General features: G+C 70.2%; 109 protein-coding genes and 1 tRNA gene (2 of these 110 cut by a window edge). 52 read left to right on the top strand and 58 right to left on the bottom strand.

Going from position 1 to position 109,021, the window contains the following annotated elements; translation table 11 throughout:
* Positions 1-298, top strand: the 3' portion of a protein-coding gene (locus AC07VX_RS11570; protein ID WP_493164877.1) for a sulfatase-like hydrolase/transferase. It extends 1,184 nt beyond the left edge of the window; 298 of the gene's 1,482 nt are visible here — the last part of the coding sequence; the start codon falls outside the window, past its left edge; its stop codon occupies positions 296-298.
* Here AC07VX_RS11570 and AC07VX_RS11565 read toward each other — a convergent pair.
* The 5 genes from AC07VX_RS11565 to AC07VX_RS11545 all read right to left on the bottom strand — a co-directional run bounded on the left by AC07VX_RS11565 (position 295) and on the right by AC07VX_RS11545 (position 7,884).
* Complete coding sequence (locus tag AC07VX_RS11565; RefSeq protein WP_493164876.1) at positions 295-1,872, bottom strand: flavin monoamine oxidase family protein; 1,578 nt, start codon at positions 1,870-1,872, stop codon at positions 295-297. The two genes, AC07VX_RS11570 and AC07VX_RS11565, sit on opposite strands and share 4 nt — an antisense overlap.
* Positions 1,873-1,981: 109 nt before the next feature.
* Positions 1,982-4,435, bottom strand: coding sequence for an apolipoprotein N-acyltransferase (gene lnt / locus AC07VX_RS11560; protein WP_493164875.1), 2,454 nt, complete (start codon positions 4,433-4,435; stop codon positions 1,982-1,984).
* A complete protein-coding gene (locus AC07VX_RS11555) occupies positions 4,432-5,088 on the bottom strand; it encodes a hypothetical protein (protein ID WP_493164874.1) in 657 nt (218 codons plus the stop codon). Before AC07VX_RS11555 ends, lnt begins: the two co-directional genes overlap by 4 nt.
* A gap of 17 nt (positions 5,089-5,105) precedes the next feature.
* A complete protein-coding gene (locus tag AC07VX_RS11550; RefSeq protein WP_493164873.1) occupies positions 5,106-6,209 on the bottom strand; it encodes an SGNH/GDSL hydrolase family protein in 1,104 nt (367 codons plus the stop codon).
* A gap of 172 nt (positions 6,210-6,381) precedes the next feature.
* On the bottom strand, positions 6,382-7,884 hold the full coding sequence (locus AC07VX_RS11545; RefSeq protein ID WP_493164872.1) for a TonB C-terminal domain-containing protein: 1,503 nt from the start codon (positions 7,882-7,884) through the stop codon (positions 6,382-6,384).
* 264 nt (positions 7,885-8,148) lie between these two features.
* Here AC07VX_RS11545 and AC07VX_RS11540 point away from each other — a divergent pair, with 264 nt between their 5' ends.
* The gene (locus tag AC07VX_RS11540; protein WP_493164871.1) at positions 8,149-8,394 is read left to right on the top strand and encodes a hypothetical protein; all 246 of its coding nucleotides are present in this window, start codon (positions 8,149-8,151) and stop codon (positions 8,392-8,394) included.
* Here AC07VX_RS11540 and AC07VX_RS11535 read toward each other — a convergent pair whose 3' ends face one another.
* Complete coding sequence (locus tag AC07VX_RS11535) at positions 8,395-9,327, bottom strand: NAD(P)-dependent oxidoreductase (protein ID WP_493164870.1); 933 nt, start codon at positions 9,325-9,327, stop codon at positions 8,395-8,397.
* 33 nt (positions 9,328-9,360) lie between these two features.
* Here AC07VX_RS11535 and AC07VX_RS11530 point away from each other — a divergent pair, with 33 nt between their 5' ends.
* Entirely contained in the window at positions 9,361-9,924 is a 564-nt protein-coding gene (locus AC07VX_RS11530; protein WP_493164869.1) for a YdeI/OmpD-associated family protein, read from the top strand.
* Positions 9,925-9,985: 61 nt separating this feature from the next.
* The gene (locus AC07VX_RS11525) at positions 9,986-12,025 is read left to right on the top strand and encodes a M13 family metallopeptidase (protein WP_493164868.1); all 2,040 of its coding nucleotides are present in this window, start codon (positions 9,986-9,988) and stop codon (positions 12,023-12,025) included.
* 27 nt (positions 12,026-12,052) lie between these two features.
* Here AC07VX_RS11525 and AC07VX_RS11520 read toward each other — a convergent pair whose 3' ends face one another.
* From AC07VX_RS11520 to AC07VX_RS11510, 3 genes are all read right to left on the bottom strand, one after another.
* Complete coding sequence (locus tag AC07VX_RS11520; RefSeq protein WP_493164867.1) at positions 12,053-12,628, bottom strand: hypothetical protein; 576 nt, start codon at positions 12,626-12,628, stop codon at positions 12,053-12,055.
* A gap of 11 nt (positions 12,629-12,639) precedes the next feature.
* The gene (locus AC07VX_RS11515) at positions 12,640-13,818 is read right to left on the bottom strand and encodes a M64 family metallopeptidase (protein WP_493164866.1); all 1,179 of its coding nucleotides are present in this window, start codon (positions 13,816-13,818) and stop codon (positions 12,640-12,642) included.
* Positions 13,819-13,935: 117 nt separating this feature from the next.
* Positions 13,936-14,538 (bottom strand): DUF4337 domain-containing protein, encoded by a 603-nt coding sequence (locus AC07VX_RS11510; protein WP_493164865.1) that lies wholly within the window; start codon positions 14,536-14,538, stop codon positions 13,936-13,938.
* An 80-nt stretch (positions 14,539-14,618) separates the two neighbouring features.
* On the opposite strand from AC07VX_RS11510, the gene AC07VX_RS11505 reads away from it, so the two are divergent.
* Positions 14,619-15,650: an alpha/beta hydrolase-fold protein gene (locus AC07VX_RS11505; RefSeq protein ID WP_493164864.1), complete on the top strand. Its 1,032-nt coding sequence runs from the start codon at positions 14,619-14,621 to the stop codon at positions 15,648-15,650.
* Here the strand turns inward: AC07VX_RS11505 and AC07VX_RS11500 are convergent.
* Genes AC07VX_RS11500 through AC07VX_RS11490 form a run of 3 tightly spaced genes read right to left on the bottom strand, consistent with a single transcriptional unit; the run spans position 15,647 to position 18,482 of the window.
* Positions 15,647-16,129 (bottom strand): hypothetical protein, encoded by a 483-nt coding sequence (locus tag AC07VX_RS11500; protein ID WP_493164863.1) that lies wholly within the window; start codon positions 16,127-16,129, stop codon positions 15,647-15,649. The genes AC07VX_RS11505 and AC07VX_RS11500 overlap by 4 nt on opposite strands.
* Positions 16,129-17,292, bottom strand: a complete 1,164-nt coding sequence (locus AC07VX_RS11495; RefSeq protein ID WP_493164862.1) for a GGDEF domain-containing protein — start codon at positions 17,290-17,292, stop codon at positions 16,129-16,131. Before AC07VX_RS11495 ends, AC07VX_RS11500 begins: the two co-directional genes overlap by 1 nt.
* Positions 17,289-18,482, bottom strand: coding sequence for a GGDEF domain-containing protein (locus AC07VX_RS11490; protein WP_493183887.1), 1,194 nt, complete (start codon positions 18,480-18,482; stop codon positions 17,289-17,291). Before AC07VX_RS11490 ends, AC07VX_RS11495 begins: the two co-directional genes overlap by 4 nt.
* Before the next feature lie 34 nt (positions 18,483-18,516).
* Here AC07VX_RS11490 and AC07VX_RS11485 point away from each other — a divergent pair, with 34 nt between their 5' ends.
* The gene (locus AC07VX_RS11485) at positions 18,517-19,266 is read left to right on the top strand and encodes an SDR family oxidoreductase (RefSeq protein ID WP_493164860.1); all 750 of its coding nucleotides are present in this window, start codon (positions 18,517-18,519) and stop codon (positions 19,264-19,266) included.
* Here the strand turns inward: AC07VX_RS11485 and AC07VX_RS11480 are convergent.
* Positions 19,263-20,162, bottom strand: coding sequence for a septal ring lytic transglycosylase RlpA family protein (locus AC07VX_RS11480; protein ID WP_493164859.1), 900 nt, complete (start codon positions 20,160-20,162; stop codon positions 19,263-19,265). The two genes, AC07VX_RS11485 and AC07VX_RS11480, sit on opposite strands and share 4 nt — an antisense overlap.
* Here AC07VX_RS11480 and AC07VX_RS11475 point away from each other — a divergent pair.
* Together AC07VX_RS11475 and nadC are read left to right on the top strand one after the other, a co-directional pair.
* Positions 20,161-20,859 carry a fumarylacetoacetate hydrolase family protein gene (locus tag AC07VX_RS11475; protein ID WP_493164858.1) on the top strand — a complete coding sequence of 233 codons (699 nt, stop codon included), beginning with the start codon at positions 20,161-20,163 and terminating at the stop codon, positions 20,857-20,859. The genes AC07VX_RS11480 and AC07VX_RS11475 overlap by 2 nt on opposite strands.
* A 6-nt stretch (positions 20,860-20,865) precedes the next feature.
* Positions 20,866-21,732 (top strand): carboxylating nicotinate-nucleotide diphosphorylase, encoded by an 867-nt coding sequence (gene nadC / locus AC07VX_RS11470; RefSeq protein ID WP_493164857.1) that lies wholly within the window; start codon positions 20,866-20,868, stop codon positions 21,730-21,732.
* On the opposite strand, the gene AC07VX_RS11465 is transcribed toward nadC, so the two are convergent.
* Together AC07VX_RS11465 and AC07VX_RS11460 are read right to left on the bottom strand one after the other, a co-directional pair.
* A complete protein-coding gene (locus AC07VX_RS11465) occupies positions 21,729-22,775 on the bottom strand; it encodes a PEP-CTERM sorting domain-containing protein (RefSeq protein WP_493183888.1) in 1,047 nt (348 codons plus the stop codon). The two genes, nadC and AC07VX_RS11465, sit on opposite strands and share 4 nt — an antisense overlap.
* A 259-nt stretch (positions 22,776-23,034) precedes the next feature.
* Entirely contained in the window at positions 23,035-23,772 is a 738-nt protein-coding gene (locus tag AC07VX_RS11460; protein ID WP_493164855.1) for a proteasome-type protease, read from the bottom strand.
* 411 nt (positions 23,773-24,183) lie between these two features.
* On the opposite strand from AC07VX_RS11460, the gene AC07VX_RS11455 reads away from it, so the two are divergent.
* From AC07VX_RS11455 to AC07VX_RS11400, 12 genes are all read left to right on the top strand, one after another.
* On the top strand, positions 24,184-24,483 hold the full coding sequence (locus tag AC07VX_RS11455; RefSeq protein WP_493164854.1) for a helix-turn-helix transcriptional regulator: 300 nt from the start codon (positions 24,184-24,186) through the stop codon (positions 24,481-24,483).
* Positions 24,480-25,793, top strand: a complete 1,314-nt coding sequence (locus AC07VX_RS11450) for a type II toxin-antitoxin system HipA family toxin (protein ID WP_493164853.1) — start codon at positions 24,480-24,482, stop codon at positions 25,791-25,793. The genes AC07VX_RS11455 and AC07VX_RS11450 overlap by 4 nt, the downstream gene beginning before the upstream one ends.
* Positions 25,794-26,180: 387 nt before the next feature.
* Positions 26,181-27,425: a tyrosine-type recombinase/integrase gene (locus AC07VX_RS11445; protein ID WP_493164852.1), complete on the top strand. Its 1,245-nt coding sequence runs from the start codon at positions 26,181-26,183 to the stop codon at positions 27,423-27,425.
* Positions 27,422-27,844, top strand: a complete 423-nt coding sequence (locus AC07VX_RS11440) for a hypothetical protein (RefSeq protein WP_493164851.1) — start codon at positions 27,422-27,424, stop codon at positions 27,842-27,844. Before AC07VX_RS11445 ends, AC07VX_RS11440 begins: the two co-directional genes overlap by 4 nt.
* A 230-nt stretch (positions 27,845-28,074) precedes the next feature.
* Complete coding sequence (locus AC07VX_RS11435; protein ID WP_493164850.1) at positions 28,075-28,302, top strand: hypothetical protein; 228 nt, start codon at positions 28,075-28,077, stop codon at positions 28,300-28,302.
* Between the two features lie 235 nt (positions 28,303-28,537).
* Positions 28,538-28,768 (top strand): helix-turn-helix domain-containing protein, encoded by a 231-nt coding sequence (locus AC07VX_RS11430; protein ID WP_493164849.1) that lies wholly within the window; start codon positions 28,538-28,540, stop codon positions 28,766-28,768.
* 4 nt (positions 28,769-28,772) lie between these two features.
* A complete protein-coding gene (locus tag AC07VX_RS11425) occupies positions 28,773-29,147 on the top strand; it encodes a hypothetical protein (protein ID WP_493164848.1) in 375 nt (124 codons plus the stop codon).
* Positions 29,144-31,276 (top strand): AAA family ATPase, encoded by a 2,133-nt coding sequence (locus AC07VX_RS11420; RefSeq protein ID WP_493164847.1) that lies wholly within the window; start codon positions 29,144-29,146, stop codon positions 31,274-31,276. The genes AC07VX_RS11425 and AC07VX_RS11420 overlap by 4 nt, the downstream gene beginning before the upstream one ends.
* Positions 31,277-31,827: 551 nt before the next feature.
* Positions 31,828-32,208 (top strand): hypothetical protein, encoded by a 381-nt coding sequence (locus AC07VX_RS11415; protein ID WP_493164846.1) that lies wholly within the window; start codon positions 31,828-31,830, stop codon positions 32,206-32,208.
* A 30-nt stretch (positions 32,209-32,238) separates the two neighbouring features.
* Complete coding sequence (locus AC07VX_RS11410; RefSeq protein WP_493164845.1) at positions 32,239-32,901, top strand: hypothetical protein; 663 nt, start codon at positions 32,239-32,241, stop codon at positions 32,899-32,901.
* Between the two features lie 238 nt (positions 32,902-33,139).
* Positions 33,140-33,442, top strand: a complete 303-nt coding sequence (locus AC07VX_RS11405; protein ID WP_493164844.1) for a hypothetical protein — start codon at positions 33,140-33,142, stop codon at positions 33,440-33,442.
* Positions 33,443-33,554: 112 nt separating this feature from the next.
* Positions 33,555-34,157 carry a recombinase family protein gene (locus AC07VX_RS11400; protein WP_493164843.1) on the top strand — a complete coding sequence of 201 codons (603 nt, stop codon included), beginning with the start codon at positions 33,555-33,557 and terminating at the stop codon, positions 34,155-34,157.
* Here AC07VX_RS11400 and AC07VX_RS11395 read toward each other — a convergent pair.
* The 5 genes from AC07VX_RS11395 to AC07VX_RS11375 all read right to left on the bottom strand — a co-directional run bounded on the left by AC07VX_RS11395 (position 34,130) and on the right by AC07VX_RS11375 (position 38,397).
* Complete coding sequence (locus AC07VX_RS11395) at positions 34,130-34,864, bottom strand: PaeR7I family type II restriction endonuclease (RefSeq protein ID WP_493164842.1); 735 nt, start codon at positions 34,862-34,864, stop codon at positions 34,130-34,132. The genes AC07VX_RS11400 and AC07VX_RS11395 overlap by 28 nt on opposite strands.
* 29 nt (positions 34,865-34,893) lie before the next feature.
* A complete protein-coding gene (locus AC07VX_RS11390) occupies positions 34,894-36,591 on the bottom strand; it encodes an Eco57I restriction-modification methylase domain-containing protein (RefSeq protein ID WP_493164841.1) in 1,698 nt (565 codons plus the stop codon).
* 308 nt (positions 36,592-36,899) lie between these two features.
* Complete coding sequence (locus AC07VX_RS11385) at positions 36,900-37,046, bottom strand: hypothetical protein (RefSeq protein ID WP_493164840.1); 147 nt, start codon at positions 37,044-37,046, stop codon at positions 36,900-36,902.
* Positions 37,047-37,224: 178 nt separating this feature from the next.
* Positions 37,225-37,953: a DUF5343 domain-containing protein gene (locus AC07VX_RS11380; protein ID WP_493164839.1), complete on the bottom strand. Its 729-nt coding sequence runs from the start codon at positions 37,951-37,953 to the stop codon at positions 37,225-37,227.
* A 368-nt stretch (positions 37,954-38,321) separates the two neighbouring features.
* Positions 38,322-38,397, bottom strand: a tRNA-Arg gene (locus tag AC07VX_RS11375).
* Positions 38,398-38,536: 139 nt separating this feature from the next.
* Here AC07VX_RS11375 and AC07VX_RS11370 point away from each other — a divergent pair.
* Complete coding sequence (locus AC07VX_RS11370; RefSeq protein ID WP_493164838.1) at positions 38,537-39,076, top strand: c-type cytochrome; 540 nt, start codon at positions 38,537-38,539, stop codon at positions 39,074-39,076.
* Positions 39,077-39,132: 56 nt separating this feature from the next.
* Here AC07VX_RS11370 and AC07VX_RS11365 read toward each other — a convergent pair whose 3' ends face one another.
* The 8 genes from AC07VX_RS11365 to AC07VX_RS11330 form a co-directional block, all read right to left on the bottom strand.
* Positions 39,133-40,299, bottom strand: a complete 1,167-nt coding sequence (locus tag AC07VX_RS11365; protein WP_493164837.1) for a hypothetical protein — start codon at positions 40,297-40,299, stop codon at positions 39,133-39,135.
* Positions 40,269-40,979 carry a dockerin type I domain-containing protein gene (locus tag AC07VX_RS11360; RefSeq protein WP_493164836.1) on the bottom strand — a complete coding sequence of 237 codons (711 nt, stop codon included), beginning with the start codon at positions 40,977-40,979 and terminating at the stop codon, positions 40,269-40,271. The genes AC07VX_RS11365 and AC07VX_RS11360 overlap by 31 nt, the downstream gene beginning before the upstream one ends.
* A 93-nt stretch (positions 40,980-41,072) precedes the next feature.
* Positions 41,073-41,972 carry a hypothetical protein gene (locus tag AC07VX_RS11355; RefSeq protein WP_493164835.1) on the bottom strand — a complete coding sequence of 300 codons (900 nt, stop codon included), beginning with the start codon at positions 41,970-41,972 and terminating at the stop codon, positions 41,073-41,075.
* A 7-nt stretch (positions 41,973-41,979) separates the two neighbouring features.
* On the bottom strand, positions 41,980-43,509 hold the full coding sequence (locus AC07VX_RS11350; protein WP_493164834.1) for an esterase/lipase family protein: 1,530 nt from the start codon (positions 43,507-43,509) through the stop codon (positions 41,980-41,982).
* A 25-nt stretch (positions 43,510-43,534) separates the two neighbouring features.
* Entirely contained in the window at positions 43,535-44,449 is a 915-nt protein-coding gene (locus AC07VX_RS11345) for a cohesin domain-containing protein (RefSeq protein WP_493164833.1), read from the bottom strand.
* A 119-nt stretch (positions 44,450-44,568) separates the two neighbouring features.
* Positions 44,569-45,102, bottom strand: a complete 534-nt coding sequence (locus AC07VX_RS11340; RefSeq protein WP_493164832.1) for a DUF2946 family protein — start codon at positions 45,100-45,102, stop codon at positions 44,569-44,571.
* Positions 45,103-45,183: 81 nt separating this feature from the next.
* Complete coding sequence (locus AC07VX_RS11335) at positions 45,184-46,149, bottom strand: YheT family hydrolase (RefSeq protein ID WP_493164831.1); 966 nt, start codon at positions 46,147-46,149, stop codon at positions 45,184-45,186.
* A gap of 13 nt (positions 46,150-46,162) precedes the next feature.
* Positions 46,163-46,606 (bottom strand): YybH family protein, encoded by a 444-nt coding sequence (locus AC07VX_RS11330; RefSeq protein WP_493164830.1) that lies wholly within the window; start codon positions 46,604-46,606, stop codon positions 46,163-46,165.
* 114 nt (positions 46,607-46,720) lie between these two features.
* Between AC07VX_RS11330 and AC07VX_RS11325 the strand changes: the two genes are divergently transcribed.
* From AC07VX_RS11325 to AC07VX_RS11315, 3 genes are read left to right on the top strand one after another with little or no spacing between them, the layout of a single operon-like run.
* The gene (locus tag AC07VX_RS11325) at positions 46,721-47,323 is read left to right on the top strand and encodes a DUF1326 domain-containing protein (RefSeq protein ID WP_493164829.1); all 603 of its coding nucleotides are present in this window, start codon (positions 46,721-46,723) and stop codon (positions 47,321-47,323) included.
* Positions 47,316-48,116 (top strand): DUF2182 domain-containing protein, encoded by an 801-nt coding sequence (locus AC07VX_RS11320; RefSeq protein WP_493164828.1) that lies wholly within the window; start codon positions 47,316-47,318, stop codon positions 48,114-48,116. Before AC07VX_RS11325 ends, AC07VX_RS11320 begins: the two co-directional genes overlap by 8 nt.
* Complete coding sequence (locus AC07VX_RS11315; protein WP_493164827.1) at positions 48,113-48,949, top strand: DMT family transporter; 837 nt, start codon at positions 48,113-48,115, stop codon at positions 48,947-48,949. Before AC07VX_RS11320 ends, AC07VX_RS11315 begins: the two co-directional genes overlap by 4 nt.
* A 7-nt stretch (positions 48,950-48,956) precedes the next feature.
* On the opposite strand, the gene AC07VX_RS11310 is transcribed toward AC07VX_RS11315, so the two are convergent.
* The 7 genes from AC07VX_RS11310 to AC07VX_RS11280 form a co-directional block, all read right to left on the bottom strand.
* Positions 48,957-49,172 (bottom strand): zinc-finger domain-containing protein, encoded by a 216-nt coding sequence (locus tag AC07VX_RS11310; RefSeq protein WP_493164826.1) that lies wholly within the window; start codon positions 49,170-49,172, stop codon positions 48,957-48,959.
* A gap of 13 nt (positions 49,173-49,185) precedes the next feature.
* Entirely contained in the window at positions 49,186-50,118 is a 933-nt protein-coding gene (locus tag AC07VX_RS11305; protein ID WP_493164825.1) for a branched-chain amino acid transaminase, read from the bottom strand.
* 34 nt (positions 50,119-50,152) lie between these two features.
* Positions 50,153-50,539, bottom strand: coding sequence for a hypothetical protein (locus AC07VX_RS11300; RefSeq protein ID WP_493164824.1), 387 nt, complete (start codon positions 50,537-50,539; stop codon positions 50,153-50,155).
* Positions 50,536-50,883, bottom strand: a complete 348-nt coding sequence (locus AC07VX_RS11295; RefSeq protein WP_493164823.1) for an antibiotic biosynthesis monooxygenase family protein — start codon at positions 50,881-50,883, stop codon at positions 50,536-50,538. Before AC07VX_RS11295 ends, AC07VX_RS11300 begins: the two co-directional genes overlap by 4 nt.
* Positions 50,884-50,988: 105 nt before the next feature.
* Positions 50,989-51,420 (bottom strand): hypothetical protein, encoded by a 432-nt coding sequence (locus AC07VX_RS11290; protein WP_493164822.1) that lies wholly within the window; start codon positions 51,418-51,420, stop codon positions 50,989-50,991.
* A 104-nt stretch (positions 51,421-51,524) separates the two neighbouring features.
* A complete protein-coding gene (gene radA, locus AC07VX_RS11285) occupies positions 51,525-52,889 on the bottom strand; it encodes a DNA repair protein RadA (protein ID WP_493164821.1) in 1,365 nt (454 codons plus the stop codon).
* Positions 52,889-54,064 (bottom strand): MFS transporter, encoded by a 1,176-nt coding sequence (locus AC07VX_RS11280; RefSeq protein ID WP_493164820.1) that lies wholly within the window; start codon positions 54,062-54,064, stop codon positions 52,889-52,891. Before AC07VX_RS11280 ends, radA begins: the two co-directional genes overlap by 1 nt.
* Before the next feature lie 59 nt (positions 54,065-54,123).
* On the opposite strand from AC07VX_RS11280, the gene AC07VX_RS11275 reads away from it, so the two are divergent.
* From AC07VX_RS11275 to AC07VX_RS11260, 4 genes are all read left to right on the top strand, one after another.
* Positions 54,124-54,756 carry a LysE family transporter gene (locus tag AC07VX_RS11275; RefSeq protein ID WP_493164819.1) on the top strand — a complete coding sequence of 211 codons (633 nt, stop codon included), beginning with the start codon at positions 54,124-54,126 and terminating at the stop codon, positions 54,754-54,756.
* Positions 54,756-55,655 carry a DMT family transporter gene (locus tag AC07VX_RS11270; protein WP_493164818.1) on the top strand — a complete coding sequence of 300 codons (900 nt, stop codon included), beginning with the start codon at positions 54,756-54,758 and terminating at the stop codon, positions 55,653-55,655. The genes AC07VX_RS11275 and AC07VX_RS11270 overlap by 1 nt, the downstream gene beginning before the upstream one ends.
* 4 nt (positions 55,656-55,659) lie before the next feature.
* A complete protein-coding gene (locus tag AC07VX_RS11265) occupies positions 55,660-58,275 on the top strand; it encodes an ATP-binding protein (RefSeq protein WP_493164817.1) in 2,616 nt (871 codons plus the stop codon).
* 86 nt (positions 58,276-58,361) lie between these two features.
* Positions 58,362-58,637, top strand: a complete 276-nt coding sequence (locus AC07VX_RS11260; protein WP_493164816.1) for a DUF4242 domain-containing protein — start codon at positions 58,362-58,364, stop codon at positions 58,635-58,637.
* Between the two features lie 2 nt (positions 58,638-58,639).
* On the opposite strand, the gene arfB is transcribed toward AC07VX_RS11260, so the two are convergent.
* Together arfB and alr are read right to left on the bottom strand one after the other, a co-directional pair.
* The gene (arfB, locus tag AC07VX_RS11255) at positions 58,640-59,038 is read right to left on the bottom strand and encodes an alternative ribosome rescue aminoacyl-tRNA hydrolase ArfB (protein ID WP_493164815.1); all 399 of its coding nucleotides are present in this window, start codon (positions 59,036-59,038) and stop codon (positions 58,640-58,642) included.
* 152 nt (positions 59,039-59,190) lie between these two features.
* The gene (alr, locus tag AC07VX_RS11250; protein WP_493164814.1) at positions 59,191-60,291 is read right to left on the bottom strand and encodes an alanine racemase; all 1,101 of its coding nucleotides are present in this window, start codon (positions 60,289-60,291) and stop codon (positions 59,191-59,193) included.
* A gap of 120 nt (positions 60,292-60,411) precedes the next feature.
* Between alr and lplT the strand changes: the two genes are divergently transcribed.
* Positions 60,412-61,701, top strand: a complete 1,290-nt coding sequence (lplT, locus tag AC07VX_RS11245) for a lysophospholipid transporter LplT (RefSeq protein ID WP_493164813.1) — start codon at positions 60,412-60,414, stop codon at positions 61,699-61,701.
* Positions 61,702-61,716: 15 nt separating this feature from the next.
* On the opposite strand, the gene AC07VX_RS11240 is transcribed toward lplT, so the two are convergent.
* Complete coding sequence (locus tag AC07VX_RS11240; protein WP_493164812.1) at positions 61,717-62,682, bottom strand: hypothetical protein; 966 nt, start codon at positions 62,680-62,682, stop codon at positions 61,717-61,719.
* A 160-nt stretch (positions 62,683-62,842) separates the two neighbouring features.
* Between AC07VX_RS11240 and AC07VX_RS11235 the strand changes: the two genes are divergently transcribed.
* Positions 62,843-63,331 carry a glutathione peroxidase gene (locus tag AC07VX_RS11235; RefSeq protein WP_493164811.1) on the top strand — a complete coding sequence of 163 codons (489 nt, stop codon included), beginning with the start codon at positions 62,843-62,845 and terminating at the stop codon, positions 63,329-63,331.
* Positions 63,332-63,350: 19 nt separating this feature from the next.
* Complete coding sequence (locus tag AC07VX_RS11230; RefSeq protein WP_493164810.1) at positions 63,351-64,085, top strand: substrate-binding periplasmic protein; 735 nt, start codon at positions 63,351-63,353, stop codon at positions 64,083-64,085.
* A gap of 13 nt (positions 64,086-64,098) precedes the next feature.
* On the opposite strand, the gene AC07VX_RS11225 is transcribed toward AC07VX_RS11230, so the two are convergent.
* Positions 64,099-64,758 (bottom strand): Crp/Fnr family transcriptional regulator, encoded by a 660-nt coding sequence (locus AC07VX_RS11225; RefSeq protein WP_493164809.1) that lies wholly within the window; start codon positions 64,756-64,758, stop codon positions 64,099-64,101.
* 57 nt (positions 64,759-64,815) lie between these two features.
* Between AC07VX_RS11225 and AC07VX_RS11220 the strand changes: the two genes are divergently transcribed.
* Positions 64,816-65,922 carry a DUF2332 family protein gene (locus AC07VX_RS11220; protein WP_493164808.1) on the top strand — a complete coding sequence of 369 codons (1,107 nt, stop codon included), beginning with the start codon at positions 64,816-64,818 and terminating at the stop codon, positions 65,920-65,922.
* Here AC07VX_RS11220 and AC07VX_RS11215 read toward each other — a convergent pair.
* The 3 genes from AC07VX_RS11215 to AC07VX_RS11205 are packed head-to-tail and all read right to left on the bottom strand — an operon-like array spanning position 65,914 to position 68,973.
* Positions 65,914-67,248, bottom strand: coding sequence for a sensor histidine kinase (locus AC07VX_RS11215; protein ID WP_493164807.1), 1,335 nt, complete (start codon positions 67,246-67,248; stop codon positions 65,914-65,916). The two genes, AC07VX_RS11220 and AC07VX_RS11215, sit on opposite strands and share 9 nt — an antisense overlap.
* Positions 67,238-67,897: a response regulator gene (locus AC07VX_RS11210; protein WP_493164806.1), complete on the bottom strand. Its 660-nt coding sequence runs from the start codon at positions 67,895-67,897 to the stop codon at positions 67,238-67,240. The genes AC07VX_RS11215 and AC07VX_RS11210 overlap by 11 nt, the downstream gene beginning before the upstream one ends.
* A 20-nt stretch (positions 67,898-67,917) precedes the next feature.
* Positions 67,918-68,973, bottom strand: coding sequence for a PEP-CTERM sorting domain-containing protein (locus tag AC07VX_RS11205; RefSeq protein ID WP_493164805.1), 1,056 nt, complete (start codon positions 68,971-68,973; stop codon positions 67,918-67,920).
* 142 nt (positions 68,974-69,115) lie between these two features.
* Here AC07VX_RS11205 and AC07VX_RS11200 point away from each other — a divergent pair, with 142 nt between their 5' ends.
* The 4 genes from AC07VX_RS11200 (at position 69,116) to AC07VX_RS11185 (ending at position 73,657) form a co-directional block, all read left to right on the top strand.
* Positions 69,116-70,312, top strand: a complete 1,197-nt coding sequence (locus tag AC07VX_RS11200) for an amino acid aminotransferase (protein ID WP_493164804.1) — start codon at positions 69,116-69,118, stop codon at positions 70,310-70,312.
* A 116-nt stretch (positions 70,313-70,428) separates the two neighbouring features.
* Complete coding sequence (locus tag AC07VX_RS11195; RefSeq protein WP_493164803.1) at positions 70,429-71,673, top strand: D-amino acid dehydrogenase; 1,245 nt, start codon at positions 70,429-70,431, stop codon at positions 71,671-71,673.
* The gene (locus AC07VX_RS11190; RefSeq protein ID WP_493164802.1) at positions 71,670-72,776 is read left to right on the top strand and encodes a serine hydrolase; all 1,107 of its coding nucleotides are present in this window, start codon (positions 71,670-71,672) and stop codon (positions 72,774-72,776) included. The genes AC07VX_RS11195 and AC07VX_RS11190 overlap by 4 nt, the downstream gene beginning before the upstream one ends.
* A complete protein-coding gene (locus tag AC07VX_RS11185; RefSeq protein WP_493164801.1) occupies positions 72,755-73,657 on the top strand; it encodes a S66 peptidase family protein in 903 nt (300 codons plus the stop codon). The genes AC07VX_RS11190 and AC07VX_RS11185 overlap by 22 nt, the downstream gene beginning before the upstream one ends.
* Positions 73,658-73,786: 129 nt before the next feature.
* Here AC07VX_RS11185 and AC07VX_RS11180 read toward each other — a convergent pair whose 3' ends face one another.
* Together AC07VX_RS11180 and AC07VX_RS11175 are read right to left on the bottom strand one after the other, a co-directional pair.
* Complete coding sequence (locus AC07VX_RS11180; RefSeq protein WP_493164800.1) at positions 73,787-75,013, bottom strand: ISL3 family transposase; 1,227 nt, start codon at positions 75,011-75,013, stop codon at positions 73,787-73,789.
* Between the two features lie 172 nt (positions 75,014-75,185).
* A complete protein-coding gene (locus AC07VX_RS11175) occupies positions 75,186-78,047 on the bottom strand; it encodes a TonB-dependent receptor domain-containing protein (RefSeq protein ID WP_493164799.1) in 2,862 nt (953 codons plus the stop codon).
* Between the two features lie 208 nt (positions 78,048-78,255).
* Between AC07VX_RS11175 and AC07VX_RS11170 the strand changes: the two genes are divergently transcribed.
* Complete coding sequence (locus tag AC07VX_RS11170) at positions 78,256-79,188, top strand: ornithine cyclodeaminase family protein (RefSeq protein WP_493164798.1); 933 nt, start codon at positions 78,256-78,258, stop codon at positions 79,186-79,188.
* Entirely contained in the window at positions 79,188-80,603 is a 1,416-nt protein-coding gene (gene dacB / locus AC07VX_RS11165; RefSeq protein WP_493164797.1) for a D-alanyl-D-alanine carboxypeptidase/D-alanyl-D-alanine endopeptidase, read from the top strand. The genes AC07VX_RS11170 and dacB overlap by 1 nt, the downstream gene beginning before the upstream one ends.
* A gap of 24 nt (positions 80,604-80,627) precedes the next feature.
* Here the strand turns inward: dacB and AC07VX_RS11160 are convergent, their stop codons facing one another.
* Positions 80,628-81,911: a glycosyltransferase family 4 protein gene (locus tag AC07VX_RS11160; RefSeq protein WP_493164796.1), complete on the bottom strand. Its 1,284-nt coding sequence runs from the start codon at positions 81,909-81,911 to the stop codon at positions 80,628-80,630.
* A gap of 31 nt (positions 81,912-81,942) precedes the next feature.
* Complete coding sequence (locus tag AC07VX_RS11155; RefSeq protein WP_493164795.1) at positions 81,943-82,980, bottom strand: S66 peptidase family protein; 1,038 nt, start codon at positions 82,978-82,980, stop codon at positions 81,943-81,945.
* 49 nt (positions 82,981-83,029) lie between these two features.
* Between AC07VX_RS11155 and AC07VX_RS11150 the strand changes: the two genes are divergently transcribed.
* From AC07VX_RS11150 to AC07VX_RS11120, 7 genes are all read left to right on the top strand, one after another.
* Positions 83,030-83,899: a substrate-binding periplasmic protein gene (locus AC07VX_RS11150; protein ID WP_493164794.1), complete on the top strand. Its 870-nt coding sequence runs from the start codon at positions 83,030-83,032 to the stop codon at positions 83,897-83,899.
* A gap of 110 nt (positions 83,900-84,009) precedes the next feature.
* Positions 84,010-86,856, top strand: coding sequence for a peroxidase family protein (locus AC07VX_RS11145; RefSeq protein ID WP_493164793.1), 2,847 nt, complete (start codon positions 84,010-84,012; stop codon positions 86,854-86,856).
* Positions 86,857-86,871: 15 nt separating this feature from the next.
* Positions 86,872-87,105, top strand: a complete 234-nt coding sequence (locus AC07VX_RS11140; RefSeq protein WP_493164792.1) for a DUF1653 domain-containing protein — start codon at positions 86,872-86,874, stop codon at positions 87,103-87,105.
* A 198-nt stretch (positions 87,106-87,303) separates the two neighbouring features.
* Positions 87,304-88,866, top strand: a complete 1,563-nt coding sequence (locus tag AC07VX_RS11135; RefSeq protein ID WP_493164791.1) for a methyl-accepting chemotaxis protein — start codon at positions 87,304-87,306, stop codon at positions 88,864-88,866.
* Between the two features lie 7 nt (positions 88,867-88,873).
* Positions 88,874-89,377, top strand: a complete 504-nt coding sequence (locus AC07VX_RS11130; RefSeq protein WP_493164790.1) for a chemotaxis protein CheW — start codon at positions 88,874-88,876, stop codon at positions 89,375-89,377.
* A 100-nt stretch (positions 89,378-89,477) separates the two neighbouring features.
* On the top strand, positions 89,478-90,752 hold the full coding sequence (locus AC07VX_RS11125) for a winged helix-turn-helix domain-containing protein (protein ID WP_493164789.1): 1,275 nt from the start codon (positions 89,478-89,480) through the stop codon (positions 90,750-90,752).
* A gap of 61 nt (positions 90,753-90,813) precedes the next feature.
* Entirely contained in the window at positions 90,814-91,785 is a 972-nt protein-coding gene (locus AC07VX_RS11120) for a helix-turn-helix transcriptional regulator (protein ID WP_493164788.1), read from the top strand.
* 10 nt (positions 91,786-91,795) lie between these two features.
* Here the strand turns inward: AC07VX_RS11120 and AC07VX_RS11115 are convergent, their stop codons facing one another.
* From AC07VX_RS11115 to AC07VX_RS11100, 4 genes are all read right to left on the bottom strand, one after another.
* Positions 91,796-93,274 (bottom strand): vanadium-dependent haloperoxidase, encoded by a 1,479-nt coding sequence (locus tag AC07VX_RS11115; protein ID WP_493164787.1) that lies wholly within the window; start codon positions 93,272-93,274, stop codon positions 91,796-91,798.
* Positions 93,275-93,399: 125 nt separating this feature from the next.
* Positions 93,400-94,005: a M15 family metallopeptidase gene (locus AC07VX_RS11110; RefSeq protein ID WP_493164786.1), complete on the bottom strand. Its 606-nt coding sequence runs from the start codon at positions 94,003-94,005 to the stop codon at positions 93,400-93,402.
* On the bottom strand, positions 94,002-94,901 hold the full coding sequence (locus AC07VX_RS11105) for a LysR family transcriptional regulator (protein WP_493164785.1): 900 nt from the start codon (positions 94,899-94,901) through the stop codon (positions 94,002-94,004). Before AC07VX_RS11105 ends, AC07VX_RS11110 begins: the two co-directional genes overlap by 4 nt.
* Positions 94,898-96,484: an ABC transporter substrate-binding protein gene (locus AC07VX_RS11100; protein WP_493164784.1), complete on the bottom strand. Its 1,587-nt coding sequence runs from the start codon at positions 96,482-96,484 to the stop codon at positions 94,898-94,900. The genes AC07VX_RS11105 and AC07VX_RS11100 overlap by 4 nt, the downstream gene beginning before the upstream one ends.
* A gap of 154 nt (positions 96,485-96,638) precedes the next feature.
* Between AC07VX_RS11100 and AC07VX_RS11095 the strand changes: the two genes are divergently transcribed.
* The gene (locus AC07VX_RS11095; RefSeq protein WP_493164783.1) at positions 96,639-97,691 is read left to right on the top strand and encodes a homocysteine S-methyltransferase family protein; all 1,053 of its coding nucleotides are present in this window, start codon (positions 96,639-96,641) and stop codon (positions 97,689-97,691) included.
* A 4-nt stretch (positions 97,692-97,695) separates the two neighbouring features.
* Here AC07VX_RS11095 and AC07VX_RS11090 read toward each other — a convergent pair whose 3' ends face one another.
* Genes AC07VX_RS11090 through AC07VX_RS11080 form a run of 3 tightly spaced genes read right to left on the bottom strand, consistent with a single transcriptional unit; the run spans position 97,696 to position 99,961 of the window.
* Positions 97,696-98,850 carry a hypothetical protein gene (locus tag AC07VX_RS11090; RefSeq protein ID WP_493164782.1) on the bottom strand — a complete coding sequence of 385 codons (1,155 nt, stop codon included), beginning with the start codon at positions 98,848-98,850 and terminating at the stop codon, positions 97,696-97,698.
* 14 nt (positions 98,851-98,864) lie between these two features.
* Positions 98,865-99,371: a hypothetical protein gene (locus AC07VX_RS11085; RefSeq protein WP_493164781.1), complete on the bottom strand. Its 507-nt coding sequence runs from the start codon at positions 99,369-99,371 to the stop codon at positions 98,865-98,867.
* Positions 99,368-99,961 (bottom strand): RNA polymerase sigma factor, encoded by a 594-nt coding sequence (locus tag AC07VX_RS11080; RefSeq protein ID WP_493164780.1) that lies wholly within the window; start codon positions 99,959-99,961, stop codon positions 99,368-99,370. Before AC07VX_RS11080 ends, AC07VX_RS11085 begins: the two co-directional genes overlap by 4 nt.
* A 147-nt stretch (positions 99,962-100,108) precedes the next feature.
* Here AC07VX_RS11080 and AC07VX_RS11075 point away from each other — a divergent pair, with 147 nt between their 5' ends.
* The 6 genes from AC07VX_RS11075 to AC07VX_RS11050 all read left to right on the top strand — a co-directional run bounded on the left by AC07VX_RS11075 (position 100,109) and on the right by AC07VX_RS11050 (position 104,181).
* Entirely contained in the window at positions 100,109-100,522 is a 414-nt protein-coding gene (locus tag AC07VX_RS11075) for a VOC family protein (RefSeq protein ID WP_493164779.1), read from the top strand.
* Positions 100,519-100,980, top strand: a complete 462-nt coding sequence (locus AC07VX_RS11070; protein WP_493164778.1) for a hypothetical protein — start codon at positions 100,519-100,521, stop codon at positions 100,978-100,980. Before AC07VX_RS11075 ends, AC07VX_RS11070 begins: the two co-directional genes overlap by 4 nt.
* A 65-nt stretch (positions 100,981-101,045) precedes the next feature.
* Positions 101,046-101,411 (top strand): carboxymuconolactone decarboxylase family protein, encoded by a 366-nt coding sequence (locus AC07VX_RS11065; protein ID WP_493164777.1) that lies wholly within the window; start codon positions 101,046-101,048, stop codon positions 101,409-101,411.
* A 144-nt stretch (positions 101,412-101,555) separates the two neighbouring features.
* A complete protein-coding gene (locus AC07VX_RS11060; protein WP_493164776.1) occupies positions 101,556-102,158 on the top strand; it encodes a hypothetical protein in 603 nt (200 codons plus the stop codon).
* A 90-nt stretch (positions 102,159-102,248) separates the two neighbouring features.
* On the top strand, positions 102,249-103,400 hold the full coding sequence (locus AC07VX_RS11055; RefSeq protein WP_493164775.1) for a methionine aminotransferase: 1,152 nt from the start codon (positions 102,249-102,251) through the stop codon (positions 103,398-103,400).
* A gap of 97 nt (positions 103,401-103,497) precedes the next feature.
* Positions 103,498-104,181: a methyl-accepting chemotaxis protein gene (locus AC07VX_RS11050; protein WP_493164774.1), complete on the top strand. Its 684-nt coding sequence runs from the start codon at positions 103,498-103,500 to the stop codon at positions 104,179-104,181.
* 64 nt (positions 104,182-104,245) lie between these two features.
* Here AC07VX_RS11050 and AC07VX_RS11045 read toward each other — a convergent pair whose 3' ends face one another.
* The 5 genes from AC07VX_RS11045 to AC07VX_RS11025 all read right to left on the bottom strand — a co-directional run.
* A complete protein-coding gene (locus AC07VX_RS11045) occupies positions 104,246-104,650 on the bottom strand; it encodes an SRPBCC family protein (RefSeq protein ID WP_493164773.1) in 405 nt (134 codons plus the stop codon).
* A 71-nt stretch (positions 104,651-104,721) separates the two neighbouring features.
* Positions 104,722-105,966: a Zn-dependent hydrolase gene (locus tag AC07VX_RS11040; RefSeq protein ID WP_493164772.1), complete on the bottom strand. Its 1,245-nt coding sequence runs from the start codon at positions 105,964-105,966 to the stop codon at positions 104,722-104,724.
* 11 nt (positions 105,967-105,977) lie between these two features.
* Positions 105,978-107,426, bottom strand: coding sequence for a dihydropyrimidinase (gene hydA / locus AC07VX_RS11035; protein WP_493164771.1), 1,449 nt, complete (start codon positions 107,424-107,426; stop codon positions 105,978-105,980).
* Positions 107,423-108,892 carry an NCS1 family nucleobase:cation symporter-1 gene (locus AC07VX_RS11030; RefSeq protein WP_493164770.1) on the bottom strand — a complete coding sequence of 490 codons (1,470 nt, stop codon included), beginning with the start codon at positions 108,890-108,892 and terminating at the stop codon, positions 107,423-107,425. The genes hydA and AC07VX_RS11030 overlap by 4 nt, the downstream gene beginning before the upstream one ends.
* A gap of 18 nt (positions 108,893-108,910) precedes the next feature.
* Positions 108,911-109,021: the 3' portion of a CoA-acylating methylmalonate-semialdehyde dehydrogenase gene (locus tag AC07VX_RS11025; RefSeq protein ID WP_493164769.1), read on the bottom strand. Its footprint extends 1,389 nt past the window's final position; 111 of the gene's 1,500 nt are visible here — the last part of the coding sequence; its start codon lies beyond the right edge, outside the window; it ends in the stop codon at positions 108,911-108,913.

Here is a 109,021-nt window from a genome sequence, read left to right as displayed (position 1 = left end):
GCCCGAGCCACGGGGCCGCACCGTCTTCCATGCGCTGGCACGTTATGACGCCCAGGGCCGCGTGCTGGCCGCCGACGACCTGCAGCGCCAGTTCACGCATGTCGACATCCTGCCCACGCTGGCCGAGGCCATCGGCCTGCGTTGGACGAACCAGCCGCACCGGCTGGGCCTGGGCGTGTCGCTGCTGGCCGGCACGGGCCAGCCCACGCTGGCCGAGCGCGACGGCATGGCCACCGTCAACGGCCGGCTGTCCTGCCGCTCGCCGCTGTTCCAGCGGCTGTGGATGAAGGCGGTCTAGGACAGGCCCAGGCTGGGCTCCTGGGCCGCCTCGTCCATCGGCCGGGCCGGAATGGTCGCCAGCGCCAGCTCGGCGCTGTTCAGGGCACCCTCGATGAAGCCCTGGTAGTCGGAATAGGCCTCGCCGACGATGTGCAGGTTGCGGGCGCCGCTGCCGAAGTCGAAGGCCTTGAAGGCTTCCATCACCTTCCACGAGCGCACGCCCGGCTGCCAGCCGTGGTTGGCCGCGCCGTAGGGCGCGCGCGCCCAGTCGCGGATGCCGTAGGTGATGATGGAATTGCGGATGTAGCCCGCCGTCTCGGCCAGGCTCAGGCCGCCGAAGATGCGGCGGGCGTTGTCGGTGAGCTTGAGCGCCGACTCGGCGCTCGATTCCGCCGAACGCTTCACATCCCGCGCGACGAAGAGCGCGAAGGCGTCGACGATGCGGGCGTTCTGGTCCAGCTCGGCGCGGTCGTGGCGCTCGCCGTCGATGACGTAGTGGCGCCAGAACTCGGTGGACGGGCGGTCCATGTAGAGCAGCACCATGCCGTGGCCGTCGGCATCGTTCTCCGGCGCGCGGCGGAAGTAGTGGATCTCGCGCGTGGGCATGCAGTTGGCGTACTGCTGCGGCGCCTGGCCGTAGCTCCACCACGGCGTGTTGCAGACGAAGAAGACCTTCAGCATCGGGAAGCCGTTGACGCTGTCCAGCTGCGAGGCGATGTGCTCGGGCAGCTGGCGCGTGAGCTTGAGCAGCGGCAGCCGCGGCAGCGCCAGGATGAGGCGCTCGGCACGCAGCGTGAGGGCGCCGTTCTGCGTCGCCACGTCCAGGGCCAGCGTCGGCTTGCCCATCTCCACGGGTTGCACGCCGCGCAGCCTGTGGCCGCCGGCCAGCGTCACGTTGGCGTGGCCGCGCAGGCGGGCCAGCAGGCCCTCGGTCAAACGCGCCGAGCCGCCCTCGATGCTGGCGAGCTGCTGGCCTACGGTCTTGAGGGCGCGCAGCCACCAGATGATCCATTCGGCCGCGTTCAGGTTCTCCGGGATCATGTGATAGAAGGTCCCGGTGTCGCGCAGCTTCACGAGCGCCCGGTGGCTGAGCACCCCCTGGGCCGACAGCGCGTTCCAGAAACCCATGTCCCACAGCGGCTGGCCGTGCAGCTGGGCGTGCTTGCGCAGCCGCATGTAGTCGGCCTCGGTGAGCGCGTCGATCCAGTCCTGGTCGTCGCTGTCCGGACCCTGGCGGCCCATGATGAGCATGATGCCGCGCTTGAGCAGCTGCAGCGAGTTCAGGCCGCGCTCGGCTTCGGGCAGGTCGGCATCGTCGCCGCTCACCTGGTCGGCCGACGGGCCGAAGAAGTCGACGAGGCCCACGCCCAGCTCGGCGCACAGCGCCGCGAAGCGCGGCTGCAGCGTCGGCTCGAAGCGCATGGGCCCGTACTCGGCGATGAAGCCGTCCATGTCCTCAGTCTCGATGCGCCCGCCCCAGCGGTCGGCCGCGGCTTCCAGCACGAGGATGCGGTGGCCCGCGTCAGCCAGGCGCAGCGCGCAGTACAGGCCCGACACGCCGCCGCCGGCGATGACGATGTCGTAGGTCGTCATGGGAAGTCTCCACTTGTATGTACAACTGGGCGGAAGCATATCGGAGGGCGCAACCGCATGGCCGCTGGCCGGCCTCGACGGGCCGCTGCGGGCGCCGGGTCGGGGGCGCTCAGCTCGCCGTGGCCCGCAGCAGCAGCCAGGCGGGCAGGCCCAGATAGAGGGCGGCCAGGCCCAGCCGTTCCAGGCCGGCGCGCACCGTCACGGCCTGCTGCGGGCGCAGCAGGCCGCCGGCGAAGGCAGCCGCTTCGATGGCCGCCCGCAGCGCTGCCGCGCACAGCACGATGCCGGCGATCCACGCCGCCCACCACAGCCCGAAGGCCGTCAGATAGGCCACCAGCCCATAGCTGTAGAACTCGCCGAAGGCGCTGCCGTAGGCGATCCGCTGGTGCAGCTGGAAGGCGGGCGCGGCCAGCACCAGCGGCAGCAGCAGGAACTTGCACGCCGGCCGGCCGAGACGGCCCTGCGGCCACCACGCCCGGCTTCGCGCCCAGGCGGCTTGCCAGCGTGGCGGCTCGGCGACGGGGCGGCCGAGGGCGGCGGCCAGCGCCCAGGGGTCGGCCAGAGCGAGGCCGTGGGGCCAGCGCGCGCCGGAGAGCATGCGCAGCGATGCGCCGGCGCCAGGCAGGGGCAGGCGCCAGGGTTCGATGGCGGCGATGTCCTGCACGGGGACCTCCAGCCGCTGCCCGCCGCGCGTCAGCACCAGCCGGCCTTGCGCCAGCGCGAGCTGCGCCGTGCTGGCCTTCAGGACGGCCCAGGCTGCCGCCTCGGGGATGAGGCACAGGGCCGCGAACATGCGCAGCAGCGCGAGGGGGCCTGATTGCAGCGAGCCATCGCCCCACAGCCAGGCCGCGCCGATGGCCAGCGCGCCGCCGCGCGAGATCAGCCGCAGCAGGCCGGCCACCACGCGGGCCGCGGGCGGCAGCACGACGAGGGCGGCCGGCAGCGTGGCCGGCGCTGCGACGGGCGCACGGCCCTGCCAGCGCCAGAGCACCGTCAGCAAGGCCAGGCCGGCAAGGAAGACCGCCGCCGCACGGCCCACCCAGTCACCCCAGCGCACCATCAGCGTGGGCACCGGGTCGCGCACCGGCAGGTCGCCGATGACCAGCGTGCGCTCGCCCATGCGCGTGGTAGCGATGAGGTTGCCGCGGGCATCGATGACGGCGCTGAAGCCGTTGGTGGTGACGCGGAACTGCGGCAGGCCGGTCTCGACGCTGCGAAAGGCCGCGGCGGCCTGGTGCAGCGCGGCGCCCTGGCGGTGGTCGGTGAACCACGAGTCGTTGGACATTGTCAGGATGACTTGCGCGCCCAGCCTTGCGCCGTCGATGGCGAGGCCGGAGTCGGTGTCGTCCAGGCAGATCAGCGGAAGCACGGGCACCTCGCGGCCGCCATCGCCGCGGTCGGCCAGGCGCAGCGGGAAGACACGTGCGCCGCTGCCCGGCCGCCAGTTGCCGGCACCGGGCAGCGCGGCGCGAACGGCGGCGGTGTCGAGCCAGGCGGGCAGGTACTCGGTGAAGGGGAAGAGCCGGGTCTTGCGGTACATGCCCAGCAGGCCGGCGCCCGGCTGCACGAAGGCGGCGGCGTTGTATTCGCCGTCGGCATCGCGGTCGTAGGTGCCGAACACGAAGGGCACGCCGGCCGCGTCGACGATGGTGAGGATTTCGGCGTCCAGCGTCGCGCCGGCCTCGCTCTTGGGCCGGCTGAAGCTGGTGGGGTAGACGGTCTCCGACCACAGCACCGCGTCCACGCGCTGGTGCTCGACGGCATCAAAGCTCATCGCGAAATGCGTGTCGAGCACCTCGCGCACGACGGCGCCGGCACCCTTCTCGCGGCGCAGGCGTTCGTAGTCGGTGATGTTGGACTGCACCAGGCCCATGCGCAGCGGCCGGGCCGCGGCGGGCGGCTCGGGCTGCAGCGCGACCAGGCCGCCGCACGCCAGCAGCAGCGGGCCGGCGGCGGCCAGCGCCAGCGGCGCAGCGACGGCGCGCAGGCCTTCGTGGCGGCGCGCCAGCGCGGCGGCCAGGGCCTCGTTGGCCAGCAGCAGCACGAGGGTCAGCCCGGTGGCGCCGCCCAGCGCGGCGGCCTGGCGCAGCAGCGGCGCAGGGTAGAGGCCGTGGCCGAGGGTGTCGCCCAGCATGTGGGGCAGGGCCCATTCGGCGGCGACCCAGCCGGCGGCGCCCGCGAGCGCCGCGAGCAGGGGGCCCAGATGCCTGCGCGCGACGTGGCGCACAACGGCGAGGACGAGGATCTGCGGCTGGAACAGCGGCGCGGCGAGCAGCAGCAGGGCCAGGCCCGCGCTGGCGCCGATCTGCGTGTAGGCGCCCAGGGCGCTGCCGAACCAGTAGAAGGCGGCGGCCGTGTAGGCCACCGACATGGCCCATGCATTGAGCAGCTGGGCGCCGAGGCGGGCCTGGGCGTCCAGCGTGCGCAGCCAGGGAACGAGGGCCGCGAAGCCCAGGACCCAGGCCGGGCCGCCTTGGGCATAGACGCCGCAGAGCACGGCGGCCAGGGCAATGCCGCTCCACCGGCTGCGAACGAGCCGGCTGGCCAGGGCGGCGGGCGTCAACGCGGGCCGTCCACCGGCGCGGGCACGACGATGCGCCGCAGGGCCAGGCCGGGCGGCGCGAGCTCGGGTGTCACGACGCGGTCGACCGGCACGGTGACGCTGCGGCCGTTGATGACCAGCGTCTGCGCGTCGGGCGAGAACATCAGGATGGGCTCGATGCGCTGGCCGTCGTCGGTGGCCTGGTAGTGGCGCACATAGCCAGGCGGCAGCTCGAAGCTCTCCGGCGCGGCCAAGCCGACGATGGGCGGGCGGGTGCCGGGCGGGTTGAAGGCACCGAGGCCGGTGCGCACGCCAGCCGCGTGCAGGCGCTGGATCACTTCGGCCATCGTGGGGCGCTCGCCTTCGTTGACGTAGTCGGCCAGGTCGGGGGTCTGGTCACCGCCCGGATCGCGCAGGCGCGGGATGCGGGCGACCGCCGCGGCTGGCGTGGCGGCCACCGGCTGCACCGCGGCAAGGGGCGCCGCGGCCTGCGAGGCCGCCAACGCGACGGTGGCGAGGGGCAGCGGCTCTGCTGGCCGGGCAGCGACGGGCGGCGGCGGCTCGTCCGCCGGCCACCACCAGGCCACGCCGCCGGCCACCGCGGCGAGCGCAAGCCCCAGCAGCCAGGGGGAAGGCCCCCAGGCGCCATACCGGCTGTCGCGCGTTCGCTTCATGCCCGCCTGCCTTCAGCTCATGGTGCGGCCGGGTTGGACGTCGAGATCGACCAGCCCATGCGTTCGTGGCCGTACTGGTTCCAGATCGGGTTCTTGCCGTTCGTGATGGTGGTGTAGCGCGCCGCACCCGAGCCGGTGGTGCCGCCGAACAGGCCGGCCGATACGGTGCCGCCGTTGTAGGTCGGGTGGGTGTCGTCGGACTGGATGTAGTCGTAGCTGGTGGTGCTGGAGACGAACTTGGCGTTGGCGTCGCGCAGGGTGGGCTTGAGCGCGCCGGTGATGCGGCCCACATAGCTGGCCTCGCTCTCGCCGGGCACCCAGCGCAGGCCATCGGAGTCGATGACGCCGTCGCCGTTGCTGTCGTAGTCGGCGCCCATGTACTGCGCGAAGTTGTCGGCGCACTGGAAGCCTTTCTGGCGCGCGTACTCGCACATCCAGTAGTTCATCGTCGCCAGCTTGGGCAGGAAGCGGTCACGCAGGTTCACGGTTGCGCCGGTCGTCGCGTCCTTGCAGCTGCTCTGCGTGTTGTCGGCGTTGTAGCCGGGGTAGTGCAGGTTGGAGATGACCTTGAGCTTCACGCCGGAGTAGGCATTGGCGTTGATGAAGTCCATGGCCGCGGCCACATAGGTCTTGCAGCTCTGCACGGCGGCGTCCATGCCGGCGTAGTTGCAGGTGCCGGTCTGGCTCTTGAAGGCCGAGCGTGCCTGCAGGCCGTCGTTGCCGCACATCTCGAAGGTGACGACACGGGTGGACGCGGCCTGCATGTAGGACTTCTCGGCCACGATCTTGTTGCTGTAGACGTCGGAGGCGACGGCGCCGGACTTGGCGCGGCGCACGCTCTCGATGCTGGCGTTCCACTTGGCTGCGAGGTACTCGGCGTCCACCGTGGGGGCCGCGTACTTGGCGGCGTTCAGCACCGAGCCGTTGTAGCCGGCATAGATGGAGTCGCCGTAGGCCACGATGCGGTACTTGGCCGTGGTGCCGGCGCGGTCGATGGTCCAGGACACGTTCTGCGTCAACGTGCTGGCGGCGGCCGGTGCGGCGAGGCTGAGGGCCGCCAGCAGCGGCAGGCCCAGTCTGGCGGTGGCGCGGCCCAGGGCCGTGCGAAGGGAAGTGCTCATCTGTGTCTCCTGGCCTGATGTTTTGCGAAGGGAATCGACAGAGCGTCCGGCCGGCGCGTCGCGCAAGGCCGGAACCACGAACAACACATGACGCTAGCACCGGGGCCTTGCGCCGAATTGGGGACATTCCCTCTGTGTGCGCTGCAGCAAGAGGGACGGGGGAACCCTGGCCTCAGTAAAGCCGGATCGCGGAGTCGAAATGCCAGGTGCGGCGGATCTCGATGACGTCGTACTCCCGCGCCAGTGCCGGCGTGAAGGCTGGGTAGTTGGCCTGGCTCTCGATGACGCGGCGGATCGCTTCGTCCAGGGCCGGCACGCCGCTGGAGCGGTAGAAGCTGACAGACTCCACCGTGCCGTCGGCGCGGATGGCCACGGTCACGAGCGGGTCGGCGTAGGGCTGCCTGAGCGCGTCGCGGACGAGGTCCAGCGTCTGGTTCAGCTGGATCTTGCGCGCCCAGGCCTCGGCGTAGAGCACCATCTCGGCGTTGGCATCCGTGCGCCCGAACAGCCGGCCGCGGCGGGCGCTACTCCAGGAGGACGGCAGGTTGGACTGCGCCTGCCGAGCCGCGTCGCGCCTGGCGGCCTCCTCGTTCAATTGCTGGCCGATGGCGCGCAGCCGGGCCTCGCGCTGCTCCTCGGCGGCCTTGGCCTCGGCCAGCCTGGCGGCCTGGGCGCGGGCGAGCTCCTGCCGGCCCGCCTCCAGGCGGGCCGCTTCCTGACGCGCGGCCTCCTGCCTGGCGGCGTCCTGGCGCGCCGCGGCCTGTCGGGCGGCGTCGGCGCGTGCCGCTTCTTGCCGGGCGAGCTCCTGCCGGGCCGCCTCGGCGCGAGCGGCCTCGGCCTGGGCGGCTTCCCGGCGCGCCGCCTCCTGCCGGACGGCAGCGCGGCGGGCCGCGTCCTGGCGCTCGGCGTCCTGCCGGGCCGCCTCGGCACGCGCGGCTTCCTGCTTTGCGGCCGCTTGCCGCTGGGCGTCCTGTCGCTCGGCGTCCAGCCGCGCGGCCTCGGCACGGGCCGCCTCAAGGCGCGCCGCTTCCTTGCGGGCGGCCTCCAGGCGCTCGGCTTCCGCCTGGGCGGCGGCCAGGCGCTCCACCTGCTGCTGAGCCTGCAGTTGCGTTTCGCGGCCGGCGCGGTCCAGTTGGGCCAGCTCGGCAGCCCGTAGCTGGGCTTCGCGGTCCAGCGCCGTGTCGCGCGCCGGGCGCAGCCGCGTGACCTCGGCCACCGGGCTGGAGGCTGCGTCAAAGGCGGCGATGACCGGGGCGGAGGCCGGCAGCGTGGCGGGTACCGTCCAGCGGGCCTCGGCGGGCTTGTCCACGGCGATGACGGCGGGGGCCACGGCCGCGGCGGGTGCCGCCAGCGTCGGCGGCGGCGCCTCGTCAGCCGCCTCGGCGCGGGGCGCTGCGGGTGAAGGCGGCGTGGATGGCTCGGGCGGCGGTTCAGGCGCCGGCAGTGGCTCGGCTTGGGGCGTCGCCAGCACGATGCGCAGGTCGGGCACTTCGGCGCGGCGGGCCTGCCAGGGCAGGGCCAGACCGGGCAGGCCCAGCCCTTCGCCGCCGAAGCTCAGGCTCAGCAGCAGCGCATGGACGGCCAGCGAGACCAGCAGGGCCCGCGCCGGGCCGCTGCGCCGCCGGGGCGAGGCGGGCGTCGGCGTGCGGCTGGGGTCGCTGGACCAGCGGCTCAAGCCCGGCCCGCCGCCACCATGCCGCGGCCATGGCAGGGCCGGCTCGGCTCGGGTGGGCGCCTCTTGAATCGCATCCGCCCATTGTCGTCAGGCGGCCGTGTGGCCCGGCTGCGGGTTGCCCTCAGGTTCAGGGGGTGCCGGCCGGTGTCGTCCAGGTCGGCCCGGCATCCGGACGAGGCAGTGGCGAGGGGTGGACCGGCGGGGACTGTCGCAGTCCGGGCCGCCATGTCGTCTGTTCCTGCAAGCCCTTGCCCCGGAGGTCCCATGAAGCCCCTGCCCACGCCCCGCCGCCTGCTGACCCTGCACGCGCTGTTCGCACGCCGCCAGCCGCTGCGCGGGGTGACCGAGGCCGCCGAGACGCGCCTGCCCGACCTGCCCGAGAGGCTGGCGTTGCAGCCGCGGGCCGGCACTCAGCTCGGGCGGCTGGCCGCCGAGGTGGCGCTGGAGGAAGGCGGCCGGCGCCAGTACGCACCGCGCAGCGAGAGCCAGGTGCTGGAGGGCAGGCGCTAGCTAGACCGGCGTCGACAAGGCCTCGCCGCGCAGGCAGGCCTCGGCGTTGGCGATGAAGTTCTCCACCGTCGCGCGGATGGCCTGGGGCGACCAGCCGGCCACGTGGGGCGTCAGGATGACGTTGTCCAGGCCCAGCAGCTCCTGCGGTGGCTGCGGCTCGCTCTCGTAGACATCCAGCGCCGCGCCGGCGATCTGGCCGGCCTGCAGCGCGGCGGCCAGGGCGGTGGTGTCCACGCAGCTGCCGCGGGCGATGTTGACGACATGGCCGCCGGGGCCGAGGGCGGCGAGCACCGCGGCGTTGACGATGTGCTTCGTGGCGGCGCCACCGGGCGCGGCGACGACGAGGTCGTCCGCCCAGGCGGCCAGGGCGGTGGCGCTGTCGAACCAGGTCGCGCCGTCGGCGTCAGCGCGCGGGCGGCGGTTGTGATAGCCGATGACCATGCCGAAGGCTGCGGCCCGCGCGGCGATCTTGCGGCCGATGGCGCCCAGGCCGATGACGCCCAGGCGGCGGCCCTTGAAGTGCGGGAAGAGGGGCAGCGAGTCGCGCCAGACGCCGGCCCGCAGCGCCGCACCCTGCTGCGGCAGCGCACGCACGCTAGCCAGCAGCAGGGCCATCGAGTGGTCGGCCACGCAGTCGTCGTTGGTGCCGGCGCCGTTGCACACCGCGATGCCGCGCGCCTTGGCGGCGGCCACGTCGAGGTTCTCGTAGCCGGCGCCCTGGGCGGCCAGCAGCTTCAGTCTCGGGCAGGCGGCGATCTCGGCGGCGGTGAAGCCGGTCGCGCCGTTCGTCAGCACCAGCTCGATCTCGTCGGCATGGGCCGCGAGGGCCGCGGCGCGTGCGGCGGCGGTGGGTGCGTCGATGACGCGGAAACGGTCCAGCAGCAAGGCCTTGTGTTCGTCGGCGATGGCGACGAGCAGCAGCAGGGTGGTCATGGGTGGGGCAGGTCGAATCAGAATGCGCACATCATGGCTGAACCCCGCTATTTCGCTTCGCCCGAGGAATTCCGCGCCTGGCTGGCCGAGCACGCCGGCACGGCGGCCGAGATGGTCGTGGGCTATCACAAGGTCGGCTCCGGCGTCCCGAGCATGACCTGGCCCGAGTCGGTGGACGAAGCCCTGTGCGTTGGCTGGATCGACGGCGTGCGCAAGCGTGTCGATGAACTGCGCTACCAGATCCGCTTCACGCCGCGCCGGCCCACGTCGATCTGGAGCCGCATCAACATCGACCGCGTCGCCGTGCTGACGGCCGAGGGGCGCATGCAGCCGGCGGGCCTGGCGGCCTTCGACAAGCGCTCCGAGCGGCGCAGCATCGTCTACGCCTACGAGCATGAGGGCGAGGTGGCGCTGCCGCCCGAGCTGGAGAAGCGCTTTCGGCGCCAGCGCAAGGCCTGGGCCTGGTTCGAGGCCCAGCCGCCGGGCTGGAAGCGCCAGATGCTGCGCCGCGTGCTGAGCGCCAAGCAGGAAGCCACACGCGAGCGACGGCTGGCGCTGCTCATTGCCGCCGCCATCGAGGGCCGGCGGCTCCTCTGACGAATGGCTGGCCGGGCGGGGCGCACCACAATCGCGGCACTTCAAATTGCCTCGCCCCATCATGAAACGATTGCTGCTGCCCGCCCTGCTCGCGGCCACGCTGGCCCATGCGGCCGAAACGCCGCTCGACGCCTTGCCCTACACGCCCAGCCTGGACGTGACGGCCATGGACCGCACGGCCGACCCCTGCGACGACCTCTACAAGTTCGCCTGCGGGGCCTGGACGAAGACCAATCCCATCCCGGCGGACCAGTCCCGCTGGTCGGTCTACGCCAAGATGGCCAACGAGAACCAGCGCTACCTCTGGGGCGTGCTGAACAAGCTGGGTGACGCGGCCGAGCGCACGCCCGCACAGGCCAAGCTGGGCGACTACTTCGCTGCCTGCATGGACGAGGGCGCCGTGCAGGCCGCCGGCCTGAAAGGCCTGCAGCCGCTGCTGGACCGCATCGCCGCGCTGAAGGACCGCAAGGACCTGCCCGCGCTGCTGGCCGCGCTGCAGCTCGCCGCCGGCAACGACCGCCTCTTCTTCGGCTTCAGCGCGGGCCAGGACTTTGCCGACGCGACGCGCCAGATCGCCTTCGCCTCGGCCGGCGGCCTGGGCCTGCCCGACCGCGACTACTACCTCAAGCGCGACGCCAAGACGCTGAAGATCCGCGCCGCCTACGAGGCCCATGTGGCCCAGGTCTTCCAGCTGCTGGGCGACTCGCCCGAGGCCGCCGGGGCGCAGGCGCGCGCCGTGCTGGCCACCGAGACGGTGCTGGCCCGCGCGTCGCTGAGCAAGGTCGACAAGCGCGATCCCTACAAGACCTTCCACGTCGTCGACGCCCGCGGCCTGAAGGCGCTGATGCCCGGCTTCGACTGGGCCGGCTACCAGGCGGCACTCGGCACGGCGCCCTGGCATGCGCGCTACAACGTCACCGAGCCGGCCTTCTTCAAGGCTCTGGGGGCGCGGCTGGCCGCCATGCCCCTGGCCGATGTGAAGACCTATCTGCGCTGGCAGCTCGCCAGCAGCCTGGCGCCCGCGCTGGACAACGGCTTCGTGCAGGCCAACTTCGACTTCTATGGCCAGGCCCTGCACGGCACGCCGCAGCTCAAGGCGCGCTGGAAGCGCTGCGTGCAGCTCGTCGATGCACAGCTCGGCGAGGCCCTGGGCCAGGAGTTCGTCGCGCGCAACTTCACGCCCGACCTCAAGGCAGCCACGGTGCAGATGACCGACGAGATAGAGGCCGCGATGGGTCGCTCCATCGACGGCCTGACCTGGATGAGCGCCGAGACCAAGGCGCGCGCCCATGCCAAGCTGAAGGCCATCGTCAACAAGGTCGGCTACCCCGAGCGCTGGCGCGACTACGCGGCCTTCGCCGTGCAGCGCAGCGACTTCCTCGGCAACGTCATGCGCGGCAATGCGTTCGAAGCGAAGCGCCGCCTCGCCAAGATCGGCCAGCCGCTGGACCGCGGCGAGTGGAGCATGACGCCGCAGACGGTGAACGCCTACTACGACGCGCAGATGAACGACATCAACTTCCCCGCCGGCGTGCTGCAGGCGCCGCTGTACGACGTGCGCATGGACGAGGCGCCCAACTACGGCAACACCGGCGGCACCGTCGGCCACGAGCTGACGCACGGCTTCGACGACGAGGGCCGCCAGTTCGACGCGCAGGGCAATCTGAAGAACTGGTGGACGAAGAAGGACGGCCAGGAATTCGAGAAGCGCGCCGCCTGCGTGGCCGACCAGTACGCGACCTACCCGGTCGTCGACGACATCAGGATCAATTCCAGGCTGACGCTGGGCGAAGACCTCGCCGACCTCGGCGGCCTGGTGCTGGCCTGGGAGGCCTGGAAGGTGCACATGACCGGCAAGACGCTGGAAAACCGCGACGGCCTGACGCCCGAGCAGCGCTTCTTCGTCGGCTTCGCGCAATGGGACTGCGCCGACGCCCGGCCCGAGGCGCTGCGCGTGCAGGCCAAGGTGGACCCGCATTCGCCGGCCCGCTGGCGCATCAACGGCGTCGTCGTCAACATGCCGGAGTTCGAGAAGGCGTTTGCGTGCAAGCCGGGTGCCCGGCTCGTCAAGCCGGCCGGCCAGCACTGCAAGGTCTGGTGAACTGAGCGCCGCCGCCGCCGCCGCCGCTCAGCGCGGCGCGGTCCGCTTCGGGCACCAGGCGTGGTCGGGTGCGGCCTCGCACAGCCGTGCGTAGGCGGCACGCACATCCAGCGTTGCGCTGGCGGCCGTGGCGGGCGCGCTGACCTGCAGCGTGTCGATGGGTGCGTCGGCCACCAGCACGGCGGAGATCTGGCGCCGTGTCAGCGTCACGAGGCCGTCGCCCTCGCTGGCGTTGAGCACGGCGTCGGGCACGGTCGTTTTCGCGACGACGCGACCGCCGGACAGGCCGGTGAGCGTCACCAGGTCGCCGTCCTCGCGCGTGGCCCGGGCCTGCCGCCTGGGCACGCGCGCGGCGACGGCGGAGTCCAGCCTGACGGTGCTGCCGTCCAGCGTCAAGCTGACGGCCAGGCCGTTGGCCGTCTCGGCCAGCACGCGCGCATTGACCGGGTCTTCCGACTCCGCCAGCGGACGCGGTTCGGTGAGCACGGCCTTGCCGCCGTCCGAGGCGCGCGGCTGGGCCTCGCCATCGGCGGCCGACTGGGCCGAGGCCGCGCCGGCGAGGGCGAGCAGCAGGAGGGCCGGCAGGAGGGGGTGGGATGTCATGGCGGCCTCCTTCAGTAGCAGGCACCGCTGGTGCACTTGTTGATGCGCGTGCCCATCGCACGGCCGGCCAGCGTGCGCCAGTCGCTGTTGAGCACACGGTCCTCCATCGTCGTGGCCTGGCCGTCGTCGTTGCGCCAGGTGCCGGTGCTGCCGATCTGCACGCATTGCGCGATAGGCAGGCTGTTGGCCGTCGACGCGGACTCGCAGGCTGCCTTGGAGCCGAACACGTTCTTGGGTGTGGAGATGGACGAGTTGCCGCCGCCCACGTATTCGTCGCCCAGGCCGAACAGGAAATGGCCGGCCTCGTGCAGCATGACCCAGGCCGCGTCGCCGAGGTTGGTCTGGGCCGTGCCGGCGCCGCCGCCGAGCGAGATGGAGGCGCAGTCGCGGAAGGCGTTGCGGTGCAGGATCTGCGTGCCGTCGAAGGCGGCGCGCACCGTCGCCGCGGGCTCGGCGAAGGTGCGCGTGCAGCCCTCGCCGTTGCCGCCGGCCGGGCCGGCCCAGACGTTGAACAGGCCCTTCCAGAAGCGCGTCCACTGCGTGAAGTTGTTGGTGTCCGTGTAGAACAGGGCCAGCACCATGGGCTGCAGGTCGTCGGTGAAGGCGCGATAGCTGGGCATGTCGGGATCGGGCACCAGGCCCCAGTCGATCTTGTCGCCGCGGTCCGTGGCCGAGGACGGTGCGTCGGTGCGCCAGATGATGGGGCGTGCGGTCTCCCAGGCGATGGGGATGTTGCCGATCAGCGGCAGGCGCAGCGTGGCCTGCGTCAGCGGCGCGCCGCCGGCGTAGGTGACGGCCGGCGCCGAGCTCGTGCGGTTGCCGCCGCTGCGCGCGCTGGCCGAGTAGGTGACGAGGCGGCGCGGCGTGATGGCGATGGGCAGGCTGCAGCTCACCTCGGTCTTGACGTTGGCGAAGCTGCACACCGCGCCGAGCGCCACCGCGTTGCTGCGGCAGGGAATGAGGCTGGGGAAGGAGAAGCTGCCGGCGTTGCAGGCCGTCAGCTCGCCGACGACCGCGTCGATGCGGATCTCGGCGATGCCGTCGCGCGGCTCGGTGGCGCGCACGGTGATCGTGGAGGTGTGGTTCTCGGCCCGGTAGAGCGGGTTGTGCAGGGCGTTGACGACCGGTGTGCCCGCGCAGGCGGCGAGCAGGGGCAGTACGAAGCCGAGCAGCAGCAGGTGGCGCAGCATCTGGATCTCCCTGGCGCGTTGACGGACGCGCTCGCTGGAAATCTAGGCGCCGTGCCGGGGGCTTGCGCGGGCCAAGCTAGGGGGCGGCATCCTGAACCTGGAGGACGCCGCGCCGCATCAGGACAGCAAACGGACCAGCATGTCCGGATGGATGGGCAAGGCGGCCAGGCCGGCGACGCCCATCAGCACGCCGAAGAAGGTGGGCACCAGGGACACGAAGAACAGCGGCCAGAGCTTGGTGAGCGCCGTCACGGCCAGCAGCGCGATGGCGATGGCCAGCAGGGCGTCGGACAGGTCGAACTGGTCGTCGCGATAGTTCAGCGCGTCATAGTTCTTCTGGTCGGCCTCGGCCAGCGCCTTGAGCTCGTCGCGCTTCCTGGTCTGGTCCGCCGCCTTGGCGCGGTAGGCGGCGATGGCCTTGTCATGGGCCTCGGCCTGGGCGGCCGGCGCGCTGGCACGCGCCAGTTCGAGCTGGGTCGCGGCGGCCTCGGCGACATCGGCGCGGATGTTGCGCGCCTGGTAGTAGGCCCAGTGGTCGAGCTTGTCGGCCTGGGCCTGTTGCATGGCCTGGACGATGTTGTCGTCCTTCACCTTGCAGATGCCCATGAAGGTCGCGAGCACGGCCACGGTGATGGCGACGGCGGCGTTCAGGCGCGCGGCGCTGGCTTCCTTGCGGGCTTCGGTGGCCCGGTCGATGAGATCTTTGGGATCGAGGTCCATGGCAGGAGCGGCGGGTGAAGGACGCAAGTGTGGCCTGCTGTGGCAATCTCGCGGCCTCCGACGACCTCCCTGCAAGCCGAATGAAAGCCAAGCTGCTGTCCTGTCTCGTCTGCCTCCTCCTTGCGGTCGCCGCCTCTGCGGTCCGGGCCGAGCGTGTCGGCTTCGCCCTGCGGGCGCCGGCCGCGCGGCAGGTCTTCCTGGCCGGTGAGATGACGGATTGGGACGCCGGCAAGCGGCCGATGGCCCGCGGCGCCGACGGCGTGTGGCGGCTGCAGCTCGACCTGGCGCCGGGGCAGTGGCTCTACAAGTTCGTCGTCGATGGCCGCTGGGTCCACGACCCCGCCACGCCCGACCATGATGCCGACGGCCAGGGCGGCCAGCATTCCTTCGTCTTCGTCGGCGAAGGGCCTTGGACGCCGCCCGCCACGGGCCGCGGCCGGGTGCAGACGCACGCCGTGCCGTCGGCCGCCTTCGGCCGTCCGGCCAAGGTCAATGTCTATCTGCCGCCGGGCTTCCGGCCGGGCCAGGCCCTGCCGGTGCTGACGCTGCTGCACGGCGGCGGCATGGATGCCGACCAGTGGTTCCGCACCGCGCATGTCGAGCGTTATGCCGACCGCCTCATCGCCGGCGGCCGCGCGCAGCCCTTCGTCATCGTCATGCCGAGCAGCAACGGCCGGCGCTACGACGGCCCGGCCGAGCGCTTCATCGTTGACGAGCTGCCGGCCTGGCTGAGGCAGCACTACGGCCTGGCGCCGTCGCGCGCGCAGTCGGCGATCGCCGGCATGTCCATGGGCGGCTATGGCGCGGTGAAGCTGCCGCTGGCTGCGCCGCAGCGCTGGGGCCATGCCTTCGCGCTGAGCGGCAGCTATCCGGACGAGCTGATCGCCGACGTCAGGCGTGCCGGCCGCCTGCCGATGCCGCTGGTGCTTCGCTGCGGCACGCAGGACGAGTTGCTGCCGACCAACCGTGCCCTGCGGGCGGCGCTGGACGAACTGGGCCTGGAGCCCGACTACCGTGAGGACGCGGGCGGCCACAGCTTCCATTACTGGAGCCAGGTCAGCGAGGAGATGCTGCTCGGCGTGGATGCCTATTTCCGCCACGCCGGGCCCTAGCCGCGCAGCCAGCGCAGCATGCGCGGATAGCCGTCGGCGCCGCCGAGCCGGGTCATGCCGGCCTGGGCGAGGCCGGCTGCGCCGGGGTAGACGCCCATCGCATAGGTGAGGGCCAGGCCGGCCGAGTGGCCGTGGTAGCCGCCCGGGTGGAAGAGCAGGTCCGGGGGCAGGCCCAGCCGGGTCAGCGCGGCCCAGGCCCAGGCCGTGGCCTCGGCCTCGCCGCGGTGGGGGATGACGGGGTCGTCGGCGAGCTGGTCGTCCAGCGTGGCGCGCAGGGCGGCCGGCGTCGTCGCGATGTGGCCGGCCTCGTGCAACAGGTCGCCCGGCCAGCGCAGCGCCGCGCGGTCCACCACCAGGCAGCCGGCGACAAGGCGGATGCCGGGCAGGAAGCTGTCGGCCGGCACCGCCCTCTCGCGCACCTCGATGCCGATGCCGACGAGGAAGTCGAGCAGGGCCTGGGTGATGTCGTCGGCGTCCATCAGGCTTGCACCACGTTGCGGCCCTGGTGCTTGGCGCGATAGAGGGCCGCGTCGGCGCGCGCCAGCACCGCGTCGCAGCTGGCGTCGCCGCGCTCGGCCTCGGCGATGCCGAAGCTGGCGCTCAGATGCCAGTCCTGCTCCAGCCAGTGCAGCGGCGTGGCGTCGACGAGGCTGCGCATGCGTTCGGCCACGAGGGCCGCGCCGGCGATGTCGGTGTCGGGCAGTAGCACGCAGAACTCCTCGCCGCCCATGCGGCCGAAGCGGTCGACCTCGCGCACGCAGGGCTGCAGCTCCTGCACCATCTGGCGCAGCGCGGCGTCGCCGGCGGCGTGTCCCAGGCTGTCGTTGAGCTGCTTGAAGCGGTCCATGTCAATCATGACGATGGCATAGCCGCGGCCGCGCGTGAGCCAGGCGTGGGCATGCTCCAGCGACTGGTCGAAGGCGCGGCGGTTCAGCGTGTCGGTCAGCGGGTCGCGTTCGAGCAGGCGCTCGATGCGCAGGATGAGGCGCATCAGCACCAGGAAGGCCAGCGTCGCGTTCTGCAGCAGCGTCAGCACCAGGGCCGTCCACAGGAAGACGATGTTGAACTCGGTGGGCACGCGCAAGTCGGGCGTGGTGCCGGGATGAACAAGGGTCTCCAGCCCGCGCACGGCCATAAGCGCGGCGATGAGGAAGAGGGGCAGGGCCAGCGGTGCTGGCGTGCGCCGAGCGCCGGCCCGGCCGCCGAGGGCGCGCCAGGCCGTCAGGCCCGCCGCCAGCGTCAGGCCGGCGCCGGCGGCGTTGACGATGCGCGCCTGCCAGCGCAGGTCGCCCTCGTAGGGCAGTGCCAGCAGCAGCAGGGCCGCTGCGGCCACGGTGACGGCACCCGGCTGCCAGGCCAGCTGGCGCAGCGTGATTCCCGACACCGCCGCGCCCAGCAGCGCGAAAGAGGCGACGGCCAGCACGTCGCCGGGCCAGTAGGTGAGGGTATCGGGCAGCATGCCGCGCAGTGCGTGCAGCGACAGCGAGGCCGCGGCGGCGGCGTTCGCGCAGGCCATGGCCAGCGAGGCGCGCGGCGCGATGCGGGCGATCAGTGCCAGCGACAGCCACACCAGCGCGGCCAGGCCGGCAATGAAGATGATGCTGGCCAGCAGGGTCTGGGTCTGGGTGGCCGTCACCATCATGCGGGCGCCGCCGACAGCAGGTGCGTCGCCACGCAGACGCGGTTGCGGCCCTCGGCCTTGGCGCGGTAGAGCTCGGCATCGGCGCGCACCAGGGCCACCTCGCCCCGGGCGTCGCCCACCACCGGCAGGGCCACGCCGAAGCTGGCCGACAGCCGGAGCTCGGCGTCCTTCCAGCGCAGCGGCTGGGCGGCGAGCTGGCTGCGCAGCCGCTCGGCCACGGCGGCGGCGGTGGCCAGGTCGCCCGGCGCGCCCAGCGGGAGCAGCACGCAGAACTCCTCGCCGCCCAGGCGGCCGAGGCTGTCCACCTCGCGCAGCCCGGCCTGCCAGACGCGCACGCAGTGCTGCAGGGCCGCGTCGCCGGCCTGATGGCCGTGGTCGTCGTTGATGCGCTTGAAGTGGTCGATGTCGATCATCGCCAGCGCGAAGCCGCGGCCGCGCAGCAGCTGGGCCTGGGCGGCGGCCAGCGCCTGCTCGAAGGCGCGGCGGTTTAGCGCGCCAGTCAGCGGGTCGCGGTAGGTGAGGTGCTGGATGCGCGTGACGAGGCGCCAGATCATCAGCGCGAGCAGGCTCAGCGTGATGCCGGCGGTGATGACGAACCACAGTACCGCGCGTGCGGGGGAGGGCAGCCTGCCGCTGAGGAAGTGGTCGTCCCAGCCGGGCACGAGCAGCAGTTCGACGGCGTGGATGCCGCAGGCGGCGACGAGTGTCACGAAGGGCAGGGCCATGCAGGCGACGAAGGGGCGCGATAGCTGGCCGCCGATGCCGCGCACGACCTCGCGCACGGCCAGCAGGCCCAGCAGCGTGGCCGTGACCGTGCCCGCGACCTGGGGCGCGAGGCCCGAGCCGCTGGCCAGGCCCAGCGCGATGGCCAGCGCGCCGAGGCCGCCCACCCAGGCCAGGTCCTGCGGGCGCTGGCGGCTGCGCAGCATGCGCCGCAGCGCCAGCAGCAACAGCAGCATGCAGGCCAGCCGGCCGAACTCGGGGACGGCCTGGCGCAGCAGCGCCGGCCAGCCGGCCAGGCAGTCGCCGCAGCCTTGCGACAGGACGCGCACGAGATGGCCCGCCGCCATCAGCCGGCTGGCGCGCGGCGCGATGCGGAACAGCTGGGCTAGCGTCAGCCACGCCAGGGCTGCCATCACGTTGAAGACGGCGCTGACCTTGAGGATCGTGGGGACGTCGAGGAATTCCATGGGCAGGTCTTGCATCTTCTCCGAGAACGCCACAATGCCGGCCATGTCGGATTGGGTATTGATCACCGGAGGATCGCGCGGCATCGGCGCAGCGACGGTGCTGGGTTGCGCCGCTGCCGGCTGGGACGTGGCCATCAACTACGCCCGCGATGGCGGTGCGGCCGAGGCGCTGGCCGCGCGCGTGCAGGCCCTGGGCCGGCGCGCGCTGTGCCTACAGGCCGACGTGGCCGACGAGGCCCGGGTGGCGGCGATGTTCGAGCGCCTGGACGCGGCCGGCGGCCGGCTGGCGGGCCTCGTCAACAACGCCGGCATCGTGGCACCGGCCGCGCGGCTGGCCGCGATGACGACCGGGCGCTGGCGCCGCCTTTTCGACGTTAACGTCATCGGCACGCTGCTGTGCTGCCAGCAGGCCGCGCGGCGCATGAGCACGCAGCAGGGCGGCGCGGGCGGGGCGATCGTCAACCTCAGCTCGCGCGCAGCCGAGTTCGGCTCGGCCGGCATCTATGTCGACTACGCGGCCACCAAGGGCGCCGTCGACACGCTGACCAAGGGCCTGGCCCGCGAACTGATCGCCGAGGGCATCCGTGTCAACGGCGTGCGGCCCGGCATCATCGAGACCGACATCCACGCCAACAGCGGCATGGACGCGAGCGGCGCGGCATCGACCATCCCCATCCAGCGCCTGGGACGACCCGAGGAGGTCGCGGCGGCCGTCGTCTGGCTCCTCGGCGATGCGGCCAGCTACACAGTCGGTGCGTTGCTGGACGTGGGCGGGGGCCGCTAGCGTTTCTCGACCAGGCTGGACTCCAGGCCGTTCTCGTCGCGCAGCCGCGCGGCCGTTGCGCGCGCCTCGTCCAGGCTCGGGAAGGGCCCGGCGCGCAGGTGGTGCCTGCCGGCTTCGCGCACGATGGTCAGCAGCGGCAGCAGTGCCAGGTCGGCCTCGGCCACGCGCTGGCGCAGCGTCTCGGCGCCGTCCAGCCTGGCGAAGGCGCCGAACTGCAGCCAGTAGCTGCCGCTGGCGGCGGCGCCCGGTGTCGTCTCGCGCTGAGGCCCGCCCTGGGGCGTGTCGGGCACGAAGACCGGCGACGGCTCGCCGGCCGGCGCGGTCCACAGGCCGGCGCGGATCTCGGCATAGGTGATGCGCCTGACTTCGACATGGGCCACGCCGCGTAGCAGGTCCAGCTTGAGCGCGGCCGTGTAGCTGAGGTCGATGACGCGGCCCTTGTGGAAGGGGCCGCGGTCGTTGACGCGCACGATGACCTCGCGGCCGTTGGCCGGGTTGCGCACGCGGGCATAGCTGGGGATGGGCAGCGTGGGATGGGCCGCCGTCATCGCGTACATGTTGTAGACCTCGCCGCTGGCCGTGGGGCGGCCATGGAACTGGCGGCCGTACCAGGAGGCGAGGCCGCGCTCGGCGAACGGCGTGTCGGTGACGATGGGCTGGTAGCGCTCGCCCTGCACCTCGTAAGGCTTGTTGGGGCCGCCGACGCGGATCGGCTCCAGCCGCGGCACGGCGTCTGGCACGCGGGCCAGGTCGGCGGGCGGGCTGGGCGGCGGGCCGTCACGCCCGGAAGGTTCGGTCGGCGCGGGGGCGCGCGTGGCACAGCCGGCCAGCGCGAGCAGCAGCAGGGCCAGCCCAGTATGCTGCGCGCTGTCCTTCCATCGTCGAAGCCATGCCATGAGCAATTTCGTCTTTCCACCGGCCGAGATTCCCAGCGCCGCCGTCCGCGGCACGGACGCGCGCTACGCGGTGCGCCGCATCTTCTGCGTCGGCCGCAACTATGCCGATCATGCCCGCGAGATGGGCGCCGACCCGACGCGCGAGCCGCCGTTCTACTTCACCAAGCCGGCGACGGCCCTGACGCCCTCGGGCGCGACCGTGCCCTACCCGACCGAGACCAGGAACTACCACTACGAGATGGAGCTGGTGCTAGCCCTCGGTGCGCCGGTGTTCAAGGTCACGCCCGAGGCCGCCTTGGCCGCGATCTGGGGCTATGCCGCGGGCCTGGACATGACGCGCCGCGATCTGCAGGCCGCGGCCAAGGCTGCTGGCAAACCCTGGGACACGGCCAAGGGCTTCGACCAGTCGGCCATCCTGGGCGAGATCGTGCGCAAGAGCGAACTGGGCCTGCTCGCCAAGGGGGCTATCACCCTGGCGGTGAACGGCGTGGAGAAGCAGCACGGCGATCTGGCCGACATGATCTGGAACCAGGCGGAGATCGTCTCGAACCTGAGCCATCTCTACCACCTGCACCCCGGCGACCTGATCTACACCGGCACGCCGGCAGGCGTTGGCGCCGTGGTGGCCGGCGATGTGCTCGTCGGCCGCATCGAGGGGCTGGGCGAGATCAGCCTGACGGTCGGCCCGGCGGAGTGAGCGGCGATGTTCTCTGCTGAAGAAACGCTGGCGCAGGCGCGCGCGCGCAACATCCACGAGGCGCTGGCCGAGGACATCGGCCACTGCGACTGGACGGCCCTGCTGGTGCCCGCAGGCCGGCGCGTGGCGGCCCAGGTGCGGGTGCGCGAGGCGGCGGTGCTGTGCGGGCGCGACTGGTTCGACGACGTGTTCGCCGCGCTGGATTCGACGGCCCGCATCGACTGGCTCTACGACGAAGGCGCGGCCATGACGGCGGACAGCATCGTCTGCCGCATCGAGGCCGATGGCCGCGCGCTGCTGTCGGCGGAGCGGCCGGCGCTGAACTTCCTGCAACTGCTGTCGGGCACGGCGACGATCACGCGCGCCCACGTCGACGCGGTGGCCGGCGCCAGTCCCAACCCGCGCGGCTGCGCCATCCTCGACACGCGCAAGACCGTGCCGGGCCTGCGCCTGGCGCAGAAGTACGCGGTGCGCGTGGGCGGCGGGCAGAACCAGCGCCTGGCGCTGTATGCCGGCATCCTCATCAAGGAGAACCACATCGCCGCGGCTGGCGGCGTGGCCCCCGCCCTGCGCGCGGCCCAGGCGCTGAAGGCCGGCGTGGACATCCAGGTCGAGGTCGAGACGATTGACCAGTTGCGCGAGGCGCTGGACGCTGGCGCTGTCAGCGTGCTGCTGGACAACTTCAGCGAAGCGCAGATGCGCGAAGCCGTCGCCGTGAACGCCGGCCGCGCGCTGCTGGAGGTATCAGGCGGCGTCGCGCTGGATCAGCTGCGCTGGATCGCCGCCACCGGCGTGGACCGCATCTCCATCGGCCGACTGACGAAGGACGTCAGGGCCGTGGATTATTCGATGCGGGTGCTGGGGCCGGTTTAGCGGCGACGCCGCGCCAGCCCGAGCAGGCTCAGGCCGACAAGGCCCAGCGTGCCGGGCTCGGGCACGCGGCTGATCTCGGAGCCGGCAATCAGGAAAATGTCGCCAAAGCCACCGGTGTCGCAGGGGCCGACGGAGCCACCGCCTGCCAGGGCCGGGCCCGAGGTCGGGTCGGGGTTGCCGTTCTTGCCCAAGGTGTTGAAGCAGCCCATCCAGACCTGCACGGACATCGTGTCATAGCCCTGGCTTTGCAGTCCCTTCAGGTCCAGGCCGGGGATGTAGTTGATGAACTCGGCGGTGTTGGATGCCTGGTTGGTGTTGACGAGCTGGCCGCCGGATGGGCAACTGGCGCCATCGGGCGACGGGTAGGACACCTTGTCGTCGACGACGCAAATGGCACCCACAGTCATGCCGAAGTCGCTCGCACCGGGTGTCGTGATGGCGCTGCCGTCGAAGTTCTTGGTCGACGAAAACGCCGTCGGATCCTTGAAGATGTCGTTGAGATCGAGATTCTGGGTCTCGAAGTACTTGTTGACCTTGTTGCCGTCGGTGTCGCGGATCGTCACCAGCGCCCAGATCGGCAGGCTGGCCGTGCTGTTCTGCGGGTTGTTGAAGTCGAAGGCAATGGCCATCTGGTGATAGGCACCGCCGAAGGTCAGCTTCTGGTTAAGGGTGCTGAGGCCGATGTCCCAGCTGTAGGGCGTGTCATTGGCCAGCCCGCCGTTGTTGAGGGGGTCGTTGGCGTCGCCGGTGTAGAAATACTTCTTGTTGCCGCCGTTCTGCGACGAGAAGGCATTTTCCGACGGGTTGATCTGGTCGCCGTTGTTCAGGATGTTGCCGTTGTTGGTCGTGACGACGATGGTGTCGAGCAGCGCGCCCTGGCTGGCGGCGAACCCGTACGGCCCAGTGAAACCGGTGTAGCCGCGGGAGGCCAGGTTGTCCAGCACCTTGGTCGAACAGGACACGAAGTTGCCGTAGGTCGCGCAGGCGGAGTTGGGCGACGGATAGGTCGGCGTGTAGACCGGCAGCGGTGCCGCGGTGGCCATGCCGGTTGGGAGGAGCAGGGCAAGCAGCCACTGCGAACGGACGCCCCTGAAAGCCTTCTTCATAGATCACCTCTCATTGGAGTTTGGACTTTGTATCCAAAGGTGAGCATTAATCGGGCCAGCCTCTCTAAGTCATTGATTCAGGCTCAGATGCGTTCACCCCCCTGAATCGGGTGTCAAGTCGCTCGACATGGATTGGTAATGGACAGCGTTGTCAGATTTCGCGCGCGGAGATGGCAGCTCCCGCAGCTCTGCGGCCTCAGGCGTCGAACCAGGGTTCGTTGGGCAGGTCGTCGAAGACCTTGCGCAGCCCGGCGCTCCAACCCTTGCGCAGCGCCTGGAAGTAGGGATCGTCGCGCTCGATGCGGTGAGGCGGCTTCATCGCCTGCTCGAACTGGTTGGCGCGCAGCATCAGCATGTCGATTGGCAGGCCTACCGAAAGGTTGGACTGGATGGTCGAGTCGAAGCTCACCAGGGTGCACTTGGCGGCTTCGTCCAGCGGCGTCGTTTCGTAGCGGATGACGCGGTCGATGATGGGTTTGCCGTACTTGCTCTCGCCGATCTGGAAGTAGGGCGTGTCTTCCGTCGCCTCGATGAAATTGCCCTGCGGATAGACGTGGAAGAGGCGTGGGCCCTCGCCCTGGATCTGCCCGCCGAGCAGCATGTTGGCGCCGAAATCCACCCCGTTGTGCTGGGGGTCGCTGTCGCGCGCGACGATCTCCTTGAGCGTGCGGCCCAGCAGCACGGCGGCGTCGTAGAGCGTGGGGACGTTGAGCAGGTGCTCGCCCTCGCCGTGCAGGCGCTGGTTCAGCACGGAAATGACGGATTGCGTCGTCGCCAGGTTGCCTGCGGTCAGGATGACGATCTCGCGCTGGTGCGGGATCTGGAACTGGTACATCTTGCGGAAGCTGGCGATGTGGTCGACGCCGGCATTGGTGCGCGTGTCGGATGCGAACAGCAGGCCCGCACGCAGGCGCATGGCGACGCAGTAGGTCATGGGGAAGTCCCGGCGAATGAGCTGGCGGTCATGTTACGGCTGGCCGTTGCCGGTGCCGTGCTGTGGGTCATCCATAGCCTGCTGGTCATCGCGCTTTGGCAGAAGCCAGATGGCGCGTGATGGCGGGTTCCACCATCAGACCTGGCTCTCTGGGAAGAGGGCTCTCGCGGACCACGGGCTGCCTCGGGATGCTTCAGTGCGCCGGCACCGAGGCATGGCTCTGACAGAAACTGTGAAACTTTGAGGCAGACCGGAGCCCTGGCCTCGAAAGCGTTCCTCTTTGATACAGCCTGGTTGCATCACCATTTTGGACAAAAACCTTTCGTTCTGTCCATAATGGTGAACGTTTCGTCCATTCCGGCCGAACCAATGCCCAGCAAACCTCCCGTTATATTTCCCCAGGAGCAGCGCATGCTCGCTGCGCTGGGCGAGCGCGTGCGTCTTGCCCGGTTGCGCCGCAAGCTGACCACCACCACGGTGGCGCAGCGAGCCGGCATTTCCCGTACCTCGCTGTACAACGTCGAAGCTGGAGATCCCGGCGCAACGCTAGGCACGTATCTGCGAGTGCTTGCGGTACTCGGGTTGGACAAGGACATCGACAGGGTGGCAGCCGACGATCAGGTCGGGAGGAAGCTGCAGGATCTCCAGATGGATTCCCCGCCGAAGTCCGGACGTACTGCCGCCGCCATCAAGCGTGAGAGCGCGAAATGAGCGGTTCGGATCTGGAGGTTTGGCTCGACAGCGACCTGGACGAGATGCGTCGCGTCGGCACACTTTCCCATGACCGGGGTCAGGTTCGCTTCAGTTATGACAAGGCGTGGATCAAGGACGCGAAGGCGTTCATGCTTGATCCGGACCTCTCCCTGGATGAACAACCCTTCTTCCCGAAGCCAGAGGCCGGGAACTTCGGCATCTTCCTGGACTCGTCGCCGGACCGTTGGGGCCAGACGCTGATGAAGAGGCGCGAGGCACTTCAGGCAAAAGATGCCAATGAGAAACCTCGAACGCTGTACGCATGGGACTTCCTCATCGGTGTCCAGGACTTCACTCGGCAGGGTGCACTGCGGTTCCGAATCGAAGGCACCGACGAATTCCTTGGTGACGAGAAGATGGCGGCGCCACCGGAGACGAGCCTGCGTGAGCTGGAGTCCGTTGCCACGCTTCTGACGAGCAAGCGTATCGACGACTTGGACGCACTGCGCCGCTGGCTCGTGGTGCTCGTAGTGCCGGGCGCGTCGTTGGGCGGTGCCCGGCCCAAGGCAAACTTCTCGGAGCAGGATGGCGCGCTGTGGATCGGCAAGTTCCCATCTCGCGACGATGACCGCGACATCGGTGCCTGGGAAGCGGTGATCCACACGATGGCCGACAAGGCTGGAATCGATGTTCCGCCCGCCAAGGTGGTCCAACTGAACAACGAGTTCCACACCTTCTGCATCCAAAGATTCGATCGCGCCGAAGGCAAGCGGCGCTTCTACGCCTCCGCCATGACGCTGCTGCGCCGAGACCAGAGCGAGGGCGTCAGCTACCTGGAATTGGCCCAGTTCCTGAGGACGGCCGGAGATCCGGCGCACGTGGCCAGCGACCTGGAGCAACTCTTCCGCCGGGTCGCCTTCAACGTCGCGGTTGGCAATCGAGACGATCATCTCCGAAACCATGGCTTCCTGCTCGGCCAGGAAGGCTGGCGGCTTTCCCCCGCTTTCGACGTCAATCCAAACATCGACAAGGCCGAGCATGTGCTGAGCATTGACGACTCGGACAACCGACCGAGTCTGGCCACGGTGCTGACGACGGCCGAGTTCTATGGCCTCACGACGGACCGCGGTGCTGCCATTGTTGAGGACGTGGCCAGCGCGGTCGACGGGTGGGCAGATCTTGCGCGCAAGGCCGGGATCTCGGGCGCAGACATCGCGGTCACTGCGGCCGCGTTTTCAGCGCATCGAGAGTACCGCGAGAACGCCGCGAATACGCCCGTCACTCCCGTGCCGGCAGCGCCCAAATCGCGTCGGCCGCGCGCCAGGTGAACTCGATCGCCGAGTTAGCCATCGACGCTGAGTAGCGTCAGATCCCAGGGCCTGATTTGACCCGGCCCAGAGCGTCGTCGTGCGCGTTTCGGGAGTACGTTTGGCCCACTTTGGGCCCACTTCGTATTCCCGTCATATCCGCGCGGTAGTCGAAAAACGCAAAAGGCCTTGCAAGTCAGCAACTTGCAAGGCCCCGATTTGGCGCGCCCGGTTGGGATCGAACCAACAACCCCTGCCTTCGGAGGGCAAAATTCAGTCCGGCTAAGTTGTTGCTGTGCAAGATAAGTTATTGATTCAAAAGAACTTATCTGTGCCGTTCCGTGTCAAACGGAGCCGCTCTGGGCACAATGATGCACTTGCATTGCACTTGCTATCGCGGAGCCCACTGTGCGCACCAATGTCGTTCCCATTCACCCTCCCATCCGGATTGCCCGGCCACGCCTGACGGCCGCCACCCTCAAAACGGCCAAACCCGAGGCTAGCCCGTTCGAGCTGCGGTCGGACAAAGTTCCCGGGCTGCTGATGCGCTGCGAGCCGTCGGGGAACATGAACTATTGGGTCGTCATCGGGCGCGGCAAGCGTGTCCGGCTTGGCTCCACCCGCGTTCTGACGATGGCCCAGGCCGAAGAGACGGCGCGGCGCGTGCTGGTCGATCCGGAGGCGTTCGCCAAGTCCAAGTTCAAGTCGGCCACGCTGGAAGAGTTCATCGACGACCACTACAAGCCGTGGGTGAAGGCGCACCGCAAGTCGGCGGACGCCACGCTGGCCCGGCTCAAGGCCAGCTTCGAGAAGAAGTTCTACCGGCAGCGGATGGAAGAGGTCAGCCTTTCCAACTTGGAGCGGTGGCGCACCGACCGCATCAACGGCGGCACGGCCAAGGCCACGGTCAATCGCGACCTGGTCGCCCTGAGTTCCGTGCTGTCCAAAGCCGTGGAGTGGGGCGCCCTGGAAGCGAACCCGTTGCAACGCCTGAAGAAGCTGAAGGTCACGACGAAGAAGGTTCGATTCCTGTCGGCGGAAGAGGAGGCCCGGCTCCGGGCAGCATTGGCCGAACGGGATGCCGAGCTGCGGGCCAAGCGCGAGAGCGGCAACGCATGGCGGGCGGCCCGTGGATTGCCGCTGATGCCCGAGAAGGGCACCTACGGCGACCACCTCACGCCGATGGTGCTGCTCTCCATCAATGCCGGGCTGCGGCAGGGCGAGGTCTTCAACCTGACCTGGGCCGATGTGGACTTGGACCGCAAGCTGCTGACCGTGCGCGCCGATGTGGCGAAGTCCGGCAAGCTGCGGCACGTCAACCTGAACTCGGAGGCTGCCCGCGTGCTCAGCGCGTGGAAGGACGCTACCGGCGGTATCAACGGACTGGTGTTTCCCGGCCAGGAAGGCAAGCCGTTCACGGACGTCAAGACGGCCTGGGCACCGCTGCTGAAGCGGGCCAAGATCGAAGATTTCCGCTGGCACGACATGCGGCACCACTTCGCCTCGCGTTTCGTCATGGCGGGCGGCGACCTGAACACCCTTCGTGAGTTCCTGGGCCACGCAGATATCAAGATGGTGCTGCGGTACGCCCACCTCTCCAGCGAACACAAGGCAGCCGCCATCGAACGCATCTCTGGCGGGGTGCCAGCGTGACGGGCCTGGACGCCCTGCGCCGCGTGCTCGCACGGGCGCGCAACGGGAAGGCGCAGAGCGTGGCCGACCTAGATGCACTGGATGCAGCCGTCGCCGCCATTGCGGCGGGCACTTCGGCAGACAAGGCCCTGGGGCTGAAGCGTGCGAAGGCAGGCAGGCCACGTATGGCGCCAGAACAGCGCGAGGCCGAGATTGAACGGGTCATGCAGGTTCTGGAACTGGTGGCGGCGAACAAGGGGCTCAACCAGGACGAGGCCGCGTTGCTCGTCGTCGGTTCGGAATCCAAGCTGCACACCATGAATCGCCGCGTGGCCCGGTTCCGGCGCATCGCAGAGATGCTGCTCGAAGAAGAGGCCATCCCCGCAGAGGGCCGACTACCCGACGACCCAAGCGCCCAGGAAGAGTTCCAGCCCGTGTAAGGCCCCGGCAGGTCGGGAAATCCGTCGCTGGCGGTCCGTTTGGGGGCTGGCCTCGGCTACCCCCTCGGCGCGCATGCTGCGGCAGCCTGCACGGGCCCGCACCACGGCCTCGGCGCGGGCGTCAACGGCAGTAATCCGCGCAATTGTTGGCATGGCCGCAACTGGCCTGGACTGCGCCAATTGATCCCAACGCGCCAAACCAGCGCAAACGAGATCAATAGGAGCCCGTTGTGAGTCAAGCCACCGACACCATCCGTCGCGCATCAAGGCCCGAGCCGTTCATCCAGCCGCTGGCCTACACGATGGACCAAGCCGCCATCGCCTGCGGGCGTTCCAAGAAGCAGCTCTACCGCGATATCGCGCAGGGCCTGTTGCGCACGTACAAGCACGGACGCCGCCGGATGGTCACCGTGCAGGAAATGGAGCGCCACGTTGCCCGGCTGGCGCGGGGCCAGTAGCCCACCAGTACCGCTCACTTTCGTCGCTAGCACAGCGCCGACTTCTTTGACAAGACCAGCGTCGGTTTCGACGTAACTCCTCGCCACCACTGGAAAAACACGCGCCGCGTATTCGTCGGTATCGCCGCGAGCTGCGCGACGCAGGACGTTTCCCACCACGTCCCGACGTTGCTGCCTAGAGTGACCAACAGCGGCTGCCAGTGGGGTGGCCGTTTCCATTTCCGAGGCACTCAACATGGCGAAGACACCCAGCACCACCACGGCCCCCGCTACCGGATCGGGCCTGCAACTCGAAACCCTCATCAGCCTGCTCGAACTGGCCCAGCGCCTGCGCTGCCACCGCACCACGATCTATCGGCTGGTGCGCGACGGGCACCTGCGGCCCACGTGGATCAGGGGCAAGCAACTGTTCACCCCCGCTGAGGTCGAGCGGTTCCTGGCCGCCGCTGCCACCAAGGAGGACTGACACCATGCCCCGACTCAACACCGAAGAAGCCCGTGCCCAGCGCAACGCCCGCAAGCGCGCCGCCCGTGCAGCCAAGCGTCCCGCCCGTCCCGTGCAGCAGCGCCCCGCGCATGTCCCCGTCGCGCTGCGCAGGCTGGTCACGCACTTGGACGAGAACGGACCCACCACCTCAAACGTCTTGAAGCACGTGTCCTGCGGCTCGGAGCCCCGAAGGTACGCGCCCCTTCGTCAAATGGCGAAGGAAATGGGGCTCATCGAATTCGAGCCGTGGCAGCCGACAGCCTACGGCCAATCTCGTATGCACACCATCACCGACGCTGGCCGGGAATGGCTCAAGCAGCCCGGTCACCGCTGGCCTGACAAGGCACAGAAGCCATGACGGAAATTCACTATTCCTACGTCACGGACGGCGGCGTCCGCAACACGCGGGTCAAGCCCTCCGAGGGCGGCACGCTGGCCGACATGCGCGAGAGGTTCAAGAAGCCCTTGCCGCTCGGCGTTCAGAGCGATGCGTATCACTCGATGGACAAGAAGGAACGCGGCCGTGTGAAGAACGGCCTTCCGTACTTCGTCGGCGGCACCATTGACGGCACGCGGGACGACAAGAACGTCCAGGCCCGCCACTTGCTGACCCTCGACATTGAGCAACCCGACCCGGACGGCGAGCAGCCGCCACCGCCACAGGACGTGCTTGAGACGCTTGAACTGCTTGAGTCTGAAGGCTGGGTTTACACGTCCATCAGTCACACGCGCGACCGGCCTCGTTATCGCGTAGTGCTGCCCCTGCGCGAGCCCATCGAAGGCGGTGACCTGACGGAAGATGTGTTGCGGGCCAGCACACAACGCGCCGCTGAACGGCTCGACATCGGTCCGTGGTGCAGGCCCGAATCGTGGGCACTGTCACAGCCGATGTTCCTACCCGCCAAGTTGAAGGGCGGCGCGTACTGGGAAGGCTACACCTCGGGCGAGGCGTGGGCCATCGAGCGCCAGAAGACACGCAAGAAGGCCACCCCAGGCCAGCCCGCCGACATGCCCGACGAACGACCCGACCCGGTGTTGCACGCGCTGAAGGAAGCGGGGATGTACCTGCGCGCGAACCTGAAGCACAAGGGGATGCACTTCGTACAGTGTCCGCACCACGAGGCCCACAGCACCGAGAGCGAATCCAAGACCGTCTATTACGAAGCCCACTTTGACGGCAACCCCAAGGCAGCGTTCAAGTGCATGTCCACCAGTCACGACCCCATCAACTACGGCGGACTCGTGAACTGGCTGACTGAGAACGGCCACCTCACCAGCGACGAGAAGGCCCGTACCGGCGTCATGGATGACTTCGACGCGTTCGACGAAGAGGCCCGCGTCACGCACTACCTGAACACCAAACCTGAGGAACGGGAATGGGCCTGGGAGAAGTTTGCGCCCGTTGGGAAGGTCACCGTGTTGGCTGGCCCGGGCGGCGTCTCCAAGTCGATGCTGATGCTGAACCTCCTCATCTATGGTGCGCTGGGTATGGACTGGGCCGGGTTCACGCCGCATGGTCCGGTCCGGTCACTCTATGTGTCCTACGAGGACGACAAACTGGAACTCCACAAGCGCGTCCACGCCTTGGCTGAAGCGCTTAGCGAGGCGGAAGACGGCATGGTCAGGCTCCTATACGACGTGCACGGCAGCATCAACGAGAACCTGCGCCTCTACGCGGCGGATGAAGTGGCGCTGTCCTGGCTGCTCATGAAGAAGTCCGACCGTTACAGCAGCGCCGAGCGCACCGAGCGGGTCAACTGGCTAATCAACTATCTGAGCCAGAAGCGAATTAAGGTGCTCGTGCTGGACCCTGCGGTTTACACGCACCAGCTCGAAGAGAAGTCCAACGAGGACATGGCGGCGTTCATGCAAACGCTGTCACACATTGCCAAGATGGCAGGCGTGGCGGTGATCATCCTTCACCACATGAACAAGCAAGGGGGCTTCCAGCAGCTTGCCGACGTGAATCAAGGCTCGCTGCGCGGCGCGTCCGCATTCGCCGACAACTCGCGGTCGGTGGCTGTCATGGTGAGCATGCCCGCCAAGGATGCCGCCAACTACGGCATGGATGCGGAACAGGCGAAGACCGTCGCGGTGTTCAAGCATGTCAAGCACAACTACTCGGACAGCCTGGGCACCATGATGTTCGACCGTCGGGGTCCGCTACTGGTGCCCCGTGAACTGGGACGTGCCAGCCAATTCCAGGTCGCTGAGATCAAGGCGCGAGAAGTTGCAGATAACAAGAGGCGCGAGTGGTCGGGGGAGGCCGTGCGAGTTCTGCCGTGGTTGATGGCAAATCCAGGCGCTGGGTACAACGAAATCGCTCGCAAGATGAACTACGACGACAAGCAGCGAACCCGAATCCTCAATGGCCTCGCGGAATTGGGGTGGATTCGCGTGGAGCCGGGGGGTGGCAATAGCAAGCTATGCACCGTCACTCATGACGGCGAAGACTGGCTCGCCGAGCAAGACAAAACTCGCGGGTGATGCAGGTGATGCCAGGTGATTCCCGAATCACTCAAGAATCACTCCGAATCACCGTGGTGTGGTGGTGGTGGTGCAGCCCCTTTATGGGGTAGCACCACCACACCACTACCTGAGCCGAACCGCCACGCATATGGAACTCGCTTCACCGTATCGGCCGAAGCACCAGCCCCCGCTTCTGCTGAATGGTGACGACACACGGCAGCCCCACCCCTCTCGCGCGTCCGAACGTCGAGAGGAATAGAAATCCCTCGCCAGAAATCCGGTTCTCCCGACACCTCAGCTGAAGGGCATCGGGCCGCCACTCCGACACCACAACGGCACCCACGGCCAGCCCGTGCCGCACCGTCGCCCCACGCGTCGGCCTAGACGGGCCGCAGGCGAGCCGCAGCGCCCGTCCCGAGGGGGTAGCCGACCCCCGCCCCTTGCGGGTCGCGTGGGCGGGCAGCCAACCGAGATTTTTTGCCACCACGACGAAACCCTAGGCAGCATGAGTCATGCAGTTGGCAAGTTATGGCGCTGCCCCTGCGCCCCTCAACCCGAAAGGAAATCCAATGGCAACACCTGCACCCGCCCGCAAAGCCGGGCAACTCTCCAAGAAGGCCCCCTCGTCGGTGCCGCCCGCCTTCGCCCAGTCCATCGACGGCAAGACCTACTCGACGCGACGGGCAACACTCGTGCACGACAACGGCAAGGGCGAAGTCCTGTACCGCGACCCCGATGCGGGCTACTTCCTGGTCTTCCTCAGCCGCGTGGTCGGTGCCGTGCCCATGTACGGCGTCCGCCCGCTCTCTGACGACGCCCTCCACGCCTGGGCCGTGAACAACGGCGCGACGGGCCTGCTGGCGAAAGCCTCCGCGAAGGTGCTCGTCAAGAAGCTCATGGCAACCCCCACCGGCCGCGATCAGTTGAACAAGCTGATGCGCAGCCGCTGATCCCAACAACCCAATTCCTGAAAGACTCGTATGCAAACCTCTCTGAAAGAACAACTCGCCGCCGCCCAATCCGAAGTCCGCGCCCAAGCGGACGTTCAGAAGAAGCTGTCCGAAGCCAGCGCCAAGATTGCCGCTGAAATCCGCCGCGTGGGTGGCCTCAAGCGCACTGCCGACGCACTGACGGAAGAAGCCGCGCAGGTCGGCGCACGGCGCATCCTGGGCGAAGCCACCGACGCCGAAGCCGAGGCCGCCAACGCTCGCGCAGCACAGGCCCGCGCCGATGCTGCCGGTGCCGACACGGTGATTGCGCAGCTCAACCGCGAAAACGAACTCGTCAGCCAGCGATATCAGTCGGTCGTCCCGGCAGCGCAGGTCGCGCAGAACGTGTGCAACCAGATTCGCGCCGCGATGGTCCGCGAGTCCGCCGAGGCTGCCGCCGCCGAGTACGTGGCCGCTGCGAATGCGTTGGGCTTGGCCTTGCGCAAAGTGGTTGCACACGCCAAGGCGCTGGCGACCATCCCGGAGGCTGGCAACTTCGCGCCGTGGACGCCCGCTGCCGTGGAAGTTCCGGCCTTCCCTGAGCTGGCCGCGTTCGGTGGCAACCCGCTTCGCAAGCTTGTTATCGCGGTCGGCAACCCTGACCAAGTGCAGGCCGAGACCAGCGCAATCTTGCGCAGCCTGTCCGCCGAGTAACTGTCCCCGGCCCAGCCCCTGCGCCTGACGAAACCGTCGGTATCGTCCCCAGGCGCAGGGGCACCCAGGCCCAAACCCGAGGGGGTAGCCGACCCCGAGCCGCAAAGAGGTCGCCAGCGACCGTCTAGGCCTCCGCGTGGTGGGGATGCTGGGTCTGCGCAGGGGCTACACGGGCCGCCAGCGCTCCACAGTTCCACCACCCCCGGGGCTGGCGTTGGCAGTCGTTTGAAGAAAGTTCTTGCGTTCTTGGATCGGCTTTCCTGAACATGAATCAACCGCACATCGCGGAAGCCCAAACGCCAAGGAGTTCAACATGTCGCAAGCTCAAGCCACTCGCATCGGCCCCCGTGTTCACAAGCCCGTTCCCGTTGGCGATGAAGGTGAGGCGGGCACCGTGGCCTTCGATGGCCTGCGCCGCCGCCCTGTGCTGGCTCGCAACGGCGAACAGTTGATCGTGTGCTGCTCGCGCACGGCACGGAAGCACGGCTGGGAGATCGTCGGCCGCATGTTCCAGCGCAGCGCGAACCGCTCAAAAGGTTGACGTACTGAGCCACCCCCGGCGCATCCGCTGCGGGCAGGCTCGCAAGTCACCCATCACCCGAACTGAGCCGGCTCAACTGCGGGTCGGCACCTTTTGAGCTAGGAGCCGAAACGTGGCCCAACTCGCGTATTTCCGCGTCAGCGGTGCTGACCAGTCCATCGAAGCCCAACGGCACGCCCTGCAATCAGGCGCGGGCGCATTCGATGAAGAGTTCGCCGACGAGGGCGTGAGCGGTGCCGTGCCCGCCGCGCAGCGCCCAGGCTTTGCCCGGCTGCTGGCCTACTGCCGCAAGGGCGACACGGTGCACGTCTACGCGGTGGACCGCCTGGGCCGCGATGCCCTGGACGTGCAGGCCACCGTCCGCAAGCTGCTGGACAAGGGCGTGGCCGTCGAGGTGCAGGGCCTGGGCCGCATCGCCCGTGGCGTGGGCGAACTCATCCTGGCCGTGCTGGCGCAGGTTGCCGACATGGAACGGCAGCGCATCCGCGAGCGCACCCAGGCAGGCAGGGAGAAGGCGCGGCAGGCCCTCGCCACCACGGGCCGCACGCATCGCGGCAAAGCATCACTCGGCAGGCCCAAGGCGCACGACCCGCAAGTCGTGGCGCAGTGGCGGGCCGATCACGCGGCCAGCATCACGGCAACGGCCCAGCACTTCGGATGCTCGGTCGCCACGGTCAAGCGGGCGTGCTACCGGGCAGCCTCAGCGGCAATGTGACCCGCCAGCGAGGCCACGAAGGACCGCAGGCCGGTCATGGGCGACAACTCCAGATAGGCCCCATCCGCCACCGCTGACCGGGGCGTGGCAATCACGGAAGCCGACGAATAGAGCTGCTCCTTGGCGAGCCGCTGGCACAGGATGTCGTATCTCTGAAGATAGGACGAGCCCGCGAACTCAGGGAACACGGGAAAATGCGGCGACGACTCGCGCACTGGTGCGCGCGATTCCGGGGCATCCTCGACAACCATCAGCCAGCCCACAAACGGGCGTTCCTGCTGGCCGAACGCGCCTTCACGGTAAGCCGTCCAGAGATCGTGCGAAGTGCCGATGGCTTCCTCGGTTCGGTTGTTGAAGTTGTTCCCGAACGATGGCCCAACATGGCTCTTGAATTCCAGGGCCGCGATGAGCCGCCCCTTGTCGATCACGAGCAAGTCCCATAGCTTCGTCGGGCGGAAGAATCCCGGCAGCGTCAGCACGGCGCGCTTCTGGTGAATCTCTGCATGCGGCAGGCCGTTCGCTTTGACCAGGTCAATCACCAGATCCGAGAAGCCGTCCATGTTCTTGCCGCCGGTGACACCAGCGCGCTCGCCTTGGTCTGACTTGCCAGATTCCTTTTGCTTCCGTTTCGCGTCGTCGCGGGTCTGCCAGAAAGCCTTGATTGCCGAATTCGTTTTCTTCTCGAAGTCGCAGAGATTCAGTGCCATGTAACTCGTTCTCCCTTTTGTGTTGTTCTTCAGCGGGCCAGCATGTCGGCTTCGTCTGCCGTCAGCCCGTAGAGTTCGCAAGCCGCCCTATCGCATTCAGGCATGTCCAGCGATTCGGCAGCCTGGGCCAGCCGGGCGCGCATGGCGTCGGGTACGGTTGCCCATTTCGGCAGACGGATTCGACGCAGGTACTGAGCCTGGAAGCGCAGGAAGCCGCCCCGCATCGTCGTGGAATACGCGGCCACGAATTGCCGCGCCACGCTGGACAGCAATACGGCCTGCAAGGCGCGCAAGTCCCATTCCTCGGAGACCACGAAATACAGGTTGTGATGCGGGTACAGCTCGCCGCCCTCGTACACCACATGCGCCGAACCCTTGATATCCGGGATCAGCAACTTCGGCCGCGCAGCCAGCGAGGGCGTGATGCGGTCGATGGTGCGATACCAGTTCGCCGGGGCCTTCTGCGCAACGTGACGACCTGCAATGGCTTCGCGGTGCCGCTCAAGGTGGGCGCGCAGCTTCGGATACTTCGCAAGGTCGGCCAGCTTGCCGTCGTCCTCGAACGGGTTGACGACACCCAGACCAAGCCAGCGCACTTCGCCGCTCGCAATGTCCTTCGTCGTGGCGAGGGGCAGCTTGCGAGACGGCTCCACGTCCAGTTCAGCCATGGGCGCAATGAACGCCTTGTCCGCGCCCGTGGCTACACCGATGCCCACCTTACAGCCAGCCTCTTCCAGCGTGGGGAACATGGCTTCCAAGCGCCGCAGGAGCCCACGCTTGCCGGAAGAACTCAGCACCCACGGTTCCGAACCGATGCCTGCCTGCTCCACTACGGCCACGTCCAGTTCGGCGCACGGCTTCCCGGCCCGTAGCGTGCTGGCGAGCTTCGCCAATTCGGTCGCCACGAGGCCCGGTTGCTTGGCAACCAAGGTCGGCCCAGGTGCAGCCCGTTCGATCAGGGTGATGGCGGGATAGGCGATTACCTCCGAGTCGAAAGCGGGCGTGTCCACCATGTCCACATACGCTTTCAGGTGGAACGCCTTCGCCACCATGGCGCGCAGCGGCCCGCCGTACTTGTTCTTCGTCCAGCGGTCGGCGCAGATAAATGCGAACTGCCCGCCGTCCGCCAGCAGGCCAAGCGAACGCTCGATGAACGGCACGTAGAGGTCGGCCCTGTCGTAGAGCGATGAATAGCGCCGCCGATACTCAGCCAGCAGCGCGGCCGGAATCAGTTCCTGGCGCACATACGGCGGATTGCCCACCACGAAATCGAATGTGCCCGGCAGTTCGGAGAGTAGGAAGTCGCCGTGCAGCAGCCACGCATCCACCACGCGGCGCGATTCCTTCGACGACAAACCCGACTGTTCCAACAGGCCGATAGTCTTGACTCGCGTCTCCGTGTAGGTGTTGCCGTGCAGCTCAACGGCACGGATGCAGTTCGCCAAGTCGCCGGCATCGTCAGCAACCTTGGCCGCTGCCAGCAGCCGCGAGGCCGCCGCCAGCAGGAATTCACCGCCACCGAACGACGGCTCCAGCAGGCGCATCCGGTGCAACGGGCGGTCAGCCGTGTAGCCCGCCAAGTCCAGCATGAAATTCACCACCTCACGGCGCGTGAAGATTGCGCCCCGTTCGCTGTGATCGGAGTCGTGAGCGAGCTTCTCCACCGCGTCCGCGATGGGGCACATGCCGGGGAGCCCGGGTTGCTCGACTGATAGGGTGAAAGCCATGAAGCGATTATCGAGTCCAGGCCCCCACTCGCCGACGAGCCCCGGGGCGGTTTGTGCGCAACGCGCAGGGGCACCGCATCAGCCCTGCCGAGGGGGTAGCCGACCCTCCGGCCCCAAAACGTCGCCAGCGACCGTCTAGCGTCCGCCGTGGCCGGTGCGACCGTGCAACATGCAACAACGCAGCGGCGGCGCACTTAGCGAAAAAGCCCGGCAGCGGATTACACTGCCGGGCGCGCTTGGATGTAGCGAGGGTAGAAGGGTTCAGCTTCTGCCTCCGCATCGTGAACGACCAGTTGCCAGCTAGCTCATCAGCGCTTCACAGGCACGACCAGCGGGAACGCCCGCTTGCCGACTTGCGACGCGAAGAGCTTTTTGCCGTTCTTGAGGGTGATCCACGGACGGAACACCAGCTCGTACCCGTCAGGGATCGGCAGCGGCAACTTCAGTTGCTTCACGCATATACCTCCTTTCTGCTGGCCTCCAGCGGATAGGTTGTGTAGGGAAAACCGGTCGTTCGGTCGGTGCCCGCCTCGGCCCTGTTGACGTTTGCTCCCGCGAAGAAACGACGTCATCAGGGCCATCCTTTTGCCCCCCGGTAGCAGCGGGCGCAACTACCGGGTTCGGCTCATCTCCTCATGGCTGTCCACCTCCGGGCTTAAAGCCCTTCCAGCGCCTGATGTAGACGGTGATCATGCTTTGCAGCATCTCCCAGTCGTCGCCGTCCAAGTCACGGGGCACGATCACGCGAACACTGGGCTTGCCAGGGATCGGGATCTCGAAGCGTTCAACGTCTTCGTTGTCACCCTCGGTGTCCACGTCGGCGGCGCCACCAGCATCGACCTCAGCCTCAACCTCGCGTTTGGCCTGACCCTTGGCGACCTTCTTGCCGTTCGTGCGGGGGACGGTCGGTGCCTTGATGTGGTGAGACACAGTGACGCCCGCCGCTTTGGCAAGGTTCAGGAACAGCGCGATGCACTTCGCGATCGTGCTGCCGCTCACACCCGCATCGCGGAACTTCTCCGTCAATTGAGCCGTGGTGGCGGTCTCCAGGTGGAAGTCCGGGTCGCTCAGGATGCTGGCGTAGCCCTGCTGGAAGAGTTGCTTGAAGACTTCTTTGCGGTCTTCGTCGTTCGCGGTTACGAGCTGTCGCATTAGCGGCGTCGGGCGCTGGCCGTCGTCGACCAGCTCGAAGGATCGCAAGGACGCCATCAGCGCAGAGATCAAGGAGCCAGACTGACTCCCCATCAAACTGCGGTCGATACGCTGCGGAACACTGGTCTCGCGCAACTTGTTGATGAAATTGACAAAAGCCTGGAATGACACGTAGGCCGGTGGCGTGGTTTTCGCAGTCGAATCGGTCATGAGATGGCTCCTTCTGCACGTCGTTTCCGCGAGTCTATCAGGAGTCGTCAGCGACATGCAAATCCACCGCAGCAGAGATTACCGAAACGTACCGAAAACGGTATTTGCTGCAGCTGCACATGGTGTGCAGCAGAAGTTCAGCGTGGCGTGGGGCAGCGTTTGTGCAGACGTCTGGACTTGGCTGGCGCGCAGCCGTGGGGTCCTGAAGTCGCCGATCCTGTACAGCGATGCCAGACGGTGCGATTGATTGAAGCCAGAAGCGACAAAGCCCGCTCGATGGCGGGCTCTGTACGGCTTAGATGCACTTGCTGTGCACTTGGGGTCAGGTGTGGCACTTGGCCTAAATCCACCCAATCCCTTGTTTTAACTGGCGCGCCCGGTTGGGATCGAACCAACAACCCCTGCCTTCGGAGGGCAGTACTCTATCCATTGAGCTACGGGCGCGAAGCCATGGATTCTAGCAGTGGGGGTCTGCCCCGTCGGAGGGCGTTTCCGGCCTGCCTATAATTCGGCGGTTTTTCGTGTCGCGCGCAGCGCCGGCATGACGAGAGACCCGACCGACGAAGATCGACAAGAGGAATCCATGAGCGCCAGCCACGATCACGACCACGACGACGCCCACACCGGACCGATCAAGACCCCCAAGCAGCTCGCCTGGGCCGTGCTGTTCGCCTTCGTGGTGCCGGTGGTCGTCATCATCCTGCTGGCCAACTACGTGACCACCGAGCACAAGCCGGCCGCCGGCACGGGCGCTTTCGATGCACAGGCGGTTGCGGCGCGCATTGCGCCCGTCGCCCGTGTCGAGGTCAAGGACGCCAGCGACGCTGGCGCCATGAAGACGGGCGAGCAGGTCTTCCAGGCCCAGTGTTCTGCCTGCCATGCTACCGGTGCCGCGGGCGCCCCCAAGCTGGGCGACGCCGCAGCCTGGGGCCCGCGCGTGAAGAGCGGCTTCGAGGCGCTTGTGCACTCGGCCTTGAAGGGCAAGGGCAATATGGGGCCGCAGGGCGGCGGCGATTTCAGCGACTTCGAGGTCAGCCGTGCCGTGGTCTACATGGCCAACCAGGGCGGCGCCAAGTTCGACGAGCCCAAGATGCCGGCCGCGGCCGCTTCAGCCGCGCAGTGAGCTTCGAGTTGCATTGACGCAAGGGCTGCTTCGGCGGCCCTTGTCGTTTCCAGGGCTCAGGGGCAAAGCGGCGCTGCAGGAAGCAGACCGGCCAGCTCGACTGGCTCGTCGGTCAGCAAGACCTTGAGGTCGGGCGAGAAGCGCGTGAGTTGACTCGACTCGATGCGTTGCAGTGGCCAGCCCAGGGCCAGCAGCATGGCATGCGAAAGCCGCAGTTCGACGCTGCTGCGGCCGCGTTCCTGAAGCGTCACCGCGGCGCTGACCTGCCGCGCTTGGGTTGCACCCAGTACACGGACGGCCAGGCTGTGCACGGAGGCTGCGCCGGGCGGCGCGCCCAGCTGTACCGTGAAGTCCAGCACCAGTTCGCGCACGCAGCCGGGCAGGCCCTCGGCCCTCACGCCGCTGAAGCGCAACTGCCCGGCCGTCGCGGCCACGTCGACGCGCTGGACTGCGACCAGCGGCACCGTGGCGCCGGGTGGCTGCCAGGCGGCCTGGATTTCGTAGGTCCCGGCCTGCGGCGGCCGCCATTGCGCCAGATAGACGCCGGGCTCGGCGCTGATGCGTGCGCCGGTCGGGCCGGTCAGGTCTTGGCGCGCCTGCAATGCCATGGCGGCAGCGCCGGGCGACTGTGGCAGCACCTGCAGCGCCAGCGACGTCGGTTGCTGCACGGGGCGCCCCATGTCCGTCGGCCTGAGCGTCAGCAGCATCGGCTGGCCGGCGGCGGGGGGCTCGGCGACCTTCCAGAAGGCCAGCGAGTAGCGTGGCAGCACCCGAAAACTCAATACCAGCCTTGCGGGGGCGGCCGCGGAACCCGCCCGCTCCAGGCGCAGCAGCCAGCGCCCGGGCGCCGGCCGCAGCACCTCGGGCAGGGGGATGGCATCGCCCAGCCCGGGCTGCGGCGTCTGGCCGCGCGGCACCGCGCCCAGCTCGGCCGGGGTGTGCCGCCAGACCGTGCGGCTCTGGGGGTCGAGCAGCGCGATGCCGGCCAGCAAGGCATCGGTGCGCAGCGTGCCGAAGACGAGCCGCCCGCTGCCGTCGCCGCCCACGTCCAGCGCAAGGTCGACCCGTGCGCCGGCCGGCAGGGGTTGCCGGATCAGCAGCAGCGCGGGCTCTGGCGGCGCCACGACGGCCACATCGGCCGCCGCAGCCACCGAAGCGCCCGCGGCGAATGCGGCCAGCGCCGCGGCGGGCTTCAGTTGCGGGGGCAGCTTCCAGCGGCGCATTGGCGGTTGACGACCTCGCGAGCATCGAGGAGGTCGATCTTGCCATCGCCGTTGATGTCGCGCCGGTCGCCCGGCACGCGCGGCACCTGGCCCCGGGCCTGGGTGACGATGTCGCGGTCGGCCGCGCCCACCGCGCCGTCGCCGTTCAGGTCGCCGGTGATGGTGGGGAAGAACTGCCAGCGCGAGAAGTCGCTGCTGGCCACCGGCACGCGCGAGGCCTGCGCGCTGCGGTTGCCGCTGCCGACGACAAGGACCGAGTCGATGGTGAAGGGGCCGTCGCTGAGCTGCAGGCGATCGGCCGGCACGCTGGCCTTGACGTTGTTGGTGCCAGCGGCGAACGCGGGCGTCAGGCCGAACTGGCCGACCTCGACGCCCTTGCTGTCGATGACTTTGAACGACACCTGGTAGCTGCCGGCCGCGGCGACGCGGATGGGCAGCGTGAAGTCGAGCTGGCCGATGAAGCGGCCGCGTAGCGTGCCGGCGACGGTGGCGCCGTTGTTGATCTCGATGGGGTCGGCGCAGAGCTGGGCCAGCGCGATGCTGGGGAAGCTGAAGGCCGAGGCCTTGCGCACTTCCAGCCAGGGCTGGCCGGCGATGAAGGAGAGCACGTCCAGCGGGTCGACACTGAACACGCCGCCCTCGCCGAACTGGCTGCGGATCTCGGCGGCGCTGAAGTTCATGCGGGTGCTGACGCTGCCGGGCCCGCCGATGTCGGAGCTGCTGCGCTTGACGATGGTCTTGCCGCCGGGGCTCTTCAGCGTGGCCGCGGTGGCTTAGGTGCCGGCCAGGCTGGCCGAGCCGAGGGTGTCGACGTTCAGGCTGGCCACGCAGCCGCCGCTGCCGTTGACGACGGTGCCGGTGACGCTGCCGAGCTGGTAGTTGGCCGGCACGATCTCCAGCAGGGCCTGGGCGCTGCGCTGCGCCACGCCGCCGGGCTGCGGGACGCTGACCTCGCCGAGCAACTGGTAGCTGCCGGGGTCGGTGAACACCATGCCCTGGCTGTAGATGCCGTCTCCGGCCTTGCCGTCGTAGTCGGCCGGCTGGCCGGAGTCGCGCGCGTTCAGCACCACCGGCGCATCGCCGTTCTTGCTGATGCTGATGGTCGGCGTCAGGCCCGCCACCGGCTGGCCGTTGTTGACAACCAGCAGACCCAGTGGCACCGGGTTGCCGACGCGGTAGACCTGGGAGCTCAGCACCAGACCGACCTGCAGCGTGGACTGGGCGAAGGTCGTCAGCAGCGCCACGGTGGGATGGGGCGAAGCTGGGAAATCGGCGCGCACGGTCCAGTCGCCGTTGGCGGGCGAGGCGATGTCGGGCGTCAGGAACTGGCCGCCGGGCAAGGGCGGGGACAGCGTCGAGCCGTCCAGGAAGCCGACAGCGGGATCGCCGGGGCCGAACACGGTCTGGCCCTGCGGGTCCAGCACGGTCAGCGCCACGCCGGGCACCGGCACGGTGACCTGCAGCCGCATGCTCGCCAGGGCCGACACCGGCAGCTTGAAGCTGACCGAGGTCTGGCCGCTGACGATGTTGGCGGCCTGCGTGACCGGCAGGCCGACGGCGGCCTGGCCCTGGGTGGCCTGGGCCGGCACGGCCGCGGGCAGCGTGGCGAGGAGGGCTGCGATGGCCAGCGGCAGGGCGCGGGCGATGCGTTGGGGGCGGATGGTCTTGCTCATGTCGGCCTCAGCGCAGCGGGATTGCCTTGTCCAGGATCTTGCGGACATTGCCCGCGTTCTTGACCGTGGAGTGATTGGTGCTGGCGTTGTTGCCGAGCGGAGTGCCCCAGCCGGGGTTGGCGCTGGTCAAGCCCACGACGACATCGTTGGGGTTGGGCCCGGGCGCCGCGACCGTGGCATAGGTCAGCACGGTGGTGGGCGGCACGTTGGGGTCGAAGCTGGGCAGCACCTCGAAGTTCAGTTGCACCGCAGACGCATAGCTGCAGATGGACTGGTAGGCCAGGCGCAACGCGTTGTAGGTGTAGCTGCCAAGCAGCGGCACGCCGCTGATCGGGTTCATCGGGTCGATCTGGCCGTTGGTGGGCGCGCTCGCACACATCGGGCCGGCGTCGGCGCCGATGGTGTAGGTGTTGGCGACGTTGCCGCGGATGCCGGCGGCGATGGCGTTGTTGGACGCCGTCGTCGTCAGGTCGATGAGGCCGGGCGGCTGCGGGCCGGCGCCGAAGCCGCTGGCGATGCCGGCGACCGTGCTGCTGACGAAGCTCTGTGCAAAGCCGTTGGGGTCGCTGCCGTTGTTGGCGTAGACGGTGGCGACGGCGCGCTGCAGCATCGTCAGGTCGGCCACTACCGAGCCGCGGTGCGGCGTGGACAGCGTGCCTAGCGACAGCACGTCGAAGGCCGGCGCGCTGATGGCGGCCAGGGCCTGGCTGTCCAGCCCCCCCTTGCTGTGCACGATGAGGTTGACCTTCTTGGCCTTGTAGGGGTCCAGGTAGCCCTGGATCTGCCCCTTGAGGTCGACGGCGTTGGTGGCCACCGCGCCATTCGGGTTGGCCGTGGAGAAGCGGTCGTAGACGACGCCGGACTTGTCCATCTCGGCGATCACGCCCGGGGCGTCGGCGGGCAGCCAGGTGTCGCGGTTGGCCGCGATGCCGTGGGCCAGCACGAAGGGGTAGGCTGCATCGAACTCGACGCCCACCCAGTCGATGCTCATACACCAGTACTCGGCGTCGGAGTTGGCCGTGTCGATGTCGACCTTGAACTCGTTGACCGCGCCGGTGGCGACGTTGCGGCCGGCGAACTTGACCTTGGCGATGTCGATCTCGAAGCTGTCGTTCACCCAGGTGTTGTTGAAGCCGGAGAGCGTCTTGATGAACTCGCTGTTCCAGGACAGGCGGTCCACCTCGGGCTGGTAGGTGCCGTCGGTGACGGCCTTGTCGTCGATGTCGTAGACCGGGAATGAGACCTTGGCCCGCGCGCCGACGACCTTGTCGGCGATCAGCTTGGCGAGCTTGTCCGACTGGATGCGGCCATCGGCGTCGAGCATGCTGTCGTTGACGGGGGACGGCAGCTTGATCTGCACGACCAGCGGGCCGCCGCCGCGGTAGGTGCAGCCCGTGTCCAGGCCGCCGCCGCTGTTCTTCACGTACTTGCCCATGTCCTCGGTGGGAGGCGGGAAGGGCGACGAGGTCTGGGCATGGCTTGCGCAGACGCAAGCCCCCAGCAGCAAGGCGGCAAGCGCCTGCAGGCTAGGCTTCATGGGAGGTTCTCCGGTGGTGGAGGGATCAGTTCGCCGAGAAGGTCGGCGCGTTCACTTTGATGGCGTCGCCGCGCGGCAGCGCCTGGCCGCGCAGGCGCTGGCCGACCTTGTCCGCCGTCAGGGCCTGGCCCACGGTCACCCAGTACTCGCGGCCATCGTCGGCGCGCACCTTGGCGCGGCTGCCGGCCACTTCGATGACGCGCACGTCGATGGGGGTGGGCTCGGCCTTGGCTTCAGCCTTGGTTTGTGCGTGGCTGGCCAGCGGGGCGGCCAGCGCGAGACCGAGTGCCAGTGCCGCGTGGCCGGCGCGCCGCCTGACCCAGCCGGCGCCGGTCAGGGCGGCGAGGGCCAGCACCGGTGTCGCGGGCTCGGGCAGGGTGCCGCCGCCTTGGGCGTCGATGACGATCTGTGCACGGGCGGCGCCGAAGGCCATGTTGATGGACTGGCCGGCGCCATCGAGGAAGAGTAGGTTGGGGTCGGCCAGGTCGACGACGAGGTCGGTACCGGTGCTGGCCTGCAGGGCGATGAAGCGCAGGGTCAGGAAGTCGAAGGCGTCGGCCTGCTGCGCGTCCAGCACGACCGAGGGGTTGCCCGACAGTCCGAAGGCGTCGACGATGGCGCCCGCCGCGGTGGCGGCACCGAAAAATCCCAGGCCGCCCGGTTCGGGCAGGTCCAGTTGGTTGCTGCCGCTGGCGGCATCCACGAAGCCGGCACCCTGGAACTGCAGCAGGCTGGCGTCGTAGTGCAGGTCGAGATCGAAGCCGGCGAGCGACCCCGTGCCGGCCTGGTGCAGGCCCGACACCGCAAAGCTCAGAGTCACCGTGGAGCCGACCGTGAGATGGCTGCCCGATGCACTGACGTTGACGGTGGCGGCCGACGCGGCACCCGCCCCACAGAGCATCGCCACGGCGGCGATGCGACGAAGACTAATCAGCCGCATGGGCTCCTCCCTGATTGGCGTGCGGCTCGGGGGTCAAGCCTTGCGCGCTTTCGGCCATCATGAGGCGCAGCGGGTCGCAGCGGCCATCCCTAGCTCGCTTGCGCCCCCTAACTCGCGTGTCACATGCCCGTCGCAATCGGCGCCGCCGGGCGACGCACGAAGCCGAAGCGCTGCGGCAGCTCGCGGGAGAGGAGCGCCTCGGGCACCCAGCGGCCCTGCTCGACGGCGTCGGCCGCCAGGCTCATGTCGGCCGTGTGCACCAGGCCCGGGCCGAGGTCGGTGAGCAGGTAGAGCCGCCCGGTCTCGTCAAGCCCGCTGGACTGCACCGCGGCCTCGGCGCCCGTGTGGCTGAGCACGCGGCCATCGGGCTGCAGGCGCCAGATCCAGGGCGTGTCTTCGAGTTCCACGTAGACGCGCTGCGGGCCGTTCTGGAAGAACCAGCCGCCGGCCGCATCGGCGGCGTAGTTGCGTTCGATGAAGGCGCGCAGCTTGTCGTGGGTGATGCGGCTGCCCTTGACGGCGGGGAAGGGGCCGGCGTGCTGGATGCGCTCGTCGCGCATGTACCAGTCGCCACGCGCATCCAGCGCCAGCCAGCCGTAGCAGTGCGGCACGTTGGGCCACTTCTTCAGGGCCGCTTCGACGATGGGGTCCATCAGCGGCGCCTGGCTGCCCGAAGGCGCTGATGCACTCCCTCGGGGGGCGGTGAACGGAGCGAGCGTGGGAGCTTCATGAAGTCAGCGTTGCCTCCAGAGCCAGTCGCAGACCTGTTCGGGCATGGTCAGCAGATGCCCGGGCATGCGGCCCGCCGCGAAGCCGACATGGCCGCCATGGCCGGGCTGCCACAGCGTCACATGGGCGCCCACCTCGGCGGCGTGCGGCAGGCTGTTGCCGGGCACGAAGGGGTCGTTGCGCGCGTTCAGCACCAGGGCCGGGATGCGGATGCGGTGCAGATGCGGCTTGGCCGCCGCGCGGGTCCAGTAGTCCTCGGTGTTGCGAAAGCCGTGCAGCGGCGCGGTGAAGAGGTTGTCGAACTCGTAGATCGTCGTCGCGCGGCTGAGGCGCTCGCCGTCGAACAGGCCCGGGTGCTGCTGCAGCTTGCGCAGCGCCTTGGGGATCATGGTGCGCAGGAAGCGGCGCGCATAGACCTGCTTGTTGAAGCCGCGGTCGATGGCGGCACCGGCGGCGGCGAGGTCGATGGGCGAGCAGATCGAGCAGACCGCGCGGGCGACGTGGGCGGCGCTTGCGCCGGCTTCCTCGGCCCAGCGCATCAGCGCATTCCCGCCCAGCGACACGCCGGCCGCGAGGAGCTTCTCCCCATGGCGTTCGCGCAGGCGCTGCAGGATCCAGCCGACCTCCTCGTAGTCGCCCGAGTGGTAGGCGCGCGGACCGCGGTTCAGCTCGCCCGAGCAGCCGCGGAAATGCGGCAGGGCCAGGGCCCAGCCGCGCGCGCGCGCCACGCTGGCGAAGGCGACGCTGGAGTGGCTGGTGCGGTCGCCCTCCAGCCCGTGGAAAAGGACGAACAGCGGCGCGCCGGCGGGGGCGTCGGCCAGGAAGTCGACGTCGATGAAGTCGCCATCGGGCGTGTCCCAGCGCTCGCGCGTCCAGCTGGGCGGCGTGCCGTCATGCTGGCGGCTGAACAGGGCGGGCCAGATGGTCTGGGCATGGCCGCCGGGCAGCCAGCGGGGGGCGCGGTACTGCATGGCGCCTGGGGCCTCAATGAAGGATGCCGGCGTCGGCGACGAGCTCCTGGACGTCGCCTGCGCTGCCGGGGCTGGCATGGTGCAGCACCAGGCGCCAGCCCAGCGCGGTCTTCAGGTAGACGTTGGTGGCGATGACCCAGGCCGTCTTGTCCTCGGCGTGCAGCTGCACCCGCTCCAGCACATGGTGGACGGCGCAGTCGCCGCTGTGCAGGCGGCGCACGCGCTCGGGATGGACGCTGACCGCGCCGCGCTGGAACACGGCCTCGAAGGCGGCGCGGATGGCCAACAGGCCGACGATGCGCGGACCGCCCGGATGCACGCAGGCAACCTCCTCGTCATCGGCCCACAAGGCCATCAGATGGTCCAGGTCGGCGTGCTGCAAGGCTTCGTAGAACTGGGCCTCGGTGTCGTCGGGCGAGGCCAACAGGACGGCGGACGGGACGGCGGTTTTGGGCATCTTTCCATTGTAGGGAGGCGCCTTGCGAAAGGCGCGCCAGCGGCAGCGTGCGGGCGTAGCATCGTTTCCCCTTGTCGCGGGCGCGGCATCGGCGGTTCATCACAGGAGAAGCTCATGGGCTATCACCTTGAAGGTCGGCTGCTCGAGGTCTGCAATTGCAAGGTGCTGTGTCCTTGCTGGATCGGCGAGGACCCGGACAACGGTACCTGCGACACCATCGTGTCCTGGCGCGTCGACAAGGGCGTCATCGACGGCACCGACGTCTCGGGCCTGACCATCGCCGCCGTCGCCCATGTGCCCGGCAACATCCTGCAGGGCAACTGGACGGCCGCGATCTTTGTCGACCAGAACGCCAGCGCCGCGCAGGAGCAGGCGCTGTTGAAGGTCTACACCGGCCAGGCCGGCGGGCCGGTGGCCGACTTGGCCAAGCTGATCGGCACCGTCGTGTCGGTCGAGCGCGCCGACATCCGCTTCGACGTGCAGGGCGGCAAGGGCACGCTGCAGATCGGCACCGACTACTACGCCGAGCTGGAGCCCTACCTCGGCGCCACGGGCGGCCAGACGACGCTGTCGGACACGGTGTTCTCGACGGTGCCGGGCGCGCCGGTCTTCGTCGGCAAGTCGCCGCGCTACCGCTCGAAGAACCCCAAGCTGGGTATCGACCTGGACATCAAGGGCCACAACGCCCTGCAGAGCATCTTCGTCTTCGATGCCTGAGGCGCCGGGGCGGCGGGCGCGGCGGCAGCGTCGCGTCTTCCTGCCGGTGTGGGCGGCGCTGGTGCTGCTGGCCTGGGCCCTGCTGTGGGCCTGGAGCCTGAGCCCGCATGCGCGCTACCTGGAGCATGGCGGCTGGACCGGGCCGCTGGCCGACCTGTGCCGCGCGCTGCCCGGCGGCGCCTGGTGGCTGCCCACGGCGCTGGCCGCACTGGCCTGGCTGCTGATGTGCATCGCGATGATGCTGCCGACCACGCTGCCGCTGTTCGACGTGTTCGAGCGCGTCACCGCCGGCCGTGCCGACCAGGGCCTGCTGCTGGTGTTGCTGGGCGCCGGCTACCTGGCCGTCTGGGGCGTGTTCGGCGCGCTGGCCCACGCGGCGCACGAGGCGCTGCTCGCCGGCGTGGGCCGCCTGCCCTGGCTGGCCGACCGGGCGGTGTGGATAGGCGTGGCGACGCTGGCGGGCGCCGGCGCCTTCCAGTTCTCGGGGCTGAAGTACCGCTGCCTGGAGCAGTGCCGCACGCCGCTGAGTTTCGTCATGGCGCATTGGCAGGGGCGCCGCCCGCGCCGGCAGGCTTGGCAACTCGGCGCCCACCATGGCCTGTTCTGCCTCGGCTGCTGCTGGGCGCTGATGCTGCTGATGTTTGTCGTCGGCATGGGCCATCTCGGCTGGATGCTGGCGCTGGCCGCCGTGATGGCGGCCGAGAAGAACCTGCCCGGCGGGCGCCGCCTGAGCGCGCCGCTGGGCTGGGCGCTGCTGGCGGCGGCCGCGTTGCTGGCCTGGGGTGTGGCATGACGCGCGGCCGCCTGGTGCTGCTCAGCGCGCTGGCCATGGCGGCCTTCGCGGCCAACTCGCTGCTGTGCCGGCAGGCGCTGCAGCAGCACAGCATCGACCCGGCCAGCTTCGCGACGCTGCGCGTGGCGGCCGGCGTGGCCGTGCTGCTGTTGCTGGCGCGGCGGCGCGCGACGGCGCAGCCGCCCGACTGGCCGGCCGCCGCCATGCTGTGGCTCTACATGGCGGCGTTTGCCTTCGCCTACGTCAGCCTCTCGGCCGGCAGCGGCGCGCTGATCCTGTTCGCCAGCGTGCAACTGACGATGTTCGGCGCCGGCCTGCGCGCCGGCGAGCGCTTTGCCGCGCGCGGCTGGGCCGGGCTGGCGCTGGCCTTCGGCGGCCTGGTCTACCTGGTCGCGCCGGGCTTGCAGGCGCCGCCGCCGCTGGGTGCGGCGCTGATGGCGCTGGCCGGCATCGGCTGGGGCATCTACTCGCTGCGCGGCCGCGGCAAGACCGACGCCTTGGCCGCGACGGCCGGCAACTTCCTGCGCGCGCTGCCGCTGTGCCTGCTGTTGAGCCTCGTCACGTGGGGCGGCTGGCAGGCGCAGCCGCGCGGCGTGATGCTGGCCCTGGCCTCGGGCGGCATCACCTCGGGCCTGGGCTATGTGATCTGGTACGCCGCGCTGCCGGGGCTGACAGCCATGCGCGCCGCTACGCTGCAGCTGTCGGTGCCGCCGCTGGCGGCCCTGGGCGGCGTGCTGCTGCTCGGCGAGGCGCTGACGCCCCGGCTGGCCTGGGCCTCGGCCGCCATCCTGGGCGGCATCGCGCTGGTGTTGCTGAGTCGCAGCCGGCGCTGAGGCAGGCTCAGTGGCCGGCGTGCAGGACTTCGCCGGCCTTGAGCTTGTAGACGGTGCCGCAGTAAGGGCACTTGCCGCTGCCGTCGTGGCTCAGGTCGATGAAGACCTTGGGATGCGAGCTCCACAGCGGCATCTTGGGGTTGGGGCAGAAGACGGTGCCGTTGTCCTGGCAGTCCTTGGCCGTGACTTCGACGGCGGCGGCGGGGGCTTGGGTCGTGCTCATGATGATCTCGTTCTCAGACGGCGGTCAGCCACTCGGCGTACTTGGGGTTGCGGCCGTTGACGATGTCGAAGAAGGCCGACTGGATCTTTTCGGTGATGGGGCCGCGCGAGCCCGAACCGATCTCGATGCGGTCCAGTTCGCGGATGGGCGTCACTTCGGCGGCGGTGCCAGTGAAGAAGGCCTCGTCGCAGATGTAGACCTCGTCGCGGGTGATGCGCTTCTCCACGAGCTTGAGGCCCAGGTCCTGGCAGATCGAGAAGATGGTGTTGCGGGTGATGCCGTTGAGCGCACCGGCCGACAGGTCGGGCGTGTAGACCACGCCGCCCTTGATGACGAACAGGTTCTCGCCCGCGCCCTCGGACACGAAGCCCGAGGCGTCCAGCAGCAGAGCTTCGTCATAGCCGTCTTCGGTCGCTTCCATGTTGGCCAGGATGGAGTTGGTGTAGTTGGACACCGTCTTGGCCTGCGTCATCGTGATGTTGACGTGGTGGCGCGTGTAGGAGCTGGTCTTGACGCGGATGCCGCGCTTCATGCCGTCCTCGCCGAGGTAGGCGCCCCAACTCCAGGCCGCCACCATCAGGTGCACCTGGTTGCCCTTGGGGCTGACGCCGAGTTTCTCGGAGCCGATCCAGATCAGCGGACGGATGTAGGCGCTCTTCAGGCCGTTGGCCTTGACGACCGCACGCTGCGCCTCGTTGATCTGCTCGGCCGAGAACGGCACCTTCATGCGCAGGATCTTGCCACTGTTGAGCAGTCGCTGCGTGTGCTCCTGCAGGCGGAAGATGGCCGTGCCGTTGACCGTGTCGTAGGCGCGCACGCCCTCGAAGGCGCCGCAGCCGTAGTGCAGCGTGTGGGTCAGCACATGGATCTTGGCGTCGCGCCAGTCGACGAGCTCGCCGTCCATCCAGATCTTGCCGTCGCGGTCGTGCAGGGGGGCGGGAACCATCGTGACTCCAGGGTGCGGGTGAAAACCGGCGATTTTACGAAGAGCCCGCAATCCCGCCGGCCCGGATCAGCCGCCATTCGACGAGCTTGCCTTTCACGAGCTTGACTTCGACGGCGTCTCCCCCGGCGTCACGCCAGGCAAAGGTCTCGGGCGACTGCTTCGTGCCCAGGCTGCCGGTCAGCGTGATCAGGTCCACCAGCTTCATGCCGGCGTGCAGCTGGCTGTTGAGCATGACGGCATTGGCCACCGAACCTACCGGTGCCGCGCCGGCCGACTTCATGACCCGCATCAGCCGCGACATCTGCAACAGCAGCCAGAAGACGATGCCCGTCGTAGCGAAGATGACGCCTTGCCAGCCCAGCAGCATGCCGCCGAGGATGAGCCCGGCGAGCGCCAGTCCCACGCCGATCCAGGGGTTCATGCCTGCGGGTCCTGGCTGCCGTGCTCGCGCGCCCAGGCGTAGGCGCGCTCGACCTTGGCGACGCGCAGCGTGTAGTGCTGGTACCAGTCGCTGCGGCCGGTGTCGCGGGCGATCTTGTGCTCGGCGTTGCGGCGCCAGGCAGCGATGTCCTCGGGGCTGCGCCAGTAGGACACCGTGATGCCCAGACCGTCCTCGCCGCGGGCGCTCTCCACGCCCAGATAGCCCGGCTGCTCGGCAGCCAGGGCCACCATGCGGTCGGCCATGTCGCCGTAGCCGCCGTCTCCGGGCGTGCGCTGGCTGGTGAAGATGACGGCGTAGTAGGGAGGCTGGGGCAGGTCGCTCATGACGGGGTTGCGGGCTGGCGAAGCGCGCATCCTGCCATGCGTCCAGAGCCGGGGGATCTCGAGGCTGTCGGCAGACCGCGCCGTCCGGCGGCCGGCAGGGTTCTGTCAGCCCGGTACCTTCAGCAGCACGCAGCGCACCCACTGGCCGGACTCCAGCGCTGCCGCGTGGCCATTGAGGAACTGCTCGGCCGTGGAGTTGCGCGCCGTGAAGCTCATGCCGTGCAGGATGCCCATGCGCGGCACGGGGCGCGACCATTTGCGTTCCACGACGCCGTTGAACCAGGACACCTGCTCGTCGTCGTCGTCCACGTCGGAGCGGCCCAGCAGCAGCACGACCTCGTACTTCGTGTCGGTGAGCGGCTCGGCGGCGCTGGTCAGCACCTGCAAGCCACCGTCGCTCATGTTCAGCACCAGACCGGCCGGCCCCTGGCTGAACTGCACCGGCTTGAACACCCAGCCGGGCAGGGAGTCGGCATCGTGTTGGGCAGCGAGAAAGTCGGTGCGGACATGCTGCCTGAGGTCGGCGGGATCGGGCATGAAAAGGCTCCTCCGGTGGAGCCCCGATCCTAAGCAGACTTCGGCAGGTGCAACACGAAGGCAATCCCGCGCCCCCCAACTGTCGAGCCCGGCGCCGGGCCTTGCTAGTTCAGGCCGCGCAGCACCTCGATGGCCTGCTCCACGCGCTCGATGGCGTGGATGGTCAGCCCCTCGATGGGTTTCTTGGGCGCGTTGGCCTTGGGCACGACGGCCACGCTGAAGCCCAGCTTGGCCGCTTCCTTCAGCCGCTCCTGGCCGCGCGGCGCCGGGCGCACCTCGCCGGCCAGGCCGATCTCGCCGAAGGCGATGAAGCCCTTGGGCAGGGCGCGGCCGCGCAGCGAGCTCTGGATGGCCAGCAGCACCGCCAGGTCGGCCGCCGGCTCGCTGATGCGCACGCCACCCACCGCGTTGACGAACACGTCCTGGTCGCCCGTCGCCACGCCGGCATGGCGGTGCAGCACGGCCAGCAGCATGGCCAGGCGGTCGCGGTCCAGGCCGACGGACAGCCGCCGCGGGCTGACGCCGCCGCTGTCCACCAGCGCCTGCAGCTCCACCAGCAGGGGCCGCGTGCCCTCCAGCGTGACGAGCACACAGCTGCCCGGCACGGGTTCGGCGTGGGTGGACAGGAAGATCGCGCTCGGGTTGGCCACGCCCTTGAGCCCCTTCTCCGTCATCGCGAACACGCCGATCTCGTTGACGGCGCCGAAGCGGTTCTTGATGGCGCGCACCAGGCGGAAGCTGCTGTGCGTGTCGCCCTCGAAATACAGCACCGTGTCGACGATGTGCTCCAGCACGCGCGGGCCGGCGAGGGCCCCTTCCTTGGTCACATGGCCCACCAGCACCATCGCGCAGCCGCGCGCCTTGGCCGTGCGCGTGAGTTGCGCGGCGCACTCGCGCACCTGGGCGACCGAGCCGGGCGCGGAGCTGAGCTGCTCGGAGTACATCGTCTGGATGGAGTCGATGACGCAGAAGTCGGGGGCCTCGGCCTCGATGGTGGCGAGGATGCGCTCCAGGCCGATCTCGGCCAGCACACGCACCTTGTTGCCGGCCAGGCCCAGGCGGCGCGAGCGCATGGCGACCTGGGCACCGCTTTCCTCGCCGGTGACGTACAAGACCTTGACGGTCTGCGACAGCGACTCCACCGCCTGCAGCAGCAGCGTCGACTTGCCGATGCCCGGGTCGCCGCCGATCAGCACGACGCCGCCGGCCACGATGCCGCCACCCAGCACGCGGTCCAGTTCCTCCTGGCCTGTGGGCGTGCGTTCGAAGTCGCTGGCCTCGATCTCGGAGAGCGTGGCCACCGGCTGGCTCTTGGCCAGGGACTGGTAACGGTTCCTGGCACCGCCGGTGGGTTCGGCGGCGGTCTCGGTCAGCGTGTTCCAGGCGCCGCAGTGCGGGCATTTGCCCAGCCATTTGGCGTTCGTGCCGCCGCACTCGGTGCAGGTGTAGATGCTTTTGCTCGTGGCCATCAACGCATTGTCATGGCGGGCTTCACCCAGGCTGTCAGCAGCAAGGCCGCCGCCAGCGCGCAGCTGGCCGAGAAGCCGAAGGCCACCCGCGCCGACATGCCCTCCCACAGCGCGCCGAACAGCAGCGAAGCCGGCAGCAGCATCGCGCCCATCGTCAGGTTCAGCCAGCCGAAGGCCGTGCCACGCTGCCCGGGCGGCGTCAGATCGGCCAGCAGGGCGCGCTCCACGCCCTCGGTCGCCGCCATGAAGATGCCGTAGCCGCCGAACAGCGCGTACAGCGTCCAGCCCGGCGCGGCGAACCAGCCCATGCCGACGTAAAAGCCCGCATAGGCCAGATAGCCCGTCACCAGCAGGCGCACGCGGCCGACGCGGTCGGACAGGCCGCCCAGCGGCACGGCGAACAGCGCCGCCACGCCCGACACTGCCGCCCACAGCAGCGGCACCTGGGCTTCGGCCACGCCCAGCTCCCGGGCCCGCAGCAGCAGGAACATGTTGCTGGAGTTGCCCAGCGTGAACAGCGCGACGACGACGAGGTAGCGGCGCAGTGGCGCCGGCAGGCCGGCCAGCGTCCAGCTGAAGCGCGGTGCTGCCGCGGCCGGCGGCGGGGCCTCGCGCAGCGCCAGCGTCAGGCCCAGGCAGACGAGGCCGGGAACGATGGCCCACAGGAAGACCCGGCCCAGCGGCGCCCCCGCGCTCAGCAGCGCCCAGGCCAGCAGCGGGCCGATGACGGCGCCGGCGTTGTCCATGGCCCGGTGCAGGCCGAAGGCCAGGCCGCGCTGGCCGGGGGCGATGTTGGCGGCCAGCAGCGCGTCGCGCGGCGCGGCGCGCACCGCCTTGGCGATGCGGTCGGCCAGGCGCAGCGTCAGCAGCATCGGCCAGCCGGCCACGAAGGCGATCAGCGGCCGCGCCAGGCCGGCCATGCCGTAGCCCGCCACGACCCAGGGCTTGCTGCGCCCGCTGCGGTCCACCATGACGCCGGCCCACAGCTTGAGCAGGCTGGCCAGCGCCTCGGCCACGCCCTCGATCAGCCCGAGCACGCGCGGGCCGGCCATCAGCACGCTGCTCAGGTACAGCGGCACCAGCGGGTAGACCAGCTCGCTGGCGCTGTCGTTGACGAGGCTGATCAGGCCGAGCAGCCAGACGCTGCGGGGGAGAGAGAAAAGAGCCTTCAGCATCAAGTCAATGTAGCTGCATGGGAAGATCGCCAACTTGCAGTTCTTCGGTGGAGCCGGTCATGGATTTCTCGGTGTGGTTGGCCTTTTTCGCGGCGTCCTGGGCCATCAGCCTGTCGCCCGGCGCGGGTGCGGTGGCGGCGATGAGCGCCGGCCTGAGCCATGGCTTCAGGCGCGGCTACTTCATGACCTTCGGCCTCATCCTGGGCATCCTGACCCAGGTCGTGTTCGTCAGCGCTGGCCTGGGCGCGCTGATCGCGGCCTCGTCGCTGGGCTTTGCGCTGGTGAAGTGGGCTGGTGTGGCCTACCTGATCTACCTCGGCGTGCAGCAGTGGCGCGCGCCGGCCCGGCCGCTGGTGGCGGCGAACGACGGCGCAGCCCCCCAGGTCACGCGCCGCCAGCTGGTGCTGCGCGGCTGGGGCATCAACGCCGTCAACCCCAAGGGCACGGTCTTTCTGCTGGCCGTGGTGCCGCAGTTCCTCGACCTGCACGCGCCGCTGGGCCCGCAATACCTCGTCATCGGCGGCACGCTGGCCTTCACCGATCTGGTCGTCATGGCCGGCTACACGGCCCTGGCCGCGCGCGTGCTGGCGGCGCTGAAGAGCGAGAGCCACATCAAGGCGCTGAACCGCGTCTTCGGCACGCTGTTCGTCGCGGCCGGCGCGCTGCTGGCCACCTTCAAGCGCGCGGCCTGATGACGGGCGACCGGCCCGGCCGCCTGCCCACCTGGTTCCTGTTCCTGGCGCCGGTGCTGATCTGGGCCAGCACCTGGCACGTCATCCTCTACCAGCTGGCCTCGCCGGTGCCGGCGCTGACCTCGGTGGGCTGGCGCTTCCTGATCGCCGCGCTGATGCTGGCGGCGCTCGCCCGCTGGCGCGGCATCCCGCTGCGGCTGCCGCGCTACGCCCATGCCTACGCGCTGGGCACGGGCGTCATCCAGTACGCCGGCAACTACTGGGCCGTCTACGAGGCCGAGCGCCTGGTGCCCAGCGGCCTGGTGGCGGTGCTGTTCTGCCTGATGGTGTTCATGAACGCCGGGGTCGCCTGGCTGCTGTGGCGCCAGCCGGTCAGCCGGCGCTTCCTGGCGGCCAGCAGCGGTGCGGTGCTGGGCGTGGCGCTGATCTTCTGGCCCGAGATCGCGTCCACCGGCGCGCGGCCCGGCGCGGCGCTGGGCCTGGCCTTGAGCTTCTTCGCGGTCGTCGTCGCCGTCATCGGCGGCTTCTTCACGCTGGTGCTGACGCGCCGCGGCCTGCCCCTCGTGCCGGTGCTGGCCTGGAGCATGGGCTATGGCGCCGTCTTCCTGCTGGCGGTGTCGGTGCTGACCGGCCACGGCCTGCCCTTCGACGGCGCCTGGACCTATGTCGCCAGCCTCGTCTACCTGGCCGCCTTCGGCTCGGTCGTCGCCTTCACGCTGTACTACAAGCTGGCCGAGCGCCGCGGCCCCGCGCAGGCGGCGCTGGTGGGCGTGCTGGTGCCGGTCATCGCCCTCATCGTGTCGGCCCTGCTGGAGGGCTGGCAGGCGACGCCGCTGGCCGTGGCCGGCATGGGGCTGTGCCTGATCAGCCTGCGCGTGGCCACCAGCACGGCGCGCTAGCGCGATGCGTCCCGCGCCCGACCTGGTCGAACGCGAGGACGCGCTGGGGCGGTTGCGTGCGGCGCTGGAGGGCGCGGCGCACGGGGGGCGCCTGGCCCTGGTCGCCGGCGAGGCCGGCATCGGCAAGACCAGCCTGCTGCGCGCGCTGGCAGCGCTGCAGGCCGCGCGCGGCGGCGCCGTCTGGTGGGGTGGCTGCGACGCGCTGGAGACCCCGCAGCCGCTGGCACCGCTGCTGGACATCGCGCGCGAGCTGCACCCTGCGTGGGCTGCCCTGCTGGAGGGGCCGCGCGCCGCGCTCTTCGAAGGCGTGCTGGCCGCGCTGCGTGCGCCGGGCGCGCCCACGCTGGTCGTCATCGAGGACACCCACTGGGCCGACGACGCCACGCTGGACCTGCTGAAATACCTCGGCCGCCGCATCGAGGCCTGCCACGCGCTGCTGGTGCTGAGCTACCGCGACGACGAGGTGGACGTCCGCCACCCGCTGCGCCGTGTGATCGGCGAACTGCCCGCCGCGGCGCTGACGCGGCTGGGCCTGCAGCGCTTGTCCGGTGCGGCGGTCGAGGCGTTGGCGCGGCGCGCCGGGCGGCCGCCAGGCGATCTGCACCGCATCAGCGGCGGCAACCCCTTCTTCGTGGCCGAGCTGCTGCGCGACGACGCCGAGCGGCCGGTGCCCGCCTCGGTCCAGGACCTGGTGCTGGCCCGCTTCGCGCGGCTGCCGGACGCCGCCCAGGCCCTGCTGCGGCTGGTGGCCATCGTGCCGGGCGCAACCGAGCGCTGGCTGGTCGACCACCTGCTGGCCCCGGCCTTGCCCGACCTGGAGGCGGCTCTGGCCAGCGGCCTGCTCGTCGCCCAGGGCCAGGCCCTGGCCTACCGCCACGAACTCGGCCGCGTGGCGGTCGAGTCGGCCCTGCCCGCGCCGGTGGCCCAGGCACTGCACGCCGACGTGCTGGCGGCGCTGCGGGACCGCGCCGATGCCGGCGCCGCGCGGCGGGTGCACCACGCGCTGGGCGCCGGCGACATCCCGGCCATCAGCCGCTTCGCCGCCGAGGCTGCGCGCCAGGCCCGCGAGCGCGGCGCCCACCGCGAGGCGGCGGCGCAGTGGCTGACCGCGCTGCGCCACGGCCGGCCCGCCGACGCCGCCGAGGAGGCAGCCTGGCTGGAGGCCTATGCCGGCGAGTGCCAGCTGACCGACCAACTCGACGCGGCCACCGTCACCCGCGAGCGGCTGGACACGCTGCTGCAGGGCGCGCCCGCGGCGCTCAACCTCAGCCGCATGGCCCTGCTGCATGTGCTGGCCCTGCGCAATGCCGAGGCCGAGGCCAGCAACCGCCGCGCGCTGGTGCTGCTCGAACCGCTGCCGCCCTGCGGCGAGCAGGCCTTCGCCTGGTGGGTGGACGCCCAGCTGCGCATGCTCAACCGCGACTGCCACGCCAGCGTCGACAGCGCCCGCCGCGCCCACGGTCTGGCGCTGGACACGGCCCGGGCCGAGACCGCCGTGGCCGCCCTCGGAACGCAGGGCGCGGCGACGCTGTTCATCGACTACCCCGCAGGCTGCCGGCTGCTGGAGCAGGCGCTGCGGCAGGCGCTCGACCAGGGCCTGGACTGGGTGGCCGCCAACTCCTACGTCAACCTCGGCTCGGGCTCCGGCGAGCTGATGCAGCTCGACGCCGCCGAGCGCTGGCTGGCCGAGGCGGTGCGCTTCGCCACCGAGCGCGAGATCGACTTCTACCGCCACTACGCCCTGGCCTGGTGGGCCCTGTGCCATCTGCGCCGCGGCCGCTGGGACGCCGCCGCGCGGCTGGCCGGCGAGGTGGCCGAGCGCGCCGGGCGGCACACCACCAGCCGCGTGATGGCGCTGGTGGCCCTGGGCCGGCTGCGCCTGCGCCGTGGCGACCCCGGCGTGGCCGAGGCCCTGGACGAAGCCCTGGCCCTGGCCGAAGCCTCGGGCACGCTGCAGCGCCTGGCGCCGGTGCGCGTGGCGCGCGCGGAAGCGGCCCTGGCGCGCGGCGATGCGGCGGCCGCCCGCGCCGAGGCCCGCGCAGTGCTCGGGCTGGCGCAGCAGCGCCAGCATGGCTGGTTCGAGGCCGAGCTGGTGCACGCGGCCTGGTGTGCCGGCGACGCGGGGCTGCCGGCGCTGCCGCCGCACACGCCCTACGCGCTGGAGGTGGCGGGCCGCTGGCAGGACGCCGCCGCCGCCTGGCTGGCGCTGGACTGCCCCTTCGATGCGGCGCGGGCGCTGGGCGCCGGTGACGCACAGGCGCAGCTCGACGCGCTGGGCCGGTTCGAGGCCCTCGGCGCCCGGCCCGCCGCCGACGCGCTGCGGGCGCGGCTGCGCGAGGCCGGCGTGCGCGGCCTGGCCCGCGGCGCCCGCCCGTCCACCCAGGCGCATCCGGCCGGCCTCACCCGCGCCGAGGCGGCCACCCTGGCCCTGATGGCCGAGGGCCTGCGCAATGCCGACATCGCCGCGCGGCTGCACCGCTCGGTGCGCACCGTCGACCACCACGTCGCGGCTGTGCTGGCCAAGCTGGGCGCGGCCTCGCGGCTGGAGGCCATTCGCCGCGCCGAGCAGGCGGGCTGGCTGGCCGGGCGCCAATCTGGGCAGGACGGCGACCCAGAATAGGCAAGCCTGCCGTCGCCGTCGCGGCGCGGCACGGGGATGCTTCGTGCCACGGTGGCAGCCGCCGCCGGCAACGCAAGGAGACCTCCATGCCCCGCTACCTCGTCGAACGCAGCTTCCCCCAAGGCCTGGCCATTCCCATCAACGCCGACGGCCGCAAGGCCATGGACGGCGTCATCGGCACCAACGCCGACCAGGGCGTCACCTGGGTGCACAGCTACGTGAACCCCGACCGCACGCAGACCTTCTGCATCTACGACGCCCCCACGCCCGAGGCCATCCGCCAGGTGGCCGAGCGCAACGGCCTGCCGGTCGGCCGCATCACCCAGGTCAGCGTGCTGGACCCCTACGCCTACGGCGCCTGAGCTCAGTCCAGCACGCGCCCGCGCCCCGCCTTGACGCCGCTGCGCTTGGCCTTGCCCTCCAGCCGGCGCTGCTGCGAGCCATAGGTGGGCCTGGTAGCGCGGCGCGCCTTGGGCACGTGGGCGGCGGCCTGCACCAGCTCGATCAGCCGCGCGACGGCGTCGGCGCGGTTGCGTTCCAGGCTGCGCGAGTCCTGGGCCTTGATGACGACGACGCCTTCCGAGCTGATGCGCTGGTCGGGCCAGCGCAGCAGCCGCGCCTTGACGTTCTCCGGCAGGCTGGATGCGCGGATGTCGAAGCGCAGGTGGACGGCGTTGGACACCTTGTTGACGTTCTGGCCGCCGGGGCCGCTGGCGCGAATGGCCTCGAAGACGAGCTCGTCGGGCCTCGGGTGCCAATTCATCTCAATCGCCAAGGCCGGCCGGGTTTGCGGGCCGAGCGCCGGGCCGCTCCCTAGCCGGCCCGCCCTGGCGAGGTGCTTGCCGGTCGATCCGGCAAGCATCGCCGCCCCCTCGGGGGACCGACCAAGGTACTCCTTGGGCGAGGGGTTTCATTTCAGGCACTGCGCACCGGCACGCGCGGCGCCACGGCGCACATCAGCTCGTAGCCGATGGTGCCGGCCGCCTGGGCCACCTCGTCGATGGGCAGTCGGCTGGCGTGCGGGCCTTCGCCCCACAGCGTCACCTCGCTGCCCCAGCCCGCGGCGGGCAGCGCGCTCAGGTCCACCGCCAGCATGTCCATGGACACGCGGCCCAGCGTGCGGCTCCTCGCGCCGTCGACGAGGATGGGCGTGCCCGTGGGCGCGTGGCGCGGGTAGCCGTCGGCATAGCCGCAAGCGACGATGCCGATTCGCATGGCCTGCTCGGCCGTGAAGGCGCTGCCGTAGCCGACGGTGTCGCCGGGCTGCAGGTGCTGCACGCCGATGACCTTGGAGCGCAGCGTCATCGCCGGGCGCAGATCCCAGTGGGCGGCGTCGTGCTCGGGGAAGTCGGGCACGCCGCCGTAGCTCATGATGCCAGCGCGCACCCAGTCGTTGGCGGTGCGTGCCGCGTGGCGCAGCGTGGCGGCGCTGTTGGCAATCGTGCGCTCGCCGGCCAGGCCCTCGGTGGCTGCGTCGTAGGCGGCCAGCTGGTGGGCAATGCCGTCCACGCCCTTGCGCGGCGCGTCGGCGTCGGAGAAGTGGGTCATCAGGCCGATCTCGTCGACCTGGGGCAGGGCGTCCAGCCGGGCGTAGGCGGCGCGGAAGGCGGCCGGCGTGAAGCCCAGGCGGTTCATGCCGGAGTTGAGCTTGAGGAACACGCGGTGCGGCTCGTGCGTCTTGTGCATGGCCAGCCAGTCGATCTGCTGCTCGCAGTGCACGGCATGCCAGAGCTTGAGGCGGGAGCACAGCTCCAGGTCGCGCGGCTCGAACACGCCTTCCAGCAGCAGGATGGGGCCGCGCCAGTCCAGCGCACGCAGCCGCTCGGCCTCGGCTAGGTCCAGCAGCGCGAAGCCGTCGGCGGCGCGCAGCCCCTCGAAGGCCCGCTCGATGCCATGACCATAGGCATTGGCCTTGACGACGGCCCAGACGCGGGCGTTCGGGGCCAGCACGCGGGCGCGGCCGAGGTTGTGCGCGAGGGCGTCGGTGTGGATCAGGGCTTCGATGGGGCGGGGCATGGCGGCATTTTGCGCGCGCCGGCAGCCCCGGGTTGCTGAAGGTTGCGCGTGCTATAAACCCGCGCCGCACCCCGTTAATCGGCCTACAAGCAGAGACAGTCCAGGATCGCGCCCCGCCCGATGAAACGCGGCTTCTACACCATCATGTCGGCGCAGTTCTTCAGCTCGCTGGCTGACAACGCGCTGTTCGTCGCCGCCGTCGAGCTGCTGCGCTCCTCCGGTGCCGCCGAGTGGCAGCGCGCCGCCCTGGTGCCGATGTTCGCGCTGTTCTACGTCGTGCTCGCGCCCTTCGTCGGCGCCTTCGCCGACGCGGTGCCCAAGGGCAAGGTCATGTTCTTCTCGAACAGCATCAAGGTGGTGGGCTGCCTGATGATGCTGTTCGGCGCCCACCCGCTGGCGGCCTACGCCATCGTCGGGCTGGGCGCCGCGGCCTACTCGCCGGCCAAGTACGGCATCCTGACCGAGCTGCTGCCGCCCTCGCAGCTCGTCAAGGCCAACGGCTGGATCGAGGGCCTGACCATCGCGTCCATCATCCTCGGCGTGCTGCTGGGCGGCCAGCTGATCGGCGACCGCATCTCGCACATGCTGCTGATGGTGGACCTGCCCATGGTCGACACCGGCATCGACACGCCGCCCGAGGCGGCCATCGCCAGCCTCGTCGGCCTGTACGTGCTGGCGGCGCTGTTCAACCTGCGCATCCCGCGCACGGCCGCGCCGCTGCAGCCGTTCGCGCACAGCATCCTGGGCCTGGTGCGCGACTTCTCGTCGTGCAACAGCAGGCTCTGGCAGGACAAGCTGGGCCAGATCTCGCTGGCGACGACGACGCTGTTCTGGGGCGTGAGCGGCAACCTGCGCTACATCGTGCTGGCCTGGGCCGCGGCGGCGCTGGGCTACGGCACGACGCAGGCGTCCTCGCTGGTGGGCGTCGTGGCCATCGGCACGGCGGTTGGCGCCGTCGTCGCCTCGGCCTACTGCCGGCTGGACCGCGCCACGTCCGTCATCCCGCTGGGCATTGCCATGGGCCTGCTGGTCATCTTCATGAACTTCATCCAGAACGTGTGGCTGGCGGCGCCCTTCCTGATCCTGCTGGGCGGCATCGGCGGCTACCTGGTCGTGCCGATGAATGCGCTGCTGCAGCACCGTGGCCACAACCTGATGGGAGCGGGCCGCAGCATTGCCGTGCAGAACTTCAATGAGCAGGCCTGCATCCTGGGCCTGGGCGCCTTCTACACGGCCATGACGCGCTTCGGCCTGTCGGCCTTCGGCGCCATCACCATCTTCGGTGTCGTCGTCGCCGGCACGATGTGGTGGATCCGGCGCTGGCACCAGCGCAACCTCGTCGAGTACAAGGACGAGGTCGAGCATCTGCTCGACCTGGCCCGCACCGATCATCTCCCGCAGGACCGCTGAGCGGTCCCGGCGAGCTCAGCTGCTGGATGAGCTGCTGCCGCGGCCCTTGCGGCCGGTGGGGACTGGGATCAGGTGCTTGCCTTCCAGCACCATCTCGATGTGCTCGCTCCAGGCGCGTGCGATCTTGAAGCAGCCGCTGTGGTTGAGGTGGATCTCGTTGTGCCAGTCGCCGCTGATGCCGGTGGAGCCCGGCGCGGCCAGCGCCAGAGGCACGGCCGTCGAGTCGAAGACGAAGAGGCCGGGGAAGACCTCCTTGTCGGCCGCCATGCCCTTGAGCAGCTGGGCCAGGTGGAAGACCATCAGCCGGCTCACTGCCGCCCAGTCGGCGCTCGGTACGCCGTAGGCCTTCAGCGCCGGGAAGAGCCAGGGGCCGCTGGCGCCCAGGTCGTCGCCGCCCTCGGCGCCCGCCGGGCGCGGCATGGGCACGGCATAGCAGTGCATGAAGACGGGCTTGCCCGCCGATGGGCCCTGGTTGCGCAGGCTCAGCAGATGCTTGACGTTGGCGCGCAGGTAGTCGGAATAGGTCGCCCAGCCGGGCTCCGAGAAATAGCGTGCGACGCCGGCCGACGGCGGGCCCCATTCGGTCTGGCGGCGCAGCAGGCGCAGCTCCAGCGGGATGGGCTCGCCGTTCCAGTTCTGCGCCGGCGTGCGCGCGGCGGCGATCAGGTCATTGCCGCCGACGGACAGCAGCACGCCGTCCCAGGCCGGCGCGTCCGGGCCGGCCAGCAGGCGCACGAAGTCGGGGCTGGACTCCAGGTCCACCATGTGCGAGAGCGCATTGCCGGTGCCTGCGCAGTTCACGGCCGCCGTGGCGGACTTGAAGACCAGTTCCTGTAGCAGGTTGGCGTGGGCGTTGAGCTTGGCGCGGGCGTTGGAGAACCATGAATCCCCCTGCGCCAGCAGCTTCCAGCGAAAAGCGCCGAAATCGGGCGGGGTGCGTCCGGCGAGATCTGCCGGGGTGAAGCAAGCCAGGTGATCCATGAAACGTGGGTGATCCGAAGTTGCTGACCGGAAGCCGAGCCCCGGGATGGCGGCTTCGCTGAGTTCGCGCGATTGGAAGGCCAGCCGCGCGCCGGCCGCCATGCTACAAACCCTCGGAGCGCCGGCGTTAGCATGGTGGCCGCCTTTCTAGGGAGCACCCATGAGCGAAAGCGTCTTCGACTTCCAGGCCGTCTCCATCCGCGGCGAGCCGGCCGACCTGGCCTCGCAGCGCGGCAAGGTGCTGCTCGTCGTCAACACGGCCAGCGAATGCGGTTTCACGCCGCAGTTCAAGGGCCTGGAGCAGCTCTGGGAGGACTACGGCCCCAAGGGCCTGGTCGTCATCGGCTTCCCGAGCAACGAATTCGGCGGCCAGGACCCGGGCAGCAACGACCAGATCGCGTCCTTTTGCGAGCTGAACTACGGCGTCAGCTTCCCGATGATGGCCAAGATCAAGGTCAACGGTGCCGAGGCGCATCCGCTGTGGAAGTTCCTGAAGAGCGAGAAGCCGGGCTTCCTCGGCACCGAGGCGATCAAGTGGAACTTCACCAAGTTCCTCATCGGCCGCGATGGCCAGGTCATCAAGCGCTACGCGCCCAACGACCCGCCGGAGAAGCTGCGCGGTGACATCGAGGCGGCGCTGGCTTCCTGAGGCCGCGTCCGCACGCTCGATGGGCTTGATCTCCACCCGGCGCGGCTGCCTGCTGCTGCCGCTGCTGATCGGGTATCCGCCCCTGCTGGCCCAGCCCCGTGTGTTGCGGGTGGTGGGGAGTGCCGACCCGCCCTACCGGCTGTTCCGGCCCGATGGCGCGGGCGGCCTCTACTACGAGCTGCTCAACGAGGCCGCGCGTCGCCTGGGCTGGCCGGTGCGCTACCAGGAGGTGCCGTCGGCGCGGGCGCTGCGCATGATGGAGGTGGGCGAGGCCGACCTGATGATGGGGCCGCTGCGCACGCCGGAGCGCGAGACCTTCCTGAGCTACGGCCAGATCCAGCTGCCGGCCGAGGACAAGGCTTTCTACACCCTGCCCCAGGCGGCGCCGGTGCGCCGACTGGAGGACCTGCTCGGCCGGCGCATCGTGGCCCAGCGCGGCAAGCGCTATGGCGCCATCCTGCACGGCAACCCGCAGCTGGCGCTGACCGAGGTCAACGACTACCGGAGCGCCCTGGAGATGGTGGCCCGGGGCCGCGTGGACGTGGCCGTGCTGCCCGAGCGCCAGGGCGACCTGCTGCTGAAGGAGACCCCGATGGGCCTGGTCAAGCAGCCCTGGCGGCTGCCCGGCGAGCTGTCGCACGTCGTGCTGTCGCGCCGCTCGCCCTGGCTGGCGCGCCAGGCGGAACTGGAGCAGGCCTTCCAGTCCATGCGCGAGGACGGCAGCTGGCAGGCCATCCTCGCGCGCTACCGTTAGCTGGCGGCGGCCGTCACACCGCCTGCGGCCGCCACAGCCAGCGGCCCCGGCCGCGCCTGACCTGGCCGGTCGCCTCGGCCGTGGCCAACAGCTCGTTGGCCGTCTGCCGCGACACATGGGCCAGCCGCGCCAGCTCGGCCTGGGTCGCCGCCACCTCCAGCCAGCCGTCGCCGGCCGGACGGCCGCGCTCGCGGGCCAGCTGGGCCAGCGCCAGCGCGAAGCGCTCCGCCGCCCCCTGGTGGCGGGCCGCCTGCAGCAGGCGTAGCGTGCCGTCGTAGCGGCGCGCGAACTCGGTCAGCAGCGCGCGGGCGAAGCCGGGCACCTCGTCCATCAGCCGCCGATAGGCCTCGCGGCCGAACACCAGCACCTCGCTGGCACCGCGCGCCACGGCCTCGTACTCCGCCGGCTGCCCGGCCGCGAAGGCGGCGAGGCCGAACAGCCGTGGCGGACCGACGTTCTCGATGACCGAGACCGTGCCGTCCGCGCCGGTGAAGCGCGTCTCGAACTCGCCGGCCGCGACGGCATAGAAGGCGGTCGTCCGCTGGCCCTGCACGAACAGACTGCGCCCGTCGGCCAGGCACCGCCGCGCGATGACGGCGGCGATGTCGGCCGGCAGCGCGATGCCGGGGAAATGGGTATCGAAGACGCGCTGCAGGGCCGGGTCGACGGGCATGGCCGCATTGTCGGCTGGCCGACACAGGCGGTGGCCGGCCCGGCCTAAGCTGGCGCCATGGACACCACCGATCTTGCCGAGCTGCTGCGTCGCTTCGGCCGCGAGGAAAGCCGCCAGGAACCGCTCTATGCCGCGCTGTGCGAAGCGGCCGCGGCAGACGGCCGCGCGCTGGCCCTGCTGGGCGAGGCACCGCCCGAGCAGCGCAAGGCCAACCTGCTGCTGGCCGCGCTGCACGAACGCGTGCTGGCCGGCGCTGCGCCCGAGCTGGCGACCTACTACCCCAGCGCCGGCGGCGACCGCCCGGCGGACGCCGGCCTGGCCACCGCGCTGTCGGCCTGCCTGGCGCGCGAATGGGAGACGCTGGTGCGGCATCTGCGCCAGGGCGCGACCCAGACCAACGAGGTCGCACGCGGCGCCGCGCTGTGGCCGGCGCTGGGCGTGGCCGCCCGCGCGACCGGCGCGCAGCGCCTGGCCCTGCTGGACTTCGGCTGCAGCGCCGGCCTTAACCTCGGTGTGGACCGGCTCGCGCTGCGCTATCGCAGCCGCGACGGCGTCTGCCACGACCGCGGCGCGGCCCGCGACGGCCGGGCGGCGGAGGTCGATGCGCTGTGGCTGGGCGACGCCGCGCCGCCGCAGGCCGACTGGGAGCTGGCGCTGCGCCACGGGCTGGATCCGGCGCCCGTCGACATCGACGACCCCGCCGGCCTGCGCTGGCTGCAGGCCTGCCTGTGGCCGCAGGACGGCGCCCGCCGCGAGCGCCTGGCCCGGGCGGCGGCCCGTCTGCGCGAGCTGCCGGTCCGCATCGAGCAGTCCGCGGATTGCACCGCCGCCATCGAGCCCTGGCTGGCGGGCCTGCCCCGCGGCGTGCAGCCGGTGCTGCTGACGAGCTGGGTGCTGTACTACCTGAGCGCCGCCGAACTGGCCCGGCTGCGCGCCACGGTCGACCGGCTGGCTCTGAGCCATGGGCTGGCCTGGGTCTGCGGCGAACTGCCGGCCCTCAGCGCCCGGGATCCTGAGCCGCCATCGCTGCCCGCGCTGCCCGCCGGCGAATCCGCGGCATCGGCGACGCTGTGGACGCTGCGCCGGCGCGCGGCCGGCCGCGTCTTCGAGCATGCCTTGGGCTGGAGCCATCCGCACGGGCGCTGGGTGGCCTGGTCAGGCTGAGTCGCCGCGCTGAACGAGGCTGGCCCGGAAGCCCCGCGCGCCGGCCGTCGGCGAGGCCAGCTCCAGCCGTGCGCCCGACTGCTCGGCGATGCGCTGCGCCAGGCGCAGGCCGAGGTGGCCCTCCAGACGCTCGGGTGGCCGGCGCGGCCCTGCCAGGGCTTGGCGCAGGTGATCGAGGGCGGGCGCGGCCAGGCCCGGCCCGTCGTCCTCGACGTCGATGCGTCCCACGCCGACCCGGACCTCGACCCGGGCCTCTGGCCCGCCGTGGCGCAGGCCGTTCTCGACCAGGTTGCGCAGCGCGATGCCGAGGGCGTCGAGATCGGCCTGCCAGGGCGGTGGTGGCGGCGTGTCGACGATCAGCCGGGCCCGCGCGGTGCCGCGCTCGCTGTGCAGCTCGTCGAGCACCAGCCGGGCCAGCCAGGCGGGGTCGACCGCCTCGCGGTGCAGGGCCACGCCGGCTTCCACGCGGGCCAGCTGCAGCAGCCGTGTCGCCAGGCGCTCCATGCGGTCGAGCTGGCCGATCAGTGCCAGCAGGCGCGGCAGGCCGGCATGGCCCGCCGGCCAGTCGGCCTGCAGCAGCTGGGCCTGGGCGCGGGCCGCGGCCAGCGGCGTGCGCAGCTCATGCGCCAGATGGCCGGCGCTCTCGCGCTCGGCCAGCACCAGCTGCTGCAGGCGCTCGCGCATCGCATCGGCCGCCTGCAGTAGCGGCTGCAACTCGGCCGGCACGCCGCCCAGCGGCACCGGCGCGCTGCCCTCGCGCAGTTCGCGCAGCGCCGGTTGCAGCGAGCGGAAAGCCCGCCGCAGCAGCAGATGCAGGCCCCAGGTGGCCAGCGGCAGGGCAAGCGCGAGCGGCATCAGCAGCCACAGGCAGGCTTCCCACACGACCTCGCGGCGGTGGGCCAGCGTCTCGGCGACGAGGACGCGGCTGCCACTGCCGTCGACGACGGCGACGCGCCAGTCGCCATGCTCGACGATGCCGGCCGCTGCCGCAGACGCCAGCGGCTCGCCCGGCGCCAGGTGGGAGCGCAGCAGCACCCGGCCGTTGCGGTCGAAGACCTGGTAGACCACATGCTCCTGATGGCGGCCGAAGCCCTGCGGCGCCAGCGTCGCCGGGTCACGCGCGGCCAGCACGAAGGCGGCCGGCGGCAGGGCGGCGAGATGCTGGCCGGTCTCGACCAGGGCGTCGTCCAGCACCTCGTCGGTTTCCTCGCGCACCGCCCACAGCGCCGCGCCGCTGCCCAGCAGCCACAGCCCCAGCCACAGCAGCGCGACCTGGCGGCGCAGCCGCGCCTCCAGCCGCCAGCTGGGCGTGGCGTCAGGGTTCAAAGCGGTAGCCCAGGCCGCGGTGGGTGCTGATGTGGTCGGCACCGAGCTTGCGGCGCAGCCGCGAGACGATGACCTCCAGTGTGTTGCTCTGGCTGTCCTGCTTCTGCACCGGCTCGGTCCAGGCCTCCAGCCGGTCGCGCTCGACGATGCGCCCGGGCGAGCCGGCCAGCGCGGCCAGCACCGCCCATTCCATCGCTGTCAGGTCGACCGCCTCGCCGCCGCGCAGCAGGCGGCGCCGGCCCAGGTCCAGCTCCAGCCCGCCGCGCAAGTGCAGCAGCGCGCGGGCCGGCTGGCGCCGCGCCAGGGCGTCGACGCGGGCGAGCAGTTCCTGCAGGTCGAAGGGCTTGACGAGGTAGTCGTCGGCGCCGGCGCGCAGGCCGCGCACCCGCTCGCTGACGGCGTCGCGCGCCGTCAGCACCAGCACGGGCCAGGTGTGGCCGGCCGCACGCCACTCGCTCAGCAGAGCCAGGCCATCCGCGTCGGGCAGGCCCAGGTCCAGCAGCACGATGAGGCTGGCCGGCGCCTGCATGGCCCAGGCGCGTGCCGCAGCGGCGTTGCGGCACCAGTGCGGTTGGCGCCCGGCGCGCGCGAGGCTGTCGCGCACGGCCTGGCCCAGCACCTCGTCATCTTCGACCAGCAGGATGGGCATGGCCCATCATCGCGCCCGAGTCAGCCGCGAAGCTGACGCCGGCGCCAGGCCGCCAGCGCGCCGAGTCCCAGGGCCATCAGGCCGGCGGAGGGCGCCTCGGGTACGGCGGCCACCGGGTTGCCGTTCAGGTTCAGCGCCACGTTCTGGGCGCCGAGGAAGTCGCCAATCTCGCCGGCGTCCGGGTGGCTGTCGCCGAGCAGCGGCTTGGCCTCGTGGTTCGCGGGGTCGAAGGCGCCGGTGTAGGCATAGAACTCGTAGCGGCGCAGCACGGCCTCCTTGCCCGCGCCGACCTCGGCGGCGCCGCCGTTCTCCAGCGCACCGGCGGCCGGGTTGCCGGGGTCGGTCTGCAGCAGCTGCCACTCGATCTCGGTGTGCTGCCTGGCCTGGCCGACCTTGGCGTTCTCGCCCATCAGATCCTCCAGGCCGACCTTGTCCTCCAGCTCGGTCGAATAGACCTTGACCCACATCGGCGTGCCGAACTGCGGCTCGGGCGTCTCCGGCGGCGCGGGCGCCTGGATGCGCGCGACGACCACCGGCGGCGCCCCGATCACCGGCGACGGCGTGACCTGCCACTGCGGCGCCGGCAACGCGGCGACCAGCGGCATCAGCACGCCGGGGCCGGACGCGACCAGCCAGCTGTAGGTCGTCTTGGTCGGGCTGCCAACGTGGCCGACGCCGAAATGGTCGCAGGGCGTGGTGGGGCCGTAGGCGATGTTGCCGCCGCTCCAGCAGCTCTCGCCGGGCGTGCTGAACACGCCGCTGGGCGTGCCGGTGCTCCAGACGCCGGCGGCGAAGCTGGCCTGGTAGGTCACGCGCACGCCGAACAGGGCGCCGTTGGTGTAGGCGCTCAGCACCGGTGCGCCGTAGCGCTCGACCGTGCTCGGGAAGCCGCGGCCGGGGCCGCCGAAGGTGTCGGTGATGTCGGACAGGTGCAGGCCTTCGAGCTCGATCTCGAAGCCGTGCGCCTCCTGGCCGGTGTTGTTGACGACATCGAAGTTGCCGAGGGTGCCGATGACCTGGGCGGGCGCCAGCAGCGGGGCGAGCAGCAGGGCGGCCAAGGCGCGGGTGGGATGCATGCGGGTCTCCTCAAACGGCGGGACGACCAGCCTCGCGCGCCGACGTGAACCCAAGCTGAACCGGCCTGCTGCTGTCCCGGGCTCGGGGGACGGCGCCGCCCTGCCGATAATCCGGGCTTCCAACGCTGACCCGCCCATCACCATGTTCCAGCACGTCGATGCCTACGCAGGCGATCCCATCCTGAGCCTCAACGAGGCCTTCCAGAAGGACCCCCGCGCCGGCAAGATCAACCTGTCCATCGGCATCTACTTCGACAACGAAGGCCGCATCCCGATGCTGGCGTCGGTGCGCGCTGCCGAGCTGGCCGTTGTCGAGGCCGCCGGCCCGCGTCCCTACCTGCCGATGGAGGGCGCGGCCAACTTCCGCAGCGCCGTGCAGGCCCTGCTGTTCGGCGCCGACCACCCCGCCATCGCCGCCGGCCGCATCGCCACCATCCAGGGCGTGGGCTCCAGCGGCGGCCTCAAGGTGGGCGCCGACCTGCTCAAGCGCTACTTCCCCGACAGCAAGATCTACCTGTCCGATCCGACCTGGGACAACCACCGCGCTGTCTTCGAGGGCTCGGGCCATGTCTGCGAGACCTACCCCTACTACGACCCCGCCACCGGGGGCGTGCGCTTCGATGACCTGCTGGCCTGCTTCAAGGCCCTGCCGGCGCGCAGCGTCGTGCTGATGCACGCCTGCTGCCACAACCCCACCGGCGTGGACCTGACGCCCGACCAGTGGCGCGCGCTCGTGCCCGTCATCCGCGAGCGCCAGCTGCTGCCCTTCCTGGACCTGGCCTACCAGGGCTATGGCGACGGCATCGAGGAAGACGCCTTCGCGCCGCGCCTGCTGGCCGACGCGGGCCTGGCCTTCCTCATCGCCAACAGCTTCTCCAAGAGCATGAGCCTGTACGGCGAGCGCTGCGGCGCCCTGAGCGTCGTCTGCCCCGACGCCGACCAGGCCGCGCGCGTGCTGGGCCAGATGAAGTTCATGATCCGCCGCAACTACTCCAACCCGCCCATGCACGGCGGCCAGATCGTTGCCAAGGTGCTGACCGACCCCAGGCTGCGCGCGATGTGGGAGGCCGAGGTGGCCGAGATGCGCGAGCGCATCCAGTCCATGCGCCGCGAACTGCACCGCGTGCTCGTCGCCAAGCTGCCGGGCCGCAACTTCGACTACTTCCTGACCCAGCGCGGCATGTTCAGCTACACCGGCCTCACGGCGGAGCAGGCCGAGCGGCTGAAGGCCGAGTTCGGCGTCTATATCCTGCGCTCGGGGCGCATGTGCGTGGCCGGCCTGAACACGCGCAACGTCGAAGCCACGGCCGAGGCCATGGCCGCTGTGCTGGCGGGTTGACCCCTAGGAAAGACCGGGCGCCATAACGCCCGGTGATGGCCGCAGCCGCCGCTTTCATTGGCAGCGGCTGCCCACCCTCCTTACCCTGCCGGCTGGTGACATGGCCCAGGGGCAGGATGAAGCATTGCGTGGTGATCGGCGGTGGCGTGGTGGGCTTGACCACCGCCTGGGCGCTGCTGGAGCGGGGCCATGGCGTGACGCTGGTGGAGCGCGAGCCCGAGGTGGCCCGGGGCGCCAGCCGCGCCAACGGCGGCCAGCTCAGTTACCGCTACGTCTCGCCGCTGGCCGATGCCGGCGTGCCGCTGAAGGCGCTGCGCTGGCTACTCGACCCCGACGGCCCGCTGCGCTTCACGCCCGAGGCGCGCTGGGCGCAGTGGTCCTGGCTGATCGCCTTCCTGCGCAATTGCCGCGGGCCGGTCAACCGCCGCGCCACCGAGCGCCTGCTGGCCCTGGGGGCCTACAGCCAGGCCTCGTTCGCGCGGCTGCAGGCCGAGGCCCGGCTGGGCGATGCCATCGCGCTGCGCACGCCGGGCAAGCTCGTCGTCTACCGCAAGCCGGCCGAGTTCGCCCGGGTGGCTGCGCGCGTACGGGGAAGCGGCGTCGAGCAGGCCCTGTCGCATGACGACTGCGTGGCGCTGGAGCCCGCGCTGGCCGACACCCGATCCACGCTGGCCGGCGGCATCTTCACGCCCGGCGAGGCGGTGGCCGACTGCCACGCCTTCTGCGCCGAGCTGCACGCGCGGCTGCTCCAGCACGCGGGATTCCGCGGCCGGCTGGGTGCGCCGGTGCAGGGCTTTGTGCGCGATGTCCAGGGCCGCGTGACCGGCGTGCGCACGGCCGAGGGCGAGGTCGCAGCCGATGCCGTCATCCTCGCCGCCGGCCTGCACAGCCGCGCGCTCGCGGCCGGCGCCGGCGTCGAGCTGCCCATCTACCCTCTCAAGGGCTACAGCCTCACCGCGCCCATCAACGGCGCGCACCGCCCGCCCGAGGTCAGCGTGACGGACTTCGAGAAGAAGATCCTCTACGCCCGCATCGGCAGCGAGCTGCGCGTGGCCGCCATGGTGGACCTCGTCGGCGACGACGACAGCCTGGACGCGGGGCGCCTCGCCTCGCTGCAGCGCTCCGTGCGCGCCACCTTCCCGAACGCCGCCGACTACGACCGCGCCGTGCCCTGGGCCGGGCTGCGACCCGCCACGCCCAGCGGCGCACCCATCCTCGGCGCCAGCGGCGTGCCCGGGCTGTGGCTCAATGTCGGCCATGGCGCGCTGGGCTTCACCTTCTCCTTCGCGACGGCCAACATCGTGGCCGAGCTCGTCAGCGGCCGGGCCAGCCCCCTGCCGCTGGACGGACTGACGCTGTGACGGCCGACGATCTCGCCGAGGCGCTTCGCGCGGCCGTGCTGGCGCAGCGCTTCGAGACCACGCCCGACAAGCTTCAGGGCGGCGCGCCGCTGGGCTGGCATCCGGGCATCGACCTGGCCGTCGTCGTGTTCCCGCGCGGTGCGGCACCGGTGGGCGCCAACGTGCTGTTCTCGCGCGAGCACCCGCAAGGCCTTGTGGCCCGCTTCGACGGCGAGTTCGGTGCCGTCGCCGACATCGGCTTCCACGCCGACGTGCGCGACGCCGCGGGCGACTCCTGCGCCTGGCTGCCCGGCGCGGACTGGTCGCGCATCGAATTCCCGCACTGGTTCGGCCAGGGCCCGCGTTTCGTCGCACCGTATCCGGCCTCGCTGCTGAAGACGATGGTGGCCGTCGGCGTGGGGCTGCTGGTGGACGGCGGCCGCAGCGACTGGGCGCTGCCGCTGGCCCACGCCGGCCAGACGCGGCCGGTCGGCGACTGGCTGTTCGACATGATCACGATCAGCAGCAACGAGGCCACCTCGGCGCTGGTGGCTCACCTGCACGCGCGCGGCGCCGTCCGGCGCGAAGGGGGCCGCGAGGTGCACAACGAGATGCACGCGCTGTTCGCCGCCCACGGCTTGCCAGGCCTGATGATCGCCAACACCCAGCCCGACGGCGGCTGGGGCAATGCGGCGGGCTCGGGCGTGGGGCAGATCCAGATGACGGCCTGGGACGCACTGCGGCTGATGTGGCGGCTGGATGTCGACGCGCCCGCCCTCGCCGGCAATGCGGCGGCCCTCGTCAGCCCCGCCAGCCGCGACGTCATCCGCCGTGCGCTGGACGCGCAGAAGCTGCACCACAACCTCAGCAGCGAATCGCTGCGCGCGCTGCCCGGCTGGGGGCCGGGCATCCCGTCGCCCCCGGCTCGTTTCGCGCACAAGACCGGCAACACGCAGAACTACGGCAGCGACGCCGGCATCGTGCACGACGGCGAACTGCACTACCTGATCGCCGTGATCACCAGCCTCGGCAGCCGCTACGCACCGCATCCCGAGGCCTCGACCACCTGGAAGCTGCCGGCCCTGGGCGGCGCTGTTCATGCATGGCTGAAGTCGAATTCCTGATCCCGCCGCTGCGCCCGGGTGCCGGCATCGCCGTCATCGCCCCGGCCGGGCCGCCCAAGCCGGGGCGGATCGATCCCGTCGAAAGCTGGCTGCGCGAGCGCGGCTACGTGCCCACGCTGTTGCCGAGCTGCTTCGGGCCGCCGCCGCTGGACTTTCTCGCCGCGCCGGACGCCGTGCGCCTGGCTGACGTTCACGTCGCTTTCGGCGATCCGCGGTTCGACGCCGTGCTCGCGCTGCGCGGCGGCTCGGGCTGCATCCGGCTGCTCGACGGCATCGACCTTGCCTTGCTGTCGTCGAGCCCCAGGCTGCTGATCGGCTACAGCGACCTGACCGTGCTGCACGCGCTGCGCACCCGCGCCGGCATTCCGTCGCTGCACGCGCCGATGCCGGCCAGCGACTGGGGCCTGCCCGGCGCCCGGCCCGACACCGACGCGCTGTTCGACCGCCTGGCCCGCGGCTGGCGCGCGGGTGACGTCGTCGGCCAGGCCGCGCCGCATGCCCTCAGCCATGGTGGTGCGGCGCGCGGCCGGCTGATCGGCGGCAACCTCGCGATGTTCTGCGCGCTGCTCGGCACGCCGTATCTGCCCGCGGCGGATGGCGCGCTGCTCTTCGTCGAGGACATCAGCGAGGAGCCCTACCGCGTGGACCGCATGCTGAGCCAGCTGCGCCTGGCCGGCGCGCTGGACCGCATCGCCGGCCTGCTGGTCGGCAGCTTCAGCGGTGCCGAATCGCCGGACGCCGTGCTGGCCGACCATCTGCCCCGCCTGCGGTGCCCGGTGCTGGCCGGCTGGCCCTCGGGCCACGGCCAGCCCAACCGGCCGCTGCCGCTGGGCGTCATGGCCGAGATGGATGCGGCGGCGGGCACGCTGACCCTCATCTGAAACACCGGCCTCTCGACTGCGAAGCCGGCGAAGACGAGGGGGGCGAGAACGCGCCGTCAGGCATGTCGTGCCTCGCGCCGGTGGGGCCGCCGCGAGGCACAACGCGCCACGCCCGGCAAAAAAGAAGGTTCATCGCCGATCTCCGGGGAACGCTGCACGGATCTTGAGGAAGAAGTAGTCGTCGTCGCGATAGCCGTAGGCCATACGTTTGATGACCTTGATCTTGTTGTTGATGCCCTCCACCAAGTTCGTTCCGAGCGGCCAGCGACAGTGCGAGAGGATCCCAGGTAAGTAGTTCTTGAGACTGCGGGCGAAGGCCTTGAGGGGTTCGATGCGACTGCTCATTGCGCGGTGGTGCCACTGCTTCCAGAAGCGCTCGGCGTAGCCGCTGTGGCGGTAGTCCCAGAGCGACTTGAGATCGTCCTTCATCACGTAGACGGTGAAGAGCGCTTTGTTTATGGCGAGCAACTCGCGCAGCCGGATCCGGTCTTCGGGCCGAGTCACGTTCTCGGCGTTGCGCGCCAACAGCCAACGCGCACTCTTGACCAGCTTGCGTGCCGGTTTGTCTTGCCGCAGACGGTTGGCCTCATCGACGCGAACCCGGTCGACGACCTGGCGACCGTACTTGGCCACGACGTGGAACAGGTCGTAGACGATCTCCGCATTGGGACACTGCGCCTGCACTTGCAGCGCGTAGCCGGCGTTCATGTCCATCGCGACAGCCTGCAGCGCAGCTCGGCCTTCAGTTCCCAACAGTTCGAAGAACGGACGCACATCCGCTCGTCCCCGTCCCAGGCCCAGCCACAGCACGCGCTTGCGGTAGGGCTCGACGATGACCGTGGCGTAGCGGTGGCCCTTGTGGATCGCGAACTCGTCCATCGCGATCACGCGAACACCTTGAAGGTCGACCGGACCCAGTTCGCGCTCCAGATGACGTTTGTCGATGCGTTTGACCGTCGTCCAGGCCAGCCCATAGAACTGCGCCACATGGCGGATCGACATTAGCTTGCACAGCTGGGCCACGCTGTCGGCCAAACGCACCGTAACCCGCGCATAGGGCTCCAGCCAAGAGAGCTGTTCCAGCTTGGGACCACAGCGCGGGCAAAGCACGCGCACCCGCGGCACGACCAGCTCAATCGGAATGCCGAAGATAGGTAAGTCCCGCACCCGCCGCTCTTGCAGATCGTGAACCGCTGCGACCCACTCGCCGCACCCGCTGCAACAGTGCCTCGCCGACTTGATGGAACGCAGGCGTATGACGCACCAGCTCAAGCCGGCGCGGCGTACGTCATCATCGCTCTCAATCTCATAGCCTTCCCAGGCTCCAAGGCGGGAAATACACTGGGATGCGGCCATGGCTGCCCCCTGCAAAGCTGAGTCTCGACAACTTCAACTTAGCAGGTGTGGCACCAGGCCGCGTCCTATTGGTCCCCGGACATCGGCGAAGAACCAAAAAGAAGCCCCACCGAGGTGGGGCCGTGAATGCCGGCGTCCGCCGCCGGCAGGGAGTCAGACGGTCCTCAGCCGATCACCAGAACTTGTAGTTCACGGTGAAGGTGTAGGCACGGCCGCGCGGGTCGGCCACGCGGGGTTCCCACGAGCTGCCGGCGCCGGTGTTGCCGTCGTAGGCGGCCGAGAACGGCGGGTCGTCGTTCAGCAGGTTCTTGATGCCGAAGGTCAGGCCCAGGTTCTTGATGCCGGTGTAGCTGATGCTGGTGTTGTAGGTGATGTACTTGGCCACGTTGGGCTTCCAGTCCGGCGGCGTGATGCTGCCGTTGGCCACGCCGGGAAGCTGGGCGTCCTTGTAGCCGGCGCGCCAGAGCTGCTGGAACATGCCGCTCCAGTCGCCCTCGGCGTAGACGAAGGTTGCCGAGTGCTTCCAGCGCAGGCCCAGGTCGCCGGCGCGGGTGAACACGCCGATCTCGCTGGCACCCATGGGCGCGCTGGTGATCAGGCGCGAGCGCTTGTCGAGCAGATAGCTGCCTTCCAGCTTGGCCGTCAGGCGGCCGGCGCCCATCATCGTCGTGCCGCTCAGCGACAGGTCCACACCCTTGGTGATGGTCTCGCCGGCGTTGACGTTGCGGTTGTCGATGGCCTGCAGCGTGCCCGAGGCGTCGCGGATGAAGTTGTCCGGGAACAGCGTGTAGTTCTTCACCAGGTCAGACAGCGAGACGGCCTGGATGGTGCCGGTCTTGCGGATCTGCCACCAGTCGGCGCCCAGCGCCACGTCGGCAACGGGCGACCAGACGAAGCCCCAGGTCCATTGCCTGCTCTTCTCCGGGCCCAGCTCGGGCTTGCCGCCGGTCAGGATGTTGGGCGTGATGGACTCGCAGCCCGGCTTGGTCGGGTCGACGACGCCGCCGGCGCACTTGCCCGGGTCCACCAGGTCCTTGCCGGCGTAGGTGGAGACCGTGATGCCGTTGAAGAGCTGGTTGAAGGTCGGCACGCGGAAGCCGCGGCTGGTGGAGGCGCGCACCAGCAGCTGCTCGAAGGGCTGGTAGCGCAGCGAGAACTTCGGGTTGGTGGTGCCGCCGAAGCCGGTGTAGCTGTCGTGGCGCACGGCGCCGCTGGCCTCCAGGCCCTTGACGATGGGCACCAGCACTTCGCCGAACACGGCCTTGATGTCGCGCTTGACGGTGTCCAGCGTGTTCACGCTGTCGAAGGGGGCGTTGAAGATGGCGGCCTGCGTGACCAGGTCGGTCGCGTTGCCGTTGAACTTGTAGCGCTCGTTGCGGATGTCGGTGCCGACGGCGGCCATGACGTCGCCGGCCGGCAGCTTGAAGACCGGGCCGCTGGCCGTGAAGTCGGCCTGGCGCAGCGTGAACTTGCCGCCGTACAGCGTGACGCCGTCGGCGCGCACGCTGTCCAGCGCGGTCATCGCGGCGGCGGACTGCGAGCCGTCGGCCGAGAAGGGGTTCAGCGTGCCGTTGTTGATGAGGGCCGCGAAGGGCTTGCCGTAGAAATAGCCGTGCTTGAGCAGCGAGGTTGTGTCGCTGGTGGCCTGCGAGGCGCCGACCTTGTAGTCCCAGCCGCCGAACAGCGGGCCCTCGGCGCCCACCAGCATGCGCTGGGTCTTGGCCGTCGTCTCGATCTCGCGGTTGCCGCAGGGCATGCAGCGCCAGCGCATCGCCAGCGGCAGGCCGCGGTTCTTCTCCAGCGTCGGGAAGGTGGTGGCCAGCGCGTTGAAGACCGTGTTGTAGGCCTCGCCGGTGCTCGGGTAGGCCAGGTTGAAGAAGGGGTTGGTGCTGGAGGTGGAGCTGGAGATCTGGTTGGGCGAGAAGCTCTTGTCGGTGACGACATGGGCGCCGACGAACTCGGCGAAGACCTGGTGCTCGCCCAGGGCCAGCGTGCCGCGCAGCACGGCGTTGGTGGACTTGACGGGCTGCTGCAGTACGGCGGCGCGGCCGGTGTCCCAGGCGCAGCCCCACTTGGCAGACGGCGTGGCCCACAGCACCTCGTCGTACGCCGCCTGGCCGGGCACGGACGAGCAGCCGGCCTGGCCGGGCAGGTCCAGCACGTTGATGCCGTTCATCGCGACCGTCGTGCCGGGTTGGATGGGGCCCGTGCTGCGGCCGGTGGTGTTGAGGTTGTCGCGGCTCAGCGCGTTGTAGAGGCTGTTGATCGCGAAGACGGTGGCATAGGGCGTGCCGCGCGTGTCCACCGACAGGCCGCGGCTGGGCTGGAAGGTGTTGACGAAGTCGCGCTGGTCGCCGCGCAGCATCTTGGCGTCGCTGAACGACAGCGAGGCCAGCACGTTGAAGCGGTCGTTCGCGAGGTTGCCGAAGCCGCCCGTCAGCTTCACGCGGTTGATGGCGCCGCCGCCGGCCTCGGTCACGTCGGTGAAGGCCTGGGCCTCCAGGCCGCTGAAGTCCTTGCGCAGGATGAAGTTGATGACGCCGCCGATGGCGTCGGTGCCGTAGATGGCGGAGGCGCCGTCCTTCAGCACCTCCACGCGCTCGACGGCGGAGAACGGGATCTGCTGCAGGTCCACGACCCCGCCGTTCAGCCCGTGGGCGGCGACGCGCCGGCCGTTCAGCAGGATGAGGGTGCTGGCCGCGCCCTGGCCACGCAGGTTGGCCGAGGAGGCGCCGTTGTTGCCGCGGGCCTGGCCGGCCACCACGTCGGCGTTGGAGGCCAGGTTGTCCAGGCCGTTGCCGTTGACGCTCAGCGTGCTGATCAGCTGCTCGGCCGACACGATGCCCTGGCGCTCGATGTCCTTGCGCGAGATGACCTGCAGGGGCAGGGCACCCTCGTCCTTGAGGCGCTTGATGCTGGAGCCCGTGACCTCCACGCGCTCCAGCTTCGTGCCCTCGGACTGGGCCAGCGCGGCGCCGGCGTGAGCGGCCAGCCCCAGCACGGCCAGCTTTGCCACAAGACGGTTCAACTTCATCGCAACGACTCCTCTTGGATTCAACTGCCGATCATGTTCGCCGCCACGTGCGCAGCCGCCCATGGGGCGGCACCCCAGGTGTTGCGTGCCGTTCAATGAATGCTTGTGCGCTGCGCATAACCTGTGGGAATGCGTGCCAGCCGGAAAGCACGCCCGCGGTGCGCCCGGCCCCTCTACAGTGCCGCGCCATGCGTTTGTGGAGCCCCCGATGCGAGTGATCACCGAGGCCGAAGTCGCGGCCCATCTCGACCCCGACAGTGCCGTGGCCGCGCTGCGCGCCGCCTTCGCCCAGCATGGCCGTGGCCAGGCCCAGGTGCTGGCCCGCCACCGCGCCACCGCCACGCGCGACGGCGCCTCGCTGGCGATCAGCGCGATGGGTGCCATCCTCGATGCCGAAGGCTCGCTGCCGGCGGTGCTGGGCACCAAGGTCTACTCGGCGCGCAACGGCAGGTACAACTTCCTTGTCAGCCTGTTCTCGGCCGACACCGGCGCGGCGTTGGCCACGCTGGAAGCCAACGAATTCACGCGGTTGCGCACGGCCGCGGCGAGCGCCGTGGCGGCCGACCTGCTGGCCCTGCCCGACGCAAGGACGCTGGCCGTCTTCGGCGCCGGCATCCAGGGGCGGGCGCATGCCGAGGCGCTGTGCCGGGTGCGGCGCTTCGAGCGCGTGCTGGTCTGCGCGCGCTCGGGGGCCGAGGCCTTCGCTGCCGAGCTGCAGGCGGCGCTCGGGCTGCCCGTGTTCGCGGTTGACGCGGCCACGGCGGCAGCCGAGGTGGACGTGATCGCCACCGCCACGCGCTCGGCCACGCCGCTGTTCGACGGCGCCCTCGTGAGGCCCGGCGCCTTCGTCGCGGCTGTCGGCTCCAGCACGAAGACGGCGCGCGAGCTGGACGACACGCTGCTGGGGCGCGCCGCCCTGGTGGCCGTCGAGTGGCGGACCGCCGCACAGCAGGAGGCCGGCGACATCGTGCTGGCCGCGCCCGGCGTCATCGCACCGGAGCGTCTCGCCGAGCTGGGCGAGCTGATCGTCAATCCGCGCCCGCGCGGGCCGCAGGACATCGTCGTCTACAAGAGCGTGGGCATCGGCCTGGAGGACGTGGCCCTGGCCCGCCTCGTCGCGCACCGGCTGGGGGTGTGCTGATGCGCATCGCCCTGCTCGCCGCCGCGCTGCTGCTGGCCGGCTGCGCCAGCACCCCGGTGCCCCATCCGGTGCAGGCTGCGCTCGACAAGGCCGGCCTGCCCGCCGACAGCCTGGGCTTCGTGCTGCAGCCGCTGGACGGCTCGCGGCCGGCGCTGCAGCGGCGCGCCGACGAGCCGATGTCGCCGGGATCGACGATGAAGCTCGTCACCGCCACCGTGGCGCTGGACAGGCTGGGCATCAACCACCGCGGCCGCACCGAGCTGCTGGCGGCGTCGGCTCCTGTCGGCGGGATCATCGACGGCCCGCTGATCCTGCGCGGCGGCGCCGACCCCGACCTCGACTGGCCGGCGCTGTGGTGGCTGCTGCGCCAGCTGCGCGAGAGCGGTGTGCGCGAGATCCGCGGCGGCCTCGTCGTGGACCGCACGCTGTTCAATCCCGTCCGCTTCGACGTCGGCCTGCCGCCCTTCGACGAGGCGCCCGAGTTCGCCTACAACGTCATCCCCGACGCCTTGCACCTCAACGGCAGCCTGCTCGACTTCGAGCTGCAGGCCACGCCCGGCGGCGTGGCGGCGCGCACGCTGCCGGCCCTGCCCGGGCTGGCGGTGGACGCGGGCGCGATGACGCTGTCCGCGCGGCCGTGCAAGGACTGGGACGAGGACTGGAAGCCCGCGCTCGTGCAGCCGGCGGGCGACGGCTGGCGGCTGTCGCTGCAGGGGGCTTTCCCGGCCGCTTGCCAGCAGCGTGCGCCGCTGCAGATCGTCGACCGCCAGTGGCTGGTGACGACGGCGTTGCGCCAGTTCTGGCGCGAGCTGGGCGGCAGCATCGGCCCGGGCGACATGCAGGCCGCCGCGCCGGCCGGTGCCGTCGTGCTGGCCAGCCACCGCGGCCGGCCGCTGGCCGAGGTGCTGCGCGGCGTCATGAAGCGCAGCGACAACGCGCTGACCCGGCTCATCTACCTGCAGCTCGGCGCCCAGGCCGCGCAGCCCGGCGAGCCGACGCTCGCCGCCGCCGAGCGCAGCGTGCGCGGCTGGTTCGCGGCGCATGGCCTGAGCGACGCCGGCCTGGTGCTGGACAACGGTTCGGGCCTGTCGCGCAGCGAGCGAATCAGCCCGGCCCAGCTCGCCGCCGTGCTGCGCGCCGGCCAGTCGGGTCCGCAGGCGCCGGAGCTGCTGGGAACGCTGCCCATCGCCGGCGTGGACGGCACGCTGACGCGTCGCCTCAAGGACGGCCCGGCCAGCGGGCAGGCGCGGCTCAAGACCGGCACGCTGCGCGATGCCGTTGGCCTCGCGGGCTTCGTGCCCGATGCGACAGGCCGGCCCTGGGTCTTCGTCGCCCTGCTCAACCATTCGGAGGCGGCGGCCAGGGGCCGGCCGGTGCTCGATGCACTGGTGAACTGGCTGGCGTTGCAGCGCTGACGGCGCGGCCTTGCGACCGCTGTCTCACGGCGGCGGCGACGCCAGGGACCGGGCCACGACCGCCTCGTTGCGGGCCATCACCGCCGACCAATCGAATTCCTGCCGCGCGCGCGCCAGCCCGTTGCGAGCCAGGCGGCTGGCCTGCGCAGGCGTGCTCAGCAGCGATCTGATCGCTGCGGCCAGCGCCTCGGCGTCGCCCGGAGTCACGAGCAAGCCGTTGTCGGCGTCACGCAGGACGCTCGGCGTTCCCCCGCTGGCGGTGGCCACCACGGGCACACCGGCGGCGTTGGCCTCGCACAGCACGCGGCCCATCGTCTCCACGTCGCGCGCACCGGCGTGGCGGCTCTCGTAGCTGGCCAACGCGAACACGTCGCTCGCCCAGTAGTAGCGGGCAATTCGCTCGTGCGGAACGCGGCCCTCGAAGCGCACTACGTCGCCCAGCCCAAGGCGCGCGGCACAGGCTTCGTACGCCCTGCGCCGGCGGCCGTCGCCAACGATCAACAGGCGAATCGCAGGGAAGCCAGGGCGCAAACGGGCCAGGGCATCGAGCAGCACTTCGACGCCCTTCTTCTCCACGAGCCGGCACACGGTCAGCACCACCTGCGCGTCTTCGGGCACGCCGAGTTCCGCACGCGCGGCAGCGCGCGCACAGGGGGGCGCGGTGAACTCGCCCGTGGCGACGCCGCCCGAGACCACCTCGATCCGCTCGCCTTCCACGCCGATCGCCCTGAGCAGGTTCGCCGTGTAGTCGCTGTTGGCCAGGATGCCGCTGTGGGCCCTCGCAGCGTGGCCCATCACGCGGTGGCGGCCTTCACGGAACAGGCGGTCAACCCAGTCGGGGTGCCTGCCGTGCTCCAGCCACCAGCTCAGCGCGCGCTGCATGGCCGCCGAGCCGATGACCCGGCTGCCCCATGGATAGGGATAGCCCAGCCAGGGCCGCAGCACATCGTTGCCTACCGAGCGACAGACGACCGGAACGCCGGCGCTTGAGCGCAGCAGGCCGTAGAACACGGTCGATGCGTAGATCGCATCGGGCTTGAACACGCGGATGCGCTCCAGCAGCAGTTCCTGGTTGTGCCAGTAGCCCAGGCGCGACAGCACACGATGCACCGCATGCGCGCAGCCGGCGTCGAAAGCCCGCGCGGCCTCGCCCAGGGCCGGGTCGGTCACGCGATAGGTCAGCACCTCCACGCAAGCGGCGTGACGCGCGAAGTGCGCGGCCAGATACCTGGCGTGCGTCTGCATGCCGCCGACGGCCGGCGGCCATTCGGTGAGGATGAGCAGCAGGCGGGGTCCGCTGGCGCGCATGCGGCAATATGGGGCTTGGCGTCGGGAAGACTTAGCCCACGGCCGGGCTCAGCAACCGCATCGTCCCCGCCTCCGCATCCATCTCGGCCGGCGCACCCACCGGTACCGTCAGCTTGCGCTTGATGTGGCCGATGGCCGCACCGCGGAACACGGGCACGCCCAGCGGCAGAAAGTAGTCGTCGAAGACCTCGTCCAGCGTCAGGCTGCCGTAGCCGTCACCGGGCTCGCACTTCGTGAAGCGGCCGAGCACGACGCCGGCGAGCTGGCTCAGGGCGCCCGTCAGCCGCAGCGTGGAGAGGCAGCGGTCGATGCGGTAGATGTATTCGTTGATGTCTTCCAGGAACAGGATGGCGCCGCGGCAGTCGGGGAAGTAGGGCGTGCCGGCCAGCGAGGCGAGTACGGTCAGGTTGCCGCCGACCAGCCGGCCCTGCGCGCGGCCGGCGCGGATCGTCGTGATGCGCTCTTCCCGCGCGACGAGGTCGTCCACCGGCTTGACCGCCGGGTTGCGCAGCACGGCCGCCTCGGCGTTCATCGCCACGGCCTTGAAGCTCTGCACCGAGTAGTCGTTCCACTCCGACACCGCCACCGGGCTATGGAAGGCGACGAGGCCGGTCTGGCGGTGGATGGCGTTGACGAGGCAGGTCAGGTCGCTGAAGCCGCCGAAGAACTTGGGCTTGCGGCGGATCAGGTCGTAGTCCAGCTTGTCGACGATGCGGTTGCAGCCCGAGCCGCCGGTCATCGCCAGGACGCCGGCCACCGAGTCGTCGGCAAACATGGCGTTCACGTCCGCGGCGCGCTGGGTGTCGGTGCCGGCGAAGGGCCCCCGCCGCGCGGCCACGAACTCGCCCGGCTTGACCTTGAAGCCCAGAGCCTGCAGGGCCTCGATGGCCATCTTCAGCGGCTCACGCTCGAAGGTGGCGTTGGCCGGGCTGACGAGGCCGAGGGTGTCGCCCGGGCGCAGGCGTGGCGCCAGCACGGCGCCGCCCGCGGCCGCGGCCGGGCGGGCGGCGGCCAGCAGGCCGGCGCTGGCGGCGCCGAAGTGCAGAAGTTGGCGGCGAGACGGAGTCATATCGTTTGCAAAGAGTGGGAAATGAGCTTGGCGCCGGATACTTGGTCGGGTGGAACCGTCGACGCTGCGCCGCATTGTGTTCGCCACGCGGGTGGTTGGCGCACTGCGCCGCCTGACGGCGCTCCTCGGGCTGTGGGCGGCGGCCATCGTCGCCCAGGCCCAGGCGGCGGACGCTGCGGCTTGCCCCGAGCGGCTGCGCATCGCCTTCCCCGAAGGCCCGGCCGAGCCCTTCATGCGGGGCCGGGGCGAGGATTTCGCGCATCCGCCGGGCCTGCTGGTGGACTGGATGCGCCGTGCCTTGCGCCAGCTGGGCTGCCTGGAGCGCGCCGAGATGCTGCGTCTGCCGCTGCGCCGCCTGCGCGCCATGATCGAGGCCGGACAGATCGACGTGGTGATCGGCGTGGGCGAGGGCGGGCCCATCGCGGCCCTGCTGGCCCTGCCGCCGCGCGAGGGGCGCCGCGGAGAATTCGATTTCAGCCTGGGCGTGGTCGAGTACGTGCTGTACGCGCGCAGCGGCAGCGGCATCGGCTGGGAAGGCCAGACGATCACCGGCCTGCCGACGGACGCGCGGGTCGGCGTCACGGCGGGCACGCGCACCGAGATGTTGGCCAGGGAGCGTGGCTGGCCGCTGGAGGCCGCGCCCAGCCATGAGAGCGCCCTTCTCAAGCTGGCGGCGGGCCGCACCCCGCTGCTGCTGATGCACAGCTATTTCGTCGATGACCGACTGCGGCGCGACGTGCAGCTGGCGCGCCAGATCGAGCGGCTGGCGCCGGCCGTGGAGCGGCGGCATCTCTTCGCGGGCGTGGCGCCGGCGCTGGCGCAGGGCGGCAAGGCCTTCGCGCTGCGGCTGTGGCGGGCCTTGTGCAAGGAGTCCGCTGCCGCGAAGGCGGACGGCGCCTGCCGGCTGCCGCCGGGTTAGGCCGGGGCCATCCTCGGAATGAGGATGGCGATGCTTCGCAGGATTGACGCTGCCGTGGCGGGCTGGCTATGTTGTTCGCTTCCTCGCGGAACGATCACAAGGAGACGCCCATGACCCGTGCCCTGCTCGGCTGGCTGCTGCCCCTCGCGGTGCTGGCAGGCTGCGTCAGCACCAGCCCCCAGGCCAGCCTGGATGACACCCGGAGCTGCACAGCCATGGTGGCCGGCGGCTTGCGCAAGGTGGCCGACGAGCGCGGCGAGCGCTTCAACGGCAAGGTGGGCGAGGACGTGGCCCGCTGCCGCGGCAGCGACCGCGCCGCGGCGTTTCGCCACACGCCCTATGTCGACTGGGCCAACTACTGGGCCACGGGAGACACGGCCTCGCTGCTGCCCGGCACGAGCGGCGTCGGCAGCCATCTCGGGGCGAACGGCCGCGGTGTGGATGGCGCGCTGCTGGACCTCGAATACCAGCGCATGGAGCTGATCAAGTTCAATCTCTTCGACAACTCCGGCAGCTTCGCCGACTACGCGCTGGGCCGCGACGGCGTGGCCGGCGCGGCCATCAAGACCTGGCCCTCGATGCGGCTGCCGGCCAGCTCGCCCTTCTACGCAGCCGTGGGCGGCGACGGCGCTCAGCTCTGTCAGGGCGAGCTGATCCGCTGGCGCCAGCTCGACGGCATCTGCAACGACATCCGCAACCCCCGGATGGGCTCGGCCGGCGCGCTGTTCGCGCGCAACGTGCAGTTCGAGGCCACCTATCCCGACATCAGCGACGACCAGCTCGCCCGCAACCGTCATGGCGACCGCCTCGCGCTGCTGCAGCCCGACCCGCAGCTCATCAGCCGCAAGCTCTTCACCCGTGCCCAGAGCGACCCGGCCAGGTGCCGCGACGGCCAGGGCCTGCCGGGCAACCCGGTGGACGCGAACTGCGACTACCAGAAGGCGCCGTTCTTCAATGTGCTGGCGGCCTTCTGGATCCAGTTCATGACGCATGACTGGTTCTCGCACATGGAGGAGGGCGCCAATGCGCCTCAGTGGATGGCCGTGGGCTGCTCCGGCGACGCGGCCAGGCTGGGTTGCCGGCCCGACGACCGCATCGACCGCGCCTTCGTGGCCGACGGCGGCGCTCCGCCGCGCTACGCCGCCGCCGATGGAGCCAAGCCTTTGGCGCGCGCCTTCCGCACCCATGCCAACAACAACACCGCCTGGTGGGATGCCTCGCAGATCTATGGCTACAACGCCGTCTCGCGCCAGCGCGTGAAGCGTGACCCGGCCGACCCGGCCCGGTTGCTGATGCCGGCCGGCACCCGCGCCGGTGCCGGCGAGGCCCTGGGCCAACTGCCGGTCTTTGCGGCCGGCGACCCCATCCTCCCGCAATGGGCCGGGCAGGGCGCGGCGGCCTTCCCGGACAACTGGAGCATCGGCGTCGGCTTCTACCAGACGGTGTTCTCGCGCGAGCACAACGCCTTCGTCGCCGAGTTCCGCCGCCGCGCCGCGGCCACACCCGACGGCGACTCCGGCCTGCGCGACCCCGCCCATCCGACGGCCGTGATCCGCTACCGCGATGTGTCGCCCGACGTGCTGTTCGAGGTGGGCCGCCTCGTCGTCGCCGCCGAGATCGCCAAGATCCACACCATCGAATGGACGACGCAGCTGCTCTACGACGAGCCGCTGTACCTGGGCATGAATGCCAACTGGGGTGGGCTGTTCGAAGGCCATCCCTTTGTCGAGAACGCCCTGGAAGCCATCGTCGTGCAGAACTTCGGCAAGAGCACCGACGCCAAGAAAGCTGGCCAGTGGTACTCGGCCCTGGCCTCGGGGCCGGGCATCTTCGGCCTGGGTGCGCAGGTCTACAAGGACGACCGCTTCTTCGCCCGCCACGACCCGAAGAAGGATGACATCTGGAACTTGGCCAACCCCGATCACGTGAACGGCGGCGTCAACCATTTCGGCTCGCCATTCAACTTCCCCGAGGAGTTCGTCAGCGTATACCGCTTGCATGCGCTGGTGCCCGACCTCATCGAGCTGCGCCACTGGGACCGCGACCCCAACCGCATCGCCGCCAAGGTGCCCGTCATCGAGACTTTCCGCGCCAAGGCCACGCCGGCGCTGGCCAACGAGGGTGTGGCGGACTGGGCCTTGTCCATGGGGCGCCAGCGCCTGGGTTTGCTGACGCTGGGCAACACGCCGGCCTTCCTGCAGAACCTGGCCATCCCGCGACTGCAGTCCGCCACCGGCAGGATCGACGTCGCCGCGCTAGACATCATCCGCGACCGCGAGCATGGCGTGCCGCGCTTCAACGAGTTCCGCCGCCAGTACGGCCTGCGCCAGCTAACCAGCTTCGACGACTTCATCGACGCGCGGCTGCCCCAAGGCTCGCCCGAACGCGCCCGCCAGCAGAGGGCCATAGCCGACCTGCGCAGCGTCTACGGCCAGCACACCTGCGATGCGAAGAAGGTCATCACCGCCGCGCAGAAGAACCCCGACGGCAGCCCTATCAACGACTGCCTGGGCAGGCCCGATGGCAGCGTGGTCGACAACATCGAGGACGTGGACACGGTGGTCGGCTGGCTGTCCGAGTTCACGCGGCCGCACGGCTACGCGATCTCGGAGACGCAGTTCCAGGTCTTCATCCTGAACGCCTCGCGCCGGCTCTTCAGCGACCGCTTCTTCACCAGCAGCTTCCGCCCCGAGTTCTACGGCCACCTCGGCATCGAATGGCTGATGAACAGCGGCCCGACGGGCAAGCAGTTCGAGGCCCGCGAGAGCAACGGCCATCGCATCGAGGTCTCGCCCTTCAAGCGCGTGCTGCTGCGCACCGTGCCCGAGCTCGGTGACGAACTCAGCCACGTCGTCAACGCCTTCGACCCCTGGGCACGCGACCGTGGCGAGTACTACGGTCTGGGCTGGCAGCCGCGCAAGGGGGCGGAGAGCGATCCGGCCTTCAAGCAGCCCTGAGGTGAAATCGGGGGCATGAGCTCAGACCTGCCCCCGCTGCCCACCCTGGCCCCCGGTCGCTACCGCCACTACAAGGGCGGCGAATACGAGGTGCTCGCCGTCGCCCGCCACAGCGAGACGCTGGAGGCGATGGTGGTCTACCGGCCGCTCTACAACGACAGCGGCTGGTGGATCCGGCCCTTCGAGATGTTCACCGGCAGCATCGTCGTCGATGGCGTCGAGCAGCGGCGCTTCGCGCCCGCTGGCTGAGGCGGGGCGAGTCGCCAGCGGGACAGCCGCTTGCATCGGCTGACCGGCAATAAGTCACGGGTGCCTGCCTGACAGAAGGCTGTCATCAGCTTTTCATCAGGATCTCGCGAATTAGGGTTTCTACGATGTTTGCATGGCCTGACCCCCCCTGAATGCGGGGTGCGATGGTTGTCCAAACCAAGCCGGAGACCTTGATTCATGAAGTGGTTCTATGACCTGAAGATCGCCACCAAGCTGGTGGGGTCCTTCGTTGCCGTGTTGTTGCTGACCGCCGGGCTCGGTGTGTTTGCCATCGTCGAGCTGGCCCGCGTGAATCAGACGGCCACCGACCTGGCCACCAACTGGATGCCGGCCATCAAGTCCGCCGGCGACATCCGCTACGGCCTGGCCCGCCTTCGGTCGTTTTCGCAGCAGCACGTGCTGGCCGACACGGCCGAGCTCAAGAAGGGCTACGAAGACACGATGACCGGCCTTATCGCCAAGCTGGACAAGGACCGCAAGACCTACGAGATCCTGGTGTCGGAGCCCGAGGAGAAGAAGGCTTACGCCGAGTTCTCCGAGCTGTACGCCAGCTACCTGGGCGTGCACCGGCAGTTGCTGGCCCTGTCCAGCGAGCACAGGAACGACGAGGCCATGGCGCTGATGCGCGGGGCGGCGAAGGACACCTTCCGGGCGATGGAGGCGCGCATCGAAGCGATCATCAAGGTCAACGAGGCTGGTGCCGACGAGGCCAACCGCCTGGGCGACACGCTGTATGCCAGCGCGCGCGGCTGGGTCATCGCCGTCATCGTCGGCTGCACGGCGCTGGGTCTGGCGCTGGCGCTGGTGGTGGCGCGGTTGATCTCGCGCTCGCTGCAGGAGGCCGTGGCCGTGGCCCGCAGCGTGGCCGCAGGCGACCTCACCCGCCGCATCGTCGTGCGCAGCTCGGACGAGACCGGCCAACTGCTGCAGGCCCTGCAGGACATGACCGGCAGCCTGACTCGCCTCATCGACCGCGTGCGCAACAGCTCGGACTCCATCGCCACCGGCTCGTCGCAGATCGCCTCGGGCAACGCCGACCTGTCGCAGCGCACCGAGGAGCAGGCGTCCAACCTGCAGCAGACGGCGGCGTCCATGGAGCAGCTGACCACCACCGTGCAGCAGAACGCCGACACGGCGCGCCAGGCCACGCAGCTGTCGGCCAGCGCCTCGGCCGTCGCCTCGCAGGGCGGCGAGGTGGTGGGTCAGGTCGTCGAGATGATGGGCCGCGTGTCGGCCAGCTCGAAGAGGATCGCCGACATCATCGGCACCATCGACGGCATCGCCTTCCAGACCAACATCCTGGCGCTGAACGCGGCCGTGGAGGCCGCGCGGGCCGGCGAGCAGGGCCGAGGCTTCGCCGTCGTGGCGTCCGAGGTGCGCGCGCTGGCCAGCCGCTCGGCCGAGGCGGCCAAGGAGATCAAGGTGCTCATCGGCCAGAGCGTCGAGACGGTGGAGCAGGGCAGCGGCCTGGTGGACGAGGCCGGCCGCACGATGGCCGAGATCCTGTCGCAGGTGAAGCGCGTCAGCGACCTGATGGGCGAGATCGGTGCGGCCAGCAACGAGCAGTCGCAGGGCATCGGCCAGGTTGGCGACGCCGTGCAGCAGCTCGACCAAGTCACGCAGCAGAACGCGGCGCTCGTGGAGGAAAGCGCGGCCGCGGCCGACAGCCTGAACCAGCAGGCCCGGTTGCTGACCGAGGCCGTGTCGGTGTTCCGCATCGACCACGCGCTGGTCGCCTGAGGCCGCCATGAACGACCAGACCGTGGCGCCAGCGCTAGCGCCGGGCGTTGCCGTGCCGGCCGAGTACCTGAGCTTTCGCCTCGGCGACGAGGAGTACGGCATCGGCATCGGCCAGGTGCGGGAGATCCGCTCCTACGAGCCGCCGGTGGGCATCGCCGGTGCGCCGGCCGCGCTGCGCGGCATGCTCGACCTGCGCGGCGCCGTTGCACCCCTCGTGGACCTGCGGGTAGCCTTCGGGCAGGCGGCGCCGTGCACGCCGCTGACCGGCGTCATCGTGCTCAACCTCGGCAGCCGCGTGGTGGGCCTCGTCGTGGACTCGGTGTCCGACGTGCTGGAGCTTGGCCCTCAGCACATCCGTCCCGCGCCGCGCCTGCGCAGCCCGGGTCTGGACACCGGCTTCGTGACCGGCATCGCCACGGTGCAGCGTCGCATGCTGATCCTGATGGACATCGAACGCCTGCTCGCCAACCCCGCGCTGGGGCTGGCGGGCACGCCGTGCAATTTGCCCTGAAGGGCGGGAATTTCCGCCATCGGGCAGCCGGGGGCGTCACTAGAGTGCGGCCAGGCACCCGCCGTCGCGGATGCGATGCGACGGGAGCACTTGACGCGCCATGGGCCTGGATCTGACGCCGGACGGCCTGCCCACCTGGCAGGGCGCGCCGCTGTTCCTGCCACCCAAGGAGAGCGCCGTGCTGGCGCTGATGATCCGCGCCCAGCCGCAGGCGGTCAGCAAGGCCGACATCATCGAGCAGGTCTGGGGCGGCTCGGCGGTGTCCGACGACAGTCTCACGCGCTGCATCAGTCAGCTGCGCCGCGCACTGCCGGGCGTGAGGATCGAGGCCGTCTACGGCTTCGGCTACCGGCTGGTGCAGCCGGAGCCCGTCGTTCACAACCGCATGCTGGCCGTGGTGAAGGCGCCGCCGGACGTCGTCGAAACCTATCTGCATGCCTGGGAACTGGCCCAGCACGGCACGCCGCGCGCCATGGGCCGGGCGCTGACCGTGCTGCGCGCCATCGTGGCCGAATATTCCGGCTACGCGCCTGCCCGCGTGTCGCTGGCTGCCACCATCGGTGCGGCCGTGGGCTGGGGCATGGCCGCGGAGCTGGGCGTGACGGTGGCCGAAGGCCAGGCGCAGCTGGACGCGGCGCAGCGCCACGACGCACGAGCCTGCGGCCTGCGCGCCGCGCGTGCCTGGCTGGCAGACATGGACTGGCGCTTCGACGATGCCGAGCAGCTCTTCCGGGCGGCCTACCGCGAGCAGCCGGATGACGCCGAGTTGCTGCCGCTGTTCGGCTGGCACTTGCTGGCCACCGGCCGCAGCGGCGAGGCCGCGGAAGTGCTGCAGCGCGCGGCGGCGCAGCGGCCCTTCGCCGTCTATCCGCGCGTGATGCTCTCGCGCGCCCTGAGCTACGACGGCCAGGCCGAGGCCGCACTGCGAGAGGCCGAGCGGGCCGAGCTGGACCACCCGGACAGTGTCATCGCCATCGGCCAGCGGCTGCTGCTGCGCGCGAGCCACCACCCGGGCCCCGAGCTGATCGCGCCGGCGCTGCGGCTGCTTGCGCGGGCCGATGTGCCGTCCTATGTGCGTGCCACCCAACCCTTCGTGCTCGCGCGCTGCGGCGAGATCGACCAGGCCAGGGCCGCGATCGACGCGATGCTTGCCGGCGAGCAGGCCGGAGCGCCCAGCAACGTGCTGCTGGCGCCGGCGTTGGTGCTGCTGGGCCAGCTGGATCGCGCCGTGGACCTGATCGACGCGGCGTTCCTGGCCCGCTGCGGGCTGCTGCTGCCGCTGCTGCTGAATGCGCCGCTGCAGCGGCTGCAGGCGCATCCACGCGTGCAGCGGCTGCAGGCGCAGTTCAGGTGGCGGGCCGCGGCCCAGGGCTGAGGGCTGGCCGCGCGCATCGGAAGCTGACAATCGCCGGCATGTATCGCCGAGGCCCCTCGACATGCGTGCCAGCCGCCTGCTGTCCATCCTGATCCTGCTGCAGCTGCGCCCGCAGATCACGGCGCCGGCGCTGGCGCGCGAGTTCGAGGTGTCGGTGCGCACCATCCTGCGCGACATCGACGAGCTCTCGGCCGCCGGCGTGCCGGTCTACGCCGAGCGCGGGCGCGGCGGCGGCTTCCGGTTGAAGGAAGGCTTCGCCACGCGGCTCAACGGCCTGTTGGGCGACGAGGCCCAGGCCTTGCCGCTGCTGGGACTGCCGGGTGCGGCCAGCGAGCTGGGTCTGGGCGCGGCGTCGCAACGGCTGCGGCTCAAGCTGCAGTCGGCCCTGCCGGGCGACACGGCCGCACTTGCCGGCCGGCTGCAGGCGCGGCTGCACGTCGACCCGCTGGACTGGTACCAGGGCGGCGAGCCGGCTGCGCACCTGCCGGCGCTGGCGCAGGCGGTGCTGGAGTGCCGACGCGTCGAGCTGGACTACCTGAGCTGGAAGGGCGAGCGACACTGGCAGGCCGAGCCGCTGGGCCTGGTGCTCAAGGGCGGCAGCTGGTATGCCGTCGCGCGGGCCGGCGCGCGCACGCTGACGCTGAAGGTCGGCAACATCCAGGCGCTCCGCGTGAGGCAAGAGAGCTTCGAGCGCCCCGAGGATTTCGAGCTGGCGGCCTGGTGGCAGGCGTCGCTGCAGCGCTTCGAGCGCGAGCTGCGGCCCGAGACGGCGCTGCTGCGCGTGACGGCCGAGGGGCGTCGGCGGCTGGCCGAGAAAGGCAGCTACGCCGCGCAGGCCGTCGCTGCGGCCGTGGCCGAGAAGCCGGCGGGCGAGCGGCGCTGGGCGCGCGTGAAGCTGCCCATCGAAGGCGTCGTGCAGGCCGCAAGGCTGGTGTTATCCCTCGCGCCCGAAGCCCAGGTGCTGGAGCCGGCTGCCGTGCGGGCGCAGCTGGCGGCCTGGGCCTGCGAGCTGGCGGCCGTGCATGACGGATGAGCCGCGCCCGTCACACGGACAGCGGCGAATTGGCCGGCAGGCCCATCCTGTTGGCCACCTGGCGGGCGATCTGCATGCCTAGCCAAACACCACCGGTGCGACCCAGTGTGGCCGGGGTCAGTGCTTCGGGGTGCTCGGCAAAGACGTCGGCACCCGCCTGGCGTTCGGTCAGACCGTCGAACTGCCAGTGCACGCCGAGGTAGACGCGGCTCACCGAGTTCTTGACGATGGCCTCCCAGAGCGACCCGGTGACCACCGGCCTCCTGCCGCGCGGCTTCAGGGTGCGTGGGTCGGTGTTCACGTCATTGAATTCGTCCGAGATGAAGTCGAGCGCGACGTCGTCCACGCCGTTCCCGTCGAGCACAGCCAGCCCTTTGTGGGCCAGGTACAGCCGCAGCAGGTCGAAGGCGGCGGCGCCGAAGGTGGCGTGCCCGGAGGGGTAGGCGGGGAAGTCGGGCGTGAGCGCCAGCCCCCGCTGGTTCGTGTCCGGCCGGCCCAGGGGCAGGAAGCCCGGCACGGGTTCGGTGCCGTCGGCTGCGATGGCCTTCGGGATGCCCACGGCGGGACGCCACATCATGTGCGTGGGGGCGTACTTGTAGTACCAGGCGTCGATGCCGGCTTCGGCCATCGCCACCCCCACGCCGGCCACGATCTCCAACTCCTCCGCGGTGGTCAGATGTCGGGCGGGCGGCGGTGCGCTGGCCAGGCGGTCGAGCACGCTGAGCACCGCCTGCATGTACAGGCGCGGCGGCGTGCCGAGCTTCGGGGGGCCGTCGTAGCCCCAGGCGATGCCGATGAACTCTTCGAGGGCGTTGCGGCCGTTGGGGGCCTGATCGGCGTTGATCTCGCCTTTGGCCAGGACGCGGGCGAAGTCCTGCCGGTAGTGGGAGTTCGCCTTGGCCAGCGTGGCGGACTTCCGTCCCGGAGGCGACGGGAAGTCGAGCACAGGGGCCGTCAGCAGGCGGCGGGCATAGCCCCAGTCGGCACCGGCGAACTTCTGCCCTGGCTGGTTGGGTGGCGCTTCGTGGGTGTAGGGCAGACCGGAGGGGCTGTAGTTGTTGGCGTCGGCGTAGCGGGCGTCGTCGGCGCCCAGGTCGTGAATGGCGCGTCCAACGGCGCGCCCCAGGATCTCCGCGGCGCTGCCGGCCGGGCCATGCCCGTGGTTCCCCAGCCAGGACGGCCAGGCAGGCGCCAGCAACGCGCTCTGGTGCGGGTAGCGCAGCGTCAGGACTTCCGAGCATGCCGCACAGCAGGCCACCTCCAGCTCGGCGGCGCTGAGATGCGTGATCACCGGGACGGGTGACAGTTCCAGCAGTGGCGGCATGCCAGCGGCGAGGCGTCTGACTTCATGGGGCGCGACCAGCGCCAGGCCCAGCGCGCGGGCGGTGCGGAACGGGCCGCGTTGGTCGCCCGGGGCGTCGGTGTGGTCGCGGCGGACGCACTCCAGGCTGATGTCGATCCAGAAGCGGTGGTTGGCGGCAGCAGGCATGCGAGCCTCCTTCAAGCGGTGTTGCGCCCGTCAATCGGGCACGCCGATTCTTGGAGTCCCTGCCCCGTGCTACATCCACAGTTGTGCTGACTGCGGCAGAGGTCGCCGCCGCGTTCGAGCGCCCGCTACAGCACCCGCGGCAGATCCCGCCTGACCGCCACGCGGTCGCCGAAATCGAAGTGCCACCACTCGGTGGCGATGCCGTGAAAGCCCGCCTCGCGCATGGCCGCGCGCAGCCAGCCGCGTTCGACGAGGTGCTGCGCCGTCAGCGCGCCCAGCGCCAGGTGCTCGGCCTCGTGGTCGGGGTGGGAGGCCAGCGTCATCTCGTCGAAACCGCTGCCCATGTCGACCTCGCGGCCGGCGGGGTCGAGCAGCGTCAGGTCCACCGCCATGCCGAAGCTGTGGATGGAGCCGCGCTCGGGCGGGGCGAGGTACATCGTCAGCGGCGTGCCCTGCAGCTCGTCCCACAGGCGCTGCTGCACGCGCTGGGGGCGCAGCGCGTCCAGCACCAGCAGGCGGTGGCCGGGGCGGCGGGCGTGCAGCCAGGTGGCGGCGGCCTCGAGCGCGTCGGCGGCCTCGCGGCGCAGCCAGGCGCAGTCGATGCCGGCGTAGACGGAATGGCCGACGAAGTTGTCGGCCGTGGCGTAGCGCAGGTCCGTGGCGATGCCGTGGCCTAGCGAGGCTAGGCGCCGGAAGTCCGGGTGGGCCGCGATGTCTTCGATCTGGATCACGGCAGGCGGGACAGGTGTTCGGCAGCCGCCGCGGTGATGAACTTGACGAGGCGCCGCGAGGCCTGGCCCAGCGGCGCATTGGCGGCGCTGAGCAGGTAGAGCTGCACCGGCACCGCAGGCGTGAGCGGCCGCACGCGCACCTTGGCGGGGTCGGCGCTGGCGGCGGTGAAGGGGTCCACCAGCGTCATGCCCACGCCGGCCTCCACCAGCGCGCGGGCGAGCTGGTAGGTTTGCACGGTGATGCGGCTGGCCAGCGGCTGCCCCAGCGCCTCGCCGGCGTGGTGCAGCAGGCCGGCCAGCGGGTCGTCGCTCTGCAGGCCGACGATCTCGGTCTCGATGTCCGCCAGACCCAGCGGCCCGTCCCCCTGGGCCTCGGGGCTGCCGAGCGGGCACAGCGCCACCATGGCGCCGCTGGCGATGACCTCGGCCTTGATGCCGGGGTGGCGCGGGTCCTGCAGCGAGAGGGCCAGGTCGGCCTCGCCGAGCAGCAGGGCCGAGACGATCTCGCGGGTGTGGTGCGTGGCCAGCGAGCAGTTGGCGTTGGGGTAGGCCTTGCACCAGGGCGTCATCGCGGCGGGCACGATGGCCGTGGCCAGCGCCGGCGTGGCCACGAGGCGCACCTGCTCGCTCTCGCCGCTCTTCAGGTTGGCCGCGAGGCGCCGGATGCCGACGAGGTCGCGGTTGAGCTTGTCGATCTCGACGAAGAGGCGCTGGGCCTCGGGCGTGGGGTAGAGCTTGCCGCGCACGCGGTCGAACAGGGCCATGCCCAGCTGCAGCTCGCAGTGCTGCAGCACCTTGGTCACGGCCGGCTGCGAGATGTGCAGCAACTGCGCGGCACCGCTGATAGTGCCGGCCTGCATGATGGCGTGGAAGACCTCGATGTGTCTGAGCCTCACTTCCGGTACACCCCTTCGAAGTCGACGGAACCGTTCGGCGCCATCTTGAATCCGACCACGTCCTTGCGGATGGGGATGTAGACGGTGGAATGCGCCATCGTGATCCACGGCCGCTCGTGCTTGAAGATCTCCTGGGCCTTTTCGTAGAGCGCGATGCGCTTTTTCTGATCCGGCGTGGCGCGGGCCTCGTCGATGAGCTTCTCGAACTCGGCGTTGCAGAACTTGATGCCGCTCTTGTTGGCCGCGCAGCTGAGGTTGGGGGTCAGGAAGTCGTCGGCGTCACCGGTCTCGCCGCTCCAGCCGCTCATGTAGACGTTGTGCTCGCCGTTGTTGGCGCGCTTGAGGTACTCGCCCCACTCGAAGGTCTTGATGCTGGCCTTGACGCCGATCCTGGCCCAGTCCTGCTGGATGAGCTGGGCCATCAGCTGGCCGTTGGGGTTGGTGGGGCGCTGCACCGGCAGGGCCCACAGGTCGATCTCGAAGCCGTTGGGGAAGCCGGCCTTGGCCAGCAGCGCCTTGGCCTTGGCGGGGTCGAACTCGTTCTTCAGCTTCTTGTTGTAGCCGGGGATGGCGGGTGGGAAGGCGCTCACGGCCTGCATCGCGTCGCCGCGCGGGAACAAGGCCTTGAAGATGGCGTCGCGGTCGATGGCGATGTCCAGCGCCTCGCGCACCTCGCGCTTGTCGGTGGGCGGCTTTCTCAGGTTGAAGCTCAGGTAGGAGATGTTCAGCGCCTGGATCTTCTCGATGCTGATGGCCGGGTTGCCGGCCAGGCCGGCGATGTCGACGTCGCGCAGGGCCGCCGTCACATGGCATTCGCCGGCGGCGATCTTCTGCACGCGGACGTTCGGCTCGCGGCTGATGCTGAACACCAGCGTCGGCGTCGGCTGCTTGCCGCCCCAGTAGTCGGGGTTGGCCGTCATGCGCAGCACGTCGTCCTTGGCATAGCTCTTGAACATGAACGGCCCGGCGCCCACTGGCAGCACGTTGATCTGGCTGGCCTTGCCCTCCTTCAGCAGCTGGGCGCCGTACTCGGCCGACTGGATGCCCGCAAAGGCGAACGCGACGTTGGCGAGGAAGGTCACGTTGGCCTGCTTGAGGCGGAAGCGCACCGTGTGCTCGTCGATCTTGTCGATGCCGTCGATGAGCTTGGCCAAGCCCAGGTTCTGCGGGTAGACGAAGACAGCCGGGAAGGCCTTGTTGAACGGGTGGTTGGGGTCGATGAAGCGGCTGAAGGTGAACACCACGTCGTCCGCGTTGAAGTCGCGCGTGGGCTTGAACCAGGGCGTGCTGTGGAACTTCACGCCGGGGCGCAGCTTGAAGGTGAAGCTCCTGGCGTCCGGCGAGATCTCGTAGCTGGTGGCCAGCTTGGGTTGCAGCTCGGTCGTCGGGCGCTTGAAGCCCAGCAGCCCGTCGAACATCTGGGCGCTGACGATGTTGGTGCTGGCGCTGTCCCACAGGCCGGGGTCGAAGCCCTCGGGGCTGGCGTCGGCGCAGTAGATCAGCGGCTTGCCCTGGGCCTGGACGGCGGGCGTGGCCAGCAGGGCGGCGAGCGTGAGCAGGGCGGGGGCGAGAAGTTTCTTCATCACGTGGGATCCAGGGCGGCCGGCGCGAAGGGGAGGCGGCATTGTTGGAAGCAGCGCCCCACCCGATCAAGCGCCGGCGGGCGTTTGTCGGATAACCCAAACTTATACCCTTGCGGACGCTGGCCATCGGGCTTGCTGCGAAAATCGCAGAACCATGAAGCCCATCGCCTACACCCGCGCCCAAAGCCTGCCGGCCCTGCTCCAGCAACGCATCGCCGTGCTCGACGGCGCGATGGGCACAATGATCCAGCGCTACAAGCTCACCGAGGCCGACTACCGCGGCGAGCGCTTCAAGGACCACCCCAAGGACCTGAAGGGCAACAACGAGATGCTGATGTTCACGCGCCCCGACGTGCTCAGCGAGATCCACGAGCAGTACCTCGCCGCCGGCGCCGACCTCATCGAGACCAACACCTTCGGCGCCACCTCGGTGGCCCAGGAAGACTACGGCCTGGCCGGGCTGGCCTACGAGATGAACGTCGAGGCCGCGAAGCTGGCCCGCGCCGCCTGTGACAAGTACGCCACGCCCGACAGGCCGCGCTATGTCGCCGGCGCCCTTGGCCCGACGCCGCGCACGGCCTCCATCAGCCCCGACGTCAACGACCCCGGCGCGCGCAACATCGACTTCGACACGCTGCGCGCGGCCTACTACGAGCAGGCCAAGGGCCTGCTGGACGGCGGCTGCGATCTCTTCCTCGTCGAGACCATCTTCGACACGCTGAACGCCAAGGCCGCCATCTTCGCGCTCGACGAGCTGATGGAAGACACGGGCGAGCGCCTGCCCGTCATCATCTCCGGCACGGTGACCGACGCCTCCGGTCGCATCCTGTCCGGCCAGACGGTTACCGCCTTCTGGCACTCGGTGCGCCACGCGCGGCCCCTCGCCATCGGCCTGAACTGTGCGCTGGGTGCCACGCTGATGCGGCCCTACATCGAGGAGCTGGCCAAGGTGGCGGGCGACACGGCGGTGAGCTGCTACCCCAACGCCGGCCTGCCCAACCCGATGAGCGACACCGGCTTCGACGAGACGCCCGAGGTCACGGCCCGCCTCGTGGGCGAGTTCGCCCAGGCCGGTTTCCTGAACATCGCTGGCGGCTGCTGCGGCACCACGCCGGCCCACATCGCCGCCATCGCCAAGGCCGTGTCGGCCTACAAGCCGCGCGTCAGCGGCGAGAAGTTCTTCAGCTCGATGCTGGCCGCCGCCTGAGCGCTCAGGATGTCCTGGGGGCGCTGGCTGCCGGCGTGTCGCCGCGGCGCGGGCCTTCGCTGAACTCCGCTGGCGGCTTCATCAGCGCCGGGTCGGGCTCGCCGCGCCGGATCTTCTCCAGCCGGTAGTTCTGCTCCCCCTGGCGCGGGTCGGCGTCGCGGCTCATGACGGTCAGCATCAGCTCCGGGCTGCGCCAGACCTCGCGGCTGCCGACGATGGGCTTCTCGTTGCCGATGCGGCCGGCCTCGATGGTCCAGGTGGTGCGTTCGCCCGTCACCTTGAGGCCCTCGATCTCCTTGGGCGGCAGCGCCGTCGTCGTGCCGCCCTCGCGCGGCAGCAGGGCCACGGACAGCATCGGCACGGGCGGCTGCGGCGGCACGGGCGTGGCCATCGGTGCCGGTGGCGTGGGCAGGGGAGGCATGGCGGGCAGTTCGCTGGCGCGGATCACGCGCATCTCGCGGCGGCGCTCGACGGCGCTGGCGCCGGGAGCAGGCGGCATGGGCGGCATGACGATCTCGCGTTCGATGATGATGCCCGGCTCGCCGGCCATCGCCCGGGCGCGCAGGCGCTCGGCATCGGCACTGCGGGCGCGCTCGGCCACGCTGGCGCCCCATTCCTTCCAGCGCGCGGCCTGCTCCTTCATGCGTTCGCCCCAGTCCTGCATGGAGGCCTGCCAGGCGGCATGGTCCGCCGCATCGGCGTCCGGCGCCCAGGCCGCCGAGCCGCGCAGGCGCTGCACGCGCTTCTCGTCCGGGTAGATGACCCAGCTCGCCCGGGCCACGGGGTCGTTCAGGTAGACCACCCTGGGCCCGCCCTGGCGCTGCACCTCGCGGCGCGTGCGGCCTTCGCCGTCGCGGCATAGCTGGCTCTGCTGCCTGCGCACGATGCGGTTGCCGTCCCCGAGCGTCTGCACGTTCTCGTGCACGGCCGTGGCGCAGTAGGGCGCGCCCTTGACGACCCGCTCGCCCTCCAACTCACGGCCGGCAAAGGCCAGGGCCTGGTCGCCCAGGGCGATGCGCAGCGGCATGTCGGACAGGGCCAGCCGCACCTCGCGTTCGATGTCGCGTGCGAAGTCCCGCTCGGTGGCGCGCTCGGCTTCGAGCGCCGTCGCCGAAGCCGCCAGGACGCAGAGGGTGAGGGCGGTCAGGGGTGATTTCATGGCGTTCTCCAGGGTCAGTTCAGGACGCGCACGGCCAGCACCTGGCCGCCCGGGTTCAGCATCAGCTCGGCGCGCACCGGCTCGTCGGCGCGCGCGGCGTCGAAGGGCAGGCCCAGCAGGGCCAGGCGCTCGCGCGGCAGTTCGGCGGGCTGCAGCCAGACGGCAGCGCCGCGCCCGGCCGACAGGGCGGCGCGGAACTCGGGCTCGGGCACCAGCGGGATGAAGCCGCTGCCGGCCGGGGCGGCCTGGGTCAGCAGGGTGCCGGGCGGGTCCAGCAGCAGCATGGCGGCCAGCAGCGCGGCGGCCGTCGCGCCGAGGGCGCCGCTGCCCCAGGCCAGGCGGCGCAGCCAGCGCGGCTCGTGAGCCTCGGCGGTCTGCTGCGTCAGGCGGCGGGCGTGCAGCAGATGCTGCTGCCCGGTCAGGCGGGCCAGCAGGGCGGCGTCCTGTTCGGCGCCTGGCTGCAGGCGGGCGAACTCGGCGCGGGCTGGGCGCAGCCAGGCCGGGGTGTCGTCAATGCTCATGGCTTCTCTCCCACGGCCAGCAGGTCGGCCAGGCGCTGGCGGGCGCGGTGCAGGCGGGTGCGCAACGTGTCCACGCTGACGCCGGCAATCGCGGCGGCGTCCTCGTAGCTGCGCTCCTGCAGGTCCACCAGCACGATGGCCTCGCGCTGCGGCCAGCTCAAGGTGCGGATGGCGGCCCACAGGCCGTCCCGGCGCTGGGCCTGTTGCAGATGGGCATCGCTGGCCGGCATGGGCGCCTCTTCGGCGTCGAGGGAGTCGTCCAGCGGGACGTGGCGTCGTGCGTCGCGCCACTGGTTCAGCAACTGGTGCCGGGCCATGCCGGCGAGATAGGCGCCCAAGGAGCCGCGGCCGGCGTCGAAGGCCTGCGGGCCGCGCAGCAGCTGGGCAAAGGCTTCCTGCACGGCGTCCAGGGCCGCGGCCTCGTCGCCGGCCAGCGCGAGGGCGTACCGGTAAACCGAGCCGCTTTCGCGCCGGTAGACCAGCGCCAGCGCCTGGGCATCGCCGTCGGCCAGGCGGGCCAGCAGCGCGGCCTCGTCGCCTGCCGCCGAGGTGGCCGGGCCGACGAAGCCGAGGCGGGTCAGCCAGCTCATGTCGGCGCGCATGGGGAAGGAGCCTGCGGGACTTGCATGCGCCTATTGAGCGCGGGCAGGCTGTTTCGTTACTCCGGACAAACCCGTCGTCACTTTCGGCATAGACACGGCGCGGCATGATGCTGCGGCTCCAAAGGAGACTCCTGCATGCTGAAGCTGCAAGGCATCGACCATCTGGTGCTGCGCGTTGTCGATCTCGACTTGATGCTGAGGTTCTACGTCGGCACGCTGGGCTGCACCGTCGAGCGCCGCCAGGACGAGATCGGCCTCGTGCAGCTGCGCGCGGGTGTCTCGCTGATCGACCTGGTGCCGGTGGACGGCAAGCTCGGCCGCATGGGCGGCGCGGCGCCCGGCGCCGAGGGCCGCAACATGGACCACTTCTGCCTGCGCGTGGAGCCGTTCGACGCGGCGGCCATCCGCGCTCACCTCGCGGCGCATGGCGTCGATGCCGGCAACACCGAGAGCCGCTACGGCGCCGAGGGCGAGGGGCCGTCCATCTACCTCGGCGACCCCGAGGGCAACGTCGTCGAGCTGAAGGGGCCGCCGGGGCCGGTGGCATGAGGCCGCTGGCCCGCGCCATCGTCTGGGGTGGCCTGCTGGCCGGCACCGGCGACCTGGTCTTCGCGCTGGGCTACTACGGCGTGCAGCTGCGTGTGTTCCAGACCGTTGCCGCCGGTCTCATCGGCCGCGAGACGGCTTTCGCCGGCGGGCCGGCCACGTTTGCGCTGGGCGTGGCGTTGCACTACGGCATCGCACTGATCTGGGCCGGGTGCTTCTGCATCGTTGCGCTGCGCCTGCCGGCCCTGCTGCGCAACGCGACGGCGGCGGGCCTGGCCTACGGCTTCGTCGTCTACTTCGGCATGAACAGTCTCGTGCTGCCGCTGTCCGCCCTGCACACGCCGTTCTGGCCGCCCCGACTGGACGCGGCGGCGATCGCGGCGCATTGCTTCGTCTTCGGTTTCCCGATCGCGCTGGCGGCGCGGCGCTGCCTGCTGGGCGATTCCCTGCGCGAGGCTTGAGTCAGGTCAAGGTGCTGCGCGAGCGCCGGGCGCAGCATGGCGGTGACCGACTTCAGGAGTCCCCGATGAGCACCAACTTCCGCGCCCTCGCCAGCGAAATCTCGGGCACGCTGTCCCAACTGCGCGCCGACATCCCCGACACGATGCGCGGCTTCGGCCAGCTGTCGCAGGCGGCGCTGCGCGACGGCGCGCTGGACAAGAAGACCAAGGAGCTGATCGCCATGGCCGTCGGCATCGCGGCGCGCTGCGACGCCTGCCTGGCCTTCCATGCCGAGGCGCTGGTCAAGCTCGGCTGCAAGCGCGCCGAGTTCGAGGAGATGCTCTCGGTCAGCGTCTACATGGGCGGCGGCCCGTCGTTGATGTATGCGGCGCGGGCGCTGGACGCCTTCGAGCAGTGCGGCGGCGACCACCTTCACGCGGCCGCGGCCTGACCGGCCGGCCGCAGGCGCGGCTCTTTGCGCTGGATCAAGACCTGTCCAGATCGCGCCGGCACGAGCCGCGTCCGTAACCGGAATTTCATGCAGCGTGGTCAGGCTGTCGCCACGCGTCGTGCGTGACCGAGGAGCCACTCCCCCATGTCCAAATTCTGGGATCAAGTCCGCAGCCTGCGCTGGGACGACCACCGCTACTACCACCAGTGCCGCATCAACCAGACGCTGCACCTCGTCAGCGCGATCAGCTTCCTGGTCGCCTACGGCCTGCTCTTCGTCGAGCCTGCCGCGGCGGCCTGGGTGGGGTGGTGCTTGGGCATGGTCACACGCCAGAGCGGCCACATCTTCTTCGAGCCGCGCGGCTACGACGCCGTCAACCAGGCCACCGACGCGCACAAGGAAGCCATCAAGGCCGGCTTCAACATGCGCCGCAAGGCCTGGCTGATCGGCGTGTGGCTGGGCATTCCACTGCTGCTGTGGGCCAGCCCCGGCCTGTTCGGCCTCATCGAGCCGGCCACCAGCACGGCAGGCACGCTGCATGACATCGGCCTGGCCTGGCTGGCGCTGGGCGCCTCGGGCCTGGTGCTGCGTGGTCTGCAACTGGCCATGCTGCGCGGCCCCAGCTGGGGGCTGGCCTGGGTCACCAAGATCCTGACCGACCCCCTGCACAACGTCGACATCTACTGGCGCTCCCCGCTGGCCCTGCTGCGCGGGCAGCGCTACGACCCGCTCGAAGATGGTCATTGACGCGCACAGCATGAGCCCATGAGACCGGCGTTGGCTGGCGGCGGCGGGCCGCTGCCGGAGCGGCCCGGCCCTTGCACAATCGTGGGCACCATGCCCGCCCTGCCCACCAAGCTGCCCAACACGGGCACCACCATCTTCACCGTCATGTCGGCGCTCGCGGCCGAGCATGGTGCCGTCAACCTTGGCCAGGGCTTTCCCGATTTCGGTGCCGATCCGGTCCTGCTGCAGGCCGTGACGGATGCCATGGCCGCCGGCCACAACCAGTACCCGCCGATGACCGGCGTGCCCGCATTGCGCGAGGCCGTGGCGGCCAAGCTGAATGCGCTCTACGGCGTGGCCTACGACCCGGGCAGCGACATCACCGTCACCGCCGGCGGCACGCAGGGCCTGATCACCGCCATCCACAGCTGCGTCGGCGTGGGCGACGAGGTCATCATCATCGAGCCGGCCTACGATAGCTACGACCCGGCCATCCGCTTGGCCGGCGCGGTGCCGGTCGGCGTGGCGATGACGCGGGACTACCGCATTGACTGGGCGGCCGTGCGCGCCGCCGTCACGCCGCGCACGCGGGCCATCGTGCTGAACACGCCGCACAACCCCAGCGGCCGCATCGCCACGGCGCAAGACCTGCGCGAGCTGGCGCAGATCGCCGGGCAGCATGACCTCTTCATCATCAGCGACGAGGTCTACGAGCACATGGTCTACGACGGTGCGCCGCACGAAAGCGTGGCGCGCCACCCCGGGCTGCGCGAGCGCAGCTTCCTGGTCGGCAGCTTCGGCAAGACCTTCCACGTGACGGGCTGGAAGGTCGGCTTCGTCGCCGCGCCGCCGGCGCTGAGCGCCGCCTTCCGCCGCCTGCACCAGTACACCGTGTTCACGGTGCACACGCCCACCCAGCATGCCATCGCGGCCTATCTTGCCGACCCGGCGCCCTGGACGGGCCTGAGCGGCTTCTACCAGGCCAAGCGGGACAGCTTCCGCAGCGCCCTGGCCGCCACGCCTCTGAAGCTGCTGCCCTGCGAAGGCACCTACTTCCAGACGGTGGACTACAGCGCCGTGTCCGACCTGCCGGAGCTGGACTTCGCCCGCTGGCTGACCACCGAGATCGGCGTCGCGGCCATCCCGCTGTCGGTCTTCTACCAGCAGCCGCAGGAGCGGCGGCATGTGAGGTTCTGCTTTGCGAAACGGGATGCGACGCTGGCCCTGGCGACCGAGCGGCTGCTGCGTGGCCTGCGCCGCTGAGCGCGCACTGGCACGGCCCGTGCTAACCCTGAGGTGGACAGGACCGGCAGCCCACCGTGGGCGGCACCGGTCGTGACACAGCTCACGGGAGACCCTCATGTTGCACCAGGCGCGTGCCTTCACCGATGCACCAAAGCGAGCGGCCACCGCACCGAAGCAGACGGCAGGCGAGGCCTTCGGCAGATTGATCAACCTGTCGGGGCGGCGCCGCTTCACGTCGCAGCGGGTCGTGCTCTATGCCGTTCTGGCCAGCCAGGGTCGCGAGGGTGCGTTGGCGACGGCCCTGGATGCGCTGGCGACCTTCCGTGAGGCGCACCGCGCACTGCTCGAAGGCGAGCTGTCACCGAAAGCCGTGGGCGGCGAACTGCAGCAGGCCTATTTCGGCCCCGACCGTGCGGATGAGCGCATTGGCGCCTTCATCGGTCTCGCGCAGCGTGCGCTCGATGCCCTCGAGGCCGGCGCTCGCAGCGCGCCGGGCCTGCTGGAAGAGCTGGTGGAGGCCGCCACGCCGCTGCTCGGCCCGCTGAACAAGCTGACCCAGGTCTACGAAGACCTTGCCCGCCAGCAGGCGGCATCGGCCAAGAGGCAGCTGTCGGCCGTGATGGGGGACATCGAGACCATTGCCAAGCACGCCCGCATCGTGTCCTTCAACGCCCAGGTCGTCGCGGCGCGGGCCGGCGATTCGGGGCGCGAGTTCGCGGTCGTGTCGGGCGAGCTGACGCAGATCACCGGCAAGCTCGACGGGCTCGTGCGCGAGGCGGTGCGCAGCGCGGTGGCTTGAGGCTCAGGCCGGCCTGGCCTGTGCCGACGTGTTCGCGCTGGTGACGGGCTCCGGCTGTGGTACGTCAACCCCGTTCCAGCAGGGCTTTCAGCGTCTGCAGATCGGCCTGCATCAGCCCTGCATCGCGCTCGAAGGTGGCCTCGTTCATGCCGGGCAGCCCGAACAGCCCGAGCAACACTTCGCTGCCCGGGCCGTTGGGCATCACGCGCAGCGGCACATAGACCTCGCTGCCATCGGGCAGCACGACGGTGTGGTCGGCCACGCCGAAGGCGTTGCGAGGAGCGAAGCGCAGACCGACCGTGCCGCTGCCTGTCACGACCTCCCAGTGCTCGCCCGCGCGGCGCACGCCCTGGCCCAGCCCATTCGCCCACAGCGGCAGGTTGAGCGGGTCGCCGACGAAGTCGTAGACCTTGCCCGGCGCGGCGGCGATGGAAACGCTCAGGTAACGGACGGGACGGCAGGGGGCCACGGTTCAGCCGGTGAGTTCGATGCCTCGCCCGGCGAGGCAGGGCGAGGCCCTCGCGGCGCGTCGGAGGGTCTTCAAGACCTGGCCCGGTCCGAGTTCAGCATGGCTTGCAACAGCACATTGCACCCCGCCTCGATGTGCTCTGGCTTGGCGTCCTCGATCTCGTTGTGGCTGATGCCGTCCTTGCAGGGGATGAAGATCATGCCGGCCGGGGCAAGGCGGGCCATGTAGACGGCGTCGTGGCCGGCGCCTGACACCGCGCGCATGTTGCTGTAGCCCAGCGCGTCAGCGGCCTTCTGCACGGCGGCGATGCAGTCGGCGTGGAAGGGCTGGGCCGGGTAGGCACTGACCGGCGTGATCTCGATGGGCAGGCCGCTGTTGGCGCTGAGCCTGGCAGCCACCGCGCGGATATCCGCGTCCATCGCCTCGCACAGCGCGTCGGTCGCGTTGCGCAGGTCGATGCTGAACTTCACGCGGCCTGGGATGACGTTGCGGCTGTTGGGGTGCACCTGCACCATGCCCACCGTGCCGCGGCCGTGCGGTGGGTGGCGGTGGGCGCAGGCGACCACTTCCTGCATCAGCTTGGTGGCGACCTGCAGCGCGTCCTTGCGCAGGGCCATGGGCGTGGGGCCGGCGTGGGCTTCCATGCCGGTGATGACGCAGTCGTACCAGCGGATGCCCAGCACGCCGGTGACAACGCCGATGGTCTTGTCATGGTCCTCCAGCACCGGACCCTGCTCGATGTGGGTTTCGAAGTAGGCGCCGATGGGGTGGTCGCCGGGCACCTGGCTGCCGATGTAGCCGATGCGTTCCAGCTCGCCCTTGACCGTCTTGCCTTCGGTGTCGGTGGCCGCGTAGGCGTGTTCCAGCGTGAAAGCCTGGGCGAACACGCCCGAGCCCATCATGACGGGCACGAAGCGCGAGCCTTCCTCGTTGGTCCAGAAGGCAACCTCGATGGGGGCCTCGGTCTCGATGCCGTGGTCGTTGAGCGTGCGCACGACCTCGATGCCGGCCAGCACGCCATAGTTGCCGTCGAACTTTCCGCCGGTGGGCTGGGTATCGATGTGGCTGCCGGTCATGATGGGCGGCAGGCTGTTGTTGCGGCCGGGGCGGCGCATGAAGCCGTTGCCGATCTGGTCGATGGTGACCGTCATGCCGGCCTCGCGTGCCCAGCGCGTGACGAGGTCGCGGCCCTGCTTGTCGAGGTCGGTGAGCGTGAGGCGGCAGACGCCGCCTTTCTGGGTTGCGCCGATCTGCGCGAGCTCCATCAGCGAATCCCACAGGCGCTGGCCGTTGATTCGCAGCTTCGAGGTGTCCATGTCGGTGTCCTTCAACGGGCGACGGCGGTGGGGGCCAGATCGTGGGCGCGCTTGGCCGCGGCGTCGAACTGCGGGCCGAACGGCGGGCGCTTCAGGTAGCGGCCCTTGCCGGCTTCAGCGCGCAGGTCACCGCGGGCGAACACGACGCAGCCTTGCGAGATGGTGTGGCTGGGCACGCCGCGCACCGTGCGGCCCTCGAAGATGTTGAAGTCGTTCTTCGAGAACTGCGTCTTGGCGCTCAGCGTCTTGGTGCCGGCCGGATCCCACAGCACGAGATCGGCATCGGCACCTTCCGCGATGACGCCCTTGCGCGGGTACATGTTGAACAGCTTGGCCGCGTTGGCTGACGTGATGGCGACGAACTCACTGGGCGTGAGGCGGCCGGAGTTGACGCCCGCATCCCACAGCACCGCCATGCGCTCCTCGACACCGCCGCAGCCGTTGGGGATCTTGGCGAAGTTGTCGATGCCGGCGGCCTTCTGGCTGGCGCAGAAGGTGCAGTGGTCGGTGGCGGTGGTGTGCAACTGGCCGCTCTGCAGACCGCGCCACAGGAACTCCTGGTGGATCTTGGGGCGGAAGGGCGGGCTCATCACATAGGCCGCGGACTTGGCGAAGTCGGGGTCGCGGTAGACGCTGTCGTCGATGAGCAGATGGCCGGCCAGCACTTCGCCGTACACCCGCTGGCCGCGAGCCCGCGCCCGGGCGATGGCCTCGGCGCTCTCGATGCAGCTCACGTGCACGATGTAGATGGGCACGCCCAGCACATCGGCAATCGCAATCGCGCGGTTGGCGGCCTCGCCTTCCACCATCGGCGGGCGGCTCAGCGGGTGGCCCTCGGGGCCGGTGATGCCCATCTTGGCGACCTCGGCCTGCAGCAGGTAGACCAGTTCGCCGTTCTCGGCGTGCACGGTCGGCATGGCGCCGAGTTCGAGCGCACGCTTGAAACTGTTCACCAGCGTCTCGTCGTCGCACATGATGGCGTTCTTGTAGGCCATGAAGTGCTTGAAGCTGTTCACGCCTTCCTCGCGCACGAGGGTGCCCATGTCGTCGCTGACCGTCTTGTCCCACCAGGTCACGGCGACGTGGAAGGCGTAGTCGGCCGCCGCCTTCTCGGCCCAGCTGCGCCAGGTGCGATAGGCGTCCATCAGCGGCTGCTGCGGGTTGGGGATGACGAAGTCGATGATGCTCGTCGTGCCGCCGGCCAGGGCCGCGGCGGTGCCGGTGAAGAAGTCGTCCTGCGTCACCGTGCCCATGAAGGGCAGCTGCATGTGGGTGTGCGGGTCGATGCCCCCGGGGATCAGGTACTGGCCGGTGCCGTCCAGCGTCGTCGTGCCGGCCGGGGCTTCGCGCACGGCGCGCTGGCCGAGGGCGGCGATGCGGCCGTCGACGCAGAGGACATCGGTGCGCGACTCGGCGTCGGCGTTGACGACGACGGCACCACGAATCAACAGGGAACTCATGTCGCGCTCCTCGTGAGCGGTTGGTGTTGGGCCTTGCCGGCCATCAGGACGCCGTAGACGACAGCGGCAAGGGCCAGCCCGGCGAACCAGGCGTAGGTGTAGATGGCCTTGAAGGCGGCGCCGACCTCGGGGAAGGCAGCCGGGAAGGCGGCGTTCAGGAAGCCGGGGATGTTGGGTGCCACGCCGACGAAGAAGGCGAAGACGGCTGCCATGTTCCAGCCACCGCGGTAGCTGTAGCGCCCGCCTTCGCGGTAGAGCTCATCGACGGCCAGCTCGGTCTTGCGCAGCACGTAGTAGTCGACGATCAGGATGCCCGCCACTGGCCCCAGCAGCGCCGAGTAGCCGATCAGCCAGGTGAAGATGTAGCCCTCGGTCGAGGCCAGGATCTTCCACGGCATCATGACGATGGCCAGGCCGGCCGTGATGATGCCGCCGAGCTTGTAGCTGACCTTGCCCGGCGCCAGGGCCGAGAAGTCGTAGGCCGGGCCGACGAGGTTGGCCGCGAGGTTGACGCTGACGGTGTCGATCAGCAGCACGATCAGCGCGATGAGCACGGCCGCACCCGTCATGCGGCTGGCCAGGTCCACCGGGTCCCACAGCGCCTTGCCGTAGATGACGACGGTGGCCGAGGTGACGAACACGGCGAGTGCGGCCAGCAGGCCCATGGGCGCCGGCAGGCCGATGGCCTGGCCGACGAGCTGGTCGCGCTGGCTCTTGGCGAAGCGGGTGAAGTCGGGAATGTTCAGCGCCAGCGTCGCCCAGAAGCCCACCATGGCGGTCAGCGAGGGCCAGAACACGGCCGAGAACTGCCCGGCCTTCTTGCCACCTTCGACGAAGGCCGAGGGCTGGTCCAGGATGGGCCCGAAGCCGCCGGCCTTCTCCCATGCCCACCACAGCAAGACAAAGCAGATGACGATCTTGATCGGCGCCGTCCAGGTTTCGAGCTTGCGGATGGCGTCGATGCCGTGCACGACGAACCAGAACTGCAGGGCCCAGAACAGCAGGAAGCAGCCGAACTGCGCCGCACTGATGCCCAGACCCGGCAGCGGGTCGCCGGCCAGCGGATGGCCCATCAGCACGCCGGCCAGCGTGTAGATCATCTGGCCACCAAACCAGGTCTGGATGCCGTACCAGCCGCAGGCGACGAGAGCACGAAGCAGGGCCGGCAGTCGCGCCCCCTGCGTGCCGAACGAGGCCCGCGCCAGCACCGCGTAAGGAATGCCGTACTTGGCGCCCGCATGGCCGATCAGCAGCATGGGCACCAGCACGATGAGGTTGCCCAGGAACACCGTGCCGACCGCCTGGCTCCAGCTCATGCCCGACTCGATGAGGCTGGCGGCCAGCGTGTAGGCCGGGATGCACATGACCATGCCCACCCACAGCGCGGCGAAGTGATACCAGCGCCAGGTGCGCTGAGCGGCTGTCGTCGGGACGAGGTCAGGGTTGCTCAGCGTGGGGTCGGTCATGGGGCGTTTCCGTGGTCGTCAGGTGTTCTGCGGGAAAGCAAATTGCGGGCCCTTGGGCGTCGAGTCCGGCCAGCGCTGCATCACGGCCTTGTGCTTGGTGTAGAAGCGCACCGCCTCGGGCCCGTAGGC

The organism is Roseateles sp. GW821-FHT03B02, assembly GCF_059421025.1.
The sequence above is the reverse complement of the archived record's forward strand: the minus strand, read 5'-3'. Positions and strand labels throughout refer to the sequence as shown.

Coding starts and splice junctions, on each gene's coding strand:
- AC07VX_RS11540 (WP_493164871.1), top strand. CDS start 8,149: ATGAAGCCCCTGCCCACGCCCCGCCGCCTGCTGACCCTGCACGCGCTG.
- AC07VX_RS11330 (WP_493164830.1), bottom strand. CDS start 46,606: ATGCCCAAAACCGCCGTCCCGTCCGCCGTCCTGTTGGCCTCGCCCGAC.
- AC07VX_RS11100 (WP_493164784.1), bottom strand. CDS start 96,484: ATGAAGAAACTTCTCGCCCCCGCCCTGCTCACGCTCGCCGCCCTGCTG.
- AC07VX_RS11480 (WP_493164859.1), bottom strand. CDS start 20,162: ATGGCATGGCTTCGACGATGGAAGGACAGCGCGCAGCATACTGGGCTG.
- AC07VX_RS11380 (WP_493164839.1), bottom strand. CDS start 37,953: ATGACCGATTCGACTGCGAAAACCACGCCACCGGCCTACGTGTCATTC.
- AC07VX_RS11125 (WP_493164789.1), top strand. CDS start 89,478: ATGGGCCTGGATCTGACGCCGGACGGCCTGCCCACCTGGCAGGGCGCG.
- radA (WP_493164821.1), bottom strand. CDS start 52,889: ATGGCCACGAGCAAAAGCATCTACACCTGCACCGAGTGCGGCGGCACG.
- AC07VX_RS11305 (WP_493164825.1), bottom strand. CDS start 50,118: ATGGTTCCCGCCCCCCTGCACGACCGCGACGGCAAGATCTGGATGGAC.
- AC07VX_RS11210 (WP_493164806.1), bottom strand. CDS start 67,897: ATGCCCATCCTGCTGGTCGAAGATGACGAGGTGCTGGGCCAGGCCGTG.
- AC07VX_RS11370 (WP_493164838.1), top strand. CDS start 38,537: ATGAGCGCCAGCCACGATCACGACCACGACGACGCCCACACCGGACCG.
- AC07VX_RS11270 (WP_493164818.1), top strand. CDS start 54,756: ATGACGGGCGACCGGCCCGGCCGCCTGCCCACCTGGTTCCTGTTCCTG.
- AC07VX_RS11225 (WP_493164809.1), bottom strand. CDS start 64,758: ATGCCCGTCGACCCGGCCCTGCAGCGCGTCTTCGATACCCATTTCCCC.
- AC07VX_RS11390 (WP_493164841.1), bottom strand. CDS start 36,591: ATGGCTTTCACCCTATCAGTCGAGCAACCCGGGCTCCCCGGCATGTGC.
- dacB (WP_493164797.1), top strand. CDS start 79,188: ATGCGCATCGCCCTGCTCGCCGCCGCGCTGCTGCTGGCCGGCTGCGCC.
- AC07VX_RS11090 (WP_493164782.1), bottom strand. CDS start 98,850: ATGAAATCACCCCTGACCGCCCTCACCCTCTGCGTCCTGGCGGCTTCG.
- hydA (WP_493164771.1), bottom strand. CDS start 107,426: ATGAGTTCCCTGTTGATTCGTGGTGCCGTCGTCGTCAACGCCGACGCC.
- AC07VX_RS11420 (WP_493164847.1), top strand. CDS start 29,144: ATGACGGAAATTCACTATTCCTACGTCACGGACGGCGGCGTCCGCAAC.
- AC07VX_RS11520 (WP_493164867.1), bottom strand. CDS start 12,628: ATGACATCCCACCCCCTCCTGCCGGCCCTCCTGCTGCTCGCCCTCGCC.
- AC07VX_RS11550 (WP_493164873.1), bottom strand. CDS start 6,209: ATGAGCACTTCCCTTCGCACGGCCCTGGGCCGCGCCACCGCCAGACTG.
- AC07VX_RS11050 (WP_493164774.1), top strand. CDS start 103,498: ATGTTGCACCAGGCGCGTGCCTTCACCGATGCACCAAAGCGAGCGGCC.
- AC07VX_RS11060 (WP_493164776.1), top strand. CDS start 101,556: ATGTCCAAATTCTGGGATCAAGTCCGCAGCCTGCGCTGGGACGACCAC.
- AC07VX_RS11185 (WP_493164801.1), top strand. CDS start 72,755: ATGGCTGAAGTCGAATTCCTGATCCCGCCGCTGCGCCCGGGTGCCGGC.
- AC07VX_RS11170 (WP_493164798.1), top strand. CDS start 78,256: ATGCGAGTGATCACCGAGGCCGAAGTCGCGGCCCATCTCGACCCCGAC.
- AC07VX_RS11495 (WP_493164862.1), bottom strand. CDS start 17,292: ATGATGGTGACGGCCACCCAGACCCAGACCCTGCTGGCCAGCATCATC.
- nadC (WP_493164857.1), top strand. CDS start 20,866: ATGTTCTCTGCTGAAGAAACGCTGGCGCAGGCGCGCGCGCGCAACATC.
- AC07VX_RS11475 (WP_493164858.1), top strand. CDS start 20,161: ATGAGCAATTTCGTCTTTCCACCGGCCGAGATTCCCAGCGCCGCCGTC.
- AC07VX_RS11535 (WP_493164870.1), bottom strand. CDS start 9,327: ATGACCACCCTGCTGCTGCTCGTCGCCATCGCCGACGAACACAAGGCC.
- AC07VX_RS11525 (WP_493164868.1), top strand. CDS start 9,986: ATGAAACGATTGCTGCTGCCCGCCCTGCTCGCGGCCACGCTGGCCCAT.
- AC07VX_RS11510 (WP_493164865.1), bottom strand. CDS start 14,538: ATGGACCTCGATCCCAAAGATCTCATCGACCGGGCCACCGAAGCCCGC.
- AC07VX_RS11140 (WP_493164792.1), top strand. CDS start 86,872: ATGAGCTCAGACCTGCCCCCGCTGCCCACCCTGGCCCCCGGTCGCTAC.
- AC07VX_RS11395 (WP_493164842.1), bottom strand. CDS start 34,864: ATGGCACTGAATCTCTGCGACTTCGAGAAGAAAACGAATTCGGCAATC.
- AC07VX_RS11085 (WP_493164781.1), bottom strand. CDS start 99,371: ATGAGCATTGACGACACCCCGGCCTGGCTGCGCCCAGCCCGCGCCGAG.
- AC07VX_RS11410 (WP_493164845.1), top strand. CDS start 32,239: ATGCAAACCTCTCTGAAAGAACAACTCGCCGCCGCCCAATCCGAAGTC.
- AC07VX_RS11160 (WP_493164796.1), bottom strand. CDS start 81,911: ATGCGCGCCAGCGGACCCCGCCTGCTGCTCATCCTCACCGAATGGCCG.
- AC07VX_RS11075 (WP_493164779.1), top strand. CDS start 100,109: ATGCTGAAGCTGCAAGGCATCGACCATCTGGTGCTGCGCGTTGTCGAT.
- AC07VX_RS11065 (WP_493164777.1), top strand. CDS start 101,046: ATGAGCACCAACTTCCGCGCCCTCGCCAGCGAAATCTCGGGCACGCTG.
- arfB (WP_493164815.1), bottom strand. CDS start 59,038: ATGAATTGGCACCCGAGGCCCGACGAGCTCGTCTTCGAGGCCATTCGC.
- AC07VX_RS11460 (WP_493164855.1), bottom strand. CDS start 23,772: ATGACCTACTGCGTCGCCATGCGCCTGCGTGCGGGCCTGCTGTTCGCA.
- AC07VX_RS11155 (WP_493164795.1), bottom strand. CDS start 82,980: ATGACTCCGTCTCGCCGCCAACTTCTGCACTTCGGCGCCGCCAGCGCC.
- AC07VX_RS11430 (WP_493164849.1), top strand. CDS start 28,538: ATGGCGAAGACACCCAGCACCACCACGGCCCCCGCTACCGGATCGGGC.
- AC07VX_RS11195 (WP_493164803.1), top strand. CDS start 70,429: ATGAAGCATTGCGTGGTGATCGGCGGTGGCGTGGTGGGCTTGACCACC.
- lplT (WP_493164813.1), top strand. CDS start 60,412: ATGAAACGCGGCTTCTACACCATCATGTCGGCGCAGTTCTTCAGCTCG.
- AC07VX_RS11120 (WP_493164788.1), top strand. CDS start 90,814: ATGCGTGCCAGCCGCCTGCTGTCCATCCTGATCCTGCTGCAGCTGCGC.
- AC07VX_RS11325 (WP_493164829.1), top strand. CDS start 46,721: ATGGGCTATCACCTTGAAGGTCGGCTGCTCGAGGTCTGCAATTGCAAG.
- AC07VX_RS11565 (WP_493164876.1), bottom strand. CDS start 1,872: ATGACGACCTACGACATCGTCATCGCCGGCGGCGGCGTGTCGGGCCTG.
- AC07VX_RS11145 (WP_493164793.1), top strand. CDS start 84,010: ATGACCCGTGCCCTGCTCGGCTGGCTGCTGCCCCTCGCGGTGCTGGCA.
- alr (WP_493164814.1), bottom strand. CDS start 60,291: ATGCCCCGCCCCATCGAAGCCCTGATCCACACCGACGCCCTCGCGCAC.
- AC07VX_RS11515 (WP_493164866.1), bottom strand. CDS start 13,818: ATGCTGCGCCACCTGCTGCTGCTCGGCTTCGTACTGCCCCTGCTCGCC.
- AC07VX_RS11070 (WP_493164778.1), top strand. CDS start 100,519: ATGAGGCCGCTGGCCCGCGCCATCGTCTGGGGTGGCCTGCTGGCCGGC.
- AC07VX_RS11335 (WP_493164831.1), bottom strand. CDS start 46,149: ATGCAGTACCGCGCCCCCCGCTGGCTGCCCGGCGGCCATGCCCAGACC.
- AC07VX_RS11280 (WP_493164820.1), bottom strand. CDS start 54,064: ATGCTGAAGGCTCTTTTCTCTCTCCCCCGCAGCGTCTGGCTGCTCGGC.
- AC07VX_RS11220 (WP_493164808.1), top strand. CDS start 64,816: ATGGACACCACCGATCTTGCCGAGCTGCTGCGTCGCTTCGGCCGCGAG.
- AC07VX_RS11490 (WP_493183887.1), bottom strand. CDS start 18,482: ATGGAATTCCTCGACGTCCCCACGATCCTCAAGGTCAGCGCCGTCTTC.
- AC07VX_RS11415 (WP_493164846.1), top strand. CDS start 31,828: ATGGCAACACCTGCACCCGCCCGCAAAGCCGGGCAACTCTCCAAGAAG.
- AC07VX_RS11320 (WP_493164828.1), top strand. CDS start 47,316: ATGCCTGAGGCGCCGGGGCGGCGGGCGCGGCGGCAGCGTCGCGTCTTC.
- AC07VX_RS11265 (WP_493164817.1), top strand. CDS start 55,660: ATGCGTCCCGCGCCCGACCTGGTCGAACGCGAGGACGCGCTGGGGCGG.
- AC07VX_RS11030 (WP_493164770.1), bottom strand. CDS start 108,892: ATGACCGACCCCACGCTGAGCAACCCTGACCTCGTCCCGACGACAGCC.
- AC07VX_RS11450 (WP_493164853.1), top strand. CDS start 24,480: ATGAGCGGTTCGGATCTGGAGGTTTGGCTCGACAGCGACCTGGACGAG.
- AC07VX_RS11555 (WP_493164874.1), bottom strand. CDS start 5,088: ATGAAGCGAACGCGCGACAGCCGGTATGGCGCCTGGGGGCCTTCCCCC.
- AC07VX_RS11355 (WP_493164835.1), bottom strand. CDS start 41,972: ATGAGCAAGACCATCCGCCCCCAACGCATCGCCCGCGCCCTGCCGCTG.
- AC07VX_RS11290 (WP_493164822.1), bottom strand. CDS start 51,420: ATGCCCGATCCCGCCGACCTCAGGCAGCATGTCCGCACCGACTTTCTC.
- AC07VX_RS11365 (WP_493164837.1), bottom strand. CDS start 40,299: ATGCGCCGCTGGAAGCTGCCCCCGCAACTGAAGCCCGCCGCGGCGCTG.
- AC07VX_RS11310 (WP_493164826.1), bottom strand. CDS start 49,172: ATGAGCACGACCCAAGCCCCCGCCGCCGCCGTCGAAGTCACGGCCAAG.
- AC07VX_RS11275 (WP_493164819.1), top strand. CDS start 54,124: ATGGATTTCTCGGTGTGGTTGGCCTTTTTCGCGGCGTCCTGGGCCATC.
- AC07VX_RS11485 (WP_493164860.1), top strand. CDS start 18,517: ATGCCGGCCATGTCGGATTGGGTATTGATCACCGGAGGATCGCGCGGC.
- AC07VX_RS11465 (WP_493183888.1), bottom strand. CDS start 22,775: ATGGCCACCGCGGCACCGCTGCCGGTCTACACGCCGACCTATCCGTCG.
- AC07VX_RS11135 (WP_493164791.1), top strand. CDS start 87,304: ATGAAGTGGTTCTATGACCTGAAGATCGCCACCAAGCTGGTGGGGTCC.
- AC07VX_RS11315 (WP_493164827.1), top strand. CDS start 48,113: ATGACGCGCGGCCGCCTGGTGCTGCTCAGCGCGCTGGCCATGGCGGCC.
- AC07VX_RS11360 (WP_493164836.1), bottom strand. CDS start 40,979: ATGAACTTCAGCGCCGCCGAGATCCGCAGCCAGTTCGGCGAGGGCGGC.
- AC07VX_RS11095 (WP_493164783.1), top strand. CDS start 96,639: ATGAAGCCCATCGCCTACACCCGCGCCCAAAGCCTGCCGGCCCTGCTC.
- AC07VX_RS11300 (WP_493164824.1), bottom strand. CDS start 50,539: ATGAACCCCTGGATCGGCGTGGGACTGGCGCTCGCCGGGCTCATCCTC.
- AC07VX_RS11295 (WP_493164823.1), bottom strand. CDS start 50,883: ATGAGCGACCTGCCCCAGCCTCCCTACTACGCCGTCATCTTCACCAGC.
- AC07VX_RS11080 (WP_493164780.1), bottom strand. CDS start 99,961: ATGAGCTGGCTGACCCGCCTCGGCTTCGTCGGCCCGGCCACCTCGGCG.
- AC07VX_RS11340 (WP_493164832.1), bottom strand. CDS start 45,102: ATGGACCCCATCGTCGAAGCGGCCCTGAAGAAGTGGCCCAACGTGCCG.
- AC07VX_RS11180 (WP_493164800.1), bottom strand. CDS start 75,013: ATGGCCGCATCCCAGTGTATTTCCCGCCTTGGAGCCTGGGAAGGCTAT.
- AC07VX_RS11240 (WP_493164812.1), bottom strand. CDS start 62,682: ATGGATCACCTGGCTTGCTTCACCCCGGCAGATCTCGCCGGACGCACC.
- AC07VX_RS11455 (WP_493164854.1), top strand. CDS start 24,184: ATGCTCGCTGCGCTGGGCGAGCGCGTGCGTCTTGCCCGGTTGCGCCGC.
- AC07VX_RS11260 (WP_493164816.1), top strand. CDS start 58,362: ATGCCCCGCTACCTCGTCGAACGCAGCTTCCCCCAAGGCCTGGCCATT.
- AC07VX_RS11345 (WP_493164833.1), bottom strand. CDS start 44,449: ATGCGGCTGATTAGTCTTCGTCGCATCGCCGCCGTGGCGATGCTCTGT.
- AC07VX_RS11500 (WP_493164863.1), bottom strand. CDS start 16,129: ATGGACGCCGACGACATCACCCAGGCCCTGCTCGACTTCCTCGTCGGC.
- AC07VX_RS11530 (WP_493164869.1), top strand. CDS start 9,361: ATGGCTGAACCCCGCTATTTCGCTTCGCCCGAGGAATTCCGCGCCTGG.
- AC07VX_RS11175 (WP_493164799.1), bottom strand. CDS start 78,047: ATGAAGTTGAACCGTCTTGTGGCAAAGCTGGCCGTGCTGGGGCTGGCC.
- AC07VX_RS11505 (WP_493164864.1), top strand. CDS start 14,619: ATGAAAGCCAAGCTGCTGTCCTGTCTCGTCTGCCTCCTCCTTGCGGTC.
- AC07VX_RS11235 (WP_493164811.1), top strand. CDS start 62,843: ATGAGCGAAAGCGTCTTCGACTTCCAGGCCGTCTCCATCCGCGGCGAG.
- AC07VX_RS11425 (WP_493164848.1), top strand. CDS start 28,773: ATGCCCCGACTCAACACCGAAGAAGCCCGTGCCCAGCGCAACGCCCGC.
- AC07VX_RS11115 (WP_493164787.1), bottom strand. CDS start 93,274: ATGCCTGCTGCCGCCAACCACCGCTTCTGGATCGACATCAGCCTGGAG.
- AC07VX_RS11055 (WP_493164775.1), top strand. CDS start 102,249: ATGCCCGCCCTGCCCACCAAGCTGCCCAACACGGGCACCACCATCTTC.
- AC07VX_RS11040 (WP_493164772.1), bottom strand. CDS start 105,966: ATGGACACCTCGAAGCTGCGAATCAACGGCCAGCGCCTGTGGGATTCG.
- AC07VX_RS11200 (WP_493164804.1), top strand. CDS start 69,116: ATGTTCCAGCACGTCGATGCCTACGCAGGCGATCCCATCCTGAGCCTC.
- AC07VX_RS11130 (WP_493164790.1), top strand. CDS start 88,874: ATGAACGACCAGACCGTGGCGCCAGCGCTAGCGCCGGGCGTTGCCGTG.
- AC07VX_RS11230 (WP_493164810.1), top strand. CDS start 63,351: ATGGGCTTGATCTCCACCCGGCGCGGCTGCCTGCTGCTGCCGCTGCTG.
- AC07VX_RS11205 (WP_493164805.1), bottom strand. CDS start 68,973: ATGCATCCCACCCGCGCCTTGGCCGCCCTGCTGCTCGCCCCGCTGCTG.
- AC07VX_RS11350 (WP_493164834.1), bottom strand. CDS start 43,509: ATGAAGCCTAGCCTGCAGGCGCTTGCCGCCTTGCTGCTGGGGGCTTGC.